This window comes from Cyclobacterium xiamenense, from assembly GCF_900109255.1.
GTDB lineage: Bacteria > Bacteroidota > Bacteroidia > Cytophagales > Cyclobacteriaceae > Cyclobacterium > Cyclobacterium xiamenense.
The window spans coordinates 1-115,343 of sequence record NZ_FNZH01000004.1 but is presented as its reverse complement, the minus strand read 5'-3'; the positions used below and the strand labels follow the sequence as shown (position 1 = coordinate 115,343).

The window sequence follows — 115,343 nt, the reverse complement described above, 5'->3', positions numbered from 1 at the left end:
TTGTTTCGGAGATGTGTTCATTTCCGACCGTGATGTTTTCACGTATGGTCCCATGAAAAATGGATTGTCTGGAAAGGCTATCCCCAATCATGGAACGTAGTTTTTCCAGGGCGAGGGTTTCCAATGGAAGTTTATTTATGATTACATTACCCTTGTAATCCTCGATCAATCCCGCCATTAACTGCAGGAAGGTACTTTTACCCGAGCCACTCTCTCCAGTAACGACGACCTTTTCTCCTGCTTTTATTTTTACATTGATGTCTTGAAGATTTGGGAATTTTTTGTCCTTGGGGTGAAAGGTCAGATCCTTAAACTCATAGGACAGCCCGGAAGCAGACTCCCCAAACGCCTTGTCTATTCCCTCGGATCGTTCCAAGTCCAGGTCCATTACCAGTCCCAGTTTTTCCGTGGCAGTGAGGGTGTCGTATACGGTCTCCAAACTCAAGATAAGTTTCTCGACCGAGTTAATGATCAAAACAATGATGATCTCCGCAGCGACAAATTGACCGATACTGATTTCGTTATTCATTAGCAACAAGCTTCCCGCCACCAGCAAGGTCACAATGATCAACACCTTGAAACCAATCATGATTTTGTACTGGAAAATCAAGACTGCAAAATGCGAATTCCGAAATTCCAGGTATTTTCCCATCAGTTTATCCACCCGCTTAAAGGGCAAGGGAGAAAAACCGGAGAGCTTAAAGGTACCCAAGGTGCGTGCGATTTCCTCCAGCCAATAAGCTACTTCGTATTTCGCGGAGGATTCTTTGAGGCTAGTAGCCATCCCCTTGGGGCTGGTATACCTAAATATTAGGTACAAAATCAACACCAGCATGACCGAAAATACGATAAAGAAGGGGTGGTAAATTGCCAGCAATATCAAGCCAAAGAACACTTGAAGGGATGCCGTACTGAAATCGATCAGCAACTTGGACAGGCCTTTTTGCAGATTGATCGTATCAAAAAACCGGTTTACCAGTTCCGGAGCAAATTTCCCGCGAAGCGCTTCGGTCTTGATTCGGGGAAGTCGGTAGGCAAACTCCATGGACGATTTCCCAAACACCCGCTGCTGCAGTTTCTCCGAAAGATACAATTGGCTGATTTGAAGGTAGCCGCCAAAAATAACCCCCAGGGCAACGATGACCACAAGCAAGACCCAAGAAGTCGTCAACCTGCCTCCAAGAATAAAATTCAGGATGGCCTGAATGCCCAAGGGCAGGGAAAGGGAAACCAACCCGTTGAGCACCGCATAAAAATAAATGGCGTAAATTTCCTTTTTCTCTTCCCTCAGCAGACTAAAGAATCTTTTCAGGGGGGTGTTGATTAAATCTTCATTCATCTTTTAGTGTTTTAAATACCAGATCAAAATAAAACCCCAATTTTTGATCGGCCTTCAGCCCGGATTCTGTCATTTTAGGCATGTGTCTCAGAAAAAAAGCATGCAATAATGTGGACTCCACCAGGGTAGTGACCAGGGTTTTGGGATAGGAATATTTCGGGTTTATCTCTTTGATTATCTGTGCGATTCTATCGGTCAACCGATAAAACTGGGTAAATAATCCGTTGCTATTTTCGGCGTCGATCTCTTTCGTCAAAAAAGCTTTGTACGACTCCTCGGTCACCAACACCCGCAATTTTTGAATATCAATGTAGATGTTTTGTTTGTATACCGGACCTTCTACGAGTAGTTGAATAGCCACCCGCATTTTGTCCTTCGGATCAAGCAAATTGGCCGTCACGAACACCAGGTTGTGCTCCAGCCAACCCCAATACCAATTGGTCAGGTAAAGCAATAACTTGTGTTTGTTTTCAAAATATCTATAAATAGCCGCTTCAGTACTGCCCACTTTCTCCGATAACTTCTTAAAATTAAACCCTTCCATGCCCAGGGTCTCAATTAATTCGGTTCCCTCCTGGATGATTCGCTTACCCAAATCCGAACTCAACGGATCTTTAAGGTAAATTTCTTGATTGACCGGAACAACAATCTGCGTTAAAATCTGCTCCATTTAAGTGTTAAGTAAAACTATATGACACCTTATACGAACCAACAAAAAGTAAGTTTTACTTACTAAGGAAAAATTAAAAAATTTCTTGTAGAAAAATTCACCCGGAAAAACACGTAATTCCTTTCGGCGAACCTATTTCTCGGGCTCGTAGCTGATCTTGCCTACACCGTATAAATAAAGCACCTTTGATATCCGCAGCATAACCGGCAACAACAAAATGTTGAAAAACAAAACGGATCCGATGTAGGCCATCAACTCCGGATCATCAAACAAGACGTTTAGCGCCACCATCACCGAAATAAAAAGCGCCACCGATAGCGCATAGCTGACGTACATGGCTCCGTAATAAAAATCCGGCTCGGGGACCAGTTCGACCCCGCAATTCGGACAGGTTTGGTTTACCTCCGTGAGTTTTCTAAAACTATAGAGCGAAACCGGAAAAATGGACCCCTTTCTGCACTTGGGGCATTTTGCGGTAAAAATGGCTTTTGTTAGGCTTGTCTCTTTTTCCATTGGTTACATGTATCACCGGATTTCATCCAGATCATAATCCTTCCCTTTACCCCATCGCAACAACTCCTCCAACTCATAAAATTCCAGGGTATCCAGGTCTTTCACTCGAAAGTTTTCCCTACCGGTTCGTTCCATGATTTCGAGGAAACGAATCTCACCATAATTCACCAGCCGATAGACTCGGCCTACCCTAATATTGTCGATTGCAAGTGGCATGGATTACGCGTGTCTTGGTGTTATTTTAAACGTGTTTTTTTATTTGTTGCCAGTCTACGTCTTTCCAAACTGCGGTAGCGGTAATTTGTTCTTTTTTGGGCTGAGCGGGTCCTGCCGCTGAGTCGCTCCAATCGGCATTCCTGCCAAACCTATAGCGACTGCCCGGGTCCCAACTCGCTTGTGCTAATCCAGCCGGGCCGGGTACAGCAAACGACTGGGGGTTTCAGGGTGCTTCCGCAGCTGTATTTATTGGGAGACTTCTACCGATCCAGCACCTTTCCTCCGCATATAAACAAGCCGCCGAATAGCCCCCGGAACAGGGATTGACGCATAGCCTATTCGATCTTCCTTAGCCTGGCACCGGTGAAATCCACCCCGGAATAAGGGATAACGTCCCAAGTAGACGAGTGCTTTCGCTGCGAATAGCCACGGAGCCCTGCCAGGTATAACAGCAAGGCCCATTTTGCCGGTGGACCGATTTAAGCCCATCAGCCGTGTTCCGATCCCTTCTCGCAAAGGTATACCCATTCCCGATTTTTTACCAATATCTGATCCTAAAAGTTATTTTGGGGGTTTACCTTCAAATTCCCTGATAATCTATTAATTTTGCAACTCATAAAAATTTTGCTGAAAAATGACCGTCACAAAAAAATTTATTATTGATTTTGACAGTACGTTTACAAAGGTCGAAGCCCTGGATATTTTGGGTGAAATAAGTCTGAAAGACGATCCCGATAAAGCCCAAAAACTACAGGCAATCAAAGACATCACCGATCAGGGCATGGAGGGGAAGCTCACGTTTCGAGAGAGCCTGGTACAGCGGCTAAATATACTTGATGCAAATAAAGAGCAAATCAATGAGTTGATCACTGCATTAAAAAAGAAGGTCTCCGATTCATTTCAACGAAATAAAGAGTTTTTAAAAGAAAATGCGGACGACATTTTTATAATATCCAATGGATTCAAAGATTTTGTCGTACCCATCGTAACGGGTTACGGCATCAAGCCGGAAAATGTCTTTGCCAATGAATTCGTCTACGATGAATCGGGAAAGATTTCTGGCTTCAACGAGGACAATCCCCTTTCCAAAAACAATGGAAAACCGGAAACCATTCGTAGCCTGAACCTGGAAGGCGACATTTACGTGATTGGTGACGGCTATACCGACTACGAAATAAAAGCTTCTGGTGTGGCCAATAAATTTTACGCATTTACGGAAAACGTGCACCGTCCTTCGGTTTCTTCAAAAGCCGACCACATTGCACCGAGTCTGGACGAGATTTTATACGTAAACAAGATGAATAAAAAGTTCTCCTATCCCAAAAGCAGAATAAACGTATTGCTTTTGGAAAACGTGCACCCAATTGGCATCGAACTGATGAAGCAGGAAGGATACAACGTAGAAGTTATCAGTTCTGCCCTTTCCGAAGAAGAACTTGCAGAAAAGATAAAAAAAGTATCCGTATTGGGTATCCGTTCCAAAACCCAGGTCACCGCCAGGGTATTGGAAAATGCCAACCGGCTGATCGCCATCGGTGCTTTTTGCATCGGTACCAACCAGATAGATTTAGAAACCTGTCAGGAGAAGGGCATTGCGGTATTTAACGCGCCTTTCAGCAACACCCGTTCCGTGGTGGAGTTGGCCATTGCCGAGATCATCTTCCTAATGCGTGGCCTAACCGATAAGAGCAGTAGCATGCATCAGGGAAAATGGGACAAGAGTGCCACGGGAAGTTTCGAAATCAGGGGCAAAAAACTGGGCATTATCGGGTACGGCAACATCGGCTCTCAACTTTCTGTTCTAGCGGAAAACATGGGGCTAGATGTATACTACTACGACGTCATCGAACGACTCGCACTGGGAAATGCGACAAAAATTGACTCGTTGGAGGAATTACTCCGGACCTGCGACGTTATCAGTTTGCATGTGGACGGCCGGAAGGAAAACGCCTTGCTCATCGACCGGGAGAAACTTGCGTTGATGAAAAAAGGGGCCTACCTTATCAACCTTAGCCGGGGACACGTGGTGGATGTACCTGCGTTAAAGGAGGCGCTGGAAAGCCAGCACCTGGCAGGAGCAAGTATCGACGTTTTTCCAAGTGAGCCCAAAAACAATTCCGAACCCTTCGTTTCGGAACTGATAGGACTTCCTAACACCATTCTCACTCCGCATATCGGAGGCAGTACACTGGAAGCCCAGGAAAACATCGCACGGTTTGTACCCGGAAAAATCATCGAATACATCAATACAGGCAACACGTTTAACAGCGTAAACTTTCCGAATATCCAGTTGCCCTTCCTGCAAAATGCGCATCGATTGATTCACATCCATTTAAACGAACCCGGAATCATGGCTCGGATCAACCGGGTGCTGGCCGATTGTTCGATCAACATCGTCGGTCAATACTTAAAGACCAACGAAAAGATCGGTTACGTAATCACGGACATTGACAAAGCATATAGCTCCAAAGTTATCGACGAGCTAAAGTCGCTTGAAGGAACCATTCGATTCAGGGTACTTTATTGAGAAATACACCCATTCTTTTCAGGAGGCTGCCGCGGCAGCCTCTTTTTTTTCCGATAAGGCTGGTTTTTCAACATCCTTTCACCGCGGATGGGGTATTATTTCGAAAAGCGCCCCAAAGACATCCGACCGAAAGCGGTGAACGAAGGCGGTTTCTCCTGTCAGGCAAACCAATCCGAGGAACCTTTGGGGAACTGCGCCTGGAAGAAGGTAGCTGCAGCCGGGCAGGAGCCGATAAAACATCAAAAGGGAGGCCGCATTGCGGTCTCCCTTTATAATTGGGCCCGGTTCCAGGAGTGTTACAAACCTCCGATATGACAGGATTTGAGCTGCACCTTCTTCGCAACCTTCCACTGTTATCCTGCATTCCAGAAGAATACGAGGTCTTTCACATGGAAAGATGAGGCCTGATTTTGAAGCAGTGCTTCACTCGGTATTTTAATCAACTTGTGAAGTTCGAACATGTCGCTGAACCGAACCCTGGATCAAATATACAACCTATTCCCCCAAACCTCAAATTAGAAGGGAGATCCGGCTTACCCCACAAACGACGAATTGCCCGAAAAAAACATTTTGGAAAAATTTCATGTAAATTGCGATCAAAATCGGCAAAAATTAGATTGTTTTGACGTTGAAATTTACTAATTTAAACCTTACGGTTTTTTAAAAAAAAACAGCAATACCGATGAAAAATAGTTATTTAAAGGAATTCATTTAGTTAACGACGAGGAATGTATCAAATCAAAAAAATCATTGTTTGTCTGGATCAAACCGAGATGGACAAAACACTGGTGAAATTTGCCGCATTTATAGCAAAGGCCAACCAATCAAAGAAGATTTATTTTACCAACGTCATTCGAAACCTGTCGATTCCGAAGGATATCCTTGCAGAGTTTCCCAACTTGATCAGCAACATGATTGAGGAAAGAAAAAACGAAATGAAACAGGTAGTTGCTGAAAATTTCCATCCGGAGCTCCAGATCAGCAGTTCCTATGTGGTCAAAGAGGGGCAGTTATCGAAAAAGATTTTAAAGCTAGCCAACGAAAAGTCCGCCGATATGATACTGGTTGGAAGGAAGACCTCGATTCCCGGTTCGGGGGTTGTCTCGCAGCGGCTGGCGAGAAGGGCCTCCTGTTCCTTGTTGATTGTGCCGGAAAATAGCCAGCCAAAAATCAAAAAAATCCTCGTTCCCAGTGACTTTTCGGATTACTCCAAAGACGCGCTGGAAGAGGCGATAGAAATCGCCGAAAAAAGTGAGCGGAAATCTGAAATCCTCTGTCAAAACGTGTATGCGGTCCCATCGGGGTATCATTTTACCGGGAAATCGTATGAAGAGTTTAGTCAAATCATGCTGGAACATGCCGAGACCAATTACCAAAAATTTATACGAAAGATTGATACCAAATCCATAAAAATCAAACCGCTCTATACCAAGGACCAGGACGACGACCCGGTAGAAGACATCATTCAAAAGGCTTTGGAGATTAAAGCAGATATCATCATTATCGGCGCCAAAGGCAGGACCGCCGCAACGGCCCTTTTTATCGGCAGTCTGGCCGAACGGCTGATTCAAATGAACGACAAAGTCCCCTTGCTGGTCACCCGGCCCAAAGGAAAAAACGCCGGTATACTCGAGTATATATTGGAGATATAACCCTATTCACATACAAGAATACATTGTTTAGGACTTTAAATATATATTTCATAATTTTAATTTTGAAATCAAAATCTATATCAACCATGAAATTTCTATTCTCTATTTCATTGTTTCTGATGCTGTCATTGATTGGTTTGGATGCGCAGGCACAACTACTGAAAAGGCTGAAAAATGCCGCTTCGGAGGGCGTTACCCGGGCCGTGGAAAGAACGGTTGAAAAAGAGGTAGCCAAAGCCACGCAGCGCCAACTGGAAAAGGCATTTAGTAATCTTTACGGCGATATGGGAGAAGTCGAAGGTGGTACGCCGGGTGAAACCTACGACTATAGCAAGATCATGAGCTCGATCAACATGGATGTGGAAACGGAAAGCGCGTACGATTTTTCCGGAGTTGCGGTCATGGAAATACAAAGTACGGACGAGAAAGGAAAAGCAGACGATCCTATCGTATTCAATTCGCTACTCTCCGAAAACCCGGATTATTTTGGAATGGAGTACATCGAATCGGGCAACAAAAAATCATCCGAAAAATCCGTGATTATCATGGATCACAAGAATAAAGCGACGGTCATGCTCATGGAGAACGATGAGGAAAAATCCAGTATGGCATTTTCCATTGATTGGGGTGGCATGATGGAAGCAGTTGAATCGGATCCCGGCGCCGAATCGGAATCCTTCGATGCATCGGATATTACCTTTGAGAAAACAGGAAACACAAAGGACATCCTCGGATATACCTGTGAGGAATACCGCGTTGTGAGCGAGGATACCGAGGGGAATTATTGGATCAGTCAGGACCCCATCGCAGGATTAGAATCCTTTTGGAGCAAAAATAGTCCCTTCGTTACCAAAAAAATGAAAGAGGAAAACCAGGAATACTTCAACAATTTACCGAAAGGAAACATCCTCGAAATGGACTTCGCCAGCAAGGAAGATCAAAGCCGATCGCAGATGAAAATGATTGAAATTGACACCAATCGGGCCAATCATTTTGAATTAGCGGATTATCCAAATGTCATGAAAGGCGCAAAATAAATCTTCTTCGATGATAGTTTCAATTATTGTGGCAAAAGCCACCAATAATGCGATCGGAATAAACGGTGAGTTGCCCTGGCGTTTGCCTTCGGACCTCAACCATTTTAAGCGAACCACCTCCGGGCACCACGTGATCATGGGTAGAAAGACCTTTGTTTCCCTTGGAAAACCCCTCCCGGGGAGAACACACATTGTGGTTACCCGAAATCCAGACTTCAAGGTGCCGGCTGGTCATTTTGTGGCCAACAACCTGGAAGAAGCATTGTCTCGTGCAAAATCGGAAGGGATCGATCGGGTATTTATTTTGGGGGGAGCAGAAATTTACAAAGATGCACTACCCCTGGCAGACGAAATGATCATCACGGAAATCGAAGCAAATCCAGCAGCAGATACATTTTTCCCTACATACGATCCGGATAAATGGGAAGTGATGGAAAAAACCCGGGTCGAAAAAAGTGATCAAAATCCATACACCCACACCTTTGTCACCTATCGAAAAAAATAACCCCTCCCGATACCCCGCATTCCCGGTTGGCGGCAAATTATAAAAACAAATCCATGACCCTGTCCGGAAACTTTTTAATTTTGGTTACTAAAAAATAATCCCCCCTTTATGCATCAATCGGTAAATGCAGAAATTATATCCATAGGAGATGAACTTCTCTATGGGCAAATCATGGACACGAACAGCAAGTGGCTCAGTGAAGAGATGGACAAAATCGGAATCCGGGTAGTCAGACGGACTACGGTAGGTGACGACGAAAAATCCCTCCTGGACGCGTTCAACGCTGCCTCCCGCAGGGCAGACGTCATCTTGATGACCGGCGGCCTGGGTCCGACCAAGGATGACCTTACCAAACAGCTCCTTGCTGCTTACTTCGGGAGCAGCCTAACCTTATTCCCGGATGCCCTGGAAGATGTCCGCAGGCTATTCGAAAGCAGGGGAAAAGAATTGACCCCCACCAATCGGGGGCAGGCATACTTACCTTCTAACTGTACGTACATTCGCAACGCCGTGGGAACCGCTCCCGGGATGTGGTTTGAAGAAGCCGGCAAAATCTGGATGTCTATGCCGGGCGTACCCCATGAGATGAAATACTTAATGGAGCAGGAAGTTATCCCGAGGCTTAAAAAAGCCTATCGCTTGCCCGTGATCTATCACAAACTGATCCGTACCGTGGGGATTGGCGAAAGCTGGCTTTCCGATTTAATTTCGGAATGGGAAGAAAAGTTACCGGATCACATTCGCCTGGCTTATTTGCCCTCCCTGGGAGAGGTAAAGCTTCGCCTGACGGGGTTTGGTACCGATCAAGACCGCATTGCGAGCGAAGTTGAGGAACAAATCGACCGGCTCAAACCGCTAATTCCCCAGTACATTTATGGGTACAACCAGGAAACATTGCCCGTAGCCATTGGCCATTTGTTGACACAAAGAGGTGAAACCCTTGCACTCGCCGAAAGCTGCAGCGGAGGTTATATTGCTCACCTCATAACTGGGATTGCTGGCTCCAGCAACTATTTTAACGGAGGTATTATTCCCTATCACAATGCGTACAAGGAACAATTATTGGGGGTATCCGGAGCGGTTTTGCTGCGAGAGGGGGCGGTAAGCGAAGCAACAGTGATAGAAATGGCAACCCAGGTACGAGAGAAATTCAATGCCAGCTACGGCTTGTCCTCGAGTGGTATTGCTGGTCCTGGAGGGGGAACGGAGGAAAAACCAGTGGGTTTGGTTTGGATCGCCTGTCACAATGGGCAGCGTTGCTTCACCAGAAAACTGCAACTTACCCAAGACCGAACAGTAAACATTCACCTGACCGCAGTCGCCGCGTTGAATTTATTGAGACAGACCGTATTACAACAAGCAGAATAAAATTTAAAGGGTTTCCTTTTGCAAAGCAGTTCCTAAATTTTAGTTTTATACTCAGAGGCAAATTCAAAAGTATTTTACAGAAGCAGTATGGCAACAGTAGAAATGGTGATGCCCAAGATGGGGGAAAGCATAATGGAGGGCACAATCCTTTCCTGGTTAAAAAAAGAAGGGGACCTGATCGAGCAGGATGAATCCGTTCTGGAGGTAGCCACCGACAAAGTGGATACGGAAGTCCCTGCTACCCACTCGGGCATCCTTAAGTCCATCCTGGCACAGGAAGGAGAGGTAGTGGAAGTAGGTAAGCCAATTGCGCTGATTGAAACAGTCGGGAGCGAAGGATCCGACGAAACACCGGAAACGAACACGCCTGCTGCTAAGCAAAGCGAACCTGCCCCCGCTGCCGGAGAAACAGAGCTACTACCTGAGATACCACCGTATACCTCACTGATTCTTGGGGCAGTTTCGAAAGAAGAACGAGAAAAAATTGCAGCGAAAAAATTTTATTCCCCATTGGTACTGAGCATCGCCAAAACGGAAAATATCGATTTTAAAGAACTGGCTGGCCTACCCGGAACAGGAAAAGACGGACGCGTAACGAAAGCAGATATCCTTGCCTATGTAGCGAAGAAAAAAACAGAAGGGGCTCCGACTTCCACGATGGAAGAGCCCGTTCCAATCAGTGAGGGGGAGGACGAAATCATTGAAATGGACCGGATGCGGAAGATGATTTCCCAGCGTATGCTGGATTCCAAAAATATATCGGCGCACGTGACCTCCTTTGTCGAAGCGGACCTCACAAAAATCGTGCTCTTCCGCAACAAGATCAAAGAGACGTTTCGAGAAAAGGAGGGCGAATCGCTCACCTTTACCCCTTTCTTCGTCATGGCGATCGCCAAAGCCTTGAAGGATTTTCCGATGATTAATATTTCCGTTGAAGGAGATCGGATCATCAAGAAAAAGAATATAAACATAGGAATTGCCGTGGCCCTCGCAAACGGGAACCTGATTGTGCCGGTAATCCGACAGGCCGATCGGTATAGCTTGACCGGGCTATCCAAAAAGATCAACGACCTGGCAAAGCGGGCGAGGGAAAATAAATTGAATGCGGAAGAACTCAAAGGTGGTACCTATACCTTATCCAATATTGGCTCCTTCGGCAATATCATGGGTACGCCCATCATTGTACAGCCCCAGGTAGCCATCCTGGCCGTAGGTACCATTACCAAGAAACCCGCTGTGGTGGAAACTCCCACCGGGGACATGATCGGTATTCGCCACAAAATGATATTGTCCCATTCCTACGATCACCGGGTTATTGATGGAGCATTGGGCGGGATGTTCGTGAAAAAAGTAGCCGACTACCTGGAAGGCTTTGATTTGGAAACGGTTATTTAACCTCCTTGCTGGCTGCCATTGCACAGGATTTTATCGTATTTACGATCTGTTCGATTTTGACTGGCTTCGTTAGGTAATCATTCATTCCGATGGAAAGCGCATGCTCCACGTCTTCTTTGAATACGCTTGCCGATAATCCCACAATCCTCACCGCTTTACCGTACGCCATGGTCCGGATTGCTTTGGTCGCGTCCATTCCGTTCATTCCGGGCATTTGGTTGTCCATAAAGATCAGGTCATACTTCTTTTTTTCGACGCAGGCTATGGCCTCCATACCATTCATGGCGATGTCGGGTTCGTAGCCCAATTGACTCAAAAGCATTCCCATAAACTTAAGATTGATCTCGTTATCTTCAACAATTAGAATATCGAGAGGAAAGTCTTCCCCGATTGTTTCAAAACTCACCGTATCCTTGATTCCGGCAGGGATCTCAGCATCGATTTCAACCTGTTCTCCGTTGATGTAGGATATCAAGGTAAACGAAAAGGTAGATCCTACACCAAGTTCACTTTCTATCTGCAATACCCCCCCCATCAATTCAATCAATTTATTGGCAATAGCCAGGCCCAGACCCGTCCCTTTGTATTCTCCATTAGAAGCTGCATTGGCCTGAGTAAAGGGTTTCACCAATTCCGGCAACTTTTCCCTGGCAATGCCTACACCATCGTCTTCCACTGCACAATGGAGAATCAGGTTGTGGGAAAATAATTTCTCCCCTTTTAAGTAAACCGCTATTTTACCGTTCTTTTGGGAATACTTAACGGCGTTTCCTATGATGTTAAAGAATATCTGGGTCAATTTCTCCCGGTCCAAAACCACTGCTTCCGGGAGGGTCGCATCCACATCCAGCCGAATCGAAAGGGATTTCTCCTGGGCCATGCCGGAAAAGACGTTAATGATGCGTTCCATCTCCGGTTTTAGCTTAAAAAGTACAGGATTCAATTCCATTTTGCCCGCCTCAATCTTAGAATAGTCCAGAATGTCATTCACAATATGGAGGAGCGATTCTCCAGAATCACCAATAATAGATAGCAACTCCCGCTGCTCGTCAGTCAGGGAGGTTTTGCTGAGCAGCCCCGTGATCCCCAACAGCCCGTTTAACGGCGTTCTGATTTCATGGCTCATATTCGCCAGGAAATTTGACTTTTCCCGGTTGGCTATTTCGGCAGCTTCTTTTGCTTCCCGCAGTCCCTTTTCCCAGAGCTTCTGCCCGGTGATATCTCTGGCAACAGATATCATCCGCTTGTCATCCAATTTAAAAAACCGAACCTCAAAATACCGTCGGCCAATATCCAAGAGTAAATCCAACTCTTCGGTTTGCATCTTACCCGTCATCACGGACCGTTTGAAGGCCCGCATAGCCCGCTCTCCGGACTCTCCGGTAAGCATCTCGCTAATATTTTTTCCCAACGCTTTTTGCGGAGGCTGAAGCAAGAGCTCGTCGTTGTGCACGTAATAGTCCAAAAAGTCACCTTTGTTATTGTAAATAAATATGGTGTCTGGCAAGCTGTTCAATACCGATCGAAGCCGATTTTCACTGCGTATCAATTCCTGATCCGCCATGTACTTGTCATTGATGTCCGTGCAAATACCGACCGCACCAGCGAAATTGCTCCGTTCATCGTAAATGAGTTTCTCAAATATCTTAACCCGAATGGGACTTCCCTGCTTTTGGTTGGAATTGGATTCGTAGTAGTAAAAATCAGCTTTCCTCTCGATGGCTTCCTTTTTGCTGACCGAAAACCCACCCGAATCGTCACACATCCATTCCCCTACCGAAAGCGAAAGGAATTCCTCCGCGGAGTAACCCAGCACCTCCGTTACATTGTCACTGACTTTATACAGGTTTAGGTCTTCATTTTGGTAATAGATAAACCCCCTGGACTGCTGCAATAACATGGTTTGCTGTTTCAATAATTGATCCAGATCGCGTGATTTTTTTTCCAGCAAATGGTTGTTTTCGCTGGTAACCTTGAAATATTTTGACAGGAAATAGACCACAAACAGCAACAGGGCAAAAAGTGAAAGAAACAAGTAGAAATAATTGGCAAATAGCCCAGATACCACAGTGGATTTGTTTTGGGTAAACACAAAAGCAATAGGGCTTTTAAGTTCAAGCCTAAACAGGGTAAAGGGATACTGAATCAGCAAGGATTCCTGGCTTCCGAATGCTTCTCCGACTTCCAATAGCCCCTCGTATTGCCCCCGCAATCCTCCCCGTATTTCTCGCTCTACTGCTTCCCGCAATCTAGGTTCCAACGCAACGGGAAGTTGCATGGAATCGTCGATCAATTGAAAAAAGCTACCTTCAAAATACACCAATTTCGTCGTATTTGGCCCCAGGTAATAGTTGACCAAATGCCTGGAAAAATACATACCAAGGTTCAGTTTGGCCAGCAATGCCACGTTACCCTTGTCCGATTTCACCCGGAAGCAATAACGGCAAGATGCGGCATCAATTGACTGCGCCGACTCGGTAATCGAGAAATAATTGGCATCCGATACCCGGTAGGCTTTCCTGAAATCTCCTTTTTCGATGATCAGGGTGTCGATCAGATTGATGTAGTTATTCAGCAGCCGCCTTACCCTTGCTTCATCCACGTTGGGATTCAGGGGGAGATCGCTATCGTTTGCCGACCGCTCTTGATTGTTGGCATAAAAAATTAAATCTTCGTACAAATTGTTAAAATTCCGCTGGGCTTCGTTTGCTGCCAATTCTACCTGTTTGTTCAAGAATACCTTTCGGTTTTCCACCAGGTTTTGGGACAAAGCGTTGTAAAATAAAAAAGCAAGGGTCACTGTAAACAAAATTGCACCGATACTAAGTCCGATTAGCCACCAAAACCGCTGGGCCTCCCGCCTGTTTTTACCCTCCTTATGCCCGCTTTCCCTAGTCATGGATATCCAATAAATACCAGCCCATTATATTCATTCGCTTGCAATACGCCTCAAATAGCCTGCCCCCCAACTCGAAGCTGTGGTAGTTTTCTTTCTCCAAAAGAAATTTGGAACCCATTCGCCGTACCTCTTTACTTTTGCTCTTAAACAAGTTAAAATCTTCCTTTCGGAAATTATCGGAATGAATGGTTTGCAAATAGGCGTGGTTTTTCAGCGGGGGCATGCTCAATGCCTCGATCGCTTCCGCCTTTCCTGCCACGATGGTCCCCTGACTGTCAACGAGCATCAATTTCTTATCGGAAGATTCCAAAAACGCATTCATTAAATCCGATAGGGTAATGTCAAAACCCAAAACCCCCTTCAATGCCCCCCCGGAATAGACCGGATGTATCAGGGATAATATCCAACCCCTACCTACGGGATCGATGTACACTTCCTCTACCCAAACGGCCTTTTTGCTCGGGTTTTTGTCTGGGTCGGCCAGGTAATAAAAATTAAATGCGGTCACATCCAACGCCGGATCTATGGAATTCAGTAAGTCATACGGCGGGTACAACCTGCTGAAATTACTGGCTGCGTTGAAATAAACCTGACAGACCATTTGGCGCTGCTCTACAATCTCCCGAAAAGCGGCATCCATTGGCTCGGTCGTAAACACCTCCCTCTTGGCAAGTGCTTTATTTGACGAGGACAGGGAAACAAAAACGGTGCTCTCCTCTCCGGACTCATTCGGATTGTAGAAGAAGCCATTTTCATCGGTGAAATACTTATTCTCCTGCACAAGTGAAATCAGGCTATCGGATTGCTGAAACAAGGTAGATGAATAGCGCGCCAAGGCCGAAATATCTGCTTCCAGCGGCAGCAAATCCGCCTCTACTTTTCGAATCACCGAATCCAACAGCTGCAAATGATGCGCTCCCTCCCCGACAGTGTCCGGTTGGCAAGCGCTAGAAAACAATAATAGAGCAATTAGTATGAAAAATAAATATTTCATCTTTGAATAATTAAAGATAACCAAAGTTAGAAATTTTTCAAAGCTTTTTGAAGGGATTGATTCATTTCGTCAAATCTTTCTTTCACCTGATCGAAAAATGTCCCTTGGGTCAACTCCTCCAAATCGCTTTCGTCTGTGACATCCAATGCCGCTATTTTGAAAGTCTGCTCCATGCCACCGGCTTCGAACTTCAGTAAATACTTATTATTCCAATCAAAAAGGGTGATTTTGATGCCGTCCTTGGTAAAATCGCTCACTACCCTCATATTGGCCGGATTACCTCCGCTGTATGGATTATTTCAGACTTCAGGGAGGAAGCGACCGAGCAATACTTCTCAACAGCTAGCGTTACCACCTTCTCAAACTCCTTCTGCGTTGCATCTGGGGAAGTCAAAATAAAATGCAAATGAATGGATTCGTAGAAAGAAGGGATGCCCTCACTGCGCGTACCTTCCGCTTTTATTTTAAAATCCGTTACTCCTTTGCGCTTTTTTTTCATCATTTGTACGGCGTCCACTGCGGAGCAGCCTGCCAGCGCGGAAAGCAGCAATTCCATGGGTGATTGGTGTTGCTTTTCCGTTTCGGGATACATGTCAATTTGTACGTTGTTTCCGGTTGCATTTACTGATTCGTATTCATGATCAGCAATCATTCGAAGGGTAATCTGCTTTTTACTCATGTTTGGATCGAAAATAATAAAATTTGGTCAATTGACAATAACTTAGGATTACGGTAAATGGTTCGGCAATTAAAGAAAAATACCCTTGAATCCGAAGGTGGTTTATGCGATTTTTTCTCCCTTCTATACCACTTCTTTTCCGATTTCTTTACCCAGGGGCGTTTGCAAAGTAGTATCAAAACCCTATTTTTACGGAAATCAACAGGGCATTCGTGCCAATTCCCTAACTCCCCTCCTTACCATGAAATTCTCGTTATATTTAGGAAAGTACAGCGGCATCAAGGTTTTTATCCATTGGACATTCTCGCTGCTATTGGCGTGGATCATTTTATCCAATATGCGATCCGGAACCCCCTGGGTAGATACCGGATGGACCCTGATTTTTGTATTGCTGATTTTTGTATGCGTGATTTTGCATGAATTCGGACATGCACTGACCGCACAGCGATACGGTATCCAAACCCGGGACATTATTCTGCTTCCCATCGGTGGTTTGGCAAGGCTGGAAAAATTACCGGAGGAGCCCCGACAGGAACTGAAAGTGGCCATTGCCGGACCACTGGTCAATATCGCCTTGTTCTTTTTGCTAGCTGTTTTGATTTCTTTTACCGGTTTTGATGTCAACCTGCTGGAGGAACCCAAGCTGAATGGCAACAGCATATGGCTGTTTTTGGCATCCGCGAACCTTTTTCTTGCATTATTTAATCTATTACCCGCTTTTCCCATGGATGGAGGACGGGTATTGCGGGCCTTGTTGTCTACGCGAATGCCACGAACGAAGGCAACAGAAATTGCCGGAGGAATTGGTCAAGTCATGGCCATCGCCTTCGTATTCTTTGGATTATTTACTAACCCCGTGTTGGTATTGATCGGGATTTTTATTTTTCTGGGTGCACAGACGGAAGTAAACCAAACCAAACAGCAGTCCTTTATGGAAGGCTATCGAGTAGGCGACGTCCTCATGCGAAAATTCCCTATACTTGCTTTTGATGCTCCGTTGCAGAAAGCCATCGATAAGCTGCTCGATGGGCAGGCTACCCACTTTGTCGTAGTAAAGGAAGACAGTCCCATCGGTACCCTAAGCAGGGAAGGGATTGTACGCGGACTGCAACAAGGAAGCCCGGAAAGCAGCATCGAAAAGACGTTTGATACGCAGCCCCTGAAACTGGAAGTCTCTTCACCCCTGCAGGAGGCATTCAAAAAAATGGCGTCAGAAAATAAAAAGGTGGCGCTGGTTTACGAGGCGAACCATTTTCTCGGAATTGTAGATCAGGAAAATATATCGGAGTTTATCATGGTTAAAAATGCCCTGGAGCAATGATCCAAATTCCGGAAAATCCTCACCAGTTTGCTCCGGAGCAAATCAAACGAATGCTGCAAACGACCGAGTCTGGTTTAACTCCAAAACGAGCCGAAGAATTGCTGCAGGTTTTTGGGAAAAACGAGCTCCCCGATCCAAAAAAAAAATCTTTTTGGTACATCCTTACCCGGCAGGTAAACAATGTCATGGTGTACATTCTGCTACTTGCTGCCCTGATCTCTTTTTTGACCGGACATCGGGTAGACGTTTTCGTGATACTGGCCATCGTCCTCCTGAACATAGCCATCGGATTTATTCAGGAATACAAGGCTGAAAACGCCGTCCAGGCGCTAAAAGGGCTGTTGGTCCCCCAATGCAGCGTCATTCGGGACGGAAAATTACTAACGATTCCTTCCAAAGAACTGGTTCCCGGAGACGTCATGCGCCTAAGCGAGGGGGACCTAATTCCAGCCGACGGTATCCTTTTTCAGAGCCAGGATGCCCGAACCATGGAAGCATCCCTAACCGGCGAATCGGTACCGGTCGAAAAAACCACTGAAGCAGGCCCGGCAGACAGCCCCATCGGTGACCGAACCAATATGGTATGGAAAGGCACCTATGTCTCCGGAGGAAGCGCACTGGCCTGGGTGGTAGCTACCGGCTCATCGACCCAACTCGGAACGATTGCCCGCAGTTTGAAAGCCATCCCGAAAAAGCCATCAAATTTTCAAATCAAGTCGAACAAGCTCGCCCGGCAGATGGCCATTTTATCAATTTGCAGTGCGATTATGCTGTTTCTGGTGGGATATTTTTTCCAAAAAATCCCCATCGACGAGTTACTGTTGATTTCGCTGGCCGCGCTCGTTTCCGCCATTCCCGAGGGGCTACCTGCCGTATTGTCCATTGTACTGGCCATCGGCTCCTACCGGATGTCAAAGAAAAATGCCATCATCCGGGAAATCGCCGCCACGGAAAGCCTGGGATCTGTGAGTACCATTGTCACGGACAAAACGGGCACCCTCACTCAAAATTCCATGACCATCAAAAAATTGTGGCAGGCAGGTGGATCGGATGTTTATGTAAGTGGAGAAGGCTGGGAGCGAAGCGGTGAGTTTTCGGGAGACAAAGCTGACCTGGCGGCATTGGCACCCCTATTGGAAATTGCAGCCCATTGCCAACAAGCCTCGCTTTCGGTAAATGAAAAAGGCCAGATACAGGTAACCGGAGATCCTACCGAGGCGGCCTTTGCCGTACTGGCCGAAAAAGCCGGCCTGGGTAAGCACCTGCCAGTTGTGCAGGAAATTCCCTTTAGCACGGTCGATAAATTTCGTTCCACGGTGGTAGAAAAACTCGGAGTAAACGTTCGGTTCATTATCGGTGCTCCAGAAAAACTCCTGGAGAAATCTGCCCAATCTCAGGGAAAAGATGGTATTTCCGAACTTTCTGACAAGCAACGGTACACTATCAAAAAAAAACTGGAGGACTGGTCAAAAGGGGGGTTTCGCGTGTTGGCCCTGGCTTTCCAAACCGCGGATGCAGCGACTACCGGTGACTTTACAGACCAGGAATGGGTTTTTTGTGGATTGGCGGCCATGGTAGATCCACCCCGCCCCGAAGTATTCGAAGCAGTAAATGCCTGCCATCTGGCCGGAATACGGGTAATCATGGCTACCGGAGATCATTCGCAAACCGCTCTGGCTATCGGTAAGGAGGTGGGAATCGTACTTCCCGGCCGGGAACGCGTGCTCACGGGATCCGAGTTGCAGCAATTGAGCGAGCAGGAATTTGCCCGGGCCATACAGGAAGTCGATGTATTTTCCAGATTAAGTCCCCTAATGAAGGTTAGCATTGCGGAATCCCTTCAGGCCCAGGGAGAATTGGTAGCCATGACGGGGGATGGGGTCAACGACGCACCTGCCTTGCGCCAGGCCAATGTGGGTGTTTCCATGGGTATTATGGGTACCGATGTAGCCAGAGAGGCCTCTTTGGTAGTCCTCGCAGACGATAATTTTGCCAGCATCGTATCGGCCGTAGAACAGGGGAGAATCGTGTTCAACAATGCCCGAAGGACCAGTTTTTTTCTTATTACAACGAATTTTGCGGAGATCATCACCCTCATTGTTGCCGTCGGCCTGGGCTATGCCATGCCCTTAACTGCAACGCAAATTCTCTGGATCAACCTAATCACGGACGGGTTTTGCGACAAAGCCCTGGCTACCGAAAGGGGAACCGGTAAGGAATTAACCGCCCCACCAATAAAGTCCCACGAGAACATCATCAATCGGGAAATCATTCCTTTTTTAGTACTGAATACATTCCTAATGGCATCCATGGCAATGCTGGCCTTCCACCTTTACCTTCCGGAGGGGATTGAAAAAGCCCGGACAGTTGTTTTTATCGTGTTGGCTTTTTCCCAGCTGTTTAACGTCTTTAATATGCGAAACCTAAAAGGTTCTGCTTTTAAGATTGGGCTATTCAGTAATAAGTGGGTAAATTACGCCCTGATCGTATCCATCACCATTCAGGTGTTAATAATTGAAGTTCCTGCGCTCGCTGGCATATTTAAATTCCAACCGATCTCTTTGTGGGAATTTTTAGGCTGGGCGGCGATATCTTCCCTGGTGTTTTGGGTGAATGAGTTGTATAAACTAATCGCTAAATCGTATGAAACCGGATTTTCAAGTAGTAAGTCCTGAGGAGGCAGTCCAATTAGTCAACAGTCATCAACGGGTATTTGTCCATGGCAGTGCCGCCACCCCTTCGGTGCTTGTGCGTGCACTGGCAAATAGGAAGGATGAGTTGGAAAACGTAGAAATCGTATCCATTACCACCCTGGGCGACATGCCCCTGGCCGAAGCATCCTGCAAAGGAAGTTTTTATATCAATTCGCTCTTTGTTTCAGAAAACGTGCGGCAAGCGGTGAATAGTGAACAAGGCGGTTACGTGCCCATTTTTCTGAGTGAGATCGGCAGACTATTCCGAAAAAATATCCTTCCCATCGATGTGGCCATGGTACAGGTCTCCCCTCCCGACCAACACGGGTATTGCTCCCTGGGTACATCGGTGGATGTGGCCCGCCCAGCAGTCGATACCGCCAAATTTATTATTGCCCAGATCAACGAGCAAATGCCGCGGACCATGGGCGATGGGCAAATCCACATGAGCAAATTTGACCGTGCCATTAGGGTTGATGAGCCCCTACCTCAGGTAAACTACGCTGCCAAACTGGACGAAGCCGACTACAAAATAGGCAAATACATCGCAGAAATGATAGACGACGGTGCCACCTTACAACTCGGTATCGGGGGGATTCCGGATGCGGTATTGCAGTCTTTGCACAACCACAAAGACCTGGGCATCCATACCGAAATGTTTTCCGATGGCGTCATCGACCTGTTCGATAAAGGGGTAATTACAAACAAGTTTAAGAAAAAGCATCCGGGAAAAGTCGTGTCCTCATTTGTGATTGGCACCCAAAAACTCTACGATGCCATTCACGATAACCCGGCTTTTTCCTTTCACGAGGCAGCCTACGTAAACGATACCTCCGTCATTAGAAAAAATCCAAAGGTGATCTCCATCAACTCCTGCGTTGAAATCGACCTGACCGGACAAGTCTGCGCCGACTCCATCGGTAGCTACCACTACTCCGGTGTGGGTGGTCAGATGGATTTCATGAGAGGAGCCGCCTTGTCGGACGAGGGCAAACCGATCATGGCCCTACGTGCCGGAACGAAAAAAGGGAAATCCAAAATCGTCCCGTTTCTGAAAGAAGGGGCGGGGGTAGTTACCACCCGGGCCCATGTGCACTACGTGGTGACTGAATTCGGCGCTGCCTATCTGTACGGGAAAAACCTGCGTCAGCGGGCGCATGAGTTAAAAAAAATTGCTGCCCCGGAACATCAGGAAGAATTGGAAAGGGCTATTTACCAGCGATTTGGGAGCTTTGTTTATCCGTTCCGGTAACAGGCGTCCTACGGTTGCTATTTTCTGGCCGGGTTTATCCCCTGGTTTCAATGGCTTCCCGGTGAAAATGAAGGGTAAATCGGGTACCCAGGCCGGGAATGCTGGCTACATCCATCTTTCCCCCATTAAGCGCCAGAAACTGCTTCACCATTAGCAGTCCCAGGCCGGTGCCTTTCTCGTTGCGGGTGCCAACCATGGAAGGAATCCGCGCGTCTCCTTCTCCATTAATCAGCTCCTGCTGGGCCTCGTTGATGCCTGTTCCGGAATCTTCGATGTGGCAGGCAATGTTGTCGGCCGTCAGGGTATAGTACACGCGGATTTTCCCATACTCGGGGGTAAACTTGATGGCGTTTCCCAGGATGTTCTGAATGATGATCTTAAAATGATTGGTATCCACCCGGGCAAAATGCCGGTTGGCCGGTCCCCAAACGTGTTCAACCACCAGAAATTTTGTTTTGAGCGGGTAGTCCAATTGTTCCAGTACGGTATTCACCGTTTCCACTACGTTTACAGGGACAGGGTGGGCAACCATTCCATCCATTTGGGTATTGGCCCATTCCAACAAATCGTTCAGAAACGTTTCGGTCTGTTGAATCTGAGTCGATAATAGCGATACCACCTCGTCTTCTTCCTGCGCTGTTAGTAACTTCTGGTTCCGGATGGCTAGCAGTTGCTTCAATCCGTTAATCGGGGACCTCAAGTCGTGGGAAATAATGGACAAAATTTTGGTCCGCGTACCATTTACCTCCAGCAGGGCCTGATTTTGCCGGGCGATTACCTCTTTCTGCTCCCGAATGGCTTTGTTGTTTTTGGCTAAAAACCGGGTAAATCTGTTTTTTAGACGTAGGTTTTTATAGAAGAAATAGAGAATAATACCCAAAAAAACAACAAGTAGCACCAAAAATCCCATCCATTTATAATGGTGCTGTATCAAGGTCTGATCCCGCTCCTTTTCTGCCCGCAAACGTTCGTTATCGGCCTGCGCCAGCTTTAACTCCATGCGAGCCATTTGCCTGTTCTTGGAGGCATTGTATAGGCTGTCGCTATAGACCTGATGTGCCTTTAAATGAAAAAATGCCAACTCGTGCTCCCCACGTTGCTGGTAGATTCGACTCAGCAGTCCCGTGATTTGTTGTAAATCCCAATGGGCTCCATGAATTTCTGCATGTTCCAACGCTGCTTTGCCCAAGGCCAGCGCCTCTTCCAGGTCTCCCTGATCCAATTTGAGTTCGGCCAAACCGGCAAGGGCAAATGATTTCTCCCAGTTAGTAAGGATGGGTTTCGTCGCCAACACTTCCTGATAAAGAGCGGCGGCTTGATGCCTTGCGCCCTTTTTGTGGTATACTTTGGCCATTCTATTTTTGACCATTAGGTTTAAAACCACAAGGCTGTCGCTACGCAAATATTCCTGGGCCTGAATCAGGTAGTCCAGGGATTGATCCGGCTGGCTCATCTCGTCATGGGCGATTCCCATGTTGAAGAAATTCTTCGCCAGAGAAAGGCTATCCTGCAATGCCCTATTGATTTCAACACATTCGCCAAGCAACCGAAGGGCCTCCTGGTATTCCTTGTCCACCATTTGAATCAGGGCCCTTCCGTTTAGGGCATATACAATTTCCGCTTTCGCGTTTGCCAACTCCCCATCCTCCCTGGCCCGGATGTACTGGTTCAGTGCCAAATCGTAGTTTCCGGAAATATAATGCAAGGTGGCTTCCCGATTGTTTAATTTTGCCCGCAGCAGCGAATTCGGATTACTCCCTGCGCGCTCCCTTGCCTCGGCCAGCAACGAAAATGCCATGGTTGTATTGTCGTATTGCAGGGCCTTTACCTGCTCCAGCAGTACATCAACAGATCCGATAGGTAGGTTACGACTTGTACCGGTTGCTACAAAAAAAAGCAAACTAAAAAGTACCAGGACAATCGTTTTGTGCACCCCCCGCATCCTTCTAAAAACTATTGATAGTTGTTTTAAAAATAGGGAAAAAGAATATTTTAACAAATTAAATTTTAAAAAATGATACTTAATGAAATAACATGTATTTTAATTTCATTTTTTTGTATTTAAAACAAATCGTGCAGGACTTGTTTTGCTGCATGAAACCCACACATTCCATGCACTCCACCACCGGGAGGCGTAGCCGATGAACAAAGATAAATCCCTTTTGCCGAACTTCGGTAGGGTGAAAACCGAAGGGCGGGCCGGGAAAATAGCTGGTAAATATCCTGAACGCCCACATTGATGTCTCCCCCTACATAATTCGGGTTATAGGATTCGTAATCGCTGGCATTCATCGATTTTATTGCAAGGATCAATTTACGGAACCCGGGAGCTTGTTTTTCAATCTGCCGGATAACCACCTCGGTAATATCCGTGTTTCCTCCGGATGGTACATGGCAATAGGCCCAAAGTGTGTGTTTTCCCTGAGGAGCCCTGTGTGGATCTGCCAGGGACTGTTGTGCCACCAATACGTAGGGGTTTTCCGAATAAATTCCTTTCCAAAGCCCCGCTTCCGAGGCCGCAATTTCCGACAGCGTCCCCCCCAAATGCACGGTTCCTGCCATGCGGGCGGTAGCTGAAGTCCAGGGGACCGGACCATCCAGGGCAAAATCAACCTTGAACACCCCCATCCCGTACCGATATCGGTTTAGTTGCCAGGTATATAACCGGGAAAATTCCTTGCCCGCAATCTTGAGCAACTGACGGGGGCTGGTATCGAACAGAACAGCCGTTGCCGCAGGGAGCTCCCCCAAATCCGCTACCATCCAACCGGCTTGAAATTGCCCTCCTTTGTCCAAAAAATAGGCCAATAACGCATCAGCCAGACCTTGTGATCCGCCCTGAACCACCGGCCATCCGCCCACATGACCTGCACCCATCAGTACCAGGGCAATGGCCGAAGTGGCCCAGTTGGTCAGGGGTTGAATTCCGTGCGCAGCCATCCCTGCAAATAGCGCCGCCGTCCTTTCGGAGGTAAACGAGCGGGCAAGCCAAGTTGCTGGCTGCAAAGCTTTGCGTCCAAAGGAGGCTAACTGCAGCGGTTTTTTAGGGAACTTCAGTGGTCCTAAAAAATCGGAGGCCAGGGAATCCCAATTATTGACGATGGGGCGCATCAATTCCAGGTACTTCTTTTCGTCTGCTCCCAGCTGCGCTGCTGTATCGGTAAGGGATCGATACAAACACACCGAACTGCCATCTGCCAGCGGATGGGCCGCAAGAACCTCGGGATGCAATAGTCGCAAGCCATATGCTTCCAGGGGAAGACTTCTAAAAAATGGAGCCGAGGCCGCCAGTGGATGAATGGCCGAGCAGACATCGTGCTGGAAACCGGGTAGGGTGAGTTCCTGTGTGCGCATGCCGCCCCCTACCTGCTCCTTTCCCTCAATAAGCAGTACCCGTAAACCCTGCTGCTGTAGGGTAATGGCCGCCGCTAATCCGTTGGGGCCCGAGCCTACGACGATTGCATCGTATTCCGTTACCCCCATCACGTTCCCTTTTGCCCTAGTGGCTGACTGCTATGAGCGGCAGAAAGCTCGCCGAGAGCAGCTACCAGCCGATCCAAATCGGTTAGCCGTGTGTACACGTGCGGCGATACCCGTACACAGTGGATGTTTTCGTAGCTAATAGGCGTGGTGTGAATCTTGTATGTTCCCAAAAGCTGCCGCTCCAATTCCTGCGGGCTAAGGCCATCAACAGAGACTCCTGCGATGGCGCAACTATATGCTGGCTGTAGAGACGTATGGATATTGACCCCCGGAATACCCAGGGCTTGTTCCGCCCAGTAATTTTTTAAGTAACGTACCCGCGCCTCCTTTCGCTCGGCTCCTATGCCGTTATGAAAATTTACCGCTTCCCCGATGCCCTGTTCCAAGGGAAAACTACGGGTGCCGAGGGTTTCGAATTTCCGGATGTCCTCACTTTTCGGATTTCCGTTGCATAAAAGAGGCCATACCTTGGAAATCTTCTCTTTCTTTATCCATAGCATCCCGGTACCGATGGGCGCAGACAGGTATTTATGCAGACTGGTGCCAAAATAATCTGCTTCCAGATCCGGAATCTGGAAGTTCAGCAAGCCAAACGAATGGGCGCCGTCTACAATTACCTCCAGGCCTTTTTCGTGGGCCATTTGGCAAATTTTGCGCACAGGCATGATTTGCCCCACCCAATTGATCACATGGGTGACATGGATGATTTTCGTCTTTGGGCTGATGGCTTGCCGATAGGCTTCAACGATGGTTTCGTCGTCTTCTATGGGAAAATCAAAGGAAAGTTGTTTGTAACGAATTCCCTCCCGTTGCTCCCGTTGCTTCCAGGCTTGCATCATGTTTGGGTAATCCTGCTTGCACCCGATCACCTCGTCGCCTTTCTGCAAATCCAACCCGTAAATAATGGTATTTAAGGCCTCGGTGGCATTACGGTTAATCGCCAATTCATCCGGGTCGCAGCCCCCCAAGAGCGCCAACTTCTGGCGAAGCGGTTCCCTTCCCTGATCCAAAATCCGCCACATGTAATAGGAAGGTGCCTGATTGGAAAGTTGGCTGTAGCGATCTACTGCCTGCAAGACCAACAAGGGACTAGGCGAGACGCCTCCGTTGTTGAGATTCAATACCGGCGAGGAACTTGCCGGATATCCCTGCTGTATAGTAGCCCAAAAATCTTCGTTCTCGGCCATTTCCTGGGGGGACAGGCTTACATATTGCCTGTTCTTTGCCAGTATATCAGCGGCGTGCAACTGTTCAAAAAGGCTATTGGAAGAAAAAGCTCCTGCCAATACAGCCGCTTTTTTGAAAAAGCTCCTTCTGTCGGTGGTTGATTTCATTGGGATTAATTTTAGTTAGTGGTTCTTTTTTAAGTTAAGCCCCCTCACAAGCCAGGTATAGTGGCCAGTGAAGTGCCTTGGTATAACATATGGTGCAAAATAATCAATTTTTTTTGGTTTCATACCCGACCTTCCCTAAGCAGGAGGTACCTTCATCAAAAATTAATTTGTATTCATCTTCATTTTATGGGAATTTTGCGTCTAATCTAACAAAACAGGAATGAGAGACATAAAACTGGTGGAAGTGCGATCGGAACTGGCAGCTGGAACGCGAGGAGCAAGCATGGGCATCGATGCGCTAAAAGTAGCCAGTCTGGATAAAAAATCGGATTTCTTTACCCGATTTGATCCGATCAACGTGAAAGATGCCAACAACTACTTGTGGCGAGAAAATCAGCACCCGTTCGCCAACTACATCGACGGCGTCTACGAAGTACTGCAAAATGTCTTCCAAACCATCAAGTCCCTTCGCTCCCAACAAAAATTTCCGATCATTCTCGCGGGAGACCACTCCACTGCAGCCGGTACCATCTTGGGAATAAAGGCAGCTCACCCGAATAAACGACTGGGGGTGATCTGGATTGATGCGCATGCCGATTTACATTCGCCATATACTACTCCATCGGGAAACATGCACGGAATGCCCCTTGCGATCTGCCTGGGCATGGACAATCTGGAGCAGAAACAGAACGATCCGCTTCCCGGTACAGTCGCCTATTGGAAAAAGATAAAGAATATCGGAGGCATGGCCCCCGCAATACGGCCGGAAGACATTGTGTTTATCGGGGTAAGGGATACTGAACAACCAGAAGACTACCTGATCGAGCGCTACCAAATCCCTTCCATTTCGGTAGAAACGCTACGAAAACAAGGGGTTTCCAAAACAGCAGCCATGGCACTGGAGGCCCTCAAAGACTGTGAGCAAGTGTACATATCCTTTGACGTGGACAGCCTGGATGACTCCCTATCGAAAGGCACCGGAACCCCTGTTCCCAATGGGTTAACCGTAGAAGAAGCCATGCGACTAAACAAGGCCCTTATTAAAGATAAACGCGTCTGTGCCTGGGAAATCGTCGAAGTTAACCCCACCTTGGACACAGAAAATGCCATGGCGGAAAATGCATTTGCCGTGTTGGAAACCACGACGCACTCGCTGATCACTCACTTTTGACCGGATTCGTGATTAGTCACTTCTTGCCTCCTTGTCAAAAATGGACGCAAAAACCCGTACATTGGGATACATGTTAGCCGCGGCCAATACCTCCTGCGGGGAAAAAAAACGCACATTTACGCATTCGGGAGAAGGAACAAAGTCAAGGTGAGCTAATTTGGTTTCGTAGACAGCATTGGCAATAAACACCCCCTTGTGGTTTTTTACGGTAAAAAAGTAGCTGGGCGTACCAGCGACATACGTCGTTTTCAGGCGCATCTCCTCCCATATTTCCCGACGAATTCCTTCTCTGGGACTTTCGCCAAAGTCCAGGCCTCCGCCGGGTAGTTCCCACCAGTCGTTGTCTTCCTGAACCAGCAAAAAGCGCCGGGAGGCATCCAACACCAGCGCCTTTACACTCACCCGGTAAAAGCATTCGGGCATTCCTTGTTTTTCCACGTTATTCTTTGTTTTTTCGGTCGTTTATCCAGGCCACTTTTTGTGTGGATGCATGTTCCTTTCCGATGATGTCCCGGTACAATACGGGCCGTCGGGCATTTTTGTACCGAAATCCGCCCGCCTGCTGAAGCTTTTCCGGGTCCAGAGTGGCCAGGCAGAAGTCATTGTCCAACTTTCGACACTCGGCGATGACGTCCCCAAAAGGGTCCAGAATCATGGAACAGCCATTTTTTAACTGGTCGTCATCCATCCCTATCGGGTTGGAAAAGACCGCGTAGATACCGTTATCGTAGGCCCGGGAAGGAAGCCATTTCATCAGCCATTGCCTTCCCTTCATTCCGTCAAATTCTATCCGCAACGACGTAGGGTCTTTGTGCCGGTTCTGCCACAAAGCGGGATCGACAAACCCCGCACCCGGCCGCGTAGAGGGCGTGCACATGGTAACATGCGGCATAAAAATTATCTCCGCGCCCAGAAGGCTGGTCGCACGTACATTTTCTACAATATTGTTGTCGTAGCATATCAGAATCCCGCATTTCCAGCCGTGAAGTTCAAAAACACAATAGGCCGAACCGGGCGTAATGTGGGGGTTGATAAAAGGATGAAGCTTGTGATACCTGGCCCGTAGCCCGTTCCCATCCACACAAACGTAACATTTGAAAACAGCACCCGAGGTATCTTTTTCGAATAGCCCTGCCAGAATGACGATGCCGTATTTCCCGGCAATTTCCACCAGCCTCCTGGTGCTTGGGCCATCGGGCACAAACTCAGCCAAGTCCAGCAATTGCTCTTTGTCCAGTTTGCGCGCAAAGGTATATCCAGTAACGGAACATTCGTGAAAAGCGATCACATCTGCTCCCTCGGCGGCAGCGCTTTGGCTCAACTTTTCGATGGTATCCAGGTTTTTTTCCTTATCCCCACTTGCATTTTCAAATTGGGCGGACGCAATCGTTACATTTTTTTTTCGCTCCATCGTCTTTTTGGTAGTCATTGGAAAAACGGTCTCCAGTGCATCCTTCCATTAGTCTAATTCATCCCGGATTGCATTGCTCAGGGAATGTTCCTCCCGGGAATCTGCCTGTATATGCCAGACCATCACGCCTCCCAGGCCCAATTCCCTAGCCAAACGGGTCTTTTTCCGGATGAGACCCGGGGAATTGTAATACAACACGCCTCCTTCGGGCATGACCAGGCTGTCTTGCCGGTAAGCAGTGGGATACCGCTCCAAAATCTGCCGGTACCTAAGGTTCGTAGGAGCTCCCGGACCAAACCCGTACCCATAAAAGGGAAGTCCCAGAAGAATTTTCTCTACCGGTACGTTCCGTTGATCCCGGTAATACTGAATGTCCAAAACGGCCATTTCAAACGGGGCATGTTGTCCCGGCTTCTCGAGGTTCCAGGGACCCGTATCGTCGTAGGACATGAGGTTGATCCAATCATACAGGGCCAGTACCTCATCAGAAATGGAATCGCCATTCCAGCTAGCCAGGGCGGCGGTCATCCGTTTTCCATCCTGTTTCAGCCGACGGGACAAGGCCTGCACAAACGGTGCATAGTCTTCGTTGATCAAGGCATTTTCCAGGTCCACATCCACACCATCAAAACCATGGACACGCACCAATTGTGCAAGTTGCTCCACCCAATGCTCCCGGTTTTCGGGGCGCATCAAGCGTGCGAGGTATTCGGGAGGCTCTCCTCCTCCGATGGAGACAAAGACGTTTGCACCTTGTTTGTGCGCGGCCGTCACAATTTCTTCGTAGACGGCATTGGGAGCAAAGTGCCCATTTGCATCAGGCTGGATAAATGCCAGGCATACGTCTGTGTACAAGCTCCAGTCGATGTCTGCAAGTCCGGCCTTCCAATCCGAGGGACTAAACAAGTATCCCACAACCCGAAACGGCGGATCGGGATCCTTTTCGTCTCCTATTCCCAGTGAACAGGCAAAAGAAAAGGGCAGTAAAAAAAACAGAAAGCGTATCATCAACGATGCGTGTTTTAAGGTTGTATCGGGTGACTTTTTACTCCCTCATGGGTCAATGTCACAGGCAGAATCTTTCCGTCCGGACCAAACTCCATGCGATCGACGCAGGTAACCCGATGATTGGGATCGGTTTCCTCCAGGGGCCGCCGGTGGTACACCATGTAGTGGACATCTTCCCCGGGTATCTTAAGAACGGAGTGATGCCCCGCTCCTCGGGCAACGGTCTCGTCTTGTTGTAAAATTACTCCCTCTTTTCGAAACGGGCCAAACGGATTGTCCGAAATCGCGTAGGCTACGCGGTAATCGGGTCCCGTCCAATTTCCTTCCGACCACATAAAATAATAGTTTCCATCCCGGACAAACATAAAGGGGCCTTCCACGTATCCTTCTGGAGTTACTTCTTTGAAAAGGGATCCATCCTCAAAAGGAACCAGGCCGGAAAAATCCGCGTTGAGACGAACTACGTTACACCTACCCCACCCTCCGTAATACATGTAATACTCCCCGTCGGTATCCCGAAAGATGTATTGATCGATTGGCTGTGCTTCGTTTACAATTTCATTGATCAGGGGTTTGCCCAGAAGATCCCGGAAGGGGCCTTCCGGGCGATCCGCCACGGCCACCCCAATGCCGCCAATTTCTCCTTCGTGCACGTCATTTGCCGAAAAAAACAGGTAATACCGATCTCCTTTTTGTATGACTCCAGGTGCCCACATGGCTCGTTTGGCCCAGGTTACCGCTGCGGTATCCAAGATTCGCTCATGTTTCGTCCAATTGACCAAATCCGTCGAGGAAAACGCATCCATAAATACCTGCCGATCAAATGCATCGGAATAGGTTGGGTAAATCCAATACCGGTCCCCATACACGATTACTTCCGGATCCGCATACCAGCCCGGTAAGACCGGGTTACCGGAAAAAACCTGCTCTGCAGGCCCGGAAGAGCCACAGGAAGTGACTATCTGGAGGCAACACCACCCCGCCAAGACTCGAAAGATGCATTTCATGTACCGGTATTTTTTTATTGATTTGTATCGCGTGTCAATTTACGCCCGCACAGACAGCTCTTTCGAAGCTAACCCGCCTGCGCCACGAGGCCATGAATTTACCAGTAAAAAACAAGTTACCCAAACGAATCGCTGCCTACCTACCCGAAACCGCTAGAAAAGCAGGGCTCCTTGCTCCTGTTACCAGGCCAGCGTAGCCAGTACCGGCAAATGATCGGAGGCATAGGTCTCCTGAATCACCTCGTGGTGGATTACTTCGACGGTTTTATTGCGGCTATAAAAAATAAAATCGATGGTTTTATCCGGATTGATGACAGGAATGGTAGGCGGGCAACTCTCCACACAGGTTCGTTGGAAGTACCCGTCCAGCTCGTTGATCGCCCTGGACCCGGGGGTTGCATTGAAATCGCCCGCAAGGATAACTGGCATGGGTTGGTTCTTTAGCTTCCCGGTGATGTCCCTTGCTTGCCGGGCAGTGATCTCGGGGTTACTAAAATCCAAATGGGTAGCGGCAAACAATACCTTTTGCCCCGTGGGCAGGGCAACAGTAGCAAGCAATAAGGCCCGTGGCTCCGTACCTTCTTCGGTGGAAAGGGGGATTTTCTCCGAAGTTTCGATGGGATACCGGGAAAGAATGGCATTCCCGTATTCTCCGCCCTGAAAAGAAATGGAACGGGAGAAATAAAAATACATACCGGTCAATTCCGCCAGAGCTTCGGCCTGATGAACCGATTTTCCCGATCGCGAAGTGCGCACATCCACCTCTTGTAAGGCAACCAGATCGGCCCCACTTTCACGAATCACCCGGGCAATGGCAGGCAAGTCTATCGAATCCGGCAAGGAAGGAGGGTTGGCATGATGGATATTGTAGGCCAATACCCGTATTTGCGTTTGCTCCTGCCCGTAAAGCAGCTGAGAAAAAACGACTGGGAGAAAGGAGAAAAGGAGAAGAAATACAAACAAATAGCGCAAAAAGGAGAAACGAGTCATGGTCCGAAGTTTTTTTTGGTACGGGTTTGTCAAAGATACCAATTTCCCTTTATTTTATCCCGCAGCTTTTGTTACCGACGATACCTAACTCTATACAAGCCCGATGATTCACTACCACAATAAGAAATTCAAATTGGTCCGAACCACTACCAATGGCGCCGTATCCGGGGATATCCTTTTTCATTACCAGCAACAGGGCCGCCTGCTATGGTGTAGCTACCGCAGTGAATCCATTCTTATGGGGCATTTGCTTGGGACCGTAGATGAAGCCGGTACCATTACCATGAGCTATCATCAGGTTGACCCGTCCGGGGAAATCATGACCGGCACCTGTCGCTCCACCCCCGAAATCCTTGCTAATGGCAAGATCAGACTGCACGAAAAATGGCAGTGGACCTCAGGTGACGAAAGCTCCGGAGAGTCGGTGTTGGAGGAATTTTAGGTTTGGGTAAATTTCCATGGTTAGTTTTGCTAGCTTAAAAATGCATGTTGTATCTTTATTTTTGTTTTTAATATAATTAAATGGATTTTTTAAAGTTTGTGAAGTGAAAATTGCACGGTGAATTTTAGGATATGCTTGGATTTTTAAGTAAAATCACAGCGAAATAGGAATCAAAACCTTACGATGCAACACAGGGAACTCCCATTACCGAAAAACGAAGACGAACGTTTGGAAGCGCTACTTGCTACCAAACTTTTGGATTCTGCACCGGAGGCTTCCTTTGATAACCTGACGGAGCTTGCTGCGGAAATCTGTCAAACACCAATCGCGTTGGTAACCCTGTTGGATAGCAGCCGGCAATGGTTTAAATCAAAAGTAGGGATAGACTTTCAGGAAACGCCCAAAAAAGATTCGTTTTGCCAATACACCATCCTGGATGACGGGATGCTAGAAATACCCGATGCCAGCAAAGATCCCCGATTTGATACAATCCCTGCTGTCGCTAGTGAGGAACATGTCCGGTTTTATGCGGGATTTCCGATAAAAACCGATCAAGGATATCCTCTTGGCACCCTTTGCGTATTGGATCGCAAACCCCGGCAGCTCGATTCCAGGCAGGCCCGTGCGTTGTATATTCTTTCCAAAGAAGTAGAAAAACTGATTCAGTTGCGCATGGAAAAATTGAAGCTGAATCAGGCAAACAAAAAAATCGAACAGGTTTTAAAAAACGTGGGAGATCTGGTGTTTCTGGTGGACAAAAAATTGGTTATACACGACTATTTCACCGCAAAAGAGCAGCAACTGTTTGTTTCTCCTCAGGAGTTTCTAAAGAAAAAAATCAGTGACCTCGGTTTTTCGAAGGAGCAAACAGCCCTTTTTGAAGGAATCATCGGGGAGGCGTACCGTTCCGGAGAAAAAAAGACCACCGAATATACCCTTTCGCTACGTGGTAAAAAAGAATGGTTTGAAATGAGCGCCGAAAAGATTTCCTCCGAAGGTCCTGAGGTCTTGTGTATCATCAATCAAATCAGCCAGCAAAAGAAAGAGGCATTAAAAATAAAAGAGCGGGAAAAGGAATTTAAGGATTTCTTTGAAAACGTCCATGGGCTTATGTTTCGGCACGATCTGGAGGGAAACATCATCCATATCAACCGCGATGGTGCCAAAATCCTCGAGTACGAGCAAGAGGAACTAATCGGCGTCAACATGAAATCCCTGGCATTGGACGAGCAACTGTTTGCCCAATACCTGGACACGATTAAAAAGGAACGTGTATTCACGGGTACCGGCAGGTTGGTTTCGCGAACGGGGAAAACCGTCACGTTTCATTTTAACAACGTGCTTTTTGAGTCACAACTGGGCGATTCTTACATTTTAGGAAACGGGATGGATATGACCGAGTCGCTGAGGTCCCGCGAGGAATTGGAAACCGCAGCGGAATCTATCGACAAAGAACGGGCCCTATTAAAAACAATTATTGACAACATACCAATAAATGTATACGCCAAAAACAATCGCTTTGAAAAAACGCTGGTCAACCGCGCTGAGCTCACCTACCTGGGGATAACCGAGGAGAAAGATGCGCTGGGTAAAACCGACGAAACCCTTTTTGATGCGAAGACTGCGCAAGAAGCGCGAGAAGAGGACCAATCCGTGATCCTAAACGGAGAAGTTATCCTCAACAAGGAGGTGGTACAGACGCACCAAAGCGGACGCAAGCGATACTGCCTGATATCCAAAATTCCCCTGCGAGATGCTGCCGGAAAAATCACTGGAATGGTGGGCATCACCAACGATATCAGCGATCGAAAAAAAGCCGAACTTGCCCTTTTGGAAAAAGGTAATCGACTGGAGGCCATCATCCGGGGAACCAATGCAGGTACCTGGGAATGGGCAATCCAACGCGAAAGAATCCTTATTAACGAGCGGTATGCTGAGATGCTAGGGTATAGCGCAACCGACATGGCCGACTTTACTGCCAGCAAGTGGAATGCCCTCTGTCACCCGGATGACCTGCTGCACCGCGAGCACCTGTTGCAAAAACATTTTGAGGGAAAAACCGATTTTTATGCTTGTGAAATCCGCCTGAAACACAAAGAAGGGCACTATGTGTGGGTCCAGGACCGGGGCAAGGTGTTTTCCAGCGATGCATCTGGAAAGCCCGAAATCATGTACGGCACCCATCAGGACATCAGCGAGCGTAAACGAATCGAAAACCAACTAAAAGAAGCCAAGGAAGCCGCAGAAAATGCCAATCAGGCAAAATCGGAATTTTTGGCGAACATGAGCCACGAGATCCGCACACCACTGAACGGGGTTATTGGGTTTTCCGATTTACTGATGAAAACGCCGCTCTCGGATACCCAATTGCAGTACATGAAAACCGTGTACCAATCTGCCCACTCCCTGCTGGATTTGATTAATGATATTCTCGATTTTTCGAAAATCGAAGCCAACAAGATGGATCTTTCCATCGAAAAGTCCGATATTTTTGAATTGGGTACCCAAGTTGCTGACATCACCAAATACCAGGCGCATTCCAAGGGTTTGGAGCTTTTGCTGAACCTCTCCCCTAACCTACCTCGGTTTATTTACGCGGACGACGTTCGCCTGCGCCAAATCCTGGTCAACCTATTGACCAATGCGGTCAAGTTTACCGAGCGAGGAGAAGTGGAGTTAAAGGTAGAAAAACGTGACGAAGGCCTGCAGGAAGGCGTTCCGGTATTGTTCCGTTTTTCGGTAAAAGATACCGGTATCGGGATTCCCAGAGAAAAGCAGCAGAAAATTTTCGACGCCTTTTCCCAGGAGGACGCCAGTACTACCCGTAAGTTTGGCGGTACCGGTCTGGGGCTGGCCATTTCAAACAAGCTACTGGGACTCATGGGCAGTGGCTTGCAGCTGAAAAGTGAACCGGGAAAGGGCAGCACTTTTTATTTCGATATACAGCTAATGGCCGAGCAGGGTGCAGAAGACGGGTGGCCGGAAAATCACGGTATTCGCCGCGTACTGGTAGTAGACGACAACGAAACGAACCGAAACCTGGTGCAGGAAATCCTGATCGCCAAGAAAATCGCCTGCCTTCAAGCTTCTAACGGAATGGAGGCGCTGCAGGTAATGGAAGAAAACGGACAGATCGATTTGGTATTTATGGATCTCCGCATGCCCTTTTTGGACGGCATGGAAACGACTCAAAAAATACGAAAATTGAGCGATCCGGCCCTGTCGCAGGTTCCGGTGGTCCTATTGAGCAGTTCCAACGACGATGCATTGGATAGAACCCGAATGAGGGATCTCCGGATTAACCATCGGATTTTGAAACCCATTAAAGTCCATCAGCTGGCGCAGGTCATCCAAAAAATCGCCCATCCCGACGAAGTCGCACCAGAAGATAGCCAACCCTCGATATCCGAGGAAAAGAATATCCTGGCCAGTAGAACGTACACCGTATTGATCGCAGAAGACAACCCGATCAATATGAGATTATCGAAGATCATCCTATCCAAAATTAGTCCTACTATCCAATTAGTCGAAGCAGACAATGGATTAAAAGCTTACGAATACGTGCTTCGGCACAAGCCCGACCTGATCTTGATGGACATTCAAATGCCCATCATGAATGGGTACGAAACTTCCAAAGCCATCCGATCGATAGAAAATGGCAAAGACCTGCCCATTATCGCGCTAACTGCTGGAACGGTGAAGGGGGAACGGGAGCGGTGTTTGGAATCTGGCATGAACGATTACATGAGCAAGCCTTTGGTGCAGGAGAGCCTTACCCAAATGATCATCAAATGGCTTATGCCCGCACAACAAGAGAACCGCACAGCCAGCGATCCGCTGGAAAATTCCGGATTCAAAAAACAGCATTTCGATAGAACCCACTTATTGAGCCTGTTTGACGGGGATAAATCCCTGGGAAGAGAACTACTAAAGATAGCAAAGATTACCCTCGAGGAAAGCCATACCAGGCTACAGGCTGCAATGAAAAACCAGGACAAAGCAGTGCTATTGGAGATGGGGCACAAGCTCAAAGGCTCAGCGGCTACAGCCGGATTTTTTGTCTTGCTACCGCTCACGGATCAGCTGGAGCGCAACGCAGAAACCACCGAAAATGGCTTGCTTTTCGCCGTCGGGGATAAGATTTTAGACGAATTGGATTACCTTTTGAAAAACTTCGAACAGTTTAAACTCTAGCGTTGGGCAGCCGCCCACAGGAATGAAATAAAATTACCTTCCGTAGGATTTTTTAAGAAAAAACAGAACCGGTAAATTTTATTACCTTTGTTTTTCCTTTGAATTCATTCCACCTAAACAAACATCCAACCATGCCCGAGACCAAAATTTTCTCAGGTTCAAATACTCCCCAATTGGCCGAAAGTATTGCAAAATCCTACGGCCAGGCCCTCGGAAACCTCACACTTGCAAAGTTCAGCGACGGGGAAATGTCCCCGAGTTACAACGAATCAATCCGGGGCTGCAACGTGTTTCTCATTCAATCCACCAACCCCTCTGCGGACAATTTACTGGAGCTCTGCCTGATGATAGATGCTGCCAAGCGTGCCAGCGCCTACAAGGTGTGTGCGGTAATTCCCTACTTTGGCTATGCCAGGCAAGACAGAAAAGACCGCCCACGAGTCAGTATCGCCGCCAAGTTGATTGCCAACATGCTCACCTCGGCTGGCGCGGATCGAATCATGACTTGTGACTTGCATGCCGGCCAGATTCAAGGATTTTTTGACATTCCTTTGGATCATTTGAATGGTTCAGCTATCTTTGTGCCCTATTTGAAAAGCCTGGATTTGGGCAACCTGATCTTCGCTTCTCCGGATGTGGGAGGAGTGGGTAGAACCAGGGCCTACGCCAAGCATTTTGAAGTGGACATGGTGGTCTGTGATAAGCACAGAAAACGGGCCAACGAGGTGGCTTCCATGCAATTGATTGGGGATGTGGAAAGTAAAGACGTGGTTTTGGTAGACGACCTGGTGGATACCGCCGGCACCTTGTGCAAAGCAGCAAATATCATTTTAGATAAAGGAGCAAAATCGGTGAGAGCCATCGCCACTCACGGGGTACTTTCGGGTAAAGCCTACGAAAATATCGAGAATTCCATGCTTTCCGAGTTGGTCATCACCGACACCATTCCAATCAAACAGGAGTCGTCTAAAATCAAAGTGTTGACGGTGGCGGATCTATTTGCCAAGGCCATCCATGCGGTGACGGGAAACACCTCTATCAGTTCGCTGTTCGTGTAAGAATTTTCATTTAACAAACTATATGTATGAAATCAATTGAGATTATAGGGTTTAAAAGAGCAAATCTCGACAAAAAATCCCTTGACGTCCTTCGCGAGGAAGGAAACGTCCCTTGCGTCGTATACGGTCCAGGGATCAAAGAGCAAATTCACTTCCATGCCCCAGCGATCCTATTTAGGGACCTGATTTACACACCGGAAGTGCACATGGTGGATTTAAATATCGAAGGCACCAAAATCAAAGCGATCTTGCGGGAGGCCCAATTTCACCCGGTAAGTGAGGTACTGCTTCACGCCGACTTTTTGGCATTCAGCGATGATAAGGCCATCAAAATGGAAATCCCCATCAAACCTTTCGGTACCTCACCGGGTATAATCAAAGGTGGTAAGCTGGAAATCAAATCGAGAACGCTGCTGGTGAAAGGATTTGCAAAGGACCTTCCGGATGAGATCCCCGTAGACATCTCCACATTGGAGCTGGGTAAATCAGTGAAAGTAGGGGATCTGAGTGTATCCAAATTTGAGCTATTGAACAGTGAAAACGTCACCATCGCTACGGTAGGAATCCCACGAGCGTTGAGAGGTAAAAAGGCAGGAGAAGAAGAAGAAGCCTAAGCTTTTTCTGGAACTCGTGTTGGATAAAATCCTGTTCTGTTTGCGTACGGAACAGGATTTTTTTCTTTCAATTCCAGTAGGAATCCAACCGGCGCTATGCAGGCGATTCCTTAAACGTAAAATCGAGCAACGGGACAGATGAAATCGAGCCTGCCTACCGGACCAGGCAGGCATGATGGAGGCGACACACCGAGAGATGATTTTAAAGCAGGTGAGATTCCATATATCCGCATTAAAGCCAATTATAAACCGATGAAATACCTGATTGTAGGCTTGGGCAATATTGGCCCCGAATACGAGCTGACCCGACATAATGTAGGCTTTTTGATCGTGGATCGACTGGCAGACAAAAAAAGCCTCAGCTGGAGCAGTGACCGGCTCGCCTTTCGGGCGGATTATTCCTACAAGGGTAGGCAAATCCACCTGATCAAACCAACCACCTACATGAACCTCAGTGGGAAAGCGGTCAACTACTGGATGAAAACCTTCAAAATCCCTAAGGAAAAAGTATTGGTGGTAGTCGATGATATTGCGCTTCCATTTGGTAAATTGCGCCTGAAAGCGAAAGGCTCTGCAGCCGGTCATAACGGCCTGAAAAATATCGAAGAACTAACGGGAGGACAAGATTACGCCCGCTTGCGCTTCGGGATTGGGGATGATTTTCCCAAAGGCCGGCAAATCGATTACGTACTCGGCAGGTGGACCCAACAAGAAATAGAAGCCTTACCTGGTCCCATGGACAAAGCGATCGACATGATTACGTCGTTTTGCACCATTGGCCTGGAGCAAACCATGAATCAATTCAACCGATAATCCTATGGGAACCATCAATCTGGGGATACAAATAGTCCCAAAAAGCAGGAAGAAGGACAGCTACGAGCTGGTGGATCGGGCCATCGCCGTGATCGCTGCTTCGGGTGTAAAATACGAAGTGAATCCCTTTGAAACCGTCATGGAGGGCCCGGAAGAGCACCTGCTAGCCATTGCAAAAAAAGCGCAGGAAGCGGTGGTCGAAGCCGGTGCAGAAGAAGTGCTGGTATATTACCGCATGCACATACGTCCGGGACAGGATGTCCGAATGGACGATAAAACCAACCCTCACCGGTAGCCCCAACAGATGATTGGGCAGGAACCAAATCGACCCAATTTTCCCTACTCCGGCGGCGTTTATGCTGGTCTGATGGGTTTTTTTTGCCTGCTTTTCTCTGCCTCTGTCCTCGCTCAAAGTCTCCCAGTCAGTTTCCCCCTGCTAACGGATAACCTCCGACGGGAGCAACTGATGGGTAGGTTTCCACTTTTTTATTCCTTTCAGCATTTCCCCCTTACCGTTACAGACATTGCCGGAGAATATTCCCCTTCGGATAGCCTCGCATTTCTTCCCTTTGGAAAACCGCTAGGTGCTGAAGGTAAAAAGGTACAGGTCCGCCTGGTACCACTTCAGCTTAGCCAAAATTACAATGCTTCCCATCCCTACGGCTGGGGGGATGGTCCGTTGCTATCGGCCCGGGGATTCCAACACCTGGTGGAATTCGGTATCCATACCCGTATTGGCCCCGTCCATCTCCAGCTTTACCCCCAGATACATACCGCACAAAATCTGCCTTTTCAGGAGTACAACCCGGAACTTCCCGAATTGTATTTTAAGCGCATTGCCAACTTTATCGGCAGACTAGACATACCCGTACGACCGGGATCAGACCGTATTCGAAGAATCCTTCCAGGAAACTCGCACGTAAAAGTACATTTCGGGGCATTTGCTGCCGGCATCTCCACAGAAAACCTTTGGTGGGGTCCTGGAAAACAACAAGCATTGCTAATCAGCGACAATGCAGAAGGTTTTCTACACGGGACCATACACAGCCGTAAACCGGTCAAAACCGGTATCGGCCATTTTGAAGGACAGTATTTTCTTGGCAAACTGGAAAATTCCAATCTACCCTATTACAGCGATGGCAGTTTTGACCGATACCGGGACTACCCGGACGACTGGCGGTACGTAACCGGTGTCTCCGTTTCGTATTCGCCCGTATGGATCAAAGGCTTGTCGCTAGGCTTGGGCAGGACCTTTACGATGTATCGCAGAAAGCTAGAAGAAGATGGCTGGCGAGCCTGGTTTCCAATTTTTGAAGGCTTGCAAAAAGAGCAGGTGGGCCTGGATGCATCCCGGGCGCGGGAAACCGACCAACACTTCACTATTTTTTCCCGCTGGGTGGTGCCAGCAGCCCGGATGGAAGTATACGGCGAATTCATACGAACAGACCATGCCTTGAATTGGCGGGAGCTGCTATTAAATCCCGAACACTCCCGTGGATACACCCTTGGGTTTAGCAAATTGGTTCCACTGACCAAAGGCGATCAAATCTATATCCAATTGGAAATGACCCAAACGGAAAATAGCGTCAACAACCTGGTAAAGTACGAAGGAGGCAACCTCAACCTCAACCATGGAGGACTGGGATTATACGAGAACTTTCAGGTAGTACATGGACTCACCCAGCGCGGACAAGTACTTGGATCCGGTCTTGGCCACAGCGGTAACAGTGCCCGGATCACGCTCAGCAAGGTCCGAGGACTAAACCAGTACGGACTCTCACTGGAGCGGCTTACGCGAGACGCCAATTTCTTCAATTATAACTATGCGAACGGGGTAGAGGTACTACGCTGGGTAGATCTCAGCCTGGGGGCACATTGGGAACAGCAGTACGATCGACTGCTGGTAGCTGCCGACGCGCGCCTAATACGCTCCCACAATTACAATTACGCTGTCAAACAATCCAACAGCTTGGGGAGTACCGGGTACAAAAAATCAAATTTTCATTCCCGGCTAAAATTGGCCTATCTTTTCTAGACTCGGCGAAGCAAAAGGACTATTTTACCCAATAATCTACCACCGTGACATCCTTCATATGGGGGCTCAATACCTCCACGAACGCTTGATGGTCCGGATGGGGAAGGTAAATCTCCCGGTCTTCTTCGCTTTCAAAGGTAACAAAAAAGCAATGTGTCAGTCCTTTGTTGAGGCCTTCTGGACTATTATTGACTCCCCATTCAAAATCCCTGATTTGCGGTATTTTATCCTGAAGGGCAATGAAGGCATCTTCTACTTCTTTGATAGCTTCCGGGCTGGATTCTTCTTTAAAAGACAATAATACCACGTGCCGAAGCAGGGGCTTTTGCGCAGCTGTTTCTTCCATGTTGACGGGGGTTTCTTCGTTTTGGGTGGATGTCTCATTGGACTGGCAGCCAAAGGCTACAGCAAGTACTATCAGGCAGGAAAGCAATCCTTTCATTTCGTTTGGGGTTTTAAGGGGTGTATCATCGAATGAATAGCGTGGTAAAATAAAGGAAAATAAGTCAAACTTGCGTGAAACAGCCGAGTTTTATTTGTAAAATCCGCAGGCGCTACCCCGGCGTTGCCCCGGTCCTATTGCTCCCGGTTATTCCACCGGACAAAAAAAGGATTTACCCATTTATCCCCTCAATCAAAAATTTTATCAAATAGCCAACAAAAAAATGATAAAAATCACGTACTTTTAACCGTACCTGAACGATTCAGCCTGGCTGCGGAGAAATGAAATCAGTAATCCCCAATCGCAATTTTTATGGAAAAAATCGGATTTACCTACATTGTGGATGATGATCCCCTATATAACTTCGGCACCAAAAAAATACTGGAATTCACCGCATTCTCGGAAGAGGTATCTTATTTCCTAAATGGGGAGGATGCCTTTAAGGACCTGAGTAAGCGAATTCAGGAAGGAGCGCCACTTCCGGATATCATTCTCCTGGATATCAACATGCCCATTATGAATGGCTGGGAATTCCTCGAACAGGTTTCCAAGACCGATTTAAATCATCCGATAAAGATCTTTATGGTTTCCTCCTCCATCAATCAGGATGAAATCGACCGTGCCAACAGCTACCCGCTGGTAGCCGAATACATCGTCAAACCACTTACGCTGGAAAAGGTCAAAGCGCTTAAATCCCGAATCTTGGACCAATAGCGGGTTCCACTTTTCCTCAACCTCTCATATATGGCTCTTTTTTAGGGCTTCACGGCAATTCATGCAGTGATTTTTTCATCGCCTGATATACCTGTTCCAGTATCGATGTTCGCACATTAAGGCGGTATATAGTGCGATTTTCCCGGCTAGGGTATACCCGGTTTGATAAGAATACGTAGACCAGCTCATTTTCGGGATCGATCCAGGTATAGGTCCCTGTGAAGCCAGAGTGTCCAAAACTACTGGCCGGTGCACTTGCCGCGGCGTTGCCGCTTGGATCACCGGGCCGGTTGGGGCGATCGAATCCCATTCCCCGGTAATTATCGCCCTCTTCACAAAACACACAGGCGGAATAAGCGCTGACGACGCCGGGAGCAATCAATTGTTGACTGGCGTAGCTCCCATCGTACAGGTACAAATGCATCAGTTTGGCCAGGTCGTTTGAAGTCCCAAAAAGCCCGGCATGACCGCTGACTCCTCCCAGCATGGCCGCTCCTTCGTCGTGCACCGTTCCATGCAGCAACTGCTTACGGAAGGCCGTATCCACTTCTGTGGGAACAATTCGGTCAAGCGGATAGGCTTTGTACGGGTTAAAAGTGAGCGTCCCGGCACCCAATGGCTTGTACAGGTTTCGTTCCAGGTAACCGTAAAAATCTTCTCCCGTGATCGCTTCCACAACTTTTGGGGCCAAAATAAACGACAGGTCGCTGTACACATAGCCTGGTTTTTCGTTTAGCGGTGAATGAAGTATCTCTTTATAAATCTTTTGGTTGTAGTTTCGGTGTATGTACAGGTTATCGGCCACCCGTATCGGAAATCTTCTGGAAGAATCCGACTTCATGGTAAACCATTTAAAGCTACCGTTTTTGCGTACAGTACTCATCCAAAAAGGAATCCAGGCACGCAGGCGGGCCTGATGCGTCAGAATGTCCCGATACTGCAGCTGCTCTTTGTTGGTCCCCCGTGCCGCTGGCAGGTAGGTACCCAGGGTTTGGTTCTCGTCAAATTTACCCAGCCCCTTCAGGTGCATAAATGCGGCCAGGGAGGTGCTTATCTTGGTAATGGAAGCCAGGTCGTACATATCATCTTTTCGAACCTGTTGCAGGGAGTCGTAGGTGTGGTACCCAAACGCCTTGTGATAAAAAATCTTGCCTTCTTTGGCAATGAGCACTTGTCCTCCGGGAATCGCTTTCTCCCGGATAGCCAGGTGCATCAGGGAGTCGATGCCCATGAGCCGTTCGGTCTCGATCCCCAGCGCCTCGGGTTGCGTGTAGGCCAATCTGAAACCCGCCTTGGTCTGCATTCCGTCTCCCAGTCCAAAATGTGAATTGATGACCACAGGCAACGTGCCCCGTGCGCCAATACCTCCGAAAATCAATTGGCTGGCAAGATCCTGAGTCAGGGGTGTCTCCTGGAACGCGGCGATCAGCCCGTCTGCGTTTTCCAAACCGGGAATTTTCCCCAGGCTGTAAACATTTCCAAACACACTTATCACCACCGCATGCTCTTCCATCAATGCCCGAATCAAAACAATCATTTCCGGGCTGATGCCATACTGATTGCTCCCTTCCCGGATACCCAGGCCGTGCAAACCAATTAAAATCAGGGAATAATCGGCCAGTTGCTGTCTGATCTGCTGCACAGCAGCCAAATCTCCCTCCTTGGGAAAGGTAAAATGGGGCATGGGCGCGTACCGTTCCAATCCTTGTTGAAAATCGGTGATGCCGGATGCTCCCAAAGACAGCGAAGCGATTTTTACGTTTTCCAACCCTTTGATCGGCAGAATGGCATCCGTATTTCGCAGCAAGGTAAGGGAGCTTTCCGTTAATTTTCGGCTCAAATATTCCGCTTTGGGGCTGTTTAGGTCGGCTATGAGGTTGTTCGTTTCCACCGGTTGAAAATTATCCAGGCCCATCCATGCTTTCGCTTTCAGTACTTTCAATACCCGTTGGTCAATTTCTTCTGCGCTGATTTCGCCACGTTCCAGCACCTTCAGCACTTCCCGGATAGTGGCGGGCACATCCATGGTATTGAGCATCATGTCGTTGCCTGCCAACAAGGCTTTGGCATCCACCACTCCGGGCGGGTAATACTTTGCCACTCCCTGCATGTTGAGCGCATCGGTAAAAACCAGTCCTTCAAATCCCATTTCCTCTTTCAAAAGATCCGTTACAATGGGTTTGGAAAGCGTGGAAGCCAAATTGGGCGTGTCGTCCAAAACCGGGATTTGCATGTGCGCCACCATTACACTACCCAAGCCCTCCTCCATCAGCTCCCGAAACGGGTACAGTTCGATTTCTTCCAGGCGCTTTTTGGAAAAATGGAGTACAGGTAATCCATAGTGAGAGTCCACATCGGTATCGCCATGGCCGGGAAAATGCTTGGCCGAGGCCAGAACGCCCTGATCCTGCATGCCTTTCATGTAGGCCAGGGACTTGCGGGCAACGTTTTCCTTTTCCTCTCCAAACGAGCGAAAGCCAATGACCGGATTGCCGGGATTGTTGTTTACGTCCACTACGGGTGCAAAATTCACGTGAATGCCCGATCGCCTGGCCTGTCGGGCTACCTCCGCTCCCATTTCGTAAAGGAGCTGCTCGTCTGCAATACCGCCCAGGGCCATTTGATAGGGATACCTCACCGTGCTGTCCAGGCGCATCCGCAAGCCCCACTCCCCGTCCAGGCTGATCATGAGGGGAATTTTTGATTCCGACTGAAAGCGGTTGATCATGTGGGCTTGTCGTACCGGCCCCCCCTGAAAAAAGATGATCCCCCCTACCCCATATTTTTTGACCAGATTGGAAATCGAATCCACATGCACCTGACCTTTATTGGAGTACGCCGGAATCATGATCAATTGGGCGATCTTTTCTTCCTGACTCATGGTAGCCAATACCGAATCTGCCCAGGGAGAAAAACGCTCGTCCAAAAACGGTGGAAGCTGCTTTTGCCCATATAGGGGCATGCAACCGATTAAAAAAACCAAAAACACCAGCAACCGGTAGGTAGCCGGACGAATGGCCCAACTCCTGGAAAAATTCCTTCCGTTTTCGATCCGATCTAATTTGAATTTCTGCATTCGTTCTTCTATTTATCCGGAAAGATACCAATTTTGTGGGTTTCGCTTGGAACGGATTTAAAGAAAATACCTATCATTGGGAAGATTATTTCCCATTCAATCCAGATGCCATGAGTCCACTACTCGTTTTTGGTGTAATTGCCGGTTACTTTGCCCTACTACTGCTGATCAGTTACCTGACTTCCCTGAAGTCCGATAACCTGACCTTTTATACCGGCAATCGGGAGTCCCCCTGGTTTCTGGTGGCCTTTGGGATGGTTGGGGCTTCCCTTTCAGGAGTTACGTTTATTTCCGTTCCCGGCGAAGTGGGCAATACCCAGTGGGCGTACCTGCAATTTGTGATGGGAAACATGGTCGGATACGCAGTCATTGCCCTGGTATTGATTCCGCTATTTTACCGGCTCAATCTGATTTCTATTTACGAATACCTAAAAAGCCGCTTTGGTCGAAACACCTACCTAACGGGTGCTACTATATTTCTGATTTCCCAGACCATCGGTGCTTCCTTTCGTCTCTTCTTGGCGGCCACGGTGCTTCAAATTGCATTTTTTGATGCTTTTGGTGTCCCTTTTTATGCTTCTGTCTTTGTCACTATGATTCTGATCTGGCTGTATACCTACAAAAGCGGCATCAAAACCATTGTGTGGACGGATACTTTGCAGACCAGTTTTCTGCTTTTAGCTGTCATTATTACCATCGCCGTGATCGCCGGGCAGTTGGGTAAAAGTGCCGGGGACATGCTGGCGATTGTCGGAGACAGTGAGCTATCCAATATCTTTGTCTGGGAGGGCAATACCAGTCAGAACTTCTTCAAGATGTTTGCCGGCGGGGTATTCATTACCATCGCCATGAATGGACTGGACCAAAACGTGATGCAGAAAAACCTCACCTGCCGCAACCAAAAGGATGCCCAGAAAAACATCTTTTGGTTTGCCATTACTTTCTTTTTCTCCAATCTCCTGTTTCTCGCGCTGGGGGTGCTGCTGTATCATTACGCAGCCGTCAACGGATTGGACTTGCCCGGCGCTACGGACGAACTCTTTCCCAGCCTGGCTTTGAACCATTTTGGCACGCTGGCGGGAGTGGTGTTTCTGTTGGGAATCACGGCTGCTGCTTTTTCCAGTGCGGATTCTGCGCTCACCGCTCTGACCACTTCCTTTTGCATCGATATCATTGACCTGCCAGCCAAAAAAGACGTCAATCAGGACCTGACGCGGCGTTGGATCCATATCGGTTTTACCTTTTTGGTATTTTTGACCATTGTCGTTTTCAACGAAGTGAACGACCGCAGTGTGGTAAGTGCGGTGTTTAAGGCCGCCGGATTTACCTATGGCCCCCTGCTGGGGCTGTTTGCCTTTGGGTTAACGAACCCGCTTGCGGTCCGCGACCGGATCGTGCCGTATATCTGTCTCCTGAGCCCTGCACTATCCTTCGTTTTGGACTGGAATTCCGCCCGATGGTTTGATGGCTTTCAGTTTGGTTTTGAAATCCTGCTGGTCAACGCTGCCATCACCTACCTGGGGCTGCTACTCACCGCGCAGAAGCAGCCTAGCGCATCAGACTAAAGGGAAGCAAAAACAGCGCAAAGATCATGGATAAGGTCAATGTGACCCCAAAACCCAATAGCCGAAAGGGTAATAACAGCAACCAGATCAGGGGATAAAGCAAAAGCAGTAACAGAGCAATGGGCCAGCAAAGGACAAAAAGAATGGCCCAGAGGACCAGACCGGTGAATAGTCTCATGGTGATTTGATTCAATGGTGGTTTACTTCCCCTTCCAATGGCGTGCCTGTTTTTTAAAATGGGCGAATTGCTACTTCTAAGAGGTTTTTTGGAATTTGCCATTCCTCTCCCTGTTCGCTAGCGAACAATAAACTGTTCGAAAAGGAGGCGGGTTGGAGTCATTTTATAGCTGAACCCAAAACGGCTTTACATCGGATCCGATTCGGTTAAAATAATCTAAATTTACCAATGACCGCTACTGAAGAAGCCCAGGACCGATCAAAAGAACGTTTATAGCCTATGGCACCTATTCCTATGGGTTACAATTTTATGCTGTAAAAAATTAGTAGGCTGAAAAAAGAAGGCGACGGATCCAGTAAGAGTAGAAAAATAAAAAAAATTACCGTTCCCCTCAACAGCCTTTTGCTGTTCTGCGTCTAGGAATGGAAACCAAAAAGAACATTCCATGAAAAAAATCGTCCTTACTTTTGTCTCTGGCTTGCTGCTTTTTTCCTGCATGGAAGAGGAAAGCCTCTCGGCCCTGCAAACCGGACCCGTTCCGGTAGGCAACTGGAGTAATCTCGAATACCAGGAAAATGGCATCGCCATGGAAAAGGTAGACGAACTGCTGGAAAACACCTATGGTTACCGCTTTTTTAGTAATGGAAAATTGATCCATCGAGCCAATAGCGGATGGTGCGGCACCCCTCCCATCGTGACCAATGACTACGAAGGAACCTGGGAAAGAAACGGGGAGATAATCCGGCTAGAAGCAGGATTTTGGGGAGGAACACAGATTCAGGAACTAAAGATTATCAACGAAACCACCTCTTCGCTACTTCTGGAGGAAATAAGTAGCGAATGGATTACGGAGGAATAAACACCAAGTTCATGAAAATCATGTCCCGGGCTAAAACAATTGGTTCCGGGCATTTTTTTTTCTGGCAAGCACTTCCCGCCAGGAGCGCCCTCCGAAGTGACGGTAAAAGGAGCCAATTTCAATTTGCAGGTGTTGGGGTAAAGGGGTAACTTGTAAAGCTATCGGGCGGGTCGCTGTTTTCGAACGGTGCTTCCCGGGAAGTATTTTCTGCGTTTAAAACCCATACCCTATGAAGCGCTTCTTTATCTTGCTCTTTTTTATCGTCTGTTCTGCATTCGCGCTTGCTCAAGGTACCGACACCCTTTACCTATGGCCAGGCACGGTCCCCGGCGAAACCGAGGCGAAACATCCGCCCGTTCAAACAGCCAATACCAGTGGGAATGTCACCCGACTGACCGATGTGACTGACCCGGCATTGGTAGTATTCGAACCCAAAGCACCGTCAAACGGTGCCAGTGTCATCGTTTGTCCGGGTGGGGGCTATAATATCCTGGCCATTGACAAAGAAGGGTACGAGGTAGCGGAGTGGTTTAACCAACTGGGATTTACGGCGTTTGTGCTCCAATATCGAGTTCCGAACAAACGGGAACCTGCCCTCTACGACCTGCAGCGGGCCATCCGCCTGGTACGCAGCAGGGCCAGCGATTGGAAGCTGGACCCCAAGCGATTGGGAGTGATTGGTTTTTCGGCTGGCGGCAGCCTGGCAGCCCGGGCCAGCACCCGTTTTGGCGAACGGACCTATACACCCGTCGATGCAGCGGACAGCCTTTCGGCCCGACCGGATTTTTCCCTGCTGATTTATCCGGCCTACCTGGACGAAGGGGAGAATCGGAGCCTGACACCGGAGCTTCGCCTGAATGAAGCTACTCCTCCGCAGTTTCTTTTTGGTACCGCAGATGACCGCTATGGAAACAGCGTCCTGGTGATGGCAGGGGCGCTTCGGGACCAGAAGCGTCCCGTTACGTTACATTTCCTTTCGGAAGGTGGCCACGGCTACGGCATGCGAAAGGGAAACGATGCCGCAGAAACCTGGCCTGCTCTCGCTGAAAAATGGCTTCGTCGACTCACTCTGGACGATAACCGACCCTTACTGCCCTAAAAAACCTGAACTCCATGAACTTTAGTGAATCTCTGGATAAATTGGTATCCCTTGTCACCGGCGACCTGGCAGACCTGCGGCAATTGCTGGTAGCCCTGCTCATCGGCACAGTGATTCTGGTATTTTTTATTTACCTGTCCCGGTGGATAAAAAAAATTGTCCGTATCCGGCTCGCCAAACGAACCGAAGACTCCCTGCTGGCAGACTTCATCGCTGCGGGCATTCGGTTTATCGTTCTGATTTTTGGCATTACCCTGGTACTTCGGTTTTTAGGTCTTACAGGTGCCGTCAGCGGTATATTGGCAGGCGCAGGTATCACCGCTTTTATCATCGGGTTTGCACTAAAGGATATTGGCGAAAATTTCCTGGCAGGAATCCTTTTGGCATTTAAAAGGCCTTTTAAAATCGGTGATCTGGTGGAAATTCAAGGCATTAGCGGAAACGTGCGTGCACTAAACCTCCGCGATACCCAGATCAAAACCCTGGACGGGAAAGACGTATTTCTTCCAAATGCTTCTATAATCAAGAGTCCGCTAATCAACTTCACCATTGATGGATACCTTAGTTATGGCTTTAAACTGGGCCTGGGGTACGGCTGCGATTACGGAAAAGCCATGGCATTGATCACTGAAACATTGAATCGGGTGCCGGGCGTCTTGTCGGGGCAAAAAGGCCCACTGGCTTTGGTCAGCGAGATGGGCGATAGTTCGCTCCTAATACGGGTAAGCTACTGGGTCAATACCTATGACCGGGAACATGCCGATCACTTGGTCCGTTCTGCAGCAGTACTTGCTGTACTGGAAGCACTAGAGGAAGCCGGCTACCCGCTACCGGGCCGAATCATTGAACTCAAAGGCGCATTGCCTGGGGACGAAAACCAGTCCCAAACCTAACCACCTCCATTCGCTTATCAGCCCATCGATCTTTTGCTGCCACAAAGCTCCCTAGCAAAAAGGGGTACCTGCGGCGTCTGATGGACGACCAACCAATCGCACAAAGCACCTGGTTTCAAAAAAGAGGGGAAGGAGAATTTCTTCGATACCTACCGATAAACAACCTTAAAAGCCCGAAAAAACCCACCCTTTCCGGATCAGTACAAGCCATTTTGGCTATCGAAAGGGATTGGTCCCCCATTCGTACCGGCGAGCCGGATCGAAATCGGGGTTTGGAACCGGGAACTGGGCGTCGGTATCGGATTGCCATTTTTTCAGGGCTTGCTTCATCTCGGCTAGCTTTGCCGGAAAGCTAAATTTAAGGTCGGTCACTTCGTTGATATCGTAGCGTAGGTTGTACAAATCAAACTCGCCGGATACCAGGTTTTCAATCAATTTCCAATCGCCTTTTCTTAGCGCCGACATGGGGACCTCGTGGTGATAAACGGGGTAATGGGTGAAAATTTCCCGCTCCGAATCACCGCCATTTCCTGTCAGTGCGCGCACCATAGACTGCCCGTCAAGCACTTGATTCGCGGGAGCTTCTCCTTTTCCAAGTTCCAGAAATGTCGGGTAAAAATCCACGCTGGACACAATTGCCTCCGACGTAGTGCCCGCTTCTATCCTTTCAGGCCAGCGGACAATCAGGGGAACACGGATCCCCCCTTCGTATACCGTCCCTTTTCCCGCCCGCAGCGGTGCATTGGAGGTAGCGATGTAGCGAAGGGGATGGCCTTCGGGGTAGACATCTTTGCTATCCCCGCCGAGTAGGGGAATGTTGTCAAACCGGTTATCCACGCCTCCGTTATCGGAATAAAAAATCACTACCGTGTTTTCCGCCAGGCCCAGGTCTTCGAGCGCCGCCATCAGTGCTCCCACACTATCGTCCACATGAGCGATCATCGCTGCGTAAACGGCATTACTGGCGTAGTTTGGATCTTTGGGCTTGTTGAGAAACCTATCGATCAGCGGTTGATCCGCATCCAACTGCACGTGTACATCGTAATGCGATAGAAACAAGAAGAAAGGTTCCTCTTGGTTTTCCCGCATAAAATCCACACTCATATCCGTTAGGATTTCACTGAGCCGGCGATTTTCTCCACCGGTGTATTCGGGAATAAATTTCGGCTGGTAAAACCCGCCACCTGCATAGGTATAGGCCCGATCATAGCCCCGATTGTGTGGGAGATGCTCCGGACGGTTTCCCAAATGCCATTTCCCAAAATAGCCGGTTTTGTAGCCTGAAGCCTGCATGGAATTGCCCAGGGTTGCGATATTATCGGGCAGGTGTTGCACCCGGTGATGGGGGACTATCACCTCCTCGTAGGGTCGCCAGTGTCCGGGAATAAAATCAAAAATACCTACCCTCGCCGGGTACTGTCCGGCTTGGATACTGGCTCGGGTGGGCGAACAAACCGGAGCCGCATAGGCATGCCGGAACAGCATTCCCTGCCGGGTCAATCGGTCAATATGGGGCGTTTCGTTAAATCGGTTGCCATAGGCCGGCAAATCCCTGCCGCCAAGATCGTCGGCCATGATCAAAACAATATTGGGACGGTCCTGGGCAGGCGCTGCAAATGCGCGCAACAACAGGAAAAGAAAAACGAGGGCAAAGGATCGGTTATTCATTGGCTGGATTGGATAAGGAACCATTGCGCCTTTTGGGGCACATGAGAACTATCAGTTAATTTTTCAGTGCTAAAGCTAATAAACTTTTCGGAAAAAATCCGCCCGGATTCCGCGATTCTCTTCGGAGGGGTGATACAGAAAGGACGCTTCCTGGAAGAGGTATCCGCGTTTCCTCGCAAGTATCCGAGCGCCCCCGCCATCCAGAGTTACATCCCAACACGGTGTTTGCTTTCGTTGAGTCGCCGGGGAGTCGGTACCGGAGAGGCCAACTCCCCCTAACCTCCGTACATAACCAAAGTCTGGAGGCTACTTTTTGAAGTTGTCTGGAATGATAAATTCGTACCCTTTCGGTGGCCAGGGGCCGATGCTCTGTCCTTCTGGCCGTGGAGCCGTCGGGCGGATGGGCGCAAATCCTTCTGCCGAATAGCTCAGGTTTAAAAAAGGCGTTTGTTTCGTTTCACCGTCCACCAGAGAGCGGATCCCCATATCGGTAATACCACTGGTCAGCAAGGTGCGCTCGACCGGTGCGGTAGGTTTTCCGGTAAGGATAAACTCCTGGATATTCAGGGTCAGGTAGCTAAAATGGGAATAGCTCATGCTGTGGTCCAGAACAAACTCCGTAGCCACTTGCCCGTCCGAGGTATTGGCAGCGTAGCCCCAGCCTTGATTCACGTAGCCCGTAAGCATGACGATCGCGCCTTTGGTGCCGTCGTTGTAGGCTACCAGTATGGCGTGGGGCGCTTCCACCAATTTCCGCATGTCTCCCTGCTTTCGTCCCTGGATTGCATTACAGGCGGCCGTCACCAAATCCAGGTTGATACGCCCGTCGTCCATGGCTTTCCAAACGTCTTCCCCCTTTAGGCCCTGCACACTTGCCACGCCGGTTTCGCCTCCGGCCCTTCGTTCCACCATGCATTGCAAAATCTCCGCCACGTGGAAGCCATACGCGTCTAGCGAAGCATACCCGATGGCCACCGCCTCTGAAATGCCGATACCCAGCGGGTGCTCCAAGGGCTGGTCTCGCCAGCAAAACGGCAAGGAAGAACCCGCCATCATGGGCACCTGCAATTCTTTTGATCGGTCGTAAATCCATTTGCTGTCCAGCCAGCTGTAAGCCAGGTGCTTATCGGTAAATAGTGGAACGGACTTGTTGGAAGCATCAAAGACCCGGAAAATCTGCTCCAGGTAATTCATGCGCGGATACATTTTGATGCCGTAGCGACTGTAGGGATACTCCCCGTGTTCGCCAATGTAAATCACCCCATCTACCGCCAGCTTGTCTCCGCCCAGGGTAAGCGCTTCGGCGATCGTACCGTACACTGTAGCCCCATTCATTTCGGCGATTTTAACCCCGGTATCGTTGGCACCGATCTGGTCTATCCAGACAGAAACGATCTTCACCTGTGGCGCCACCATCCCCTCGTCCGTGGGGATACCTGCGAATAGCTTGGTCCCTATCACGTCCGCGTGGGCACTATTGCGGTAAATATTGGCGATGAGAGCCACCGTTTTCTGCGCCGCGGGGGGCCTCTTGCTACTTTCCCCAATTATCCGCGCCATGGCGGCTGCCTCAGCCCCCCCCAACACTGCTCCTAAAGGGATCAGTGAGCCGGCTACTAGTGATTTCTTTATAAATTCCCTTCTTGAATTTTCGGTGTTTTTGTCCATGGTTCTTTCGATTGCCCCGTACTATTTTCTTTACCTAATTTTTTGACTGCCTGTTTGGTGCCGCTAAACCGTCCGGTTTCAACAAGGTGCCACCTTTTCCTTCGTTGGTTTTGCTGCCTGCATTCCTGGGTTTGGAATCCGGTTTCCGGAGATGCACACCCGCTACCAGCCTACCGCGTAGCCATTTCGCCTAGGGTCGGCCCCTCCCATCATCCAGCCACTTTCGCGATCAATGGACACTCCTTGGGCTCCACCCACCGTCATCGACCAGTCGCCCAAACTGGTATCCAGCTGGTAGCCCATTTGGCGCAACTCGCTGAGCACTTCGGGCGCCACCCGGCGCTCCATAATTACCTCTGTGGCCGGCACCGTACCCAATTCATCTTTCCAGCGAAACCGCGGGGCGCTGATGGCATCCTGTATGTTCATCCCAAAATCAATGTAGTTCATGGCTACCTGGGGAACGGATTGCAAAATCCCGAAACTCCCGGGTGAGCCGACGATAAGCTCGGGTTTGCCGGCTTTGTGAAATTGCATCATTCCTCCGATACACCAACCCACCGCCTTCCAGGGTGCCACGCTGTTGGCCATCCCCGGTATCTTTTCCATCCAATCGATGCCACTATTAAAGATCAGGCCGGTTTTGCCTGCGACATATCCGGAACCAAAACCGCCGCCATGTGTCTGGATAATCACCACCGCATTGCCCCATTGGTCCATGGCGGAAAGGCTGGTGGTGGCGTATTGATAGGCTGGATCGATTGCCCCAGTTCCTGCATCGGTGACCTCATGCCCGGTATCCTCGGGATGGGTTGCCGCCGCCAATTTTCGCTTTTGTACCCGCTCCACCACCTTCTTGCGTTGTTCATCCAGATAGGCGTCGGAAAGCAGCCGATCCACCGGAACAGCCACATACTCCGGATCGCCAATGTAGGTGTCTGTATCCAACCGGCTCAGGTAGATGGCCTCCATCAGGTGGGCCAGGTATTCGGCACTGTTGTGCCCCATGCGTTTCAGATCAAATCCCTCCATGATTTTCAGGGTTTGCAACTGCTGTATCCCCATGCCCGGCGGGGGATTGTTGTAAACCTTGTAGCCCCTGTAATCGATTGAAATCGGCTCGGTCCATTGGACCCGATCGGGAACCATTGCCAGGTCCTCCATTGTGATAAAACCACCGTCTTTTTTAAAAGCATCGGCTATTTGTTGAGCGATCTCGCCCTTGTAAAAGACATCGATACCCTCCGCAGCGATGCGTCTCATCGTCGCCGCCAGGGGCTTATTGGTGAAAACATCGCCGATTTCGTAGGGCTCACGTCCATCTTTAAAGAGTAGCGCCACGGATTCCTTGTGGGGCTTCACGCGTTCCACCGTTCCTTTCCACATGGCTTCGTCAAACTCGGTAATGGGTACCCCATTTTCCAAATAGCCGATGGCCGATTCAAATACCGCTTCCAGCGACAGGGTACCGTAGTCCTCCAGCGCCCTGTTCCAGCCAGCGAGGTTGCCGGGTATGGCGACGATTTTCGGGCCCACGGTTTCGATTGCCTCGTGTCCGGCCCCATCTGCGGCCTTTGGGGCCGCTTCCAGGGCCCGGGCATCAAATGATTTCGGCACCCATCCACCAAACACCAGCGATCGCACCCGGTCTTCGGCAGCGGAATAAAAGAGCATGTATCCCACGCCGGCCGTGCCGGACATGTACGGCTCCACGGCATTCAGGGCTGCTGCAGTCGCCACGATGGCATCGATGGCATTGCCTCCGTTGGCCAGGATTTTTTGCCCGGCGAGGCTGGCCAGTGGATTGGCCGAAGCCACCATCCCCATCCGACCCATCGCCGCCGGGCGGAGGTTTTCTTTGGCTACCTGGGCCAGGGTCTGTAGGCTTCCTAACGTCAGCAATACCAGCAGGGCAGGTACCAATAGTCGTTCAAACAAAGCGTGTATTTCATGTAGGCTTTTCATGGGTTGTATTCGTTACATTTTTTATTCGTTACGCTGCAGGTTGATCATATCGACTAAGATTTACGTTAATCTGCGAATTCAGCAGGCTTTTCCTGCGGTCATTCCTTATCCTTTACCTTTTCCATGGATTGATACGAATATTTTTTGTCTGCCACAGCATCATTGGCAAGCAGGTTTTCGGTTTTTTTACCACTCCAATAAGAGGCCAGGACCGAGGAAGTAAATCCCATCAACGGGCCACACACCGCTGAGGCCAATCCCACCGTTGCGATCTTGCCCATTTCTTTGGCAATGCCGGAAACAAGGCCGGCGTTCTGCATTCCCGTAGTAATGGAGATGGTCCGACAATCTTGCTCCTGCAATCGGAAAAGCCGGGCCATCCAATAGGCAGCCAGGTAGCCCGCCAGGTTTAACAACAGAACCGCTCCTACCAGTAGCAACCCCATGCTCAACAGGCTCTCCCTACCTGCCGCCATGATGATCGCCACGATCAATGCAATGCCCCCCATGGATACCAGCGGCATGGAAGCGTCCAGCCATCTGGCCCGCCCGTGTAAAAATTTATTGAACAGCAGTCCGGCGCCGATTGGCAACAGCACCATTTTGACAATGCCCCACATCATGTCAACAACGGCTATGGGAATAAAGCCGCCCGCATATACCTTCATAAGAAGGGGTATTACCAGGGGCGCCAAAAGGGTGGTAACCGATACAATGGTGATGCAAAGCGCCACATTGGCTCTGGCCAGGTAAGCCATCACGGGAGAAGCCACCGATACCGGTGCGCAACCCAACAAAATCAATCCGGCTGAAATCTCGGAAGAAAACCCACTTACCGAGGCCAGGAAAAAGGCGATCAAAGGCATCAATGAAAACTGCGCAACGACGCCCACCAAAACGGATTTGGGAGCCTTCGCCAGGGCGATAAAATCCCTTAGGCCCATCGACGTTCCCATCCCAAACATGATCAACTGTATCAACGGCGTAATCAACTCTGCCAACTCAAACCCATTCATTTCTAAAAAATACTCCGGGTAACTCAAAGCCGTGGTCACTACCGCCAGTATCAGCAGGGTAAACGAAAGGCCTTTGGTGGCCTGAAATCCCCTGACACCCAAGGAAGCACAAAGAAAGCATGCGATCAACACCGAACCAATGTGCGAGGTGTTGCGCATAGCCAGCATCAACAGCGCTACAACAAACAACAACAGCGCGCCAACAAGCAGGTAGGTATATCGTCCTTTTCCTTTGAGGTTCATGCTTTATTCATAAATGCCGCCTCGTTATTCCCCGTGCAGTTCCACAATCATTTCGATTTCTACCGGTATGTTGAATGGCAAGGATCCCATTCCTACGGCGGATCGGGCATGTTTGCCTTTTTCACCGAAAACCTCCACCATAAAGTCGGAAAAACCATTCATCACCTGTGGATGCTGCGTAAAATCAGGAACCGCATTTACCATGCCCAGGACTTTTACGATACGCTTTACCCGATTTAATGAGCCAATCTGCGCTTTTAAGGAGGTAAGTAGGGATATGCCGGTAAGCCGCGCCGCAGCGGCAGCCTGGGTCAGATCCAGTTCTTCGCCCACTTTTCCGCTCATGTATTCCCCATTTTCCTGCATGGGCCCATGCCCCGAAAGGAAAATCAGGTTTCCGGTTTGCACGGCCAACACAAAATTGGCCGTAGGTGCCGCCGGCTCGGCCAGCGTTATTCCCATTTCGGCTAGCCGGGTTTCCGGATCAGTTGCCTGGGCATGAACCCGGGTGACTCCAGCCGAAGCCAACAGTAAAAAAAGGAAAAATGTGATTCTTTGCTTAATTCTTACGACCATAACGGGATTCCATTTAGCTACAAGGAAGATATTTAATGATAGAATGAGCATATTTTGCCTTTTTTTGCAGTTTCTGCCAATAATTTCACGGCACCTGCCGACGATCCCATTGTAAATCAAGGATTATCGGTAGGTGCCCACGAGGGTAAGTTCGTGAAAAAGATGCAAACTTGGGAATTAACCGAAAGAAAAAATGTGGAAAACGATCGATTTCCAACACCTCTGTAGCTGAAAAACCTGAAACGAAAAAAACATTCGTTTTTCAGGAAAGACCGTTAAGGTAGCCTTGTATTCGGAACAGCGAAACGTTTGTCCGGCATAACGGCTTGAAATTCCCGTAGGTACTTGCGTGCACATGGGCCGTCTTATCCGCTTTCCTCTGAGCGACACCAAGTGCTTCTAGGAGAATCTGTTTCGGGATACATGGATTGGGCCGCTTAAACCGATTGCCAATGCTTTTTCGCGGTCACTTTCGGCGTCCATGTGAGTGTTTGCCAGGCATTCACCGTCCTGGCATAAAAACAGATGCACCGCCAGGACCACCGGGCAACGGCAGAGGAGTACCTTCGAAAAGGTACCGGCGGCCAGATTCAGGCAGCGCGAGCTTTTCGCCAACGATCGGCATGCGGGAAGAAAAATCCCCAAAAGAACTTTTTATGGGTAGCTTGGAAGAGAATCCCTTTGACAGGTCCACGATGGGCATGTTCCACTGGGCCCGGGCCACTTTCACGGGCAAGACCAATCTGGTGCCTTTGTTGAAATCATTCCATCCAAATGGGTCTTTGTTGGTAAACTGTGTAAGGGTGTGGTCAGTCAAAAAGTCATTGCCGACAGCCTTGCTCGTTGAAGATCCGAAATCCGAAAACGAAGGCACTGAATTCGATGCGTTTGGGAAGGATTTGACGATCCATGGCGACTGGCCGAATGCAGCCGCCGAAGTAAAAGAAATGACGAAAAAAAGAGACAGGAATCGGGTCATGGCTTAGGGGGGTTAGTTTGGTTTTGATTTGTTATACGTACGCGCATGCAAAAAGGCTGATTTTCAGGTGTTTTTTACACGGAAAACGCGTACAAACTTCGCCAAGGCATACGTTATGATTCTCCCTCAGCAGCCCATTCCTTCCGCATTGACCGATGTATTCCCCAATCAATCCCAGGCCGGAAAAACCCTTCACCGGATGCGCAGACTGGCAGGAAGAGTGACCGTTAGGACGAGGAATCAGGCAACCGGTCTTTACTACTGTCTTAAAAACTCTTGCAGGTCGTCGTTTGCTCCGTACAATACCAGGATGTCGGATGCTTCGAGCGTTTGGTCTGCCCTGGCAATTCCCTGAATTCTGAATTCCGTACGGCTTTTACCGAGCACACTCTTTACCTCCGTTTTTTTCATGATGGTCAGTACGAGCAAGTTGTAGGTTAGTCGAAACCCGACTTCGCGTATGGTTTTTCCTACGCATTCCTTGGGGACATTGGCTTCGATGATACTAAAATCCTCGCTAAGCTCGAAGGAATCGACCACGTTTTTCAGGCAAAGTTTTTTGGCCCATCGTTCGGCGGTTTCTTCTTCCGGATGCACGATTTCGTCCACGCCTATGGCCACCAACACCTTTTCGTGAAGTGGATTGATCGCTCGGCTGATCAGCCGCTTTACCTGCATGTTTTTAAAGAGGGCTGTGGCCATGATATTGGAACCCTGCTCTTCACCGATCGCAACGATCACCACGTCTGTATCCTCCAGCGGCAAACCGGAAACCGTGAATTCTTCCGTGGCGTCCATGCAAATGGTATGCGATATCTTTTCCTTGTACAGGTCCACCTTTTCCATTCGGGTGTCGATGCCGATTACCTCATTGCCCTGAGCGGTCAATTTTTGTGCAAGGGATGCACCAAAATTCCCAAGTCCTACGATGATAAATTTCATGGATCTAACTTTTAGTTAATCGTTATTTCTTCGGTCGGATACCGATAATTTTTTCTTCGCACTTTTCTGAATACCGCAATGACAATGGTCAGCATGCTCACCCGTCCAACAAACATGATAACGATCAGAATAAGCTTGCTTTCATTCACAAGTTTTCCCGTAATCCCAAGACTGAGGCCAACGGTGCTGTATGCCGAAAAACACTCAAATCCAATGTCCATCAGGTCTTTATCGGTTTCAAAGATAGAAATAAGCATGATGCCCAAACCAATGACCAATAAGGAGAGCGAAATGATGGCAAAGGACCGGCGAACGGAAATGGCTGCAATCTCCCGGCCAAACACTTCGATTCGATCCTTGCCCTTCGCCAAACTAAGGATATTCAATGTGGCAATGGCAAAGGTACTGGTTTTGATCCCTCCGCCTGTAGACGCAGGCGACGCGCCGATCCACATTAGCAAAAAAACCATCATCGTGGTAGGAAAAAGCATGGAAGCGGTATCAATGGAATTAAAGCCTGCAGTACGGGGAGTAGTGGCTCCAAAAAGCGCCGTTACTACCTTCCCCAGGCCTCGGTGCTCCGCCAGGGTGTTGTTGTATTCCAGCACAAAAAAAGCAACGAAAGCGATTGCCGTGATGGAAAAGGTTGTGATTAATGTTATTCGACTATTTAGATTCAACACCCAGGGGCGGTAGCCCACCTTATTTCTTCCGAAAGAGAAAAGTTTACGCAGCCGGTAGTTGCTGTAATTAACGATATTGGCCACGATCGGGAAACCCAGTCCTCCCAATACGAAAGAAAGTATAACCGTAAGCTGTAACGCGTAGTTGAATCGAAATTCACTTTCATACAAGCTATTGGATAAGGTCGAAAACCCGGCATTGCAAAATGCCGAAATTGCATGAAAAACCGAAAAAAATACGCGTTCGTATTGGGAGGCAAAGGAACCCCTATCCAAACTGCTGTAGATAAGTAATCCCGAGAGCAATTCAATACTAAACGTGATGAAGATGATGTATTTGAGCGTGGAAAAGACATTCCCAATAGTCTTCGAACTCGTGATATCCCGCAGGGCAAGTTTGTTTTCGTAGGTGGAGCCCCCCCGGAAAAAATAGCTGAAATAACTGGCAAAGGTCAGAATCCCCAATCCTCCGATTTGGATAAGTAGCATGATGATGATTTGCCCAAAATCTGTAAAGTAACTACCGGTATCCACGACGATCAGACCCGTTACACAAACCGCACTGGTGGACGTAAATAGGGCGTCAATAAACGAAATCCCCTCATGAGTAGCTCTGGGTAACATTAGCAGCAAGGTGCCCAACAGAATTATGAAAAGAAAACTCGCCACAAAAAGTTGGGCAGGATTCAAAACGGTTCGCTTATAATTGAACTTTACTTCTGAAAATTCCCGAATAAAGGTCGTAAAAACCGCGATTCGCACCCAGATAGGATTTTCTAGCAACAAATCCGTCTCGAACGGAACACCCACGAAAAGAAAGAGGTAAAACACCCACAGTGTGAAGCAAACGGACAAAAAATCGAAAATAAAGACTTTTCGCGCGATCAATTTGTAATTTTCGATGTACCGAACTGCCGTGGAAACCACCCCAATCCCCAATACCACAAAGTAAAAGCCGTCGAGAAATCGCTGAGAAAATTCGTTTTGGGAATACCCAAAGTCCGAAATTAAGGCGATTACTCCCAGCGAACTTGTCCATAAAGCAATCTTGTAGAGTAACGATACGTTCATTTGCCAACAAGCTTCATTCGACACAAAATAGTAGTGATCGGTAGTACCTGCCATTACCTGTTCGCTGTTGGGGACGGGCCAGGAAAAGCAAGCCAAAAGTAATAAAATAAACCTATACTCCATGAAAATCCGGTAAAAGGTCCAGGCCACAAACCAATAAAGAAACTCTGCCTGACCGTTAAAAAAATTTGACTACCGGAGCGTTCGAATGGTCCGGAAACGTACCCTCGCCAAAATAAGCAATACGGCATTGCCTAGGCAACGGGTCCATTGTAATTCTTCGCAACCGCCACTTCCGGCCGAAAATAATGCGGGGTAATATGTTTTGGCGATAAAGGTTTTCCATCGCCATGGGCCGTAGAAAACCCCACCCCGAACGGCTACCTATCGAACTTCCGCCGTTTCCTCTGGAACTTCTTTCTGCATAGAGCCAATGCCTTTCCAAATCAATCCCAGGCCGGAAAAAACCTGCTGAATGACATTGGCAAGCGTAGACACAGGCACATCGGTCTTTTTGGTACGCAGCTGACTGTACAGGGAATGAATCTTTTCGGAATAGGTGGCTTTAAGTTTTTCTTCCACCGCCTGCAGGGTAGGTGTATCTGTTTCCGCAAGTGCCTGATATTCTTCGAATACAGTCAAAAAATCTTTTACTTCCTCCTGCAGGTCGGCCAACACTTCTGCAACAAAAGGCTCGGTGGCATCCTCCATTTCCTTCAAGTTATGAACGATATCTTTAAACTCCTTGGCGCCTACTACCAAAAAACGCAGGGTTTGGGACAAATCGGACAGGCGATTTGCCTCCTCCGCACGCAGGTTTTCGGCTTGCAGCCGCAGGGCAAATTCAAACAGCTCCTCCTCCAGGTTTTTCAGTTGCTGGTAGTCAAGCAGCAAGTCCTTGGGTTGAAAGGTTATTTTACGCCAGACAGACGCGTCCTTCCTGGGCCCCTTGTGCTTGTGCACGATTTTCCAGACCAATTTCAAGGTATTCTGAAGAACCCCATCCATTTCTTTTCGCAGGGCAATCAGGGCTACGGAAGGAATTTCGGTACTGATATTCTTAACGAATTGCGACTTGCCTTTGGGGATATCCGAACGAAACCTTCTTTTCAGCCATGCCTCTAAAGGCAATAAAAATGGGTAAAAGCCCAGGATCATCAGTCCGTTTATCAGGGAATTCAATAACACCAATTCGAATAGCGGGTCCGTAAGCTGAAAGACCCGAATGCTCAGTAGAATCAGTTCGTCAATCCAGAAAAAACAAAGGACCCCCACAATACCATTAAACATGAAGTTAGCCAGGGCGAGTCTTTTCTTATCCGCGGTGCCCCCGACCGCCCCGAGAACCAGCGTAAAGGTGGTACCGATGTTCGCACCAATAATCATCGCCAGGGCATGGTCGGTACCGATCAGTCCGGCGTTGATGGCACTCAGGACGATGACGATCATCGCCGAACTGGATTGGATCATGGCCGTAATCAGGATGCCTAACAGCAGGAACCGCCAGCGGCCGTATTCCCCAAAAGTGCTCAGATCCACGGCCGCGGCATAGGTATCAATGGATACCTTCATGTAATCCAATCCCAAAAACAGCAGGCCAAAGCCCAGCAAAAAGATCCCCACGTATTTCAAGAAGGGCCGGCTATTGGTGAATAAATACGTCATAACGCCGATTGCCAGAAAAGGAAAGGCAAAATCGGCCACGCTTAGCTTGAACCCAAAGGTAGCCACAATCCAGGCCGTAAATGTGGTCCCCATATTGGCTCCCAATACCACCCCCAGAGCATTTCTGAGATGAATCATCCCCCCTCCCAAAAAAGCCAGTACCATCAGGGTGACGAGGGAACTGCTTTGAAGAATCGCCGTGACCAGGGTACCCGCTACAATTCCCTTCCAGGGCTTGTTTGTGTACCGGTGAAGCAGGTCCTTAAAGGAATTCCCTGCCAATCCTTTGAGCCCCTGCTCCACCTGGCTCATCCCCCAAAGAAATAAGCCTATTCCAGCCAGAAACTCCCAATAATCAAATACTCCTTGCATGGTTGCGAAACTAAAATAAAAATCCGCCCCTACCGAATAGTCCGCGCAGCCATCCCATTTCCCGCGACCAGAAAAAAGGATCATCGGGGATCCGCAGGTACGTTTCGTTAAAATTAACAAACTTTTTACGCAATCTCCGACCGGAAGACGGAGATTCTCCCTTCGCCGGGGAGTTGAAACGTAAACCGCCTTTCGTCGCACTTGTGCAATCGATTGCGTATTTTTTTTAAATATTCGTCAGATAATGTTTATCTTTACACGTTGCACATCGCTGCATCTACTCCAAAGTTGGATGAATCATTAACACATTCGTAAAAATAACCGATATCATGAACAAACAACACCTAAGCCTTTTTGCCCTGGCTTTTATTCTTCTTGCAGCCTGTGGAAAGCCCACGGTCGAGACGAAAGAGGGCTGGACCAATTTATTTGATGGGGAAACCCTGGATGGATGGCATCAATTAGACGGAGCGGCCGAATTCACGGTAGAAGACGGCGTGATCGTCGGGTCCGCTGTAGCCAATACACCCAATACCTTTTTGGTAACCGATCAGACGTACGAGGACTTTATCCTGGAACTTGACATTCGTGTAGACGATGAATCTAGCAATTCCGGAGTGATGGCCCGGGGCCAGCACAATCCCGATGCCAATGACGGAAAAGGAAGGGTCTTTGGTTACCAGGTAGAATGCGACCCAAAAGAAAGAGCCTGGTCGGGCGGAATCTACGACGAAGCCCGCCGCGGCTGGTTGTATCCCCTTACCTACAATCCGGATGCGCGCAGCGCTTTTAAATTGGGTGAGTTCAATACCTACCGCATCGAGTTCATTGGCAATACCCTGAAAACCTGGGTCAACGGACAAGAAGTAGCGTACCTCGTGGATGAAATGGACCGATCTGGATTTATCGGGCTTCAGGTACATGGCATTGGAAACAACCCCGAAAATGCCGGGAAGAAAACCTATTTCCGAAACATCCGGATCAAAACAGAAAACCTTACCCCCACACCCTTCGAGAATGATGTATTCGTCGTCAGTACCTTGAATAACGAGCTTACTCCTTATGAAAAAGAGATCGGCTGGAAATTGCTATTTGACGGAAAAACCAGCGAAGGATGGAGAAGTGCCCGCGCCGAAAACTTTCCAGAGGGTGGATGGACCATCAACGACGGCGTCCTTACAATTGAAGCCAAAGATGGAAGGGAATCGGCAAACGCCGGGGACATCGTAACGGTGGACAAATACAGTGCTTTTGACCTGGCTTTTGATTTCAAATTGACCGAAGGGGCCAATAGCGGTGTGAAATATTTCGTAACCTTAAACGAAAACAATTCCGGATCAGCCATTGGACTGGAATACCAGATTTTGGATGACGAAAGGCACCCCGATGCCAAGCAGGGAAAAGACGGCAACCGAACCCTCGCCTCGCTTTACGACCTGATTAAAGCAGATAAGCAGTCCCGATTCGTACGGCCCATCGGCGAGTGGAACAAGGGGCGGGTGGTCGTCCATCCGGACAATACCGTCGAACACTACATCAATGGACTCAAAGTGCTGAGCTATACCCGCGGTTCCGATGCGTACCGGGAGTTGGTGGCAGACAGTAAGTACCAAAAATGGGATAATTTTGGCGAAGCCGAGGAAGGACACATTCTGCTTCAAGACCACGGTGACGAGGTTCACTACAAAAATATAAAAATCCGGGAACTGAATTAATTCTTCGTCTCCCGCCTACAGAAAATCACGGCTACCTATTTGGTGAGCCGTGATTTTTTGTTATCGCAAATACCCCTTCCCCAGCTTTGTACACCTTGGTAGCCGCAAGCGCCGCCATCCGCTATCCACAAGGGCTGGCAAAAAAGTTACAGAAATACCAGGCCCTCCAACGGGGCCTGGGTCTGGCAAAGAATGAGAAGGCGGAGCTTTTCCCAAATACCATTATTAAAAAGTCAGTTTATTTACAATTTTTTCACCAAATTAATAAAGTATTTTCATTGAATTATTAAATATTTAGATAAACTGATTCTTTACGATAAAATTGATATTTTTTCAATTACCACCAGCAAACGTTACTTTATACCTATTTTTTACCGCTCGTGTAAATAAGAGCAACCGATTGCATCTTTCTTTCAGAAAAAAATTTTTTCTTAATTTATATCAATATTTTTGGACTCTTAAAATTCAATAAATCCGATACATCAAAAAAATGAAACATATGTAAAAAACTAAATTTTAACTGAAAGAATTTATTGATAAAAGGAAATATTGCCTTTAAAAATTAACATCACAATTAACATCAAACCGAAAATTATGACCTCAAGAAATTACTTGAAAACGGGGCTCCTTTTGCTCCTGATGGTTATCGGCACCCACCTGACTCAGGCACAAGACGTGCAGGTTCGGGGGCAGATAACAGATGAAAATGAAATGGCCATCCCTGGCGCTTCCGTATTGGTCAAAGGCACCTCTACCGGAGTTGCAGCCGATCTGGATGGAAACTATACCATCTCCGCACCCGCTGGCGCCACCCTGGTGTTTTCCTTTATCGGATACAGCCCCAAAGAAATTGCTATCGGCAATCAATCCCAAATCAATGTCCAACTAAATCCGGATGTCTCTGACCTGGATGAAGTGGTCGTGGTCGGCTACGGAACTACCCGGAAAAGTCAGCTAACCGGAGCGATTTCCTCCGTTGGTAGCAAGGAAATTGCCGAGCAACCAATCGTGGATGCCCGACAGGCCCTGCAGGGAAGAGCAACCGGTGTAGACGTGACTCAGGCGGGAAGCAAACCGGGATCCGCTCCTCAGGTTCGGATCCGGGGAAGGCGATCCTTCAATGCTGGCAACGACCCCTTGTATGTGGTCGATAACATACCCATCGCTGGTGGAATCAATGACATCAACCCACAAGACATCGTCTCCATGGAGGTATTGAAGGATGCCTCGGCCACCGCAATTTATGGATCCCGGGGTGCCAATGGTGTGGTTTTGATCACAACCAAGCGTGGTGAAGTGGGCAAAACGGTGGTTTCTGTAGATTCGTACTACGGTGTCAACCAAAGCCTTGGCAGAATAGAAAATTTTAACGGTGAGGAATTTGCCGAGTACAAGCGCGAGTCCCGACGGGCTGTGGGCGAATACCCCGAGGGTCCCGCCACGCAAGAAGCCGACGAAGGTCTTTTTGAACCCAACGAATTGGAGAGCATCCGTCTTGGAAGAAGTTTCGATTACATCGATGCGCTGACCCGTACTGGCAATATTCAGAGCCATCAGGTTAGCGTTTCGGGTGGTAGCCAAAACACCACTTTCTTCATTTCCGGAAACCTTTTCCGGGATGTAGGCGTGGTAAAAAGCCAGGATTTCAGCAGGTATTCCTTCCGTGCCAATATCGATCACAAACTGAACGATAAATTCCGAATCGGAACTTCTACCCTGTTTACCTACAGCGAGCGAAACGGAGAAAATTTCAACCCCATCGGAGGTGCGCTGCAAGAGAATCCACTTGGAAAAACATTCAATGACGATGGATCAATCAATTTTCAACCGACCAACGACGGTTTAAGAACCAACCCGCTTGCAGAAATTGTACCGGGTGCTCACGAGGACCTTACCAAACGATACCGGATCTTTAACAGTATTTACGCGCTTTGGGACATCGCGCCTGGCTTGAGCTACCGGGTAAACTTCGGACCTGACATCACCATCCGAAGAAGCGGCAGGTTCATCGGCTCTCAGACCAATGCCCGAAGAGGTGGCGATCCTACCGGAAGTGTAAGCGAAGAGTTTCAAGTCAACTACACCTTGGAAAACATCATCAATTACACCAAAACACTGAATGAGGCACACACCTTCCAGTTTACCGGACTGCAATCCCTGCAGCGAGACAATCGGGAGTTTACCAATATCAACGTGTTGGGAATTCCGGCAGAAAGCCAGCTTTTCCACCGTTTGGGAGATGCCAGCCAGATTACCGGTGCCAACACCAACCTGATTCAGTGGACGCTGATGTCTTTTATGGGCCGTTTGAATTACGACTACAAAGGCAAAATTCTTGTGACCGGTACCATTCGAGCGGATGGCTCTTCCCGATTCGGGGAAAATAACCGATACGGGTACTTCCCTTCCGTAGCGGTGGGCTGGAACATCGGAGACGAAGAATTTCTCTCCGGAAGCGAATTTCTGGATCAACTGAAGATCCGAACCAGCTACGGTTCCATTGGTAACCAGGGTATCGATCCTTATCAGACCCAGCCCTTGCTGGCCAGGACGGCCTATGAGTTTGGTGGGGATGCCGCTTTCGGATACCGACCAAATACCATCGGTAATCCCGATTTGAGGTGGGAAACCTCTACCACGGCCAACGCCGGTTTGGATTTCGCCTTTTCTCAAGGCAGGGTTTCGGGTAGTTTGGAATACTACGTGACGACCACCTCCGACCTGTTGGCTCCCCAGCCATTGCCCAATTCTACGGGATTTGGCGGGTTTATCACCAACATCGGTAAAACCCAAAACAGAGGTATCGAACTTACCTTGAATACCATCAATGTGGATAGAGGTGGCTTCCGTTGGTCGACTGACTTCATCTTTAATCGCAACCGGGAAGAAATCCTGGAGTTGGCCGATGGAGACGATATTGGAGCAGGCAGGTTTATCGGAGAGCCGCTGACGGTGTTTTTTGATTGGAACAAAGTAGGAATCTGGCAATTGGATGAAGCCGACGAAGCCGCCGTGTACAGCGACCAACCCGGTATCATTAAGGTAGAAGACATCAACAACGACGGGCAAATCAATGCAGATGACCGTCAGATTTTGGGTTCTGCCGTTCCGGATTTCTCCGGAGGTATTACCAACCGCTTCAGCTACAAGGGGATTGATTTTTCCTTCTTTGTATTCGGAAGGTTTGGATCCATGATTCGTAGTGATTTTCACACCGGAGGGTTCAATGCCCTCGCGGGACGGTACAACAACTTAAATGTGGATTATTGGACACCCGATAACCCTACAAATGACTACCCCCGACCAAACGTGAACCAGGAATTCCCGAAATACTCCACATCGCTGCGGTATTTCAACGGTACCTTCCTAAAAGTGCGAAACATCAATCTGGGGTATACCTTCCCGGCTTCCATCGTAGAAAATCTAAAGATGTCCAGTTTGAGGATTTATACCAGTATTCAGCAACCGTTTATCTTCTCTGAATACAGAAGTCGCCATGCGGGCATTGACCCTGAAACCTTTATCGATGGAGAGCAGGGTGTAGAAGGTGGAGTCGTCAACTCCAACATCGCACCGGCGGTAACCCAGATCACCTTCGGTATAAATGCGAAGTTTTAAGCAGAATTTAACTTGATGAAACCAATGAAATCAAATATAATCAGACAATTTTCAAACTATTCCAGGATCGGAATGATGGGGGCAGCGCTGTTTGCTACCGTCAGTTGCGAGGGAATTCTTGAGGAAGACGTAGTTTCGAACATCGGTAACGATTACCTCAACACACCCAGCGGACTGAATGACGGCTTGCATGCCGCATACAGCTCGCTCAGGTCCTGGTACGGTACCGAACGTGGGAACAACTTTACCATATTCGGCACGGACACCTATACGAACGGAGCCGATGGGTCCTTTAAGTACATGAACTTCTACACTTCGGACTTTGATTCGCAAAATTCCCACGTCCGGGAAATCTGGGATCAATTTTACCAGGGCATCAATACCTGTAACGCGGTCATCGACCGGGCGCCAGAAGTAGAGGGACTTTCAGAAACCGTCAGAAACCAACGGGTCGCTGAAGCAAAGTTTATCCGTGCGCATCACTACTTTATCTTGGTGCAGCTATTCGGACCTATTGACTTGCAGCTAACCGAATCTGTTATCCCTTCCAATGAAGTCAGCCGTACTGCTGTTCCGGAGATTTACGCTGCTATCATTCAGGATTTGGAAGACGCTATTCCTGTATTGGAGGCTTCTTCACAGTCGGACGACTACGGTAGGGCTACCCGACCCGCAGCCGAGCACCTGTTGGGAAAAGTGTACATCACCAAAGCAACCTCTGAGGCTGCAGCAAGTGATGATTATGCAAAAGCAGAGCCCCTGCTTCAAAACGTAATCAACGATTACGAATTCCAGTTGCTCGAAAACTTCGGAGACATTCATGCATTTGGAAACGAGGTAAACGACGAGGTAGTCTTTTCGGTGCAATACGGCAGAAACCCACTGACAAACGGAGGAGGTAACAATTCTCACGTGTTTTTTCTGATGGAATACGATGTACAACCGGGCATGCGAAGGGATACCCAAAACGGACGTCCCTTCAAACGATACCGGCCCACAACGTATACCTACAATGTCATCTTTGCCGACAGGGAAAACGACAGCCGGTATTTCAATACTTTCCTGGACGTGTACTACTCCAATAACCCAGGGACCTACAATACCAATTTTGATCAGTCAAAAGACCAGGTAACGTTTGCAGCAGGAGACACCGCCATTTACATCCCGGGCTACGAAATGCCAGAGGCAGAGCGTGCACAAAAACCCTATCAGGTACTGGTACCTTCGGCCTATACCGAGCGGCTATTTACCAGTTTGCGCAAGCACATGGATCCAGGAAGAGCGGATTTGACCCAGTTCCAGGGAGGCCGGGATTACATTGCCTTCCGATTGGGAGAAACCTACCTGTTGCTGGCCGAGGCGCAACTTATGCAGGGAAAAGTAGCCGAAGCTACCGAAACCGTCAACGTTATTCGTAGAAGAGCTGCATTCCCCGGAAAAGAAGCACAGATGGAAATCACGGCGTCCGAAATGGACATGGAAATGATCATCGAAGAAAGAGCACGGGAACTACTTGGCGAACAACAGCGCTGGTTGGACCTAAAACGATGGGGCATCTTACTCGAACGGGTGCGGGCACATAATCCACAGGCCACCGGCCTTCAGGACTTTCACCTGCTACGACCCATCCCACAAAACCAAATTGACCGTGCGGAATCCTTTAGCCAAAACCCCGGCTATTGATCCCATACTAGCTTAACAGAAAAGGCTTGGATTCACATTCAAGCCTTTTTTTTATCTCTCACCGATTAGAATCGAGTAACTAGCCCATGGCTTCTCGCACCCGAGCCAGAAACCTCGCTACCTTTTCAAAGGGATCTCCCGGACCCAATGTCTCTATGGGCAAATAGCCCTGGTAGTCGCTGTCACGAATTAACTGCATCAGCCGCGGCAAATCTACCGGTTTTTGGGTACCGTAATGATTGACATTCTCCTTGAGTTGCCAGTTGACCGCATGCCGGATATTTTTCTGGATCTCTTCATAGGGATCGTGTTGGGAGTAGCTGCCGATATCCAGGACCAGGCCAAACCACTCCTCGTCCACTCCTTCCATAATCTGATCGACCTGCGCAGCGGTTTGGATAAACTCATTGTGATTTTGCATGGCGACGATGACACCGTAATTGGCGGCAAACGCTGCACATTCCTTGCAGGCCTCCACTACCAGCACTGCCTTTTCCTCCCATACCATTCCCTCTTGCAGCCGGGGCCCGGCAAATACCCGCAGGACCGGCGCTCCCAGTTTTGCTGCCGCCACGACCCATTGTTTCACCAACTCAATTTCAGCCTTGCGAAGTAACGGATCCGATTCGGTAAAATTATTCCGCACACCAGTACCACTAATGTGCAGGCCCCGATGATGCGCCATCTTTTTGATACCGAACAGGACCTCGTCCGGAGGTACCTGCGGGTAGTCCTGAATGTAGTAGGCGGTAAGGTCCACCGCCGCAAAACCTTGCTGGGAACAAAAATCAAACAAGGCTTCTATCCCCACATCGCCGCTTCTTAGCGCGGCATTGAAGGAAAAGGCATTTAGGCTTAGCTTCAGATTCCCTCGCTCAGTCGCGAAAGCAGGGGCACGGTAGCCCAGACCAACGCCGGGTAGGGCGGAAAGTTGCAGGCCCCTTTTCAGGAACGTTCTTCGGTTCATTGTAGTCATCGTACGGAATGTGATAAAATTAGGTAGAGGGAAGATACAGGGAAAACGGATAAAAAAAAACTATAGCTTCGGTTTCTAAAAACAATTCCACGGTCAAATCAGGCTTTTCGGTAAGAAACCGCTTTTCGAATGGGATTTCATGAAATTTTCATTTAATTTGTGCAATCGATTGCCTAAATCCGGGTATTCACTGGAAAAAAAGCAAAATAATTTTTATACTTACTGCAATTTAAAAAAAACCAAAAAAATGGAGCATACGATAAACGCCACCAAGAGCACTTTTTTGACCGACGATTTCCTGTTAAAGAGTGATTTTGCGAGGGCCTTATACCACGATCACGCAAAAAAAATGCCGATCATCGATTACCATTGCCACCTTTCTCCGCACGATGTTGCGACCAACAGGAAGTTTAAAAACATGAGTAGCATATGGCTGGAAGGAGACCATTACAAATGGCGCGCGATGCGAACCCTGGGAATATCTGAAAAATACATCACCGGAGATTCCTCGGATAAGGAGAAGTTTTATAGTTGGGCCAAATCGGTGCCACATACCATGCGAAATCCCCTATACCACTGGACCCACCTGGAGCTCCTCAGGTATTTTGGCATCGATCAGTTGCTCAATGAAGACGCTGCCGATCAGGTTTACGAAGAAACGACGGATTTGCTACAGCAGAAAGATTTTCACACCCGTGGCCTACTGGCCAAAATGAACGTGGAGGTGGTCTGCACTACCGACGACCCTACCGATACCCTTATTTACCATCAGCAGGCGAAAGCAGAAAATATCGGCATTAAACTACTGCCGGCATTCCGGCCAGATAAAGCCTATGCTGTAGAAAACCCCAAAACCTATCTGGCATACCTGGAAAAACTCTCTGAGGTAAGCGGGGTTCCCATCCACTCCTACGAGGACTTGCTTGCCGCCCTCGAAAATCGCGTCGCCTATTTTCATGAAAACGGGGGGCGATTGTCCGATCATGGGCTCGAACAACTTTATTTCTTTGACGAAAATGACCACGGAATAGACGATCTTTTTTCCGACGTTTGCAAAGGAAAAACCCTTCAACCTGAGGAAGTCCGTTTTTTTAAATTCAAAACCCTCACCGCACTTAGTAAAATGTATCATGCGAAAGGCTGGACCCAGCAGTACCATCTGGGAGCCTTGCGTAACACCAATGAGCGGATGGCCCGCATTCTGGGACCCGATACGGGTTTTGATTCCATCGGCGACTTTCCCCAAAGTGTGGCCCTTGCGCGTTACTTAAATAATCTGGACAGCACCGATCAACTGGCAAAAACCATTCTCTACAACCTCAACCCTTCGGACAACGAGGTGATGGCCACCATGGTGGGCAATTTTAACGATGGATCGGTTAAAGGCAAAGTCCAGTTTGGCTCCGGGTGGTGGTATATGGACCAGAAAGACGGCATGGAAAAACAAATGAACACCCTGTCAAACATGGGAATTCTGAGTTGTTTTGTGGGCATGCTTACCGATAGCCGAAGCTTCCTATCTTTCCCACGTCACGAATATTTCCGCCGAATTCTTTGCAACCTAATCGGTCAGGATGTCGTAAATGGGGAGCTTCCAGCCGATGAAAAATGGCTGGGACAAATGGTAGAAAACATCTGTTATTACAATGCCCGGGAGTATTTTGGTTTTTATGAAAATGACTAACCTGCCAGCCAAATCGGTCCACCGGCTGCAGAAAAAACACCCAGGCATTCGCTTTCTGGGTGTTTTTTTTCACCTCATTTATACCATCTCCACGGATTTCGGCGGGGGTTTGTGAAAATAGTGCGAAATACCGAAATACATGACTACCGCAAAACAAACCACTGGTACGTAATAGGAAAGGTGAATGCTGCCCGTAAGGTCGGAAACCTGCCCCTGTGCTGCAGTAATCAAAGCCCCCCCTAAAATGGCCATAATCAAGCCGGATCCACCCAATTTGGTATCATTGCCCAAGCCTTCTGCAGAAAGTCCGTAAATCGTCGGAAACATCAGCGACATGCATACCGAGATCAGCACCAGTGCCACGACAGCCGTCATTCCGCTCCCGTAAATCACCACCAAACTCAACACGATGGCTAGTAACGAGGAAATTGCCAGCAAAATGGACGGCTTAAAAAACTTCATCAAGGCAGTAAACAGAAAGCGGCTAGCCGCAAACAGGATCAAGGATACCAGGTAATAATCCGAGGCTCCACTTTCCATCACATCGAGTTCATCCATAACGTAGCGGATCGTAAAAGACCATACCCCGATTTGCGCCCCTACATAAAAAAACTGCGCCATCACCCCCCGTACATAGTTTTTATTTTTAGAAAGTCGTTTAAAACCAGCAATTATCCCATCTCGTTCGACCGTTTCGGATGCTATCGGCATGCGTACCGCCCGAATGACAAACCATACCAGCACCAGAAAAATTGCCACGCCCACGTAGGTGCTGACCACACCGGCAAGCTCGTCTGCCTGCATCGCCTTCAAGGCTGCCGGATCCATGGTGGTTCGGTCGGCCGCTTCTGCGGTGTTTAGCTGAGACAGGATAAAAACTTTACTCAGGTAAACGCCGATTACCGACCCGATGGGGTTAAAGGACTGCGCCAAATTGAGTCGCTGCGTGGCCGTTTCCGGTGGGCCGATAACCAGAATGTATGGATTGGCGGCGGTTTCCAGAATGGACAGCCCACCTGCCAGTACGTACAAGGCGAGCAGAAAAAACCCGTAGGACATCATCATACCTGCTGGGTAAAAAAGCAGTGATCCAACGGCGAATAGTCCCAAACCGAGCAGAATACCGGATTTATAGGTGTATTTCCGGATAAATACGGCTGCAGGTAGGGCCAAACAGAAATACGAACCATAAAATGCCAATTGAATCCAGGAGGTTTGGAAATCGGTCATACTCATGATTCGCTTAAAGGCGGCCAATAAGGTATCGGTCATGTTGTGCGCAACCCCCCAGAGCATAAAGAGGGTAGTGAGCAGTAGAAAGGGCCAAAAGTTTTTTTTGGAAATCAACTCGGCCTTTGCTGAGGTTATTTGTGAATGCATGGGTGTAGTTTATGGGTTAATCTGACAATAAAAAGGAGAAATCTGAAATCAACGATTGATCCACCAGCTCCTGCCAAAATGCCGCAGGTAGCCGATTCTCAGCCGCACGGATATTCTTTCGCACAAGCTCGGGTCGATTGATGCTCAACGCGACACTGGAAACACCCGGCACGGACAGCGCAAATTGAATGCAGGCATGAAACGGCGCTATTCCCTGCCGGCTACAGGTCTCAAAAAAGCCCTTTCTCCACGCCAACTTTTCTTTGCCGTCAGGGCTATCGGGATCCAGCTTCCGGTAATCGAAAAAGTCTTCCCCCACCAAAAAGCCTGAATGGAAAATGGCGGCAGTGATAATTCCCACATCCGCCTTTTTTAGCATCGCGACAAATTCCATCAAGTCTGGCGGATGGGAATAAATGGAAAGGCTGTTTGCCAGCATGACGTAATCCAGCGGAACTTCCTGGCAAATGCGTTGTACTACTTTCCAATCCTTGGCACCAACCCCTATTCCCCAGACCTTACCCGCTTGTTTCAACTCGGCCAGCGCCCGGTATGCCTCCAGAATTTGTCTCCATCGATGGGCTTTATCCCGCTCGTCTGTAGCGGCCATCAGGTATTCATCCGGGTCGTGTACGGAAATCAGCTGTGGTGAATGCCCCTGCAAAAGCGCGGTGTCTTTTTCAAAACACTCCAATATGCCGGCATGGCTTATTTTCTGCACCGCATCGTGTGTAATCCCCTTCCAGATACCCGGCTCAAAAGTAGGCTCGGCAGCTTCAAGGGGCACCCGGACCCAACCCAACTTATTGCTAATAATTACCTGATTACCGACAATCTCTAAACCGGATAAAAATTCTCCCAACACCTCCAAAGCTAATCCGGCGCCGTATTTTCCAGCTGTGTCAAACACGGTATGTGGAGCGGTAACCTCCACTATTTCCTTTAAAATGGCCAATTTGTCCTTTTGCGGGTATTCCTGAAAAAGATTTCCCAGGGAACTACTCCCAAAAACCACAGGAGGTACCTGCAAACCGGTCTTTCCTAAGGGGCGTACGTTCATCGTCTGGGGAGTTCGCTGGGCTGCATGGATTATTTCTTTCGTTTGCCAAAATTCCGGTCTCGTTCAAACGTTTCGAGATGACGGTGCTTTTTGGATTCGTATATATCCGCTATGGTAATTAAGATTCCTGTTTCCTCCACCGCACCAAATTCATAGTTCATCGCCGTACCAAAGGTCTTCATCGTGGATGACAAGTTCATGTAGGTATTGATCAGTGGGGGGATGTTTTCTCCCAGGGCTCGTACGTTCGAATTGAGCAATTTGTACCCTTCTTTGTAACTCAGCCCGTCAAAAAAACCTTCGTAATTGGCAGCATCGGTCTTGTAACCCACAGGCGCAATGGGCCGAATCAACGCATCGGTATCCGGAAAATAGTGATTCATAAAATAAAGCAATAAATCACGGGCTTTGGCATTGTAATGCGGGTACATGGTTACTTTCCCAAATAAATACTTGACATCCGGATTGATCATCACCACTGCTCCGAGTCCGTCCCATAAGTTGTCCAGCGAAAAAATCCCCTTCCGATTGTCTATGCTCGGTTGGTAATTGGGCTGTACAAAAGACCGCCCAAGTTCGATGGTATAGGGAAGGTAATCCTTCACAAAAGCATCCGAAAAGTCAAACAGGTGTGCCGTGGATAAATTTACGGCGCCTTTGGCGGTAAAGCCGGCGTCTGCGCACTTGATTAGGCGGTAGCCAGCAATGATCTCTTTGTCCACTGGGTTCCAGGCAATCAGCTGATCGTAACAATTTTCGCAGGTGTCGTTTTCATCTATATCCATCGGCAAACCCGTCCCTCCACCTGCGGCCCGGAATGAAACCTCACGCAACCTACCGATTTCCTTCAGCACCTGGGGGGCGTTGTGCTGATTGACCAGATAAATCTCATTCTCCCCATTGTTTACATATCTCAAAAACCGCTCCGGCGTCAGTTCACTTTGTATAACCTCCCGGTCGATCGGGTTGATAATGTCTTGCATAAATCCTACTTGTCTTGGACAATGTTGTATACTATTTTTTTGACCTCTTCTGCCCAGTATTTGTCCGTTTTGGAATCGTCAAAATACTTGTAAGAAATTGGTTTTCCTATATGGACAACAATTTTTTTGTTTTTTTGCCCAAACATCTCGTCCGCCAAATAAAACATTTCAATATTGGCCTTAACTCCTATTTTTTTTCTAAGGTTTGCCAAATTATAAAAAAAAGAGGAATTCCTTCCCTCCATGTATACGGGCACCACGTCTTTTTTGTATTTCCGGGCCTTGTTGATAAAGCTCTTTTTCCATTCCAAATCCATAATGCCCTGTTCCTGCTTTCTGGAAACCAATCCGGCCGGAAAAACGAGAATTGCATTATCCGAGGCATAGGTTTCCTCAATCAATTCGGCTCCCCGCTTGCCACTGCTGCCATGCTTGTTTACCGGCACAAAAAGCTCTCCAAAATGAGGGATGTTCAACAATAAGTCATTGACCAGAAACCGCAGGTCCTTCCGGTATTTGCCTAATACATGCATCAACACAATCCCATCCAATCCACCAAGGGGATGATTGGACGCAACTATCACACTTCGATCCAATGGTATGTTTTCGGCCCCTCCAACTTCCACATACACGCCAAATTCCTCTATGAGTGCATCCACAAAGTCCAGCTCCTTTCGGTCGCCGTGCCTGGCCATGATGGTATTTACCTCCTCTTCGTGTACAATCCGCTTGATGTACCCCAGGACAAATCCGGGAAGCCATTTCAAAAGGCCCGGATTTTTGGTTGCAATAACCTGTCTGATGTCTATGAATTTTTTCTTTTCCACGAAAAAAAGCCAATCTGTTACATGAGTGATTTCTTTACCGCTCCGCCATCCGAAACGTTTCCCTCTGCCCCATTGGGGTACCAATGCCTGCCCACGAAGGCAACTAACTTTTCAGTAACCTTTCCCACTGGCAAAAATAGGGAAAATATATTTACCGCCTTTACTCCCGTTCACCATCCCTTCCAAATCTTTATTCTCTTTCGGTGGACGCCGCCCGACCCAATCTGATGGTCAACCGATTGCAACTACAGCGACAAAAGGCCGAACATTTATGCTGCCGGCCATGTTTTATGAACTAAACCGATTAACTATGATGCAACTCGCAATAACCGGCGCTACTTCGGGAATTGGCGCAGAGAAAGCAAAAGCACTGTCCCCGAAATGTAGCCGTGTTTTTCTATTGGTCAGAAACGTAGAAAAAGCCCGGGAACTCATACAACGGATCGACCCACTGGATACACAGAAAAAATTCACCATTATCCCCTGCGACCTTACTGACCTGAGCTCGGTGGCCCGAGCTGCCAAAACCCTGACCGAGGCTACGGACAAACTGGACCTGTTGATCAATAACGCAGGTGGTATTTTTCCGAAAAAAAAATTAACGAGCGAGGGCCATGAACGTACATTTGCTGCCAATCACCTCGGACATTTTCTACTGACAATCCAGCTCCTTCCATTGCTGACCAACGGAACAGGCGGTAGAGTCATCAACGTGAGTTCTGATGCCCACAAAGGCGCTTCCGTAAATCCCCAAGACTTTGAGCTGACCCATGGCTTCCGCTCGTTCACGGCCTATGCCAACGCCAAATTATACAACATCCTTTTTACCAAATCATTGGCAGAAAAATACGCCGATTTGCACCTGGAAGCTTACGCGTTGCATCCGGGGGTCGTCAATACCGGATTCGGTAGTGAAAGTAAAGGTTTTTTTAAAATCCTTTTATCCCTATTCAAACCTTTTATGATTAGCCCTGCCAAAGGAGCAGAGACAGGTATCTTTCTTGCCACCGCAACAAATGTCCCTGGGAAAAACGGTGCCTATTTCAAAAAATCCAAGCCTTCGGCGGTTTCCTCAAAAGCCCGCTCCAAAAAACTACGGGATCAACTTTGGGATTACAGCATGGAACAGGTACGGGCGTATCTCCCTGCTCACTCCGCCTCTTCCTGAATAAATACCGTTTCCGTGAGGACGGGAGCTGTCATGAAATACCCCATCACGGCCGAAGTACCGCGAATGTTACTTGTGGGATTTGCCGGCGGGGGACTGAATATGCCTCCATCATTAAATAACAAGGAGACCATTTGGTTCAGGTAATCGTATGCACTGCGGTTTAAGCGCAGCATTTGTAGTCTTACCTTATCGTCTTTTTCAAAGGTAAACCCCGTCAACTCAAACCCATTGTTCAAAATCGTACTTCCAAAGGTATCGTCAAACAGAAAATAATCAGATCGTCTATTTAAAATCGTATCGTTGCGGGTGAGGATCAAGCGGTAAAAATTATTATTCGGAAAAGGAATATCTCCATACAAGGTCAGGTAATACCCCTCGTCGGCAAAAAATCGCTCTTCTTTGAATTCATAGGTGATGCTGTCCAAAACCGGTGGTTCCAAGGTGATACCTGTTGCTTCGTATGCGTCTGCTTCCAGGAGCACCCGTAATTGGTATTCGTGCCCGATCTCAGCAACCTGCTGGTTTACTGCCAGGTAGTGTTCCAGTTCCTCCACGTAGCGAAATTCAACCACCCGTCCACTGTTCAAATCCTCTATTTCGACCAGGGCATCCGGAATGCGTTCGTTTTCCCGGGTATCGAAATAATCCCGGGAATAGGCTACGGAAACGAAATTCACCGACGGATCGTCTGTCCATACCGCTTCGATAACGGGAATTCTTTCCAGGGCGCCCAATGGCATTTCTACCTCTTCCTGGCATGAGGCAAACAGCACTAGTAGCCCGGCTAACACAAGTAATCGCATGCAATCAAAATTTAAAATTGTAGGTAACAGATGGTAAAATACCAAACAAATAGGTCATGACCACTCCGGGTCTGGCGCTGTTAGCCGATTCGCCCGGACCTGGCTCAAACGAAATATCGTCGTTGTATATGGTCCGAAAATCGTAAGAAAAGGGGTTTTTACGCCCGTAAGCATTGTAGACACTGAAATTCCAGCTTCCTTGCCACCAGCGGCCTTTGTCTTTGTTTTTTAACGTCACCGACAGGTCCAATCGGTGGTAATCCGGGAAGCGATCACTGTTTCGTTGGTCGCTATAAAGCGGTACCCGCTGGTTGTCCACCAGGTAGGAGCCTGCCGGAAAGGTGACAGCAATGCCTGTGGTATAGATAAAGGTGCCGGAAAACGACAAGCGTTCGCTCAATTGATGGGACAACACCAGGCTCAGGTCATGGGGTCTGTCGAACCTGGGCGGATAGGGTCTCCCACCATTAATACCTGGAATTTCCCGAAACACGCGGGACCAGGTATAACTTAACCACCCGGAGGTTTTTCCCACGTTTTTCCGAAGTAAAAACTCCAGGCCGTAGGACCAGCCATTTCCGGTAAGAAGTTCGGTTTCTATATTGTCTGTAAAAAGCACGGTGGCTCCCTGTTTTAAATCCACGATATTTCGGAAATCCCGGTAATAGGCTTCCAGGGAAACCTCCCATCGATTATCGTTGAGGTTTTGAAAGACGCCTGCGGAGACCTGGTCGCCACGGATGGGTAAGATGTACCTTCCGGCCGGCACCCAGCGGTCGATAGGCAGGCCCGCCGAATTATTGGAAGCCACCTGTATGTACTGGTAATTGCGATTAAAGCCTCCCTTGATCGAAGTCCCTTCCCCAATCCGATACCGGGCACCAAACCGTGGTTCCCAACCCTGATACTGCTGCATTCGCTCGCCGAGGCGGTATTCCAGGGTATCGGTCACCAGCCCCGTACCGCCTGGGTCGTTGTTGTCGTACAGGTAATTCACCCCGTTACCGATTTGCTGGTAATTGCCCCAGCGCAGCCCCCCTTCCACGCTCAGCCGGGGGGTAATCTCGGTTTTTCCGGCCAGGAACAGATTGAACTGAAAGCCCGTTCTGGGATTGGAATCCAAGGGTTCGATGCCGCTCTCGGGAGTCCCTTGCAGGTCCACCCGCGCGAAATGATACAGCTGCCCGTGCACGCCTGCTTTTACTTCCGACTTTTCGCCGGGGATCAAGGTCCAGGATGTTTTCAGACCCGTCTCCGAAAAATGATTGGACCAATCAAATCCATTTTCCTCATCCCGAAGGCTAATCAGGTACCCGTACCGGCTGTAATACGCCGTAACATCCAGGTAATTTCGCTCGTTTAGCTGTCGATCCCAATTAAACGAGTTGATCCAATTGTTCCAGCCAAGGCCAAACTGCCCATTCAGGCCCAGGAAATCACTCCCGTAATAGGTAGAGAACGTGAACTTATTTTTAGGTCCGTTCCTCCACATGAGTTTTCCACTTAAGTCATAAAAGTAAAGCTGGTTGTCACGAACGTCTTCATTGGGAGAAAGGGGCAGAAACACGTCGGCATAGGTACGGCGGCCAGAAACTACAAAGGAAGCATTTTCGGAAAACAGGGGGCCGTCTACGGTAAGCCGGGAGCTAATACTCCCAATCCCGCCTTCTCCCTGGAGTTTATTCGTATTCCCCTCTCTCAGAGAAATATCCACCAGCGAAGATACCCGGCCTCCATACTGGGCGGGGATATTGCCTTTGTAGAGGGCGACATCGCTAAGGGCATCGGGATTAAAAACCGAGAAAAATCCAAAGAAATGCGAGGGATTGTATATGGGCGCACCGTCTATCTGAACCAGGTTTTGGTCGGCGGACCCTCCTCTGACAAATAATCCCGTGGTACCTTCCCCCGCTGTGGTCACTCCGGGAAGCAATTGAATCCCACGAAGCAAATCCACTTCTCCAAATAACGCGGGTATCCGCTTTAATTCCTGCCCGGAAATCACATTTTTACCCATTTCGGTACTAGCCACGTTGTAGTCCTGGCTTCTTTCAGAGACCACCACTTCCTCCAACATCCATTCTTCCGGACTTAAAAAAAACTGCAGGCCTTCGGTTTTTGAGCCCTTCTTTATTGGCCTGGAAATCGATTGAAAACCCAAAAAACGAATCACCAGCGCTCCTTCCGGATCGGGCTGGGCGATGGAAAAGCGCCCTTCTGCATCCGTTACGGTACCCTTCTCCGCATTTCCCTCCCAATATACGGCAGCTCCCGGCAGGGGCTCGCCAGACGCTTTGTCTACTACCTGTCCCTGTATACTGGAAAGCTGCTGAGCGATGGAACGAGTCGGTGCTAAAAAGAGGACAAAACAAACAAATAACGGCACCCAAAAATGATTTTTTGCGTAGACAAGCATAAGTAGTAACTGACGGAATGAAATCGATAATGCGAAAGGAAAGAACGTCTTTCCCGCACCAGAAAAGATAACGGCATCCGGTAAAAATGGTTAGGGAATCCAACCATTAATTCCGGAGGTAACGGGTAAATTTTCCAATTCGGTAATAATTCTGGCGTTATCATTTCGTTTTGCGTATTAATGATTAATTTCAAGCCATGATTTGGGCATACCCTGATACTACCTTATTACTTAGCCTGGCTACTGTCTTCGTGTTGCTGTACGCCGTCTACTTGTACCGTTTTTGGACCATCAATCAAAAAATCAACGTTAAAAAACGACGGTTGGTCTGGAAAATGCTACTACGCAGCTTGTATTTCGGTTTATTTCTAGTTGCACTGGCTGGACCTTCCATCGGAAATGCCATGAAAGAGATCAAGCAGGAAGGAAAAGACATCTTTCTGGCCATCGATTTGTCCCGGTCCATGAATGCAGAAGACATCCAACCCAGCAGGCTGCAGCGGATCAAATTTGAATTGAAAAACCTGGTTAAGAATTTTAGTTCGGATCGCGTTGGCATCATCATATTTTCTTCCGAGGCCTTTATTCAGTGTCCCCTGACCTTCGATCAGAACGTGATCCAATTGCACCTGGATGGGTTGAACACCGGTTTGGTTCCCAACTCCGGTACCGATATTGCGGCTCCTTTGCTGATGGCACATACCAAGTTCATGAATGACGAAAGCCAGGAACCAAAATCAAAAGCCATTATCCTGATCAGCGATGGAGAGGATTTTGGCGGAGAATTGGACGGAACCCTGGAAAAACTCCGCGACTCCGGCATCAAAATATTCAGTATGGGTATAGGCACCCGGGCGGGCAGCACCATTCCCAGGGGCAGCGGTGTGGTGATCGACCAGACTACCAACCGACCTGCCATCTCTCGCCTAAGCTCCGAGAACCTGAAGCGAATTGCCAGTCTAACCGACGGCGATTATTTTGAATTGAGCGAGGACCTGCAGGAAATCCCCCAGCTTATTGACGCCATTGCCAACCTGGAGGGAACGGTCATGGCCAGTCGGACGGTGGAAGCTTCTTCCAACAAATATTTCTATTTTCTGCTTGCTGGATTGGTTTTGGCGGTGATGGATTCCTTATTGCCTATCCGTACGTTATCCTTATAATCAACGATTTCTACCATGTTGTTCCGATACCTACTTTGGATTTTGCTTGTGATTCCAGCTGACTGGAAGAAAATTGCCCTTACAAACGAAGCGCTGGCAAAAGCGGAGCGTTCCTTCAAAGAGGCGGATTTCGAAAACGCCGTCCGAAACCACCTGGCCTTACTGGAGGAGCACGAACTTCGGCAACCCGAAATACGATTCAATCTGGCCCTGAGCTACCAAAACAACGGACAGGAAGAGGATGCAAAAAAAACCTATGAGCCACTTATTTCAGCTAGTGGCAGCTCGATTTCTTCATTTGCTGCCAACCAACAGGGATTCCTGCTCGGCAACGAACAAAAGTACAAGGAAGCACTTTCGTATTTCAAAACCGCGCTGCTTAAGGAACCCGGCAATGAGCAGGCACGTTACAACTACGAACTACTGAGCCGTTGGCTGGAAGGGAACGAAGAAAATCAGGAAAACGAAGAAGACCAAGAGGATGAAGATAAAATTGAACCTTCCAACTACGCCAAACGAATGAAAGCGCAAGCGGACGAAATGGTAAATCGTTTTCAGTTTGGGGAGGCTGCAGGCATCATGGAAAGGGCCCTGGAAATAGATGAAACAGTCGCTCATTACCAGAAGTTTATGGATCACCTAAATGAGATCAATGAAATCAATGAAAATCAATAGGCAGCTTGTTCTGGTTGTAGCGCTTGTCTGCATCGGTCCGCTGAGCCTCCTGGCGCAGTCCGAAATGGAATATTTTAACCAGGCAGCGAGGCAATACGTGAACGAGGACATTCGGGCTACCAGTCAACTTTTGGCAGAGGGACTGGAAAAATACCCCGAGGATCCAAAACTGAATGCGCTTTGGGAAAAACTTCAAAAAGAGCAGGAAGAGCAAGACAAGAAGGACCAAGATAACCAGGAACAACAGGAGCAAGAAGAATCGCAAGATCAAGAGCAACAAGACCAGGAAAGCGAGGAGCAGGAAAGCGGAGAAGGAGAGGAAGAAACCCAGGAAGACGGTGCAGATGAATCCGATGAAATGGAAGAGCCTCGCGGGGAACAAACCGAGGAAAACCAAGAGTCCGAGGACAGCAGCGACATGGAAAGCGATCTTAGTGATCGGGAAAAGGCCTTGGAGGAATTGCGTCAGCGACTCGAAGAAATGAACATCACACCAGAGCAGGCAGAGCAAATCCTTGATGCCATGAACAGCAACGAATTGCGGTACATTCAACAAAACCGGAAGAAGCCTACGGAACAACCGAGGAGGGGCTTGCCTGACTATTGATCCGCACCCCCCCTTTTACATCAATCAAAACGCCATGAAACGGTTCATCTGGCTTGTTATATTGCCGGTATATTGGGTAGGTGTGCCTGCTTTGGCTCAGGTAGAAACCAGCTATTACGATGCGGAAAACTCCCAGGTGAAGGAGCGGTACGAAACTCGGGACGGGGTGCCACACGGACGGTACCAGCGGTACGACCCTTTCGGCAGCCGAACACAGGTGGGTCAGTTCGATGCCGGTAAAAAAACCGGCTTGTTTGTGGAACTGCATCCGCAGACCGGCGACACACTGAAAATCACTCCCTACACCGCCGACCAGATTCAAGGGGAAGTGATCTCTTTTTACCCGGACGGTCAGGTAGCCCAACGGGCATCCTTCCAAAACGGCGTCCTTCAGGGAGTGCTGGAATCATTTTACGAATCCGGCAAAATAAAAGGGCGTATCCATTTCCAACAGGGGAAACCGCAGGGCGTACAGGAAACGTATTATCCGAATGGGCAGGTGCAGGCAAGAACGAATTTTGATCAGGGAGTGCCGGATGGATTGACTCGGGAATATACTGAAGAAGGGAAGCTAGTACTTGAAAAAACCTTCCGGAAGGGGCAGGTCGAAGGATTGGTAACCGAGTTTTATCCAAATGGACAAAAAGCATCCGAAGCCCTGTATCAAAAAGGGGTAAAGCACGGGAAATTTGCTACCTATCACGAAAATGGGCAGCTGGCAATCGAAGGAAACTATCGAAAAGGCCTGCGGCATGGCCGGTTCACTACGTACGATGAACGTGGTACGTTACAACGGGAAATAACCTATAAAAGAGGCATAGGTCGCTGAATTTCTACTTGCTGACGAGAAAACGAGCAGGGTGGATTTTGTTCGTCTTTGTTGTTTAGACGCGACCATCCGGAAGTCCGGAATAATTTCTATTTTTGCATGTTAACATTGATACCACATGAGTCAAGGCATTACCAGCACCAGTTTTCAATTTCCCGGTCAGGTTGATTTTTATCGGGGAAAAGTAAGAGACGTTTACATATTCGAAAAAACCATTGCCGTCGTGGCGACCGACAGGATCTCTGCATTCGATGTGGTCCTACCGGTACCCATTCCCTATAAAGGACAGGTATTGAACCAGATAGCGTTTCATTTTCTTTCTGCCACAGCCGCCGCGGTGCCTAACTGGGTCAGCTTGTCTCCCGATCCAAATGTCACCCTGGGTAAGCGTTGCACTCCTTTCAAAGTCGAAATGGTGATTCGGGGCTACCTGGCGGGGCATGCCTGGCGGGAATACCGGGATGGAAAGCGAGTTCTATGTGGTGTACCCCTTCCAGATGGCTTGAAGGAAAACGATCCTCTGCCAGAACCCATCATTACGCCAACTACCAAAGCCTCCGAGGGGCACGATGAAGATATTTCCAGAGATGCCATCCTGAAAAACGGTATCGTTAGTGAAAAGGATTACCTCCAGTTGGAGGCCTATACCCGTACCTTGTTTCGCCTGGGTACGGAGATGGCTCGGGAAAAAGGACTGGTGCTGGTAGACACGAAATACGAATTTGGAAGCTATGAAGGGGAGATTCTACTGATAGACGAGATCCACACCCCTGACTCCTCACGGTATTTTTATATGGATGGGTACGCAGAAAGGCAGGCAGTGGGCGAGCCCCAAAAGCAACTTTCCAAGGAATTTGTCCGGCAATGGTTGATCGAAAATGGCTTTCAGGGAAAACCCGGTCAATCCGTTCCCGAAATGAGCCCGGAAATCGTTGCGTCCATTTCCCATCGGTACATCGAACTATTTGAACACATTACTGGAAAAACCTTTGTGCCCGCAGATAGTTCGGATATGGAAGGACGAATCAAAGCTGCCATTTTGGAACATATTTAAATGAACGGATCATTTTGGCACCACGTTATTTTAGACTAATTTTAAATCGAAATCCTCCTGCGGGAAGATGTTTGACCAAACGCACCGACAGGTATAACTACATAAAAAAATGAAATACGCCGTAGATAAGAAAGAACAGTTCGTACTTTTCACCTTACTGGAGGAAAAACTTGACTCTACCCTTTCTCCGCAATTGAAATCGGAACTTCTCACCGTGCATGCTGAAGGGTACAAAAACCTGATTTTGGATATGGCCCAGGTAAAATATGCCGACTCCAGCGGGCTCAGCGCCTTACTGGTCGGTAACCGGGCCTTTGGAGAAGTAGGTGGCGTTTTTGTCCTTTCCTCCCTGCAGGAACACGTACTGAAGTTGATGCGGATATCCATGCTAGACAAAGTGTTTAAGGTAGTGGACGACAACGAAGCAGCGGCTGAGGCCGTGTTTATCCACGAAATCGAGCAAGGTGCCGAGAAAGACGAAGAAGAGTAGAAACCTATCCGCTTGGACTTTTCGATCACCATTCTGGGTTCTAACTCGGCTGCCCCCGCCCACGGCAGAAACCAGACTTCTCAGGTAGTAACCTGGGGAGGACATAGCTTCCTGTTGGATTGTGGGGAATCTACCCAACATCAGCTCAGACGGTTTAAAGTTAAGTATTTTAAAATCAACCAAATCTTTATCTCCCACCTGCATGGAGATCACTACCTGGGCTTGATGGGGCTGATTGGGACCTACCATTTGAATAATCGGAAGCAGGCGCTGCACGTGTACGGACCGAAAGGATTGGATGAAATCATTACGGTTCAGCTAAAGTATTCCGGGACGCTATTGAAGTTCCCCTTGATTTTTCACACCGTATCGGTGGTCGAAAAAACCCAACTGTTGGAATTGGATGATTTGGAGGTGTATGCATTTCCTTTGCAACACCGTATTCCTTGCACGGGATTTAGTTTCGAAGAAAAAAATGGACGTGTCAAACTCCGAAAAGAACTGGTACGGCAACAAAAACCAGGTCTGGAAGCCATTCGCACCCTGCTAAAGGCAAAGGATGTCCGGGACATGACCGGCCGGGTGCTGTACCGAGCGGCGGATTTCTGTCAGCTTACGCCTCCACGAAAATATGCATTCTGCTCGGACACCGTCTACGACCCCGGTATCGTACCGTATATACGGGGTGTGGATATCCTGTATCACGAATCCACCTTTATGGAGGCCGAAAAAGACCGCGCAAAACAAACCAGGCATAGTACAAGTAGAGAAGCTGCGGAAATTGCACGGGCGGCATCCGTAAAACGGCTCCTACTGGGCCATTATTCCGTGCGTTACAACGACCTGCAACCCCTGCTCGCAGAAGCTCAGGCGGTCTTCCCAAACAGCTTACTAAGTGAAGAAGGTACCACTTATCCCATTCCCTGACCATGGATTCTCAAGAAAAGGCGAACCAGTCTAAAAAGACCAATTTATTCATCATTCTGGGCGGCATATTTCTTACCAATGCCATCCTGGCAGAAATCATTGGCGTCAAAATCTTTTCCGGCGAAGAAACCCTGGGACTAAAACCAGCCGGTTGGACTTTTTTCGGAACCTACGTGCTGGATTTTAATCTGACGGCTGGCGCCGTGATCTGGCCGGTGGTGTTCATTACCACGGACATTATCAACGAGTATTTTGGTAAAAAAGGGGTTCGAAAGATCAGTTTTATTACCGCTGGCCTGATTGTGTATGTGTTTATCGTCATCAGCCTGGTCACCCAGCTTCCCCCGGCCGCGTTCTGGCTGGAAGTCAATGCCAGCGATGCCTCTGGTAACCCCTTTGATATCGATTATGCCTTTAACACGATCTTTCGGCAAGGGCTGGGGATCATTATCGGCTCGCTAATCGCTTTCCTTCTCGGGCAGTTACTCGACGTATTTGTCTTCCAAAAATTGAGGAAAATCACGGGTCCCAAAATGATCTGGCTACGGGCTACCGGGTCTACGCTGGTATCGCAGTTCATCGATTCCTTTGTCGTGTTGGGAATTGCCTTTTATATTTTCGGCAACTGGTCGCTGCAACAAATCATTGCCGTCGGTTTGATAAATTACATCTATAAGTTTTCGGTGGCCATTTTGCTTACCCCCTTGTTATACGTCGGACACGGCCTGATCGATCGGTACCTTGGAAAACGATTGGCCGAACAAATGGCCGAAGAAGCTGCTCAGGACACCTCTTTCATGTAGGTTCGGTTTTTGCAGTTCCCAATCGCTCCGCCAGCGCACTGCCAAGCAACAGTTGCAAGGTGTGGTACACCATGATGGGTAATAGAACCACGCCAAAAACCACGGGATCGGGAAACAAAACTTTGCCCATCACCGCTCCCTGCACCAGGGATTTCTTGGACCCGCAAAAAAGTACGGTGATCCGATCCGGCCGGCTAAACCCAAGCCACTTGCCGACGCCAAACATCACGCCCAGCATCACTAAAAACAATGCCAACATCCAAAAGCTGAGCCCCAATACATTCTGCCCGGCAAACATGTTCTGACCAAAAGATTGGGAAAAGGCAGAAAAGACGATCAATAAGATAACGCTCTGGTCGAAATATTTCAACGGCCGACTTTGTCGCTGCACCCAGGACCCCAGGTACCGGTGAAGCAAAAACCCCAGACCGACCGGTAAAAAAATCTGAACCACCAGTTTACCCACCGTATCCCAAAGGGCAAAATCCGCCTGCGAAGCACTGAGAAAAAGATCCATCCATAACGGAGTGATAAAAACCCCTAACAGACTGGAAATACTGGCATTAAAAATCGCCGCAGGCAAATTGCCCCTGGCGATGGACACCATCACCACGGATGAAGATACCGTAGAAGGCAATGCCGCCAGGTAAAACGTACCCAACCAAAATAAGCTGTTCGCCTGCCCAAACACCGCGTAACAGCCCAAAATGATGGCCGGAAAAACCAAAAACGTGGTACTTTGAATCCAAAGGTGCAGTCGCCAGTTTGACAATCCTAGCTTCAAGGTAGCCGGACTTATCTTTGCCCCATAAAAAAAGAAAATCAGGGATACGCCGTAATAGGTGAGTTCATCGACGAGACGTTCCCCCTCTCCTGCCCCCCATTCTGGAAATAAATAGGCGGTCAGGATGGTCGCTACTAGCAAGAAGAAAAACCCGTTTATCCCGGCTTTCGCCAGGTGTCTTCGAAGGGATGCCATAGAGAAAAGTTTGGTCGAAATGCCGGGCAAATTAACGAAAATATGGTAATTTTCACCGCGGGCCCGGATATTATCTCGGCAAGCAGGAATCCGTTTCGGCTTGGATTTCTGATGCTTTCGAACTCCCCGGTATTCACTGCTCCCATCCGGACCGGAACCTGACTACCCTTGCGCCGCTTCGTTGGTTTCTACGTAGCGTTTGAACCTATCCACGATGGCTTGCCAGTCCTGCCGTTGCATTTCCGGGCAATTCTGCGGTTCGGTGTCAAAGCAAATACTTACGCGCGTTTGGGCCCCCAATACGTCAAAGGAAACCGCTACATTCCTGCCATCTGTCAGCGTGTAATTCAGTAACTGCTCCGGCCGCACCGTTTCGTACACCGCGTCAAAATCAAACCCAAAACTACCGTCCCTGGCCTCCATTCGGACAAAAAGTTGTCCCCCTTTCCTCAGGTCATTTTCCGCGCGAAGACATTCCCAGTCCGCTGAGGGCACATTCCAATGCATCATGTGCTGCGGGTCGGTGTAGTATTCCCAGACCTTTTTTCGGTCAACTGCCAGGACTGCCTGGACGGTTATTTTTTCGGAATTTGCTACCTGTTTGTTCATGGTATGGTTGAAATCGTTTTTTTCGTCTTCGAAGCATTAAGGGCCCATCCGGTATTTTTCCACCCCACCGGTTGGTTGCAAGAAATCAGAACAACACGAAAAAAAGCCGATGGACCTGCCAATTCCTTGCCACTTGATCACCCCTGTTTCCTTTAGACGAATAACGATTCGTTTACATAATTTAGTATTTCGTTTCCTTTTTTTATATTTACACAGCAATTTCATCCATCGATGAATAAAAAACCCCAACATCCCATGCACGAATCAGGCGTTTTTGAGGAATCGAAATGTATCCGCATGTCAAGTCAATTTTCGCCGTAGCGAATCGCTTCCTGTGTTGGCTGCCGGTTTCTTTTAAAGATGAATGCGAGAAAAACCCTGAAGACAAAGGAAAGCAGGGAGGGATACTGGCATTTTGCCTACCAGCTGTTGGCATCCCTTGCCAAAAGGAAGGTAGCAGAAAATAGGGTTAACGAACTACGGTTCCTGTGGTTGTCGAGCGTACCGCTGCCAAAAGACCCCGCGCAGCAGGTGACCGAGATCCAGCCGCAAACGGAAATGGGTACCGGGTACCCAAACATACTCCGGTTTCCCGGAATCAGGTTAAAAACAAGGGAGGGGGGTGGATGAACCAAAACATCCTTGCACACTACGGTAGTGGGTATATAACCAATAACTTAATATCGCCTGGGCTTATTTCGCCTTTCCAATAGTAAATTCGGACTATTTAACGGAACACGTAACAATAAAATGCCCACTATTATCAATTTCTACGTCATCATTGATACGTAAATGGAGAACGCCCGAGACTGGCGCTGTGAAGGTTTTATTCCTACCGATATAAAACCATTCTCCGTCGTTTCCGATTTTTCCGATCAGACAACCATGATTGAAACGTTGGTCCACGTTATTGGACCGAAAACCATTTATTCCTTCCGGGTAACAATCCACGGAAAACACTCCCAACTTAATGGATCCCGACGCTTCAATCTCTACTAGTTGACCTTCTCGAAGCGAGATATCGGTGAAGTTTGAATAGGAATCAACTTTGATCGTATTCGTGCTAATCCGTTCTGCCATAATGGGCCAAATTGCGTCGGTATTCTTTCGTACCTCAACGACCAATTCGCCGTCTTTATTAATGTCGTACTCGTACATAGTTTTGCCACTATCCACATATAAATCCCCCCCTTCAGCGTCTTCGTAGGGATTCATGCTAGACCGAAAGGTATTTCGGTAGTTAGATACCAGCTCTAATTTATACATCCGGATCATTTCAGCGGATGGATTTGGGATTGTAAGTGAAACATAGGTTAGTTCTTCTTTATCAAATGAACCAAAAGCAGATGCTTTAATCAAGAATCCTTTACTATTTTCAAAGGACTCGTCATCCGAAGAAATGGCGTTCATCCCCCTACGCATAAAACCTTTTCGTTCTACCAGATTGATAAAATAGTCGGCATCTTTGACCAAATACTTCCCATCATCGTTTATTAATTTGATATACGCTTGGAGAATGGCCTGTAGTTCTTCAAAAGTGGGGAAATTTGACTCAAATTCGATCCGCAAATCTCTTCTTAGCCTGTCTACTACGGCATTATTTTGTGAAATAACTCTTCTTCTTGCTTCCTCCTCTCTTCTGATTCGATCTCTGCGTTCCTGCTCTGCCCGTTGTTTTGCGAGCTCCCGCCTTTTTTCTTCTTCTAAAATCTCCCGCTTTCGGGCTATAATTCTCTCATTTAGTGTAGCAATAAGACTATTTCCTGTATCGACGTGAGAAAGGTAGGTATTAGTGATCGTTTCGAGTTGATTGACGCTTTGTGCATTGTCGATTTCAAGACGTATTTCTCTTGCAATAGCTGTTAGCATCGAACTTTTCTTCGCTTCAATTAGCATCTTCAACTCCTTGACCTGTTCGAAAGTGAGGAGATTCCCATATTTTTGCGTAAACGATTGATAAAACGCATTGATGGGACCAATACCCTCTTTTCCAGGTTCGATCGATGCCAATTTATTTTTTTCTTCAGGTAAAATTTGGTTGAAAATTTCAGTTATTCTTGTGAAGATGATATCGTTAGCCCGCTGTTGAGTTAGAGCATCGGCTTTGGAGTAAAGAAGCGCATTCGCGCCGCTAAACCGATTCAACACATTTACGGAATTTAAATCAGGATTCAATACTTGTAGCTGCTGGACTTTTGCGAGTAGGTCGATATTGGCTACTTTGGCTTCATTGGTCGAAATCAACAAGGATAGATCGCTAATTTCAGACGAAGGCAGCACGGAGTACTCCCTTTGTAAGTCTCCTTTCCAACTTTGAAGTTCATCAAAACCTATCGTTGGTGTAGCCTGGTTCAGGTCATTTCGGAGTACTTGGGCCTGCTGTCGTAGCTCTCGGATTTTCTCTTCCGGCACAAGAACCAAGGTGTTGTTTAACTCTTTTTGACTAATCACATAATTGATCCCCGTAGTTGAATTAAAACTCTTTACCCATTTGTCACTTTGTGACAATTCAAACGTTTGCTTCCGTCTCGCCGCATATTTCGGAAAAAGTATTCCATTTACCATTGCTCCCGCAATCAGACCTGCACCTCCCCATATAGCTGCATTTTCAGCTTCTCTAAAGGTCTGCCCGTCGTAAGTAAATTCCGTTTGGTATCCGTAAGCCCCTCCGATGCTTAATCCAATTAGAGGTGCTATCCATTTTTTCCCTTTTGGCTTTTTGTAGGTCCATTCCGGGTAAACACGTATCGCACTATAGTTTAATTCATCGTGTTTGGTTACGGTGGCTTGGTAGGTAGTGCAGGAGGCTGCAAACAAAGACAGAAGCAGGAGACCAGAGAATAACTTCATCAATTTCTATTTTGGTTGGTAACAGGTATCATTTTCATTCGCTGCTCCATCCGTATGTATGTAAAGCGATTCAAAAAAACCAAAGCACATACAAAAATGGATGCCCCCAAACTCAAAGGCCAGCAAACCACCTTAACTATCGATCAAGTAATCATTTCCTGGTTCCTTATCCCCCCTTTTTCGATCAAAAGAAATCCAACACATTTTTAGAAAAACCCGAAGAAAAAAAAACTTCATTGAAGAAACGTCTGTGATGATAGGAAAAAAATTTGACTACACCAAATACAAATGTCAAATTTTAGTGTATGAAATAACTAATCTTATCTACGTAAGCGGCGCAGGTGATCGCATAGCACAGCTGTGGCTACGGCCACATTGAGGGATTCGGCGCCGCCAAAGGCCGGAATGGTCAGCTTTTGACTTACCAACTTTTCCAGCTCGGAAGAAATCCCGTGGGATTCGTTGCCCATTAGCAATATTCCGTCCGCCTGCCCTTGGTGCGCGTGGATGGACAATCCTTCCAAAAAAGCCCCAAATACCGGAACCCCTACCTCCTGTAGCTTTTCCGACAAGGCTACGTACTCGAATTCCAACCGGGTAAAGGAACCCATGCTGGCATGCACTACCTTGGGATTGTAGAGGTCCGCGGTTTCCGGAGAAAGCAGCATCTTTTTGATTCCGTACCAGTCCGCGATGCGGATGATGGTACCCAGATTGCCAGGGTCCCGGATATCGTCCAGGGCAAGTACCAGTTCGCCGGGAACCACCTGTATCGGGAGGTTGGGTTTGGAAATGGCCAATGCCATGGCTTGATCGTTGCTGGAAAAGGTACCCAGCGATTTCAAAACGGTGGGAAGGACGTTTACCTTATCTCCGGAAAAGCCCGCTACCATATCAGGCCAGGAAGCGGCAAATTTGTCGGTATACAGCAAATGCGTGCAGGTATAATCTGAACGCAACAATTCCGTTACATTTTTGGCCCCTTCTACGAAAAAGGCCTGTTCTTGCCTACGGAATTTTTTCTGGTGCAAGGATTTAATAAACTTAACCGTATTTTTGCTTAGCATTTGTCGAGACTGTTGCAGTGAAGAATACCAAAGATATAAACTTTCTCTTTTTGATCCTTTCGCTCTGGAGCTGTAGCCTCACCCGGGAGCTTCCACCAGGCGCACTTTTGCTCTACGAAGTGGACACGGAAGGTATTCGGGAAAGCGATGCCGAGAACCTGCGAAATCTGATTCGCCAGAAGCCCAATACACGCGTCCCCTTGCTCAATCTATCTCCGGGCGTGCTGTTACATTCCCTAGGAAGAGGCTTTTATGACAGTGCCCGCGTTGCGCAGAAACTCCGCCAAAGCCAGCAGGAAGCCGAATCGCTCTCGGAGCTGATCAGTGAAGGCAGTTCTTCACGGAAAATTGAAAAACGGTACCGAAAGGTAAACAACCGAGCGGATGCGCTGGAACGTAAACTGGAATACGGCAACTGGTTTATGCGAACAGGTAATGCCCGTGTGCTGCTGGATAGTGCCGAAACGGCGATTTCCCAGCAACAAATGCTTCTCTACCTGCAAAACAACGGTTATTTTGATGCCTCCGTCCGCACCCTGACGGATACCTCCGGGAAAAAGGCAAACCTGCTCTACCGAATTGAGGAAAACGCTCCCTACCGGATCGACAGTATCTTCACTCGGTCCGAAGACCCGGAACTTTACAGCCTTCTGGAAAAAAACCAAAAATACAGCGCCCTCGCAACGGGCCAAACCTACCGGCAAACCAATCTAACTAACGAAAGACAGCGAATCGAAGACCTGTTGAAAGACAACGGCTATTATACTTTTTCCAAGTCCTTTATCGAATACAACGTCTACAAAGATACTGTAGACAAAAATGTGGTCATTGAGCAATTGATTCGAACGCCCGAACGGGGAGAAAAACACCGACTTTATACCATCGATTCGGTTATTTTCACCATTGCCAGCCCAAGTGACCTCATCCCAGACGAAGCTATTTCGACGGAATGGAACGGAATCCGGTATATCATGTACCAAGATCGGTATGCAGAGAACATCATCGGTTCCAGAATTTTTCAAAAAAAGGGAGACGTTTACAGCAAAAACGCCGTTATTGAGACCCAGCGGCAATTGGCCAATCTGGACGTTTTTCGATTCGTAAACATTTCTTTCGACACCCTTGGAAACAGCATCCGGACAAAAATATTTACCCGCCCCAATCAGAAATTTCAAATCACCAACCAACTAGGGGCCAGTGTCACAGAACAACTTCCCGGTCCCTTTTTCAGCCACTCGCTGCGAAACCGCAACCTGTTTCGGGGGTTAGAAATTTTTGAGTTTAATTTTCGGGCAGGATTGGAGGGGGTGGCTTCAGCTACCACGGAAGGTGGCGTGTACCGAAGCCGGGAGCTTTCCACCTCCGCTTCCATTATTTTCCCGCAGTTTCTGGTGCCCGTTGATTTTGGTACCCTGGAAAAATTCGGGCGCTACAATCCCCGTACGCGTACACTACTGGGTTACAGCTACGTAAACCGGCCGGAATACGTACGAGACGCACTCAACACCATCCTAGCCTACACCTGGGCCACCCGTAACCTGCGCCATCAGTTTTCGGTAAACCTGCTGGACGCCAACCTGATCCGATCTTCCCTGGACTCCCTGTTCCAATCCCGGCTGGAAGAACTGCAGGAACAGGGGAATAACCTAATCAATTCCTTTCTCCCTTCCTACGTTAGCAGCATTTCGGGACAGGTCATTATCAATTTCAACCAATACGGCCTATACCGCCGAAGCCAGGCGTCTCTCTGGCGGCTGTTTGTGGAGAGTGGGGGCACCACCTTTAATTTTTTAGACCCGGAAAGCCTTGCAGACCGAAGCTTAACTTATTTTCAGTTTCTCAAATTTCAATCCGATTTCCGGCGATACATTCCATTGAGTAATAAAAGTACCTTTGCCTACCGGCTCAATCTGGGTTTGGCCAAACCTTACGGCATTAGCGGGGGGGTATTGCCCTACGAGAAGTACTTTTTTGCAGGCGGTAGCACCAGTATACGTGCCTGGCAACCCAGGCGTTTGGGGCCCGGCAGCTTTACGCCACAAATCCGCGAAGACGGTACATTTGATTACCGATTCGAACAGCCCGGTGAAATCCTGTTTGAGGCCATGTTTGAATTTCGACGAAAACTTTTTGGTTATTTTGATGGAGCCTTCTTTATCGATGCCGGCAACACCTGGACCTTTGCAGTGGACCCTGCCCGGGAGGGTACCGACTTTCGCGTGGATCGGTTTTATAAGGAATTGGCGGTGGGAACCGGTCTGGGACTTCGAATGGATTTTGATTTTCTGGTGCTTCGGCTGGACATGGGCATCAAAGCCTATGACCCTGCCAGACCGGAGGGAGAGCGCTTTATTTTGGACAATCTTTCTTTCAAACAACCCCTGGGAGAACGCGGGCAGCAGGTCTTCAATATTGGGATCGGGTACCCCTTTTAATCGAAAAATACAGCATGGAAAAAATAAGTAAAGAACAGATCGCGAAAAAATTTCGGGAAATTCAGACCCATATCTGTACGGAACTGGAAATGGAAGATGGGATCGGGCATTTTGAACGTGACCACTGGAGCCGAAACGAGGGAGGTGGTGGGACCACACGTGTGCTAAAAAATGGCCGGGTAATCGCCAAGGGAGGCGTGGCGTTCTCTGCCGTCCACGGACCCACGCCCGAAAAAATATTGAAAAAACTGAAGCTGGAACAAGCCGATTTCTTTGCAACCGGTGTGTCCATTGTAATCCACCCGTCCAGCCCGATGGTGCCGATCATCCACATGAATATCCGGTATTTTGAAATGAGCAATGGCACCTATTGGTTTGGCGGAGGCATCGACCTGACTCCTCATTACCTGGACAGGAGAGATGCTGGCTATTTTCACCGGGAACTAAAACGGCTTTGCGATGCCTACCATCCCGACTTTTACCCGCGGTTTAAGCAGTGGGCCGATGACTATTTTTATTTACCTCACCGGGATGAAACCCGCGGCGTGGGTGGAATTTTCTTCGACCGCCTGGTGGCCGATGAAACGCTCTCTTTCCCCAGGTTGTTTGCCTTCGTGGCAGACGTGGGGTACCTTTTCCCGAAACTCTATAGGTATTTTATGGCAAAAAACGCCGATTTGCCCTACGGTGAGGAGGAGTTGGCCTGGCAAGCCTTGCGCAGGGGCCGGTACGTGGAGTTTAATCTGGTCTGGGACGCAGGTACCAAATTTGGACTCGATACCAATGGCCGTACAGAAAGTATCTTGATGAGTATGCCTCCGGTAGCACATTGGGAATACAACCATACGCCTCCCGCTGGATCCCGGGAAGCCCTCACCCTGGAGGGATTGAAAAAGAACATAAACTGGCTAACGGAAGACAAATGATCCACCTGATACAGCAATGGGACGAGGCTTTTTTTCTATTTCTGAACGGACAACATGCACCATGGCTAGACCCCATCATGCTGGCGCTCACCGGCAAATACATTTGGGTTCCCCTCTACCTGTACTTATTGTACCTGATCATCCGGCGGTATCCAAAGGAGTGGGTAGGATATGTGGTGGGATTGATACTTACCGTGGTACTGGCAGATCAACTTACCTCAGGCATTATGAAGCCTTTTTTTGAAAGGCTTCGCCCTTGCCACGATCCGCGCTGGGACGAACTAATCCGGAATTATGCAGGTTGCGGAGGGCGGTATGGGTTTGCCTCTTCCCACGCTGCCAATACCTTCGCCCTGGCAGCCTTTATGCAGCAAGTCGGAAAAAAACGCATGCGGGGCGTGGGCTGGTTATTCGTTTGGGCAGCACTCGTATCCTATACCCGGATCTACCTGGGGGTCCATTACCCCCTGGACGTTTTGGTCGGAGCGGCAGTGGGCGTACTATTGGCCTGGCTGGTATGGTGGGCCACCCTTTTGGGAGTCAAGGTCTGGCAAACACGTGCCGGTCGAGGTTAAATCAATATCCCTTTAGTATGCGCTGCACGTATTTCCCAATGACATCAAATTCCAGATTTACCCGGTCTCCCGGCTGTAATAGGTGAAAGGTGGTATGCGCATAGGTGTAGGGGATAATGGCCACCCGAAAGCTTCCTTCGCTGGAGCGGAAGCAGGTAAGGCTGATCCCGTTGATACAAATCGATCCTTTTTCCACGGTTAGGTTACCGGAGCTGTGGTCGAATTCAAAATCGGCAATCCAGCTTCCATCTTCGGACCGGATTTCAGTTAAAACCCCGGTTTGGTCCACGTGCCCCTGCACAATGTGTCCGTCAAACCGGCCATTTGCCGGCATGCAGCGTTCCAAGTTGACCGAGTGGCCGGGTTTCAAATCGCCGAGGTTGGTCTTTTGAAGGGTTTCGTCGATGGCCGTCACCCGGTAGGTATCGCTGTCCAGGTCCACTACCGTTAGGCAGACTCCGTTGTGGCTGACCGATTGGTCGATTTTCAACTCAGGTACCAGGTTACTTTCGATATCGAAATGCACATTACTCCCTGCTTGGGTGATGCGTCTGACGGTCCCGAGGGATTCAATGATTCCTGTAAACATGTTGCTAGCGTTTTATTATTCCGGAAGCGTACCGGATGGATTTTATTCTCTTTTCATGACAAAGTAAGCCATTTTTAGCATTAACTTAGCAATTGAATCGGGATAAGATACGATCCAAACCATGTTGAAACTCGAAGACAGCTACTTGCATAAAGGACAGCGAAGGGGATTGATCCGCACCCTGCGTGAAAAAGGCATTGTAGACGAAGCAGTACTGGATGCCATCAACCAAATTCCGCGGCATTTTTTCTTCGATTCGGCCTTGCTTAGCCATGCCTATGAAGACAAAGCCTTCCCTATCGGAGAGGGACAAACCATTTCTCAGCCGTATACGGTAGCATTTCAAACCAGCCTGCTGGATATAAAGCCTGGAGAAAAAGTCCTGGAAATTGGTACCGGATCGGGCTATCAGGCAGGGATTTTGTACTGCATGGGTGCGAATGTACACACCGTCGAATACAACAAGGTACTCTACGAACGCACGCGACGTTTTCTTCCGAAGATCGGCGTTCGTGTGCAACACTATTGGGGAGACGGGAGTCTGGGCTTGCCCGAAAAGGCACCTTTCGATAAAATTATCGTCACGGCCGGGGCGCCCCTGGTACCCAAGACGCTGCTGGCTCAGCTGACTATCGGCGGTATGCTGGTCATACCGGTGGGTAACCGGAAAACCCAACAGATGCTGCGACTCACCCGGAAAACGGATAAGCAAATCATCCGCGAAAACTTTGATAACTTTTCCTTTGTTCCTTTACTGGGTGACGAAGGTTGGGAATAATGCAGGTTAACCATGAAAACCATAAAAAAATACGTGTCGGATTCGGAAGTGATCAAAACAGAAATGGTACTGCCCAATGACACGAACACGTTAAACAACCTAATGGGTGGCAAGCTCATGCATTGGATGGATGTGGTAGCGGCCATTTCCGCCCAACGGCATTCTAATTCCATTGTAGTGACGGCATCGGTGGATAACATTTCTTTCAAGAATCCCATCGCCCAGGGAAATGTGGTGACGTTGAAAGCGCAGGTAACCCGGGCTTTTTCCACCTCCATGGAGGTATTTATTGAGGTATTTGCAGAAGACATTCCTGCCAACCTCAAATATGCCACCCACAAGGCATTCTTTACCTTCGTGGCTGTGGACGATCAAGGCCGACCGGTGCCTGTACCTTCGTTGGAACCGGTTTCTCAAACGGAAAAGGAATTGTATGCCGGTGCCTTGCGCCGCCGACAGTTGCGCTTAATCCTGGCCAATCGCATGGATCCAAAGGATGCGACGGAATTAAAATCCCTCTTTGATTTGGAAGGGGTTAGCCAAAAACAATAAATTGCAAACGGGAAAAGCACCTGGTTAGCATGAAGCTTCACGAACTACGTTTATTTATTACCGAGGATATCTTTGTCCTGAAAGAGGAAGAGCGGGAAAAATTGGCTGCGGCCCAATTGGCTTCGCGGCTGGAGCTGGATGAGACCATGGACACCCACTTGCTCGAAGAACCGGAAGCAATGCCTCCGGCACCTGAGAACTCCGACCCCGAGCCGATTCCATTCGAAGGCGAATTTCAGAAATCCATTTTGGTAGTCTATCAGGGGGAAGAACTCAGCGCCGGAAACCGGGAGTTTTTACTTAAGATTTTCAGGGCGGTCAATCTTTCATTAAAGGACCTTGCGCTGGTATCTGAAAAATCCCTGAAGGAAAGCAACGAAAATCCACTATCCCAACTCAATCCAGTCAAAATGGTACTTTTTGGAACCCTGCATCACCCGTTAATGAAGTTGAAGAAGGAAAATTACCGCATCATGCAAGAACCCCTGGAGTACTTCTTTGCGGATGAGCTCGAAGAATTAGAAAAACACGTGGCCCTAAAACGAAAATTATGGGACACGCTACAAGTATTTTTCAATGTAAAATAATACGAACATGACGAATGAAGAAAGATTGGGCATTGTAAAACGTTTCCGCATGATAAGCCTCACCGAGGGGATATCCATGGTGGTACTCGTATTTGTCGCCATGCCCTTGAAATGGATATTCGATTTACCCGATATGGTAACCTATGTGGGCTGGATCCACGGGGTTTTATTTATTCTGTACATCCTCGTACTCTTTCCCACTTCCAGAAAGCTGCGCTGGTCTTTTCAAAATGCCATGTTTGCGCTCATCGCCGCTGTTCTTCCATTCGGTCCTTTTTTGTTTGACAGGAAACTCCGGAAACAGGAAAAAATGTTGGAGAACCCGCAATCCTAAGCGTTCGATGCGATGGCGGTCATTAGCAAAAAGAAGATCATTTACCCGATCAGCGAAAACCTTAGGGAATACCTGGTCAAATACGGGAGAGAAGTGGATATTCCCATCCACTACAAGGAACTCCTCCGCTACAGCAATTCCATTGCCTTGTACGATTTTAAGGGCAACGATACGTTGTGGGAGACCGTTTTCTACGACGAATCCGACCGCAATGAGATTCACTACAAAGTAAAAAAAATCTACGCGCTCTTAAAGGCCGACGGTGATATGTCGGTGATGCAACACCTCTATGTGGATCGGATAGATCTCTGCACCTATGGGAATACGCAGCCGTTTCGGGTTCGGATTGTTAACCGCATCAACGATAACTTTGACTATTTCTACATAAAAAATGCCGATGCCTCCCGGGTGTATGGCTTGGAACTGGAACATTTGCTCTCTCCCAATCGAATCGGCTACCTGGTGTACCGGGACTCGCTCATTGAAGAACACATCGCAGGTATACCTGGAGAGCAGTTTATGAAGCAACAGATTAATGACCCCTTGCTAAACCCGATCCGGCTTTCCAAGGAGTTTGTCAAGTTTAACGAACGGTGTTTTGTGCGGCTGCTCGGGGACATGCATTCGTCCAATTTCGTGATTGATGTGACGCCAGATTTTGAGGAAACCCACTACCGAATTCGCTCCATAGACTTTGATCAGCAGTCGTACGAAGGCAAAAAATCAATTTACCTACCGCAATATTTTAAACAAAACAATGCGCTGATTCAGCTGGGCATCCGGCACATCACCCCCGAGTCCATGGCTCAATACCAGAAAGAAGAACGGGCCCTCATTGCAACACGCCTCAAAAGCTCTCCCAAAGAAATCACGGACATTCTTAATAGCATGGAAAAAGACGAGCTTTCCAAGGAAAAAAATACCTATACCCTCAAGCACGAACTGGCCCGGCACTACAAAAATCCGGATTTTCTACGCTGCACAAATATGGGGGAAATCCTGCGAATGAGTTTAAACCAGGTACTTCATCGATAAGCACTGCAATTGCTTCACGGATTATTCTATCGAATAAAGATCAGAAGCATCCAAAAAACCAAATAAAATCAATTTAAAATTGATATGGATAACCCGATAGGTAAATTATTGGCATCATTTATGATCCTTTTTTACCGTATAAGTCATTTAAAAAAGGTTAAAACTTAAATTGATTAGTATGAGTATTACAGCAGAAAAACGGGTCTTCAAAAAACTTGGATACAATAAAAACGAGTCAGAAAAAATTGTAGGCTCCCTCAATAAGCTTCTGGCCAACTACCACGTGCATTACCAAAAACTTAGAAATTTCCACTGGAATGTTACCGGTAGCGATTTTTTTGATCTCCATGAAAAGTTTGAGGAATTATACGATGAATCGTTTGCAAACATCGACTTGATTGCCGAGCGAATTCGGGTATTTGGCATGACGCCCTATAGTCTGATGAAAGACTACCTCGAGCATGCCGACATCGAAGAGGTCGGTACTGACCTAAGCTCAAGGGAAATGGTAGAAGAAGTGTTGCGGGATTTTCAAATCCTGGTAGACAATATGAACGAATGCGCGGAAAAAGTAGCAGATCTTGGAGACACCGCCACAGAGGACATGCTGATCGCATTCATCAAAAGCCTGGAATTGCACCACTGGATGCTCACTTCTTTTATTAAAGAATAAACTGCGTCCTACGTAATAGTGAGAAGCTGCCTGGCAAACAGGTAGCTTTTTTTTTCTCTCTTCGGAGAATGAGAAGGTAAGGGTTCATTCGCCAGGAAAGATACCGATAGTAACCCGGAAGTAGTGGCTACTGCGCCCTTTCCATTGATCTCCGGAGTAGCTACACGAACCATCGGAGCGCGTAGCGGCAATTTGCTGGCAGCAGAAACTCTCCGAATGCGCACCATCCGACAAGTAAACCTGACACATTGGCACCTCCTCTAAATTGAGCATGCCTACGCGACGCAAATTCGCAAACCAATGCAGGATTAGTAATACCTCACTTCACAATTGGGAAGTTCTTCCTGAATCTTTTCGATATTTCTGCTGCTTATTCGGGTATTGTAGCAAACCAGCCTTTCGAGGTTGATCATATGGCTGATAGGGTTCAGACTTCGTACGCCGGTACTCGCTATATCCAGGAAACGCAAGTCGTAGAGCATCTCCAAGCCCTTCAGATTTCGAATATTGGTCCCAGATAAGTTGAGCCGCTTGAGTCTGCCCAAATCGGAAAGTGGCTGCAAGTCTTCCACGGCGGTATTGGACAGGTCCAATTCCTCCAGGTAGCTGAGCGGCGCCAAAATGGATAGGTCGCGAAAAGGCGTCTCTACTAACTCCAACTGCTCCAGAAGCTCCAGCCGGGAGATTGCCGACGGATCCTGTAAAGGAACGCCTTTTACCCGAAGTTTTTTCAGGTTAAAAAATACAAGCAACGGCTCCAGATGAGAAATAGCTACATCTTCTATGGAAAAAGCAGCTGCAGCGGTCATGTGGTGCAATTCATTCGTAGGCGGGTCTGTCGTAAGTTCAAAATGAGCGGTGAGTAGTTCCCTCCATCCCTCATCGAGCCCCTCCCACCAACGATTCAAGGCCTCGGTCCGGAATACGATGGTCGCCTCCGGTAGCAACCTGGCCAGTTCCTGAATTTCCCAATCGGCCACTTCGGTATGGTCCAGATTGATGAATTCCAATGATTGCAACGGCTTTAGGGGCTCAACGGAACCAACCTGTGTGGACTCAAAAGAAATTTTCCGAAGCCCACGCAATTCCTGCAGCGCCCGTAGATTTTTTACGTCGCTGTAACTTCCTTGAATATGCAGAAGGCTTTTCATTTCCGCTAGTGGCGACAAGTCTTCCACCTGGGTATTTTTGAAGGAAATGAAAACAGCATTTTTAAACTTCAGGGCCGGTCGTAAATTGACAATATTGCTATCGTCCAGAACTAGCGAATCGATATTCACCAGTCCGGTCAGTTCCTCTATACTGGGCTTACCCCTTCCCAAATTGGGAAACTTTTGGATAAACACTTGATTCCAACCGTTTGGAAGTGTTTCCCACCAGGTTTGGAGGTTCTCCACATTATGAATCAACAAGATACCTCGATTGGCCCGACTAAACTCCTCGGCTGCACTTTCTGAAATGCTGGTACGATCCGCATAAATTCGCTTTACAGACCTGGACGCATGCAGGGGAGTCAGCTGACTCACTTCGGTACCATTGATATTCACTCTCCAAAGTTCCGGCAGTGTGGATAGCGGGGACAGATCCAATATGTTTGTCTCCTCCAGATTGATCTCTTCCAGAGCCTTTAACTCGGATAAAAACCCGAAATTAATCAGGTAATTTCCTTTTAAGTTCAAGGTCTTCAGGCGTACCAGCGATTGGATATTTTCGATGTTGTTAAAACCGCTTTCCTCCAGATTTAGGTGCCGCAAATCTGTAAAATTCTCCAAGACGCTAAATCCGGATAAGGGCGCCTGAGCTGCATTGAATACCTGAAGGTTTTTCAGACTACTCAATTCTTCAATGTTGTTAACCGCTGTTCCTGAAATATCCAGATGGGTCAATTTATCGGAATACTTGATAAATTGAATATCAGCGGTTGGCGTATGCGCGATATTCAGATAAGAAAGAAACGTGACGTTACTGATAGGGGCCAACTCTTCAATGCGGGTATGGCTGATATCTACGTATTTCAGGTCCCGAAATACCTGTATGGGGGAAAGGTCCACCAACAGCCTGTTACCGGAAAGGTCCAGGGTATCCAAAGCGGAAATCTTGTAGAGTTCGTCGATTGTGACCGAATCACCCTGAACCCCAAATTTTTCCCGTAGCAGGGTTTCCCATTCCAGCGAAAGGGTGCTCCACCACTCGAGCAATTCCTCGTCCCGGGAAAGCTTGGTGGTATACATGCTGGCAATTTTCAGCTCATTCGAATCCCTGTCAAGGTTGATTTCAATGTAGCGTGCCTGGGTATTTTCGATAGGTTCGTCATTCAGGCCCAGTGCGGTCAGCGTCCGATCAAGGGATATTTCGAAAAACAATTCCTCCTGATCATTCAGTTTGGGGGTGATTTCTTTTACTTTGAACTCAAATGCCGCATCCTTAAAAAAAAACTCAATGTCTTTGAGGTAAGAAACGATATTCTTATTCGTAATTACTTTTCTATCTGTCAGCAGGTCGTCTTCTACCTGTACCTGCTCGTCTCTAAAAATCTTTTTATAGCTTTCCCGGATGATCACGTCCTTGTCTCTGGCAGATGTTTCGCTACTTCCTACCGTGTTGAGAAAGTATTGCAAAAACCGAACCTGGTCTTCAGCCTGCTGACTAAAATCTTTGATTTCCTGTTTACTGTATTCCCCTAAGTCCTGCGTAAACGCGACTTGAGAATAAAAAAAAAGCAGCAGGAGAGAGCTAATTGATCTAATTCCTATCATAAATATAATCCAATATAATTTCCCTATCTCCATCCTCTAATTTCATCAAATTAGCTATCAACCAACCGGTGTTGAACCCCGGTCGATTGAATTGAGCGAGTTCGAAATACCATTTGTCAATTTGAAAAAAATGAAACCTGGTATCTTTGACCGTCTCAAATTTCATCCGTTCGCTCTTTATTTCAAAAAGAAAGAGCGTTAGAAAATCCGGCTTGTATCCATCCGGTGTGTAGGATTCGGGCCTGGAGTCTTCGACGATGGCCTTTCGCAGGTTCATAAACCCTAGCTCATGGCTCAATGGATGGAGAAATTTCTTATCGTCCCCTGTGGGTTTGTCAAACGCATCGGCGAAGGGCTCGAAGTTTACATTCTCAATGACCCATTCGTACCCCAATCCCTGTGGCTGCAACTTCAAAAACAGTACCACTTCTTGTCGTTGCCCGTTGTACGTAAAAACAGTGTTCACCTCGGCAAACCAATCTCCTCCGTGGAAATTGAGGTACTGCGGGTAGGTATCGGAGACAACAAAGCTGATAAATTCCCGCTTCAGATCGTTGCTGATACCGGATGTTTCGTTGTCAAAAAGAATATTTATAAAGGATTTTCTAAGGTCGACATTGCGGTACTTTTCATCTCCGGGACGGTATCGCTGGTCCCCTTCCTTGCTCTCTTCTGCATTGAATCTTCTGAAAAATTGATTGACCTGTTTGGTGGCGGCGGCAAATCTGCCGTCATCTACCACCCGCCCGGAGCTATTAAACGTTTGCCCCGGTGCGGTGTGTATAGATAGAAATATGGTAATTAACGTAATTAAGGGTATTATTCTCATGCTGATGTTTCCGTCACTCTCACGTCTCCCAGCAACACATCCCAAAACTCAATGGTTCTTCCGGAAATCTGGGTTTGTTTTTTCTCCACGTAAATGGTAATGTCTTTCTTGGTGGTATCCCTGTAATTGAGTCCAGCTTCTTGAGAAGTACCTTCAAAACGCTGGTAGATGGTAATAACCCCCACGTACCTGCCATCCGGCTGTCTTTCCAAATCACTGATGTAATGGATGTCATACCAGCTGATATTCACGCGATCGTAATTCAAGGCCATGAGGCGTTCGAAATACCTTCTGATTTTGTAGTAGGCAATTTCATTGGTATTGATTGAGGACACGCCCATTTCTGCATCGGGAGCAAATAGCTCTTCCGCACGGTCCATCACACGGGTAGCCTCTGAAAACTGCGTTTCTTTGCTTCCGATGATGCTGATGTACTTGCTCAGGTCTTTAACTTTCTCCAAAGCAAGGGAATCGATGGCTTGCTTTCTTTGCGGACTAATGCTTTCATCCTGTGCAAATACCGAAATAGAGGTCGCCAGGAAAAAGATCAAAAGGGATGGAATATATTTTTTCATAATCACGTACTTTCTATATTTATTGTAAAATTATCTTCTTCTTAGTTCTAATTCGGTCACCTTTCCGGATCCATCCATTCTGATGTCACTGATAAAATTCAGATTCTTTTTGGTGTCTTTCAAGTAGTTCAGGTACCTTTCGATGGTAGTGGGCTCATCGTAATCCTTCACGCCACTTTCTTCGTGAATGACGATCAAAACCGGCGTGTTGGAATTGGAGAACATGCCCAATGCTTCTCTGATCGTATTATTGGCGCTCTGCAGGCTATTGGCTGTGGCCACTGCGTTGAAATAATTTTCCAACTTACCGACAGCTACTTCTTCGGCAGAAGGTTGCTCGGGTTCGGGTGTTGGTTCAGGTGCGGGTTCCTCTACGGGCACCGGCTCTGGCTCCGGTTCGACTACCGCCTTTTTACTTTTGCAGGCTCCCATGGCTAACAGGACGAATAGCATGACAGTCAGAGAACGTGTCAAGGGAAATTTTAGACTTCTTTTTTTCATAAGAATTGAATGGTTTTTAAGTTTTAATGCAAATCCAGTGCATGTTTGTTGGTGCTACCTGCTATGCTGGCTTTTTACATCGGTGATTGGAGAATTTGTTTACGAGTTTATTACTTTTTATTTCAATTACATAAATTTGACGATGGGTGACAAATTAATTAGTGCGAGTTTTTCGAAACGACCGCTTGGTAAATCGAGTTATTCTCACGAAAATGTACCCAATTATAGGGAATAATTTTTTGAAATACACATTCCTTGCATAATTGATCGCTACAAAAGCAATCTACTAACGTATTATTAGCTTCCCCTGTAAGGAAAAGATTATGCGAACGGTTAGATCGTTGTTTAATCAAATAACTCTTGCAACTTTCTCTCAAGGGATCTCCCACGTAAATCTTTTGCCAGAATATTTCCTTCCGGATCTATCATGTAGGTTGCGGGAATCGCATTTATCTGGTAAGTTGCCGCAGCTTCCGAATTAAAATACTTTAAATCCGAAACTTGCGTCCACTCCAGTCCATCTTCCTCAATGGCCTTGAGCCACATGTCTCTGGTGCGGTCGAGCGATACACCAAAAACCTCAAACCCCCGATCCTTGTATTGGTTGTAAAGCCGTACCACATTGGGGTTTTCATCCCGGCAGGGCTTACACCAGCCGGCCCAGAAATCCACCAACACATAATTTCCCCGTAAATCCGATAGGTTAACCATCTCCCCTTCCGGGTTCGGAAGGGAGATCTCCGGGGCTGGCTGTCCGATGGAGAGCGCCCTCAATTCGTCTAACTCCTGCTTCCAGGAAGCAATAAGTTTCATGTCAGGATACTGATCTCCCAGCGCCACAATGACGCTATCCAGGTAATTAAAATCCGTCCGGGGGTTCAACATCCCCAGGCCGGCAAGGGCAGCAAAGCTTCCGTCTGACTGGGCAATAACGCTCTTTATCTTTTCGGCGTGGTCCACTTCCAAATCCATCGCCTGCTCCTGAATCTGCTGAATCTTAGCTTGATCCTTGTCCGCCATGGCTTCGTAAAATTCGGAGTTTAATTCGTTCCCTGCTTCCTGATAGGCTGCCGTGAGTTCGTCAATGGATAGCATCAGCTTACTGTCTTTAGAGCCAGACACATCCAGCTCATCGGTCTTAAAATCATAGCTTACCAGAACATCCTCCTCGTATAGGGCCAGGCGAACGGTTTTCTCTCCGAATAAATCCAACTCGTAAAAGTTAGGGCTGTCCAATTCCAGCTCGTAGGAAAACTCCCCGTTATTGTCAACGGATAAGGTATCTACTGCCTGAATACGGTCGTTGTCATACCGGGACAAAACCACCTGCCCCTCGGGTTGGTTGGCTAGCTGGCCTTTGATGGATACCGCGCCATCAAACACATCTTCCTTATTCCCACAGGAAACAAGGAGTGCACCTGTCAAACCCAGAACCAACGCCTGCTGCATTAATTTTCTCATAATCACTGTTCCAATAATTCGGTTAAAATTTTGCTGGCAACTTTGGGATCTGCCTTTCCTTTTGATTTTTTCATTACCTGCCCCATGAACATTCCCATCAGCCCTTTTTTTCCAGACCGGTATTCCTGCACCTTACCTTCATTTTCGGCCAATACCGCTTCGATTACCGGCTTGATCGAGCCCTCGTCACTGTCTTGAATCAGGTTCAACTCCTGGGCGATTTCCAGCGGGGACCGGTTCGGATTTAGCAACAGTTCCGGATAGATTTTCTGCGAAGCAACCGTATAGCTGACTTTTCCCTCATCGATCAGGGCGATCAGCATAGCTAGTTTATCCGCTCCTATGGGAAATTCATCGATTCCGAGGGTCAGTTCATTCAGGTAGGATTTTACAGGTCCCATCAGCCAGTTGGATGCGCTTTTGTAGTTCTCCGTGTGGCTGCATAGGGTTTCAAACCAGAGGGCGATATCTTTCTGGTCTGTCAAAACCCCCGCATCGTATTCCGGCAAGCCATAGGTATCGACAAATTTCGCAAAAAGTACCCCAGGCAAAACCGGCATTTCAGCCTTTACGGATTGCAGCCATTCCTCGGAAATGACAACAGGACTTAGATCAGGCTCTGGAAAATACCGGTAATCGTTTAGGTCTTCCTTTGTGCGCATACTTCCCGTAAGGCCGGTCGTGGCATCGAATGTTCTGGTCTCCGAAACAATATCTTTCCCCTCTTCAAGGAGCTGTACCTGTCTCTCAAACTCGTGTTCGATCGCTCGGGCCACATTCCGAAACGAGTTCATGTTTTTTACTTCTACCTTTTTTCCCAGGGCTTTCTCTCCCCGAATCCGGACGGATACATTGGCATCGCAGCGCAGCGAACCCTCTTCCATATTTCCATCACAGATCTCCAGATATTTCACAAGTTTCTTTATCTCGACGAGCAGATTATAGGCTTCTTCGGAAGACCGCATGTCCGGCTCTGTCACAATTTCGATTAGCGGGACTCCGGCTCTGTTAAAATCAACCAGTGTGTCTACTTCCCCTGCCAGGTGCATGGATTTGCCGGCATCTTCTTCCATGTGTATACGCGTGAGGGCAATGTTTTTCTTCTCTCCACTGGAAAGTACGATTGGAACATGACCTCCCACGCAGATCGGGTTTTTATCCTGCGTCAGCTGGTATCCTTTGGGCAAATCCGGATAAAAATAATTCTTGCGCGCAAATACATTTTTTCGGGTGATGGACGAATGACAGGCCAGGCCCATCTTCATGGCATATTCCACCGCACGTTTATTTACTTTTGGCAATGTTCCCGGGTGTCCCAGGGTAATGACGGATATATTCGTATTGGGCATGTTTCCAAAAGTGGTTGCATCCGCAGTATACATCTTACTTTTGGTGAGTAGTTGCGCGTGAACTTCCAAACCAATAACCAACTCATACTTTTCCCGGATGGCTGCAGCTAAGGAAACGGATTTCTCTTCGATCATCTTTAAATCATTACATTTATCGTTCCAAAAATGGCAGGGATTTCCCCCAAAACCAAATCTGGAATTAGCAAAATTATTTCAGGGAGGACGTAAGGATGGCCTCTGCCTTGACAAGCACCTCGGGTAAACCTGTGGAGTCCTTGCCCCCTGCTGTGGCAAAAAAGGGCTGTCCCCCTCCTCCTCCTCTGATTTCTTTGGAAAGTTCTTTTACAAGCTTCCCGGCATGTAGACCTTTTTTTTCTACAATGTTCTCACTAATCACGATTGCCACCTGGGGTTTACCAGCTATATCCGCAGCCAAAACCGCTACCAGGTTTTCCATTTCGTTTTTCAACTCGAAGGAAAGCTTTTTCAATGCCTCTCCGTTAGGCAATTTAATCAAACCTAATACCAAATGATAACCGTTCAAGGATTTTGCTTGATTTTTCAGACTTTCTTTGATTTGGTCGGTGGCTTTTAGGTGCAATCCTTCTATTTCCTTGCGCAAATTGGCTCTTTCTTCGATCAAGGACTCGATGGCTCCCAACAAATCCTTCGGGTTTTTTAATACCTCCTGAACCTCCTGGAGGACGTGAAATCGCCGATTCACGTAGGCTTCTGCTTCCTCTGCCGTAACGGCTTCCACCCGCCGAACACCGGCAGCGGTGGAGCTTTCCGAAACCAATTTGAAAAAACCGATTTCTCCGGTCGCCTGCACGTGTGTTCCACCGCACAATTCCACAGAAAATGTTGGATCAAAGGTGATGACCCGAACATGCTCCCCATATTTCTCCCCAAATAGGGCCGTGGCTCCCATCGCTTTGGCTTCCGCAATCGGCACCTGCCGCTGCTCGTTTAGGACGATGTTTTCGCGGATGCGGGCGTTTACAATCGTTTCGGTACGTTCGAGTTCTTCGGGTGTCATTTTTGCAAAATGCGAAAAATCAAACCGTAGCATCTGTTCGTTTACCAGCGAGCCTTTTTGCTGCACATGGGGTCCCAGTACCTGCTTGAGGGCAGCCTGAAGCAAATGAGTCGCCGTATGGTTGTTTTTTATTTTCGCTCGCCTCAGGGCGTCAACCTGACAGGTAAACTCCTCTTCCGTACCCATTGGTAAGGCATCTACCCAATGGATGATCAGGTCATTTTCCTTGGTGGTGTCGAGTACATGCAAGGTTTCGGTGACCGTATGCAGGATGCCGGTATCTCCTACTTGCCCCCCACTCTCGGCGTAAAAGGGCGTTCTCGTCAATACCACCTGAAAACGTTCCTGCTTTTTGTCCGTTATTTTGCGGTATTTTAGGATCCGAGCCTTCGTGTGTAGGCTATCGTAACCAATAAAGCCTTCGCTTTCCTCTTCGTAGACAATGACCCAGTCTCCCGTTTCCAGCTGGGCAGCAGCGCGCGATCGTTCCTTTTGTGCCCGCATGGCTTCTTGAAATCCCTTTTCATCCACGATAAGCCCTTTCTCCCGAGCGATCAGGGAGGTCAGATCCAACGGAAATCCATAAGTGTCGTACAGTTCGAATGCCACCGCTCCAGGGATGACGTGTTCGTTGCTTGCTTCCAGCGATTCCTGGATGCTTTCCAGGTTTTTTAACCCTTTATCCAGGGTACGCAGGAAAGCCAATTCTTCCTCCTGGATGACCTTTGCGATAAATTCCTGCTGGGATTTTACTTCTGGAAAAAACGTACCAAACTTTTCTGCCAAAACCGGCACCAGTAGGTGGAGAAAAGGTACTTTTAGATCCAAAAAGGTATAGCCGTACCGTACCGCCCTTCGTAAAATACGCCGAATCACGTATCCAGCTTTATTATTTGACGGCAACTGTCCATCGGCAATTGTGAAGGAAATGGCCCGAATGTGGTCCACGATTACCCGAAATGCGATGTCTATTTTTTCAGACTGCCCGTATTGGTATCCCGATACTTGCTCGACCTTTTCGATAAAAGGAGCAAACAAATCGGTATCGTAGTTGGATGTTTTGTTCTGAATTACCCGGACCAATCGCTCCAAACCCATCCCTGTATCCACGTGGCTGGAGGGGAGCTCGTTTAGCCGCCCGTCTGAAAACCGATTAAACTGAATAAATACCAGGTTCCAAATTTCGATCACCTGCGGGTGGTCTGCATTGACCAGGTCCTTGCCCGGAACCTGCGCGATTTCTTCTGGGCTTCGCATATCGATATGGATCTCCGAACAAGGCCCACAGGGTCCTGTCTCACCCATTTCCCAAAAATTATCTTTTTTCGAACCGAAAAGTATCCGCTCCCGAGGAACCCAATCCTCCCAAAAGGAAAAGGCCTCTTTGTCAGCTTCCAGGCCATCTTCGCTGTCTCCCCCAAAAACCGTCACGTACATGCGATCCACGGGTAATTTATATACCTCGGTGAGCAACTCCCAGGCCCAGGCAATGGCCTCCTTTTTAAAATAGTCCCCGAAAGACCAGTTGCCAAGCATTTCAAACATCGTATGGTGATAGGTATCCACCCCCACCTCTTCCAAATCATTGTGCTTTCCAGAAACCCTCAGGCACTTTTGGCTGTTGGTAATTCGAGGATGGTCCGAAACCTCGTTTCCAAGGAAAAAGTCCTTAAACTGATTCATTCCTGCGTTCGTAAACATCAGGCTGGGATCATTCTTCACCACGATAGGCGCGGAAGAAACAAATTGATGCTTCTTAGATTGGAAAAATTCAATGAATTGGCTTCTAATTTGTTTTGAATTCATGTTTACTTAGCTTAGAATGAAATACTTGGATATTAAGAAGATTTTGGCGTATCTTTGTGCCCAAACACCCAAGTAAATTATTTTCTGATAGCAGTTTTCGTCACCCGGTTTTTTTCGGATTACAAAATTAGCAGTTTTAACGTACTATTTGTTAAATGAGTAGAATAAAATATTATTACGATCCCAAAACCTGCAAATACGAACGGTATGTCCGGAGCAAGTGGGATGTAACCCTAAACTTACTTGGTTTTCTGTCCTTGTCTTCCATGCTGGCAGTTGGAATCCTGTTGGTATTTCACTATTATTTTGATAGTCCGAAAGAGTTGATGCTGAAAAAGGAAAACAGGGAATTAAAGCTGTACTACGAGCTTCTGGAACAAGAAGTCGGCCAGTTAAACACCATGATGGCCGATTTGCAAGAAAGAGACGACAACCTTTATCGGGTGATCTTTGAGTCGGAGCCCATTCCCTCTTCCATCAGGAAGGCAGGATTTGGCGGATCGGACCGATTTCGGGAGATCAAAGAAAAAGGGTTGAATCAGGAGAAAATGATTATTTCCGTTTCCAACAAAGTGGAAACCCTCAAACGCCAACTCTTCGTTCAATGGCAATCCTACGACGAGCTATCGGAAACCGCCATGAATAAAGAGGAATACTGGGCATCCATCCCGGCCATTCAGCCGATACATAACGAAGAATTGAATCGCCTTGCTTCTGGATATGGGGTGCGGTTGCATCCCATCTTGAAAGTACGAAAAATGCATACCGGCGTGGATTTTTCCGCTCCCAAAGGGACCCCTATTTACTCGACCGGTGACGGCGTAGTGCGGCAGGTGCGGACAGAATTCGGCGGATACGGAAAGTCCATTGTCATTGACCACGGTTTCGGTTTTAAGACCCGCTACGCACACATGAATGATTTCGATGTCCGTGTGGGAGACAAAGTAAAACGAGGAGACAAAATTGGAACGGTAGGCAACACAGGCTCATCCACTGCCCCTCACGTCCACTACGAGGTAATGAAAGACGATAAATACGTGAATCCGGTAAATTACTTCTTTAAAGATCTGGAACCCACCGAATTTGACAAAATATTGGAACTGGCATCCAGAGAGAACCAGTCACTTTCCTAATCTGGAGACGTACAGTCCCAAAGAGCCTCACTGCGATTTCGTGGTGAGGCTTTTGCTTGTAGGTGCTCCAAAGCTGTTTAGGTAAATTGTTGAGGCAGCTTCTATGTTATTTATGGAATATATTGTATATTTTTGCTGAAAAATTACCTGCAAATTGCCTTACAGAGAAAAAGAAATAGAGAAGAAATACTACTCCATAGGAGAGGTTGCCGATCGCTTTAAGGTGGCCACTTCGCTTATTCGGTATTGGGAAGGCGAGTTTGACATCATCCGGCCCAAAAAGGATAAAAAAGGGAATCGGCGGTTTACCAAAGACGATATTGAAAAAATACAACTCATTTACCACCTGGTAAAGGAAAAGGGATACACGCTCACAGGTGCTCAGGAAATCATCAAAAAAGACCTGCATAAAATTCAGGACACGGCTGCGATGATTCACCAGCTTCACGAAATCCGACGCTTTTTGATAGAAATCAGGAATAATCTGGATGAACAGCCATCTGAGCAATGAAGCATTGCATAACGTGGCCCTGGGTTTTATCCCGAAGTTAGGGCCTACCATTTTTAAAACCATCGTCAGTTATTGTGGTTCAGCCGAAGGCTTTTTTACCCTTCCTCAGGGAAAATTGGCAAAAATTCCCGGCATCGGACCAAAACTATTGGCTCATAGAAAGTCAAAGGAAACCTATTTGAAAGAGGCCGAATCCTTGTTGGAAGCGGCCTATAAAAATAACATTCAGGTTCATTGCTACCCGGATGCCTCTTTTCCCAGCCGGCTAAAAGCCCTGCCTGATGCGCCTCCCATTCTGTTTTCTAAGGGCAAGATCAACCTAAATCCAAAACGATCGGTGGGAATCGTTGGTACCCGTAATGCCAGTAATTATGGAAGAACGATAACCCAAAAAATCACTGAAGAGCTTGCCCGGTTTCAGCCAACCATTGTCAGCGGTTTGGCGTATGGCATTGACGTAGAAGCTCATCGTGCGGCACTTAGCTTGCGAATGCCCACGATCGGTGTGATGGGGTCAGACCTGGCAACCATTTACCCGGCCGCACATAAACACACGGCAGAACAGATGATGGAAAATGGAGGATTGCTTTCCGAATTTAAACTCGGCACCCCCATGAATCCGACAAACTTCCCACAGCGCAATCGAATCATAGCAGGACTTTCGGATGCCCTCATCGTGGTAGAAGCCGCCAAAAAAGGCGGGGCGCTGATCACCGCAGAAATTGCGTACAGCTACAATCGGGAGGTTTTTGCCGTACCTGGGAACCTGCAATCCAAATACAGCGAAGGCTGCAACAACCTGATTCGAAGTCTGAAAGCCGGGATCTATTTGGGGGTAAGGGAACTTGAAGAATCGTTATCCTGGGATAGAGAATCGGATGTCCGCGCCCATGCACAACTACCGGACACCTCTGAATTAGATGCTACCGAGGTAAAAATTTTGGAGCGTCTTTTAGAAAAGCAGGAAGCGGGAATCGACTGGCTTAGCCGGGATTTGGGAATTCCTATCTCCGAACTCGCAATCAAGCTGTTAAACCTGGAATTCCTGGGTTTTGTAAAGGCAATCCCCGGAAAAAAATACCAATGGATGAATAAAAAATAAGATCCTTTTCCCTAACCCCGGCTAAATGGCTTAAAATGATTACCTTAGTATCAATCACCACAAACTCGAAATTCATGAAAAAATACGCACTTTTCCTCTACACCCTACTTCTGTTTGTTGTTTCCTGCTCGCCGAAGGAGGAAAGCATACCCGTAAAGATAGCCAAAACCTATGGATTTGACAGGCTGGATGAAGTTGCCACAATCCGCTACACCTGGAATGTCCGCCGGGATAGTGCAACCGTGCTTGTCCGGGACTGGACCTGGAATTTGGAAAAAGGAGAAGTTCACTACAAGGGTCCGGATACCACGGCTAGGTATGAACTTGCAAACAAATCGCCCCAAATTGAAGCAGTGGATCAGAAATTCATCAACGATAAGTATTGGTTGCTATTCCCATTTCAATTGGCCTGGGACAAAGGCTACGAAGCCGAGATTGTGGAAAACGCATCGTCTCCAATCCATGGCGAGAACACCACCAAGGTGATCATTCGCTACAACGATACCGATGGCTACACACCCGGAGACGCGTACGATCTCTACGTGGATGCAGATTACCTGATCAAAGAATGGGTATTCCGTAGGGGCGATGGACCGGAGGGTAGGGCATTTACCTGGGAAAATGTGCGGGATTTTGACGGTATAAAAATCGCCCAGGACCACAAATTGGAAAACGGAGAAACAATCATTTGGTTTACAGACGTTGCCGTAGAACGCAAATAATTGACGCGCTGAACACCAAGAGGCACGCGCTCAAATCAGCGGCTATGTAATAAAAAATGGGGCGGTTATTTCCATTTCTGTTAGCAAAAAACAGGTTATTTGACATGCCTTCGGCTTTTGATTTGGGTGCTCCCCTGAGCCGTCTCAAGGCCAGCGTACCGGCGGTAAATATCAAAGAAAATGAAAAGAATTACCTGCTTGAACTGGCCGTGCCTGGATTGAAAAAAGAAGATTCCAACATCTCTTATGAAAATGAGCACTTGGTGATCGCTTCCGAAAGGAAAACCGAAGCGCAAGAAGAAAAAGATCAGGTAACCAGACGGGAATTCCACTACGCGTCCTTCCAAAGGTCATTTTTCCTACCTGAAGAGAAGGCGGACATTGACAACATCAATGCCCAGTACAAGGATGG

At 48.0% G+C, this 115,343-nt stretch carries 97 protein-coding genes (1 of these 97 running past the window's edge); 51 read left to right on the top strand and 46 right to left on the bottom strand.

Features of this window, described 5'->3' with window-relative positions:
• From BMW71_RS13990 to BMW71_RS13975, 4 genes are all read right to left on the bottom strand, one after another.
• Nucleotides 1-1,339, bottom strand: partial view of a peptidase domain-containing ABC transporter gene (locus BMW71_RS13990; protein WP_092175187.1) — the 5' portion only. The gene continues 374 nt to the left of window position 1, outside the view; 1,339 of the gene's 1,713 nt are visible here — the first part of the coding sequence; the start codon lies at nt 1,337-1,339; the stop codon falls past the left edge of the window.
• A complete protein-coding gene (locus BMW71_RS13985) occupies nt 1,332-2,009 on the bottom strand; it encodes a TetR/AcrR family transcriptional regulator (protein WP_092175184.1) in 678 nt (225 codons plus the stop codon). The genes BMW71_RS13990 and BMW71_RS13985 overlap by 8 nt, the downstream gene beginning before the upstream one ends.
• A gap of 132 nt (nt 2,010-2,141) precedes the next feature.
• Complete coding sequence (locus BMW71_RS13980) at nt 2,142-2,522, bottom strand: DUF983 domain-containing protein (protein ID WP_092175182.1); 381 nt, start codon at nt 2,520-2,522, stop codon at nt 2,142-2,144.
• A gap of 12 nt (nt 2,523-2,534) precedes the next feature.
• Nucleotides 2,535-2,738, bottom strand: a complete 204-nt coding sequence (locus BMW71_RS13975) for a hypothetical protein (protein ID WP_092175180.1) — start codon at nt 2,736-2,738, stop codon at nt 2,535-2,537.
• A gap of 634 nt (nt 2,739-3,372) precedes the next feature.
• Between BMW71_RS13975 and serA the strand changes: the two genes are divergently transcribed.
• The 6 genes from serA to BMW71_RS13935 all read left to right on the top strand — a co-directional run bounded on the left by serA (nt 3,373) and on the right by BMW71_RS13935 (nt 11,222).
• Nucleotides 3,373-5,265 carry a phosphoglycerate dehydrogenase gene (gene serA / locus BMW71_RS13965; RefSeq protein WP_092175175.1) on the top strand — a complete coding sequence of 631 codons (1,893 nt, stop codon included), beginning with the start codon at nt 3,373-3,375 and terminating at the stop codon, nt 5,263-5,265.
• 728 nt (nt 5,266-5,993) lie between these two features.
• Nucleotides 5,994-6,917, top strand: a complete 924-nt coding sequence (locus BMW71_RS13955; protein WP_092175170.1) for a universal stress protein — start codon at nt 5,994-5,996, stop codon at nt 6,915-6,917.
• Between the two features lie 86 nt (nt 6,918-7,003).
• Entirely contained in the window at nt 7,004-7,954 is a 951-nt protein-coding gene (locus BMW71_RS13950; protein ID WP_092175167.1) for a DUF4412 domain-containing protein, read from the top strand.
• 10 nt (nt 7,955-7,964) lie between these two features.
• On the top strand, nt 7,965-8,459 hold the full coding sequence (locus BMW71_RS13945) for a dihydrofolate reductase (protein WP_092175165.1): 495 nt from the start codon (nt 7,965-7,967) through the stop codon (nt 8,457-8,459).
• Nucleotides 8,460-8,567: 108 nt separating this feature from the next.
• Nucleotides 8,568-9,827, top strand: a complete 1,260-nt coding sequence (locus BMW71_RS13940; protein ID WP_092175163.1) for a competence/damage-inducible protein A — start codon at nt 8,568-8,570, stop codon at nt 9,825-9,827.
• A gap of 87 nt (nt 9,828-9,914) precedes the next feature.
• The gene (locus tag BMW71_RS13935) at nt 9,915-11,222 is read left to right on the top strand and encodes a dihydrolipoamide acetyltransferase family protein (RefSeq protein ID WP_092175160.1); all 1,308 of its coding nucleotides are present in this window, start codon (nt 9,915-9,917) and stop codon (nt 11,220-11,222) included.
• Here the strand turns inward: BMW71_RS13935 and BMW71_RS13930 are convergent.
• From BMW71_RS13930 to BMW71_RS13915, 4 genes are read right to left on the bottom strand one after another with little or no spacing between them, the layout of a single operon-like run.
• The gene (locus BMW71_RS13930) at nt 11,215-14,121 is read right to left on the bottom strand and encodes a PAS domain-containing hybrid sensor histidine kinase/response regulator (protein ID WP_092175157.1); all 2,907 of its coding nucleotides are present in this window, start codon (nt 14,119-14,121) and stop codon (nt 11,215-11,217) included. The genes BMW71_RS13935 and BMW71_RS13930 overlap by 8 nt on opposite strands.
• Nucleotides 14,114-15,115 carry a PDC sensor domain-containing protein gene (locus BMW71_RS13925; RefSeq protein ID WP_092175154.1) on the bottom strand — a complete coding sequence of 334 codons (1,002 nt, stop codon included), beginning with the start codon at nt 15,113-15,115 and terminating at the stop codon, nt 14,114-14,116. Before BMW71_RS13925 ends, BMW71_RS13930 begins: the two co-directional genes overlap by 8 nt.
• Before the next feature lie 26 nt (nt 15,116-15,141).
• Nucleotides 15,142-15,381: a hypothetical protein gene (locus BMW71_RS13920; protein WP_092175152.1), complete on the bottom strand. Its 240-nt coding sequence runs from the start codon at nt 15,379-15,381 to the stop codon at nt 15,142-15,144.
• Entirely contained in the window at nt 15,378-15,794 is a 417-nt protein-coding gene (locus BMW71_RS13915) for an OsmC family protein (RefSeq protein ID WP_092175149.1), read from the bottom strand. Before BMW71_RS13915 ends, BMW71_RS13920 begins: the two co-directional genes overlap by 4 nt.
• Before the next feature lie 241 nt (nt 15,795-16,035).
• Here BMW71_RS13915 and BMW71_RS13910 point away from each other — a divergent pair, with 241 nt between their 5' ends.
• The 3 genes from BMW71_RS13910 to BMW71_RS13900 are packed head-to-tail and all read left to right on the top strand — an operon-like array spanning nt 16,036 to nt 21,060.
• Complete coding sequence (locus BMW71_RS13910) at nt 16,036-17,115, top strand: site-2 protease family protein (protein ID WP_092176052.1); 1,080 nt, start codon at nt 16,036-16,038, stop codon at nt 17,113-17,115.
• Entirely contained in the window at nt 17,112-19,790 is a 2,679-nt protein-coding gene (locus BMW71_RS13905; protein ID WP_092175146.1) for a cation-translocating P-type ATPase, read from the top strand. Before BMW71_RS13910 ends, BMW71_RS13905 begins: the two co-directional genes overlap by 4 nt.
• Nucleotides 19,759-21,060: an acetyl-CoA hydrolase/transferase family protein gene (locus BMW71_RS13900; RefSeq protein WP_092175143.1), complete on the top strand. Its 1,302-nt coding sequence runs from the start codon at nt 19,759-19,761 to the stop codon at nt 21,058-21,060. The genes BMW71_RS13905 and BMW71_RS13900 overlap by 32 nt, the downstream gene beginning before the upstream one ends.
• Before the next feature lie 34 nt (nt 21,061-21,094).
• Here BMW71_RS13900 and BMW71_RS13895 read toward each other — a convergent pair whose 3' ends face one another.
• The 3 genes from BMW71_RS13895 to BMW71_RS13885 all read right to left on the bottom strand — a co-directional run bounded on the left by BMW71_RS13895 (nt 21,095) and on the right by BMW71_RS13885 (nt 25,877).
• Nucleotides 21,095-22,858, bottom strand: a complete 1,764-nt coding sequence (locus BMW71_RS13895) for a sensor histidine kinase (protein WP_218145587.1) — start codon at nt 22,856-22,858, stop codon at nt 21,095-21,097.
• A 263-nt stretch (nt 22,859-23,121) separates the two neighbouring features.
• Nucleotides 23,122-24,543, bottom strand: coding sequence for a phytoene desaturase family protein (locus BMW71_RS13890; protein WP_092175138.1), 1,422 nt, complete (start codon nt 24,541-24,543; stop codon nt 23,122-23,124).
• Nucleotides 24,543-25,877 carry an aminotransferase class V-fold PLP-dependent enzyme gene (locus BMW71_RS13885; RefSeq protein WP_092175135.1) on the bottom strand — a complete coding sequence of 445 codons (1,335 nt, stop codon included), beginning with the start codon at nt 25,875-25,877 and terminating at the stop codon, nt 24,543-24,545. Before BMW71_RS13885 ends, BMW71_RS13890 begins: the two co-directional genes overlap by 1 nt.
• A 220-nt stretch (nt 25,878-26,097) precedes the next feature.
• Between BMW71_RS13885 and rocF the strand changes: the two genes are divergently transcribed.
• Nucleotides 26,098-27,048: an arginase gene (gene rocF, locus BMW71_RS13880; RefSeq protein ID WP_092175132.1), complete on the top strand. Its 951-nt coding sequence runs from the start codon at nt 26,098-26,100 to the stop codon at nt 27,046-27,048.
• Between the two features lie 12 nt (nt 27,049-27,060).
• Here the strand turns inward: rocF and BMW71_RS13875 are convergent, their stop codons facing one another.
• From BMW71_RS13875 to BMW71_RS13855, 5 genes are all read right to left on the bottom strand, one after another.
• Nucleotides 27,061-27,486 (bottom strand): NUDIX hydrolase, encoded by a 426-nt coding sequence (locus BMW71_RS13875; RefSeq protein ID WP_241684965.1) that lies wholly within the window; start codon nt 27,484-27,486, stop codon nt 27,061-27,063.
• 1 nt (nt 27,487) lies between these two features.
• The gene (locus tag BMW71_RS13870) at nt 27,488-28,459 is read right to left on the bottom strand and encodes a nitrilase family protein (RefSeq protein ID WP_092176047.1); all 972 of its coding nucleotides are present in this window, start codon (nt 28,457-28,459) and stop codon (nt 27,488-27,490) included.
• Nucleotides 28,460-28,507: 48 nt separating this feature from the next.
• Complete coding sequence (locus tag BMW71_RS13865) at nt 28,508-29,467, bottom strand: glycosyl hydrolase family 18 protein (protein ID WP_092175130.1); 960 nt, start codon at nt 29,465-29,467, stop codon at nt 28,508-28,510.
• Between the two features lie 14 nt (nt 29,468-29,481).
• Nucleotides 29,482-30,474, bottom strand: a complete 993-nt coding sequence (locus BMW71_RS13860) for a glycoside hydrolase family 43 protein (protein WP_092175128.1) — start codon at nt 30,472-30,474, stop codon at nt 29,482-29,484.
• 180 nt (nt 30,475-30,654) lie between these two features.
• Entirely contained in the window at nt 30,655-31,464 is an 810-nt protein-coding gene (locus tag BMW71_RS13855) for an endonuclease/exonuclease/phosphatase family protein (RefSeq protein WP_092176044.1), read from the bottom strand.
• A 103-nt stretch (nt 31,465-31,567) separates the two neighbouring features.
• On the opposite strand from BMW71_RS13855, the gene BMW71_RS13850 reads away from it, so the two are divergent.
• From BMW71_RS13850 to BMW71_RS13820, 7 genes are all read left to right on the top strand, one after another.
• Nucleotides 31,568-31,906, top strand: coding sequence for an avidin-fold protein (locus BMW71_RS13850; RefSeq protein ID WP_092175125.1), 339 nt, complete (start codon nt 31,568-31,570; stop codon nt 31,904-31,906).
• A 183-nt stretch (nt 31,907-32,089) separates the two neighbouring features.
• Nucleotides 32,090-36,100 carry a response regulator gene (locus BMW71_RS13845; protein ID WP_092175122.1) on the top strand — a complete coding sequence of 1,337 codons (4,011 nt, stop codon included), beginning with the start codon at nt 32,090-32,092 and terminating at the stop codon, nt 36,098-36,100.
• A gap of 131 nt (nt 36,101-36,231) precedes the next feature.
• Nucleotides 36,232-37,158, top strand: a complete 927-nt coding sequence (locus BMW71_RS13840; protein ID WP_092175119.1) for a ribose-phosphate pyrophosphokinase — start codon at nt 36,232-36,234, stop codon at nt 37,156-37,158.
• A gap of 26 nt (nt 37,159-37,184) precedes the next feature.
• Nucleotides 37,185-37,772, top strand: coding sequence for a 50S ribosomal protein L25/general stress protein Ctc (locus BMW71_RS13835; protein WP_092175116.1), 588 nt, complete (start codon nt 37,185-37,187; stop codon nt 37,770-37,772).
• 252 nt (nt 37,773-38,024) lie between these two features.
• Nucleotides 38,025-38,585, top strand: coding sequence for an aminoacyl-tRNA hydrolase (pth, locus tag BMW71_RS13830; RefSeq protein ID WP_092176042.1), 561 nt, complete (start codon nt 38,025-38,027; stop codon nt 38,583-38,585).
• A 4-nt stretch (nt 38,586-38,589) separates the two neighbouring features.
• Complete coding sequence (locus BMW71_RS13825) at nt 38,590-38,880, top strand: thiamine-binding protein (RefSeq protein WP_092175114.1); 291 nt, start codon at nt 38,590-38,592, stop codon at nt 38,878-38,880.
• Between the two features lie 9 nt (nt 38,881-38,889).
• Nucleotides 38,890-40,620 (top strand): capsule assembly Wzi family protein, encoded by a 1,731-nt coding sequence (locus BMW71_RS13820; protein ID WP_092175111.1) that lies wholly within the window; start codon nt 38,890-38,892, stop codon nt 40,618-40,620.
• Between the two features lie 19 nt (nt 40,621-40,639).
• Here BMW71_RS13820 and BMW71_RS13815 read toward each other — a convergent pair whose 3' ends face one another.
• Nucleotides 40,640-41,062, bottom strand: a complete 423-nt coding sequence (locus BMW71_RS13815; protein ID WP_092175108.1) for a Dabb family protein — start codon at nt 41,060-41,062, stop codon at nt 40,640-40,642.
• Nucleotides 41,063-41,374: 312 nt separating this feature from the next.
• Between BMW71_RS13815 and BMW71_RS13810 the strand changes: the two genes are divergently transcribed.
• Entirely contained in the window at nt 41,375-41,776 is a 402-nt protein-coding gene (locus BMW71_RS13810; protein WP_092175105.1) for a response regulator, read from the top strand.
• Nucleotides 41,777-41,825: 49 nt separating this feature from the next.
• Here BMW71_RS13810 and BMW71_RS13805 read toward each other — a convergent pair whose 3' ends face one another.
• Nucleotides 41,826-44,738 (bottom strand): serine hydrolase domain-containing protein, encoded by a 2,913-nt coding sequence (locus tag BMW71_RS13805; RefSeq protein ID WP_394333699.1) that lies wholly within the window; start codon nt 44,736-44,738, stop codon nt 41,826-41,828.
• 224 nt (nt 44,739-44,962) lie between these two features.
• Here BMW71_RS13805 and BMW71_RS13800 point away from each other — a divergent pair, with 224 nt between their 5' ends.
• Nucleotides 44,963-46,417, top strand: coding sequence for a sodium:solute symporter (locus BMW71_RS13800; protein ID WP_092176036.1), 1,455 nt, complete (start codon nt 44,963-44,965; stop codon nt 46,415-46,417).
• Here the strand turns inward: BMW71_RS13800 and BMW71_RS13795 are convergent.
• Complete coding sequence (locus BMW71_RS13795; RefSeq protein ID WP_092176039.1) at nt 46,401-46,595, bottom strand: hypothetical protein; 195 nt, start codon at nt 46,593-46,595, stop codon at nt 46,401-46,403. The genes BMW71_RS13800 and BMW71_RS13795 overlap by 17 nt on opposite strands.
• A 445-nt stretch (nt 46,596-47,040) precedes the next feature.
• Between BMW71_RS13795 and BMW71_RS13790 the strand changes: the two genes are divergently transcribed.
• From BMW71_RS13790 to BMW71_RS13780, 3 genes are all read left to right on the top strand, one after another.
• Entirely contained in the window at nt 47,041-47,454 is a 414-nt protein-coding gene (locus BMW71_RS13790; protein ID WP_092175100.1) for a hypothetical protein, read from the top strand.
• A gap of 229 nt (nt 47,455-47,683) precedes the next feature.
• A complete protein-coding gene (locus BMW71_RS13785; protein ID WP_092175097.1) occupies nt 47,684-48,553 on the top strand; it encodes an alpha/beta hydrolase in 870 nt (289 codons plus the stop codon).
• Between the two features lie 14 nt (nt 48,554-48,567).
• Entirely contained in the window at nt 48,568-49,446 is an 879-nt protein-coding gene (locus BMW71_RS13780; RefSeq protein ID WP_092175095.1) for a mechanosensitive ion channel family protein, read from the top strand.
• A 216-nt stretch (nt 49,447-49,662) separates the two neighbouring features.
• Here the strand turns inward: BMW71_RS13780 and BMW71_RS13775 are convergent, their stop codons facing one another.
• The 5 genes from BMW71_RS13775 to BMW71_RS13755 all read right to left on the bottom strand — a co-directional run bounded on the left by BMW71_RS13775 (nt 49,663) and on the right by BMW71_RS13755 (nt 56,582).
• Complete coding sequence (locus BMW71_RS13775) at nt 49,663-51,114, bottom strand: sulfatase (protein WP_092176034.1); 1,452 nt, start codon at nt 51,112-51,114, stop codon at nt 49,663-49,665.
• A 306-nt stretch (nt 51,115-51,420) separates the two neighbouring features.
• Nucleotides 51,421-52,782, bottom strand: coding sequence for a hypothetical protein (locus tag BMW71_RS13770; RefSeq protein WP_092175092.1), 1,362 nt, complete (start codon nt 52,780-52,782; stop codon nt 51,421-51,423).
• Nucleotides 52,783-52,944: 162 nt separating this feature from the next.
• Complete coding sequence (ggt, locus tag BMW71_RS13765) at nt 52,945-54,747, bottom strand: gamma-glutamyltransferase (protein WP_092175090.1); 1,803 nt, start codon at nt 54,745-54,747, stop codon at nt 52,945-52,947.
• 98 nt (nt 54,748-54,845) lie between these two features.
• Nucleotides 54,846-56,006: a bile acid:sodium symporter family protein gene (locus BMW71_RS13760; RefSeq protein WP_092175088.1), complete on the bottom strand. Its 1,161-nt coding sequence runs from the start codon at nt 56,004-56,006 to the stop codon at nt 54,846-54,848.
• 24 nt (nt 56,007-56,030) lie between these two features.
• On the bottom strand, nt 56,031-56,582 hold the full coding sequence (locus BMW71_RS13755) for a RidA family protein (protein ID WP_092175085.1): 552 nt from the start codon (nt 56,580-56,582) through the stop codon (nt 56,031-56,033).
• Nucleotides 56,583-57,238: 656 nt separating this feature from the next.
• Here BMW71_RS13755 and BMW71_RS13745 point away from each other — a divergent pair.
• Nucleotides 57,239-57,568: a hypothetical protein gene (locus BMW71_RS13745; protein ID WP_143057627.1), complete on the top strand. Its 330-nt coding sequence runs from the start codon at nt 57,239-57,241 to the stop codon at nt 57,566-57,568.
• Nucleotides 57,569-57,819: 251 nt separating this feature from the next.
• Here BMW71_RS13745 and BMW71_RS13740 read toward each other — a convergent pair whose 3' ends face one another.
• The 3 genes from BMW71_RS13740 to BMW71_RS13730 form a co-directional block, all read right to left on the bottom strand.
• Complete coding sequence (locus BMW71_RS13740; RefSeq protein WP_092175077.1) at nt 57,820-58,503, bottom strand: potassium channel family protein; 684 nt, start codon at nt 58,501-58,503, stop codon at nt 57,820-57,822.
• An 11-nt stretch (nt 58,504-58,514) separates the two neighbouring features.
• Nucleotides 58,515-60,380 carry a TrkH family potassium uptake protein gene (locus BMW71_RS13735; RefSeq protein ID WP_244891176.1) on the bottom strand — a complete coding sequence of 622 codons (1,866 nt, stop codon included), beginning with the start codon at nt 60,378-60,380 and terminating at the stop codon, nt 58,515-58,517.
• Between the two features lie 261 nt (nt 60,381-60,641).
• Entirely contained in the window at nt 60,642-62,294 is a 1,653-nt protein-coding gene (locus BMW71_RS13730) for a Na/Pi cotransporter family protein (RefSeq protein ID WP_177179647.1), read from the bottom strand.
• 329 nt (nt 62,295-62,623) lie between these two features.
• Here BMW71_RS13730 and BMW71_RS13725 point away from each other — a divergent pair, with 329 nt between their 5' ends.
• From BMW71_RS13725 to BMW71_RS13710, 3 genes are all read left to right on the top strand, one after another.
• Nucleotides 62,624-64,009, top strand: coding sequence for a 3-keto-disaccharide hydrolase (locus tag BMW71_RS13725; protein WP_092175072.1), 1,386 nt, complete (start codon nt 62,624-62,626; stop codon nt 64,007-64,009).
• Nucleotides 64,010-64,603: 594 nt separating this feature from the next.
• On the top strand, nt 64,604-67,627 hold the full coding sequence (locus tag BMW71_RS13715; RefSeq protein ID WP_092176029.1) for a SusC/RagA family TonB-linked outer membrane protein: 3,024 nt from the start codon (nt 64,604-64,606) through the stop codon (nt 67,625-67,627).
• 24 nt (nt 67,628-67,651) lie between these two features.
• Nucleotides 67,652-69,310 carry a RagB/SusD family nutrient uptake outer membrane protein gene (locus BMW71_RS13710; RefSeq protein WP_244891175.1) on the top strand — a complete coding sequence of 553 codons (1,659 nt, stop codon included), beginning with the start codon at nt 67,652-67,654 and terminating at the stop codon, nt 69,308-69,310.
• Between the two features lie 79 nt (nt 69,311-69,389).
• Here BMW71_RS13710 and BMW71_RS13705 read toward each other — a convergent pair whose 3' ends face one another.
• Nucleotides 69,390-70,277, bottom strand: a complete 888-nt coding sequence (locus BMW71_RS13705) for a sugar phosphate isomerase/epimerase family protein (RefSeq protein WP_177179646.1) — start codon at nt 70,275-70,277, stop codon at nt 69,390-69,392.
• 256 nt (nt 70,278-70,533) lie between these two features.
• Between BMW71_RS13705 and uxaC the strand changes: the two genes are divergently transcribed.
• Nucleotides 70,534-71,970 (top strand): glucuronate isomerase, encoded by a 1,437-nt coding sequence (gene uxaC / locus BMW71_RS13700; RefSeq protein ID WP_092176027.1) that lies wholly within the window; start codon nt 70,534-70,536, stop codon nt 71,968-71,970.
• Between the two features lie 78 nt (nt 71,971-72,048).
• On the opposite strand, the gene fucP is transcribed toward uxaC, so the two are convergent.
• From fucP to BMW71_RS13680, 4 genes are read right to left on the bottom strand one after another with little or no spacing between them, the layout of a single operon-like run.
• On the bottom strand, nt 72,049-73,350 hold the full coding sequence (gene fucP, locus BMW71_RS13695) for an L-fucose:H+ symporter permease (RefSeq protein WP_092175061.1): 1,302 nt from the start codon (nt 73,348-73,350) through the stop codon (nt 72,049-72,051).
• A 16-nt stretch (nt 73,351-73,366) separates the two neighbouring features.
• Nucleotides 73,367-74,410 carry an aldo/keto reductase gene (locus BMW71_RS13690; protein WP_092175059.1) on the bottom strand — a complete coding sequence of 348 codons (1,044 nt, stop codon included), beginning with the start codon at nt 74,408-74,410 and terminating at the stop codon, nt 73,367-73,369.
• Nucleotides 74,411-74,439: 29 nt separating this feature from the next.
• On the bottom strand, nt 74,440-75,393 hold the full coding sequence (locus tag BMW71_RS13685) for a glycine N(alpha)-acyltransferase GlsB (protein ID WP_092175056.1): 954 nt from the start codon (nt 75,391-75,393) through the stop codon (nt 74,440-74,442).
• A gap of 5 nt (nt 75,394-75,398) precedes the next feature.
• Nucleotides 75,399-76,220, bottom strand: a complete 822-nt coding sequence (locus BMW71_RS13680) for a lyso-glycine lipid O-acyltransferase GlsA (RefSeq protein ID WP_092175053.1) — start codon at nt 76,218-76,220, stop codon at nt 75,399-75,401.
• 310 nt (nt 76,221-76,530) lie between these two features.
• Here BMW71_RS13680 and BMW71_RS13670 point away from each other — a divergent pair, with 310 nt between their 5' ends.
• The gene (locus BMW71_RS13670; protein ID WP_244891173.1) at nt 76,531-77,388 is read left to right on the top strand and encodes an SDR family NAD(P)-dependent oxidoreductase; all 858 of its coding nucleotides are present in this window, start codon (nt 76,531-76,533) and stop codon (nt 77,386-77,388) included.
• Here the strand turns inward: BMW71_RS13670 and BMW71_RS13665 are convergent.
• Both BMW71_RS13665 and BMW71_RS13660 read right to left on the bottom strand, forming a co-directional pair.
• Nucleotides 77,370-78,194: a DUF4249 family protein gene (locus BMW71_RS13665; RefSeq protein WP_092175048.1), complete on the bottom strand. Its 825-nt coding sequence runs from the start codon at nt 78,192-78,194 to the stop codon at nt 77,370-77,372. The genes BMW71_RS13670 and BMW71_RS13665 overlap by 19 nt on opposite strands.
• Nucleotides 78,195-78,198: 4 nt before the next feature.
• Nucleotides 78,199-80,610: a TonB-dependent receptor gene (locus BMW71_RS13660; RefSeq protein ID WP_092175045.1), complete on the bottom strand. Its 2,412-nt coding sequence runs from the start codon at nt 80,608-80,610 to the stop codon at nt 78,199-78,201.
• Between the two features lie 197 nt (nt 80,611-80,807).
• On the opposite strand from BMW71_RS13660, the gene BMW71_RS13655 reads away from it, so the two are divergent.
• The 8 genes from BMW71_RS13655 to BMW71_RS13620 all read left to right on the top strand — a co-directional run bounded on the left by BMW71_RS13655 (nt 80,808) and on the right by BMW71_RS13620 (nt 87,158).
• On the top strand, nt 80,808-81,773 hold the full coding sequence (locus BMW71_RS13655) for a vWA domain-containing protein (RefSeq protein WP_092175042.1): 966 nt from the start codon (nt 80,808-80,810) through the stop codon (nt 81,771-81,773).
• 15 nt (nt 81,774-81,788) lie between these two features.
• The gene (locus BMW71_RS13650) at nt 81,789-82,448 is read left to right on the top strand and encodes a hypothetical protein (protein WP_092175039.1); all 660 of its coding nucleotides are present in this window, start codon (nt 81,789-81,791) and stop codon (nt 82,446-82,448) included.
• Nucleotides 82,435-83,055, top strand: coding sequence for a hypothetical protein (locus BMW71_RS13645; protein WP_244891172.1), 621 nt, complete (start codon nt 82,435-82,437; stop codon nt 83,053-83,055). Before BMW71_RS13650 ends, BMW71_RS13645 begins: the two co-directional genes overlap by 14 nt.
• Nucleotides 83,056-83,089: 34 nt before the next feature.
• A complete protein-coding gene (locus tag BMW71_RS13640) occupies nt 83,090-83,884 on the top strand; it encodes a toxin-antitoxin system YwqK family antitoxin (RefSeq protein ID WP_092175034.1) in 795 nt (264 codons plus the stop codon).
• Nucleotides 83,885-84,002: 118 nt separating this feature from the next.
• The gene (locus BMW71_RS13635; protein ID WP_092175031.1) at nt 84,003-84,938 is read left to right on the top strand and encodes a phosphoribosylaminoimidazolesuccinocarboxamide synthase; all 936 of its coding nucleotides are present in this window, start codon (nt 84,003-84,005) and stop codon (nt 84,936-84,938) included.
• 109 nt (nt 84,939-85,047) lie between these two features.
• Nucleotides 85,048-85,428 carry an STAS domain-containing protein gene (locus BMW71_RS13630; RefSeq protein ID WP_092175028.1) on the top strand — a complete coding sequence of 127 codons (381 nt, stop codon included), beginning with the start codon at nt 85,048-85,050 and terminating at the stop codon, nt 85,426-85,428.
• Nucleotides 85,429-85,440: 12 nt separating this feature from the next.
• The gene (locus BMW71_RS13625; protein ID WP_092175025.1) at nt 85,441-86,355 is read left to right on the top strand and encodes a ribonuclease Z; all 915 of its coding nucleotides are present in this window, start codon (nt 85,441-85,443) and stop codon (nt 86,353-86,355) included.
• A gap of 2 nt (nt 86,356-86,357) precedes the next feature.
• On the top strand, nt 86,358-87,158 hold the full coding sequence (locus BMW71_RS13620; RefSeq protein WP_092175023.1) for a queuosine precursor transporter: 801 nt from the start codon (nt 86,358-86,360) through the stop codon (nt 87,156-87,158).
• On the opposite strand, the gene BMW71_RS13615 is transcribed toward BMW71_RS13620, so the two are convergent.
• Nucleotides 87,151-88,137, bottom strand: coding sequence for a bile acid:sodium symporter family protein (locus BMW71_RS13615; protein WP_092175020.1), 987 nt, complete (start codon nt 88,135-88,137; stop codon nt 87,151-87,153). The genes BMW71_RS13620 and BMW71_RS13615 overlap by 8 nt on opposite strands.
• A gap of 162 nt (nt 88,138-88,299) precedes the next feature.
• Nucleotides 88,300-88,746 (bottom strand): SRPBCC domain-containing protein, encoded by a 447-nt coding sequence (locus BMW71_RS13610; protein WP_092175018.1) that lies wholly within the window; start codon nt 88,744-88,746, stop codon nt 88,300-88,302.
• Nucleotides 88,747-89,106: 360 nt separating this feature from the next.
• Between BMW71_RS13610 and BMW71_RS13605 the strand changes: the two genes are divergently transcribed.
• Nucleotides 89,107-89,376, top strand: a complete 270-nt coding sequence (locus tag BMW71_RS13605) for a hypothetical protein (protein WP_092175015.1) — start codon at nt 89,107-89,109, stop codon at nt 89,374-89,376.
• 93 nt (nt 89,377-89,469) lie between these two features.
• Here BMW71_RS13605 and BMW71_RS13600 read toward each other — a convergent pair whose 3' ends face one another.
• Both BMW71_RS13600 and BMW71_RS13595 read right to left on the bottom strand, forming a co-directional pair.
• Nucleotides 89,470-91,596, bottom strand: coding sequence for a hypothetical protein (locus BMW71_RS13600; protein WP_143057626.1), 2,127 nt, complete (start codon nt 91,594-91,596; stop codon nt 89,470-89,472).
• 320 nt (nt 91,597-91,916) lie between these two features.
• The gene (locus tag BMW71_RS13595; protein WP_092175010.1) at nt 91,917-92,663 is read right to left on the bottom strand and encodes a TrmH family RNA methyltransferase; all 747 of its coding nucleotides are present in this window, start codon (nt 92,661-92,663) and stop codon (nt 91,917-91,919) included.
• 17 nt (nt 92,664-92,680) lie between these two features.
• On the opposite strand from BMW71_RS13595, the gene tamL reads away from it, so the two are divergent.
• The 3 genes from tamL to BMW71_RS13580 are packed head-to-tail and all read left to right on the top strand — an operon-like array spanning nt 92,681 to nt 96,599.
• The gene (tamL, locus tag BMW71_RS13590) at nt 92,681-95,098 is read left to right on the top strand and encodes a translocation and assembly module lipoprotein TamL (RefSeq protein ID WP_092175008.1); all 2,418 of its coding nucleotides are present in this window, start codon (nt 92,681-92,683) and stop codon (nt 95,096-95,098) included.
• A gap of 14 nt (nt 95,099-95,112) precedes the next feature.
• On the top strand, nt 95,113-96,024 hold the full coding sequence (hemF, locus tag BMW71_RS13585) for an oxygen-dependent coproporphyrinogen oxidase (RefSeq protein ID WP_092175005.1): 912 nt from the start codon (nt 95,113-95,115) through the stop codon (nt 96,022-96,024).
• A complete protein-coding gene (locus BMW71_RS13580; protein ID WP_092175003.1) occupies nt 96,021-96,599 on the top strand; it encodes a phosphatase PAP2 family protein in 579 nt (192 codons plus the stop codon). The genes hemF and BMW71_RS13580 overlap by 4 nt, the downstream gene beginning before the upstream one ends.
• A 1-nt stretch (nt 96,600) precedes the next feature.
• On the opposite strand, the gene BMW71_RS13575 is transcribed toward BMW71_RS13580, so the two are convergent.
• Nucleotides 96,601-97,188 (bottom strand): riboflavin synthase, encoded by a 588-nt coding sequence (locus tag BMW71_RS13575; protein ID WP_092175001.1) that lies wholly within the window; start codon nt 97,186-97,188, stop codon nt 96,601-96,603.
• Between the two features lie 121 nt (nt 97,189-97,309).
• Between BMW71_RS13575 and BMW71_RS13570 the strand changes: the two genes are divergently transcribed.
• The 6 genes from BMW71_RS13570 (at nt 97,310) to BMW71_RS13545 (ending at nt 101,147) form a co-directional block, all read left to right on the top strand.
• The gene (locus BMW71_RS13570; RefSeq protein WP_092174998.1) at nt 97,310-97,966 is read left to right on the top strand and encodes a protein-L-isoaspartate(D-aspartate) O-methyltransferase; all 657 of its coding nucleotides are present in this window, start codon (nt 97,310-97,312) and stop codon (nt 97,964-97,966) included.
• Nucleotides 97,967-97,978: 12 nt separating this feature from the next.
• On the top strand, nt 97,979-98,518 hold the full coding sequence (locus BMW71_RS13565; protein WP_092174996.1) for an acyl-CoA thioesterase: 540 nt from the start codon (nt 97,979-97,981) through the stop codon (nt 98,516-98,518).
• 29 nt (nt 98,519-98,547) lie between these two features.
• Entirely contained in the window at nt 98,548-99,105 is a 558-nt protein-coding gene (locus BMW71_RS13560; protein WP_092174994.1) for a hypothetical protein, read from the top strand.
• A 7-nt stretch (nt 99,106-99,112) separates the two neighbouring features.
• Nucleotides 99,113-99,439: a DUF3817 domain-containing protein gene (locus BMW71_RS13555; RefSeq protein WP_092174991.1), complete on the top strand. Its 327-nt coding sequence runs from the start codon at nt 99,113-99,115 to the stop codon at nt 99,437-99,439.
• Between the two features lie 12 nt (nt 99,440-99,451).
• A complete protein-coding gene (locus BMW71_RS13550) occupies nt 99,452-100,474 on the top strand; it encodes a hypothetical protein (protein WP_092174989.1) in 1,023 nt (340 codons plus the stop codon).
• A 178-nt stretch (nt 100,475-100,652) separates the two neighbouring features.
• Nucleotides 100,653-101,147 (top strand): Dps family protein, encoded by a 495-nt coding sequence (locus BMW71_RS13545; protein ID WP_092174986.1) that lies wholly within the window; start codon nt 100,653-100,655, stop codon nt 101,145-101,147.
• 308 nt (nt 101,148-101,455) lie between these two features.
• Here the strand turns inward: BMW71_RS13545 and BMW71_RS13540 are convergent, their stop codons facing one another.
• The 7 genes from BMW71_RS13540 to alaS all read right to left on the bottom strand — a co-directional run bounded on the left by BMW71_RS13540 (nt 101,456) and on the right by alaS (nt 111,463).
• Complete coding sequence (locus tag BMW71_RS13540; RefSeq protein ID WP_092174983.1) at nt 101,456-103,903, bottom strand: leucine-rich repeat domain-containing protein; 2,448 nt, start codon at nt 103,901-103,903, stop codon at nt 101,456-101,458.
• Nucleotides 103,890-104,732 (bottom strand): hypothetical protein, encoded by an 843-nt coding sequence (locus BMW71_RS13535; RefSeq protein WP_092174980.1) that lies wholly within the window; start codon nt 104,730-104,732, stop codon nt 103,890-103,892. The genes BMW71_RS13540 and BMW71_RS13535 overlap by 14 nt, the downstream gene beginning before the upstream one ends.
• Nucleotides 104,729-105,307, bottom strand: coding sequence for a hypothetical protein (locus BMW71_RS13530; RefSeq protein WP_092174978.1), 579 nt, complete (start codon nt 105,305-105,307; stop codon nt 104,729-104,731). Before BMW71_RS13530 ends, BMW71_RS13535 begins: the two co-directional genes overlap by 4 nt.
• Before the next feature lie 30 nt (nt 105,308-105,337).
• Nucleotides 105,338-105,808: a nucleoid-structuring protein H-NS gene (locus BMW71_RS13525; protein ID WP_092174975.1), complete on the bottom strand. Its 471-nt coding sequence runs from the start codon at nt 105,806-105,808 to the stop codon at nt 105,338-105,340.
• A gap of 345 nt (nt 105,809-106,153) precedes the next feature.
• Complete coding sequence (locus BMW71_RS13520; protein ID WP_092174973.1) at nt 106,154-107,269, bottom strand: TlpA disulfide reductase family protein; 1,116 nt, start codon at nt 107,267-107,269, stop codon at nt 106,154-106,156.
• A gap of 2 nt (nt 107,270-107,271) precedes the next feature.
• Nucleotides 107,272-108,753: an Asp-tRNA(Asn)/Glu-tRNA(Gln) amidotransferase subunit GatB gene (gatB, locus tag BMW71_RS13515; RefSeq protein WP_092174969.1), complete on the bottom strand. Its 1,482-nt coding sequence runs from the start codon at nt 108,751-108,753 to the stop codon at nt 107,272-107,274.
• Between the two features lie 73 nt (nt 108,754-108,826).
• A complete protein-coding gene (gene alaS, locus BMW71_RS13510) occupies nt 108,827-111,463 on the bottom strand; it encodes an alanine--tRNA ligase (protein ID WP_092174967.1) in 2,637 nt (878 codons plus the stop codon).
• A 155-nt stretch (nt 111,464-111,618) separates the two neighbouring features.
• Between alaS and BMW71_RS13505 the strand changes: the two genes are divergently transcribed.
• The 5 genes from BMW71_RS13505 to BMW71_RS13485 all read left to right on the top strand — a co-directional run.
• Nucleotides 111,619-112,596 carry a M23 family metallopeptidase gene (locus tag BMW71_RS13505; RefSeq protein ID WP_092174964.1) on the top strand — a complete coding sequence of 326 codons (978 nt, stop codon included), beginning with the start codon at nt 111,619-111,621 and terminating at the stop codon, nt 112,594-112,596.
• Between the two features lie 154 nt (nt 112,597-112,750).
• Nucleotides 112,751-113,107, top strand: coding sequence for a MerR family transcriptional regulator (locus BMW71_RS13500; protein ID WP_092174961.1), 357 nt, complete (start codon nt 112,751-112,753; stop codon nt 113,105-113,107).
• On the top strand, nt 113,085-114,209 hold the full coding sequence (gene dprA, locus BMW71_RS13495) for a DNA-processing protein DprA (RefSeq protein ID WP_092174959.1): 1,125 nt from the start codon (nt 113,085-113,087) through the stop codon (nt 114,207-114,209). Before BMW71_RS13500 ends, dprA begins: the two co-directional genes overlap by 23 nt.
• A 74-nt stretch (nt 114,210-114,283) precedes the next feature.
• The gene (locus BMW71_RS13490) at nt 114,284-114,931 is read left to right on the top strand and encodes a hypothetical protein (RefSeq protein WP_092176022.1); all 648 of its coding nucleotides are present in this window, start codon (nt 114,284-114,286) and stop codon (nt 114,929-114,931) included.
• A 56-nt stretch (nt 114,932-114,987) separates the two neighbouring features.
• Nucleotides 114,988-115,343, top strand: a 356-nt coding sequence (locus BMW71_RS13485; protein ID WP_143057625.1) for an Hsp20/alpha crystallin family protein, incomplete at its 3' end; no start/stop codon positions are given.

What these genes read in the sequence shown, in the direction of transcription:
- BMW71_RS13650 (WP_092175039.1), top strand. Translation starts at nt 81,789, where the DNA reads ATGTTGTTCCGATACCTACTTTGGATTTTGCTTGTGATTCCAGCTGAC.
- BMW71_RS13840 (WP_092175119.1), top strand. Translation starts at nt 36,232, where the DNA reads ATGCCCGAGACCAAAATTTTCTCAGGTTCAAATACTCCCCAATTGGCC.
- BMW71_RS13630 (WP_092175028.1), top strand. Translation starts at nt 85,048, where the DNA reads ATGAAATACGCCGTAGATAAGAAAGAACAGTTCGTACTTTTCACCTTA.
- BMW71_RS13760 (WP_092175088.1), bottom strand. Translation starts at nt 56,006, where the DNA reads ATGAACCTCAAAGGAAAAGGACGATATACCTACCTGCTTGTTGGCGCG.
- BMW71_RS13670 (WP_244891173.1), top strand. Translation starts at nt 76,531, where the DNA reads ATGATGCAACTCGCAATAACCGGCGCTACTTCGGGAATTGGCGCAGAG.
- BMW71_RS13685 (WP_092175056.1), bottom strand. Translation starts at nt 75,393, where the DNA reads ATGCAAGACATTATCAACCCGATCGACCGGGAGGTTATACAAAGTGAA.
- BMW71_RS13805 (WP_394333699.1), bottom strand. Translation starts at nt 44,738, where the DNA reads ATGCCCCTATATGGGCAAAAGCAGCTTCCACCGTTTTTGGACGAGCGT.
- BMW71_RS13535 (WP_092174980.1), bottom strand. Translation starts at nt 104,732, where the DNA reads ATGAGAATAATACCCTTAATTACGTTAATTACCATATTTCTATCTATA.
- BMW71_RS13525 (WP_092174975.1), bottom strand. Translation starts at nt 105,808, where the DNA reads ATGAAAAAAAGAAGTCTAAAATTTCCCTTGACACGTTCTCTGACTGTC.
- BMW71_RS13645 (WP_244891172.1), top strand. Translation starts at nt 82,435, where the DNA reads ATGAAAATCAATAGGCAGCTTGTTCTGGTTGTAGCGCTTGTCTGCATC.
- BMW71_RS13660 (WP_092175045.1), bottom strand. Translation starts at nt 80,610, where the DNA reads ATGCTTGTCTACGCAAAAAATCATTTTTGGGTGCCGTTATTTGTTTGT.
- BMW71_RS13825 (WP_092175114.1), top strand. Translation starts at nt 38,590, where the DNA reads ATGGGAACCATCAATCTGGGGATACAAATAGTCCCAAAAAGCAGGAAG.
- BMW71_RS13565 (WP_092174996.1), top strand. Translation starts at nt 97,979, where the DNA reads ATGAAAACCATAAAAAAATACGTGTCGGATTCGGAAGTGATCAAAACA.
- alaS (WP_092174967.1), bottom strand. Translation starts at nt 111,463, where the DNA reads ATGAATTCAAAACAAATTAGAAGCCAATTCATTGAATTTTTCCAATCT.
- BMW71_RS13705 (WP_177179646.1), bottom strand. Translation starts at nt 70,277, where the DNA reads ATGAACCGAAGAACGTTCCTGAAAAGGGGCCTGCAACTTTCCGCCCTA.
- BMW71_RS13570 (WP_092174998.1), top strand. Translation starts at nt 97,310, where the DNA reads ATGTTGAAACTCGAAGACAGCTACTTGCATAAAGGACAGCGAAGGGGA.
- BMW71_RS13890 (WP_092175138.1), bottom strand. Translation starts at nt 24,543, where the DNA reads ATGGGGGTAACGGAATACGATGCAATCGTCGTAGGCTCGGGCCCCAAC.
- BMW71_RS13935 (WP_092175160.1), top strand. Translation starts at nt 9,915, where the DNA reads ATGGCAACAGTAGAAATGGTGATGCCCAAGATGGGGGAAAGCATAATG.
- BMW71_RS13690 (WP_092175059.1), bottom strand. Translation starts at nt 74,410, where the DNA reads ATGAACGTACGCCCCTTAGGAAAGACCGGTTTGCAGGTACCTCCTGTG.
- BMW71_RS13775 (WP_092176034.1), bottom strand. Translation starts at nt 51,114, where the DNA reads ATGAATAACCGATCCTTTGCCCTCGTTTTTCTTTTCCTGTTGTTGCGC.
- BMW71_RS13545 (WP_092174986.1), top strand. Translation starts at nt 100,653, where the DNA reads ATGAGTATTACAGCAGAAAAACGGGTCTTCAAAAAACTTGGATACAAT.
- BMW71_RS13905 (WP_092175146.1), top strand. Translation starts at nt 17,112, where the DNA reads ATGATCCAAATTCCGGAAAATCCTCACCAGTTTGCTCCGGAGCAAATC.
- BMW71_RS13975 (WP_092175180.1), bottom strand. Translation starts at nt 2,738, where the DNA reads ATGCCACTTGCAATCGACAATATTAGGGTAGGCCGAGTCTATCGGCTG.
- BMW71_RS13815 (WP_092175108.1), bottom strand. Translation starts at nt 41,062, where the DNA reads ATGAAAGGATTGCTTTCCTGCCTGATAGTACTTGCTGTAGCCTTTGGC.
- BMW71_RS13770 (WP_092175092.1), bottom strand. Translation starts at nt 52,782, where the DNA reads ATGGACAAAAACACCGAAAATTCAAGAAGGGAATTTATAAAGAAATCA.
- BMW71_RS13940 (WP_092175163.1), top strand. Translation starts at nt 8,568, where the DNA reads ATGCATCAATCGGTAAATGCAGAAATTATATCCATAGGAGATGAACTT.
- BMW71_RS13580 (WP_092175003.1), top strand. Translation starts at nt 96,021, where the DNA reads ATGATCCACCTGATACAGCAATGGGACGAGGCTTTTTTTCTATTTCTG.
- BMW71_RS13605 (WP_092175015.1), top strand. Translation starts at nt 89,107, where the DNA reads ATGAATGCGAGAAAAACCCTGAAGACAAAGGAAAGCAGGGAGGGATAC.
- BMW71_RS13980 (WP_092175182.1), bottom strand. Translation starts at nt 2,522, where the DNA reads ATGGAAAAAGAGACAAGCCTAACAAAAGCCATTTTTACCGCAAAATGC.
- BMW71_RS13715 (WP_092176029.1), top strand. Translation starts at nt 64,604, where the DNA reads ATGACCTCAAGAAATTACTTGAAAACGGGGCTCCTTTTGCTCCTGATG.
- BMW71_RS13820 (WP_092175111.1), top strand. Translation starts at nt 38,890, where the DNA reads ATGATTGGGCAGGAACCAAATCGACCCAATTTTCCCTACTCCGGCGGC.
- BMW71_RS13595 (WP_092175010.1), bottom strand. Translation starts at nt 92,663, where the DNA reads ATGCTAAGCAAAAATACGGTTAAGTTTATTAAATCCTTGCACCAGAAA.
- fucP (WP_092175061.1), bottom strand. Translation starts at nt 73,350, where the DNA reads ATGCATTCACAAATAACCTCAGCAAAGGCCGAGTTGATTTCCAAAAAA.
- uxaC (WP_092176027.1), top strand. Translation starts at nt 70,534, where the DNA reads ATGGAGCATACGATAAACGCCACCAAGAGCACTTTTTTGACCGACGAT.
- BMW71_RS13550 (WP_092174989.1), top strand. Translation starts at nt 99,452, where the DNA reads ATGGCGGTCATTAGCAAAAAGAAGATCATTTACCCGATCAGCGAAAAC.
- BMW71_RS13795 (WP_092176039.1), bottom strand. Translation starts at nt 46,595, where the DNA reads ATGAGACTATTCACCGGTCTGGTCCTCTGGGCCATTCTTTTTGTCCTT.
- BMW71_RS13540 (WP_092174983.1), bottom strand. Translation starts at nt 103,903, where the DNA reads ATGATAGGAATTAGATCAATTAGCTCTCTCCTGCTGCTTTTTTTTTAT.
- BMW71_RS13520 (WP_092174973.1), bottom strand. Translation starts at nt 107,269, where the DNA reads ATGAGAAAATTAATGCAGCAGGCGTTGGTTCTGGGTTTGACAGGTGCA.
- BMW71_RS13855 (WP_092176044.1), bottom strand. Translation starts at nt 31,464, where the DNA reads ATGACTCGTTTCTCCTTTTTGCGCTATTTGTTTGTATTTCTTCTCCTT.
- BMW71_RS13735 (WP_244891176.1), bottom strand. Translation starts at nt 60,380, where the DNA reads ATGGAGTATAGGTTTATTTTATTACTTTTGGCTTGCTTTTCCTGGCCC.
- BMW71_RS13560 (WP_092174994.1), top strand. Translation starts at nt 98,548, where the DNA reads ATGAAGCTTCACGAACTACGTTTATTTATTACCGAGGATATCTTTGTC.
- gatB (WP_092174969.1), bottom strand. Translation starts at nt 108,753, where the DNA reads ATGATCGAAGAGAAATCCGTTTCCTTAGCTGCAGCCATCCGGGAAAAG.
- BMW71_RS13665 (WP_092175048.1), bottom strand. Translation starts at nt 78,194, where the DNA reads ATGCGATTACTTGTGTTAGCCGGGCTACTAGTGCTGTTTGCCTCATGC.
- BMW71_RS13930 (WP_092175157.1), bottom strand. Translation starts at nt 14,121, where the DNA reads ATGACTAGGGAAAGCGGGCATAAGGAGGGTAAAAACAGGCGGGAGGCC.
- BMW71_RS13900 (WP_092175143.1), top strand. Translation starts at nt 19,759, where the DNA reads ATGAAACCGGATTTTCAAGTAGTAAGTCCTGAGGAGGCAGTCCAATTA.
- hemF (WP_092175005.1), top strand. Translation starts at nt 95,113, where the DNA reads ATGGAAAAAATAAGTAAAGAACAGATCGCGAAAAAATTTCGGGAAATT.
- BMW71_RS13755 (WP_092175085.1), bottom strand. Translation starts at nt 56,582, where the DNA reads ATGGTCGTAAGAATTAAGCAAAGAATCACATTTTTCCTTTTTTTACTG.
- BMW71_RS13985 (WP_092175184.1), bottom strand. Translation starts at nt 2,009, where the DNA reads ATGGAGCAGATTTTAACGCAGATTGTTGTTCCGGTCAATCAAGAAATT.
- BMW71_RS13845 (WP_092175122.1), top strand. Translation starts at nt 32,090, where the DNA reads ATGCAACACAGGGAACTCCCATTACCGAAAAACGAAGACGAACGTTTG.
- BMW71_RS13925 (WP_092175154.1), bottom strand. Translation starts at nt 15,115, where the DNA reads ATGAAATATTTATTTTTCATACTAATTGCTCTATTATTGTTTTCTAGC.
- BMW71_RS13655 (WP_092175042.1), top strand. Translation starts at nt 80,808, where the DNA reads ATGATTTGGGCATACCCTGATACTACCTTATTACTTAGCCTGGCTACT.
- rocF (WP_092175132.1), top strand. Translation starts at nt 26,098, where the DNA reads ATGAGAGACATAAAACTGGTGGAAGTGCGATCGGAACTGGCAGCTGGA.
- BMW71_RS13490 (WP_092176022.1), top strand. Translation starts at nt 114,284, where the DNA reads ATGAAAAAATACGCACTTTTCCTCTACACCCTACTTCTGTTTGTTGTT.
- BMW71_RS13740 (WP_092175077.1), bottom strand. Translation starts at nt 58,503, where the DNA reads ATGAAATTTATCATCGTAGGACTTGGGAATTTTGGTGCATCCCTTGCA.
- BMW71_RS13620 (WP_092175023.1), top strand. Translation starts at nt 86,358, where the DNA reads ATGGATTCTCAAGAAAAGGCGAACCAGTCTAAAAAGACCAATTTATTC.
- BMW71_RS13950 (WP_092175167.1), top strand. Translation starts at nt 7,004, where the DNA reads ATGAAATTTCTATTCTCTATTTCATTGTTTCTGATGCTGTCATTGATT.
- BMW71_RS13555 (WP_092174991.1), top strand. Translation starts at nt 99,113, where the DNA reads ATGACGAATGAAGAAAGATTGGGCATTGTAAAACGTTTCCGCATGATA.
- BMW71_RS13895 (WP_218145587.1), bottom strand. Translation starts at nt 22,858, where the DNA reads ATGGCATTTTCGTTGCTGGCCGAGGCAAGGGAGCGCGCAGGGAGTAAT.
- BMW71_RS13780 (WP_092175095.1), top strand. Translation starts at nt 48,568, where the DNA reads ATGAACTTTAGTGAATCTCTGGATAAATTGGTATCCCTTGTCACCGGC.
- BMW71_RS13600 (WP_143057626.1), bottom strand. Translation starts at nt 91,596, where the DNA reads ATGAAGTTATTCTCTGGTCTCCTGCTTCTGTCTTTGTTTGCAGCCTCC.
- BMW71_RS13835 (WP_092175116.1), top strand. Translation starts at nt 37,185, where the DNA reads ATGAAATCAATTGAGATTATAGGGTTTAAAAGAGCAAATCTCGACAAA.
- BMW71_RS13800 (WP_092176036.1), top strand. Translation starts at nt 44,963, where the DNA reads ATGAGTCCACTACTCGTTTTTGGTGTAATTGCCGGTTACTTTGCCCTA.
- ggt (WP_092175090.1), bottom strand. Translation starts at nt 54,747, where the DNA reads ATGAAAAGCCTACATGAAATACACGCTTTGTTTGAACGACTATTGGTA.
- BMW71_RS13635 (WP_092175031.1), top strand. Translation starts at nt 84,003, where the DNA reads ATGAGTCAAGGCATTACCAGCACCAGTTTTCAATTTCCCGGTCAGGTT.
- BMW71_RS13870 (WP_092176047.1), bottom strand. Translation starts at nt 28,459, where the DNA reads ATGGAGCGAAAAAAAAATGTAACGATTGCGTCCGCCCAATTTGAAAAT.
- BMW71_RS13920 (WP_092175152.1), bottom strand. Translation starts at nt 15,381, where the DNA reads ATGAGGGTAGTGAGCGATTTTACCAAGGACGGCATCAAAATCACCCTT.
- BMW71_RS13505 (WP_092174964.1), top strand. Translation starts at nt 111,619, where the DNA reads ATGAGTAGAATAAAATATTATTACGATCCCAAAACCTGCAAATACGAA.
- BMW71_RS13730 (WP_177179647.1), bottom strand. Translation starts at nt 62,294, where the DNA reads ATGCAAGGAGTATTTGATTATTGGGAGTTTCTGGCTGGAATAGGCTTA.
- BMW71_RS13850 (WP_092175125.1), top strand. Translation starts at nt 31,568, where the DNA reads ATGATTCACTACCACAATAAGAAATTCAAATTGGTCCGAACCACTACC.
- serA (WP_092175175.1), top strand. Translation starts at nt 3,373, where the DNA reads ATGACCGTCACAAAAAAATTTATTATTGATTTTGACAGTACGTTTACA.
- BMW71_RS13640 (WP_092175034.1), top strand. Translation starts at nt 83,090, where the DNA reads ATGAAACGGTTCATCTGGCTTGTTATATTGCCGGTATATTGGGTAGGT.
- BMW71_RS13710 (WP_244891175.1), top strand. Translation starts at nt 67,652, where the DNA reads ATGAAATCAAATATAATCAGACAATTTTCAAACTATTCCAGGATCGGA.
- BMW71_RS13860 (WP_092175128.1), bottom strand. Translation starts at nt 30,474, where the DNA reads ATGAAATGCATCTTTCGAGTCTTGGCGGGGTGGTGTTGCCTCCAGATA.
- pth (WP_092176042.1), top strand. Translation starts at nt 38,025, where the DNA reads ATGAAATACCTGATTGTAGGCTTGGGCAATATTGGCCCCGAATACGAG.
- BMW71_RS13575 (WP_092175001.1), bottom strand. Translation starts at nt 97,188, where the DNA reads ATGTTTACAGGAATCATTGAATCCCTCGGGACCGTCAGACGCATCACC.
- BMW71_RS13945 (WP_092175165.1), top strand. Translation starts at nt 7,965, where the DNA reads ATGATAGTTTCAATTATTGTGGCAAAAGCCACCAATAATGCGATCGGA.
- BMW71_RS13610 (WP_092175018.1), bottom strand. Translation starts at nt 88,746, where the DNA reads ATGAACAAACAGGTAGCAAATTCCGAAAAAATAACCGTCCAGGCAGTC.
- BMW71_RS13885 (WP_092175135.1), bottom strand. Translation starts at nt 25,877, where the DNA reads ATGAAATCAACCACCGACAGAAGGAGCTTTTTCAAAAAAGCGGCTGTA.
- BMW71_RS13955 (WP_092175170.1), top strand. Translation starts at nt 5,994, where the DNA reads ATGTATCAAATCAAAAAAATCATTGTTTGTCTGGATCAAACCGAGATG.
- BMW71_RS13785 (WP_092175097.1), top strand. Translation starts at nt 47,684, where the DNA reads ATGAAGCGCTTCTTTATCTTGCTCTTTTTTATCGTCTGTTCTGCATTC.
- BMW71_RS13615 (WP_092175020.1), bottom strand. Translation starts at nt 88,137, where the DNA reads ATGGCATCCCTTCGAAGACACCTGGCGAAAGCCGGGATAAACGGGTTT.
- BMW71_RS13810 (WP_092175105.1), top strand. Translation starts at nt 41,375, where the DNA reads ATGGAAAAAATCGGATTTACCTACATTGTGGATGATGATCCCCTATAT.
- BMW71_RS13865 (WP_092175130.1), bottom strand. Translation starts at nt 29,467, where the DNA reads ATGATACGCTTTCTGTTTTTTTTACTGCCCTTTTCTTTTGCCTGTTCA.
- BMW71_RS13745 (WP_143057627.1), top strand. Translation starts at nt 57,239, where the DNA reads ATGGGTAGCTTGGAAGAGAATCCCTTTGACAGGTCCACGATGGGCATG.
- BMW71_RS13910 (WP_092176052.1), top strand. Translation starts at nt 16,036, where the DNA reads ATGAAATTCTCGTTATATTTAGGAAAGTACAGCGGCATCAAGGTTTTT.
- BMW71_RS13790 (WP_092175100.1), top strand. Translation starts at nt 47,041, where the DNA reads ATGAAAAAAATCGTCCTTACTTTTGTCTCTGGCTTGCTGCTTTTTTCC.
- BMW71_RS13530 (WP_092174978.1), bottom strand. Translation starts at nt 105,307, where the DNA reads ATGAAAAAATATATTCCATCCCTTTTGATCTTTTTCCTGGCGACCTCT.
- dprA (WP_092174959.1), top strand. Translation starts at nt 113,085, where the DNA reads ATGAACAGCCATCTGAGCAATGAAGCATTGCATAACGTGGCCCTGGGT.
- BMW71_RS13915 (WP_092175149.1), bottom strand. Translation starts at nt 15,794, where the DNA reads ATGAGTAAAAAGCAGATTACCCTTCGAATGATTGCTGATCATGAATAC.
- BMW71_RS13725 (WP_092175072.1), top strand. Translation starts at nt 62,624, where the DNA reads ATGAACAAACAACACCTAAGCCTTTTTGCCCTGGCTTTTATTCTTCTT.